This is a genomic window from Sphingobium sp. L-44 (assembly GCF_056859495.1).
On record NZ_JBSXOQ010000060.1, the window covers coordinates 1 to 97861 of the forward strand.

99 protein-coding genes, 1 tRNA gene and 1 pseudogene are annotated in these 97861 nt (G+C 65.5%); 33 read left to right on the plus strand and 68 right to left on the minus strand.

All coding sequences use genetic code 11. The features are described 5' to 3' along the window. Nucleotides 1–138: 138 nt before the first annotated feature. The 3 genes from AC13EK_RS05890 to AC13EK_RS05900 are packed head-to-tail and all read right to left on the minus strand — an operon-like array spanning nt 139 to nt 2847. On the minus strand, nt 139–615 hold the full coding sequence (locus tag AC13EK_RS05890) for a DUF2269 family protein (RefSeq protein ID WP_048938148.1): 477 nt from the start codon (nt 613–615) through the stop codon (nt 139–141). Then, complete coding sequence (locus tag AC13EK_RS05895; RefSeq protein WP_069336402.1) at nt 612–1904, minus strand: SDR family oxidoreductase; 1293 nt, start codon at nt 1902–1904, stop codon at nt 612–614. Before AC13EK_RS05895 ends, AC13EK_RS05890 begins: the two co-directional genes overlap by 4 nt. Before the next feature lie 7 nt (nt 1905–1911). Then, complete coding sequence (locus tag AC13EK_RS05900) at nt 1912–2847, minus strand: ribose-phosphate pyrophosphokinase (RefSeq protein ID WP_026109493.1); 936 nt, start codon at nt 2845–2847, stop codon at nt 1912–1914. Nucleotides 2848–3069: 222 nt separating this feature from the next. On the opposite strand from AC13EK_RS05900, the gene AC13EK_RS05905 reads away from it, so the two are divergent. From AC13EK_RS05905 to AC13EK_RS05915, 3 genes are all read left to right on the plus strand, one after another. Then, nucleotides 3070–4731 (plus strand): NAD+ synthase, encoded by a 1662-nt coding sequence (locus AC13EK_RS05905; RefSeq protein ID WP_069336401.1) that lies wholly within the window; start codon nt 3070–3072, stop codon nt 4729–4731. 95 nt (nt 4732–4826) lie between these two features. Then, nucleotides 4827–6161, plus strand: a complete 1335-nt coding sequence (gene gltX / locus AC13EK_RS05910; RefSeq protein ID WP_069336400.1) for a glutamate--tRNA ligase — start codon at nt 4827–4829, stop codon at nt 6159–6161. Nucleotides 6162–6205: 44 nt separating this feature from the next. Then, nucleotides 6206–6655 (plus strand): hypothetical protein, encoded by a 450-nt coding sequence (locus AC13EK_RS05915; protein ID WP_069336405.1) that lies wholly within the window; start codon nt 6206–6208, stop codon nt 6653–6655. A 4-nt stretch (nt 6656–6659) separates the two neighbouring features. Here the strand turns inward: AC13EK_RS05915 and AC13EK_RS05920 are convergent, their stop codons facing one another. The 4 genes from AC13EK_RS05920 to hemC form a co-directional block, all read right to left on the minus strand. Continuing rightward, nucleotides 6660–7409, minus strand: a complete 750-nt coding sequence (locus AC13EK_RS05920; RefSeq protein WP_483022086.1) for an esterase/lipase family protein — start codon at nt 7407–7409, stop codon at nt 6660–6662. 111 nt (nt 7410–7520) lie between these two features. Further along, nucleotides 7521–8393: a hypothetical protein gene (locus AC13EK_RS05925; RefSeq protein WP_069336398.1), complete on the minus strand. Its 873-nt coding sequence runs from the start codon at nt 8391–8393 to the stop codon at nt 7521–7523. A 28-nt stretch (nt 8394–8421) separates the two neighbouring features. After that, the gene (locus AC13EK_RS05930; protein WP_069336397.1) at nt 8422–9081 is read right to left on the minus strand and encodes a uroporphyrinogen-III synthase; all 660 of its coding nucleotides are present in this window, start codon (nt 9079–9081) and stop codon (nt 8422–8424) included. After that, nucleotides 9078–10004, minus strand: a complete 927-nt coding sequence (gene hemC / locus AC13EK_RS05935; RefSeq protein WP_069336396.1) for a hydroxymethylbilane synthase — start codon at nt 10002–10004, stop codon at nt 9078–9080. Before hemC ends, AC13EK_RS05930 begins: the two co-directional genes overlap by 4 nt. Nucleotides 10005–10048: 44 nt before the next feature. Between hemC and tsaD the strand changes: the two genes are divergently transcribed. Genes tsaD through AC13EK_RS05950 form a run of 3 tightly spaced genes read left to right on the plus strand, consistent with a single transcriptional unit; the run spans nt 10049 to nt 13617 of the window. Beyond that, nucleotides 10049–11083: a tRNA (adenosine(37)-N6)-threonylcarbamoyltransferase complex transferase subunit TsaD gene (gene tsaD, locus AC13EK_RS05940; RefSeq protein ID WP_026109496.1), complete on the plus strand. Its 1035-nt coding sequence runs from the start codon at nt 10049–10051 to the stop codon at nt 11081–11083. Continuing rightward, nucleotides 11080–12051, plus strand: coding sequence for an NAD(P)H-dependent glycerol-3-phosphate dehydrogenase (locus tag AC13EK_RS05945; protein WP_069336395.1), 972 nt, complete (start codon nt 11080–11082; stop codon nt 12049–12051). Before tsaD ends, AC13EK_RS05945 begins: the two co-directional genes overlap by 4 nt. A 33-nt stretch (nt 12052–12084) precedes the next feature. Continuing rightward, nucleotides 12085–13617: a lipopolysaccharide biosynthesis protein gene (locus AC13EK_RS05950; RefSeq protein WP_017502654.1), complete on the plus strand. Its 1533-nt coding sequence runs from the start codon at nt 12085–12087 to the stop codon at nt 13615–13617. Between the two features lie 66 nt (nt 13618–13683). Here the strand turns inward: AC13EK_RS05950 and AC13EK_RS05955 are convergent, their stop codons facing one another. Beyond that, nucleotides 13684–14682, minus strand: coding sequence for an adenosine kinase (locus AC13EK_RS05955; protein WP_483022087.1), 999 nt, complete (start codon nt 14680–14682; stop codon nt 13684–13686). Nucleotides 14683–14801: 119 nt separating this feature from the next. Here AC13EK_RS05955 and AC13EK_RS05960 point away from each other — a divergent pair, with 119 nt between their 5' ends. Together AC13EK_RS05960 and AC13EK_RS05965 are read left to right on the plus strand one after the other, a co-directional pair. Further along, nucleotides 14802–15476, plus strand: a complete 675-nt coding sequence (locus AC13EK_RS05960; RefSeq protein ID WP_069336393.1) for an EI24 domain-containing protein — start codon at nt 14802–14804, stop codon at nt 15474–15476. Beyond that, on the plus strand, nt 15476–15844 hold the full coding sequence (locus AC13EK_RS05965) for a hypothetical protein (RefSeq protein WP_004208885.1): 369 nt from the start codon (nt 15476–15478) through the stop codon (nt 15842–15844). The genes AC13EK_RS05960 and AC13EK_RS05965 overlap by 1 nt, the downstream gene beginning before the upstream one ends. Here AC13EK_RS05965 and queG read toward each other — a convergent pair. Then, the gene (queG, locus tag AC13EK_RS05970; protein WP_069336392.1) at nt 15825–16883 is read right to left on the minus strand and encodes a tRNA epoxyqueuosine(34) reductase QueG; all 1059 of its coding nucleotides are present in this window, start codon (nt 16881–16883) and stop codon (nt 15825–15827) included. The genes AC13EK_RS05965 and queG overlap by 20 nt on opposite strands. 22 nt (nt 16884–16905) lie before the next feature. Here queG and AC13EK_RS05975 point away from each other — a divergent pair, with 22 nt between their 5' ends. Genes AC13EK_RS05975 through msrB form a run of 3 tightly spaced genes read left to right on the plus strand, consistent with a single transcriptional unit; the run spans nt 16906 to nt 19553 of the window. After that, nucleotides 16906–17871: an ABC transporter ATP-binding protein gene (locus AC13EK_RS05975; RefSeq protein WP_037510108.1), complete on the plus strand. Its 966-nt coding sequence runs from the start codon at nt 16906–16908 to the stop codon at nt 17869–17871. Next, on the plus strand, nt 17868–19058 hold the full coding sequence (locus tag AC13EK_RS05980; RefSeq protein ID WP_069336391.1) for an ABC transporter permease: 1191 nt from the start codon (nt 17868–17870) through the stop codon (nt 19056–19058). Before AC13EK_RS05975 ends, AC13EK_RS05980 begins: the two co-directional genes overlap by 4 nt. An 18-nt stretch (nt 19059–19076) precedes the next feature. Next, the gene (msrB, locus tag AC13EK_RS05985) at nt 19077–19553 is read left to right on the plus strand and encodes a peptide-methionine (R)-S-oxide reductase MsrB (protein WP_004208881.1); all 477 of its coding nucleotides are present in this window, start codon (nt 19077–19079) and stop codon (nt 19551–19553) included. Here the strand turns inward: msrB and AC13EK_RS05990 are convergent. From AC13EK_RS05990 to purH, 5 genes are all read right to left on the minus strand, one after another. Continuing rightward, the gene (locus AC13EK_RS05990; RefSeq protein ID WP_069336390.1) at nt 19540–21309 is read right to left on the minus strand and encodes a hypothetical protein; all 1770 of its coding nucleotides are present in this window, start codon (nt 21307–21309) and stop codon (nt 19540–19542) included. The two genes, msrB and AC13EK_RS05990, sit on opposite strands and share 14 nt — an antisense overlap. Beyond that, nucleotides 21287–21706 carry a GtrA family protein gene (locus tag AC13EK_RS05995; RefSeq protein WP_069336389.1) on the minus strand — a complete coding sequence of 140 codons (420 nt, stop codon included), beginning with the start codon at nt 21704–21706 and terminating at the stop codon, nt 21287–21289. Before AC13EK_RS05995 ends, AC13EK_RS05990 begins: the two co-directional genes overlap by 23 nt. 4 nt (nt 21707–21710) lie before the next feature. Continuing rightward, the gene (locus AC13EK_RS06000; RefSeq protein WP_069336388.1) at nt 21711–23237 is read right to left on the minus strand and encodes an NAD(P)/FAD-dependent oxidoreductase; all 1527 of its coding nucleotides are present in this window, start codon (nt 23235–23237) and stop codon (nt 21711–21713) included. A 181-nt stretch (nt 23238–23418) separates the two neighbouring features. Further along, nucleotides 23419–23751 carry a UrcA family protein gene (locus AC13EK_RS06005; protein WP_004208877.1) on the minus strand — a complete coding sequence of 111 codons (333 nt, stop codon included), beginning with the start codon at nt 23749–23751 and terminating at the stop codon, nt 23419–23421. 228 nt (nt 23752–23979) lie between these two features. Then, nucleotides 23980–25572, minus strand: a complete 1593-nt coding sequence (purH, locus tag AC13EK_RS06010; protein ID WP_069336387.1) for a bifunctional phosphoribosylaminoimidazolecarboxamide formyltransferase/IMP cyclohydrolase — start codon at nt 25570–25572, stop codon at nt 23980–23982. Between the two features lie 159 nt (nt 25573–25731). Here purH and AC13EK_RS06015 point away from each other — a divergent pair, with 159 nt between their 5' ends. Beyond that, the gene (locus tag AC13EK_RS06015) at nt 25732–27678 is read left to right on the plus strand and encodes a S9 family peptidase (protein ID WP_069336386.1); all 1947 of its coding nucleotides are present in this window, start codon (nt 25732–25734) and stop codon (nt 27676–27678) included. 182 nt (nt 27679–27860) lie between these two features. On the opposite strand, the gene AC13EK_RS06020 is transcribed toward AC13EK_RS06015, so the two are convergent. The 6 genes from AC13EK_RS06020 to htpX form a co-directional block, all read right to left on the minus strand. After that, entirely contained in the window at nt 27861–29627 is a 1767-nt protein-coding gene (locus AC13EK_RS06020; RefSeq protein WP_069336385.1) for a heparinase II/III family protein, read from the minus strand. Beyond that, nucleotides 29624–30286, minus strand: coding sequence for a ribulose-phosphate 3-epimerase (rpe, locus tag AC13EK_RS06025; protein ID WP_017501091.1), 663 nt, complete (start codon nt 30284–30286; stop codon nt 29624–29626). The genes AC13EK_RS06020 and rpe overlap by 4 nt, the downstream gene beginning before the upstream one ends. A 72-nt stretch (nt 30287–30358) precedes the next feature. Continuing rightward, entirely contained in the window at nt 30359–30844 is a 486-nt protein-coding gene (locus AC13EK_RS06030) for a hypothetical protein (protein WP_004208871.1), read from the minus strand. 51 nt (nt 30845–30895) lie between these two features. Continuing rightward, nucleotides 30896–32206, minus strand: a complete 1311-nt coding sequence (locus AC13EK_RS06035; protein ID WP_069336384.1) for an RsmB/NOP family class I SAM-dependent RNA methyltransferase — start codon at nt 32204–32206, stop codon at nt 30896–30898. Between the two features lie 37 nt (nt 32207–32243). Beyond that, nucleotides 32244–32561 (minus strand): hypothetical protein, encoded by a 318-nt coding sequence (locus AC13EK_RS06040; protein WP_037522111.1) that lies wholly within the window; start codon nt 32559–32561, stop codon nt 32244–32246. After that, nucleotides 32561–33505: a zinc metalloprotease HtpX gene (gene htpX, locus AC13EK_RS06045; RefSeq protein WP_069336383.1), complete on the minus strand. Its 945-nt coding sequence runs from the start codon at nt 33503–33505 to the stop codon at nt 32561–32563. The genes AC13EK_RS06040 and htpX overlap by 1 nt, the downstream gene beginning before the upstream one ends. A gap of 108 nt (nt 33506–33613) precedes the next feature. Here htpX and AC13EK_RS06050 point away from each other — a divergent pair, with 108 nt between their 5' ends. The 3 genes from AC13EK_RS06050 to AC13EK_RS06060 all read left to right on the plus strand — a co-directional run bounded on the left by AC13EK_RS06050 (nt 33614) and on the right by AC13EK_RS06060 (nt 35394). Next, a complete protein-coding gene (locus AC13EK_RS06050; RefSeq protein ID WP_069336382.1) occupies nt 33614–33787 on the plus strand; it encodes a DUF1674 domain-containing protein in 174 nt (57 codons plus the stop codon). A 158-nt stretch (nt 33788–33945) separates the two neighbouring features. Then, nucleotides 33946–34425 carry a hypothetical protein gene (locus AC13EK_RS06055; protein ID WP_069336381.1) on the plus strand — a complete coding sequence of 160 codons (480 nt, stop codon included), beginning with the start codon at nt 33946–33948 and terminating at the stop codon, nt 34423–34425. Nucleotides 34426–34515: 90 nt separating this feature from the next. After that, on the plus strand, nt 34516–35394 hold the full coding sequence (locus tag AC13EK_RS06060) for a UTP--glucose-1-phosphate uridylyltransferase (RefSeq protein ID WP_069336380.1): 879 nt from the start codon (nt 34516–34518) through the stop codon (nt 35392–35394). A 43-nt stretch (nt 35395–35437) separates the two neighbouring features. Here the strand turns inward: AC13EK_RS06060 and AC13EK_RS06065 are convergent, their stop codons facing one another. The 7 genes from AC13EK_RS06065 to AC13EK_RS06095 form a co-directional block, all read right to left on the minus strand. Continuing rightward, nucleotides 35438–35569: a hypothetical protein gene (locus AC13EK_RS06065; RefSeq protein ID WP_268801831.1), complete on the minus strand. Its 132-nt coding sequence runs from the start codon at nt 35567–35569 to the stop codon at nt 35438–35440. Between the two features lie 162 nt (nt 35570–35731). Further along, the gene (locus tag AC13EK_RS06070) at nt 35732–36685 is read right to left on the minus strand and encodes an NAD-dependent epimerase/dehydratase family protein (protein WP_069336379.1); all 954 of its coding nucleotides are present in this window, start codon (nt 36683–36685) and stop codon (nt 35732–35734) included. A gap of 29 nt (nt 36686–36714) precedes the next feature. Beyond that, complete coding sequence (ssb, locus tag AC13EK_RS06075; RefSeq protein ID WP_069336378.1) at nt 36715–37341, minus strand: single-stranded DNA-binding protein; 627 nt, start codon at nt 37339–37341, stop codon at nt 36715–36717. A gap of 74 nt (nt 37342–37415) precedes the next feature. Continuing rightward, nucleotides 37416–39272, minus strand: a complete 1857-nt coding sequence (gene feoB / locus AC13EK_RS06080) for a ferrous iron transporter B (protein ID WP_069336377.1) — start codon at nt 39270–39272, stop codon at nt 37416–37418. Next, nucleotides 39269–39526: a FeoA family protein gene (locus tag AC13EK_RS06085; RefSeq protein WP_037521316.1), complete on the minus strand. Its 258-nt coding sequence runs from the start codon at nt 39524–39526 to the stop codon at nt 39269–39271. The genes feoB and AC13EK_RS06085 overlap by 4 nt, the downstream gene beginning before the upstream one ends. A 75-nt stretch (nt 39527–39601) precedes the next feature. Continuing rightward, nucleotides 39602–40267 (minus strand): COQ9 family protein, encoded by a 666-nt coding sequence (locus AC13EK_RS06090; RefSeq protein ID WP_069336376.1) that lies wholly within the window; start codon nt 40265–40267, stop codon nt 39602–39604. Nucleotides 40268–40276: 9 nt separating this feature from the next. Beyond that, nucleotides 40277–41158, minus strand: coding sequence for a DMT family transporter (locus AC13EK_RS06095; RefSeq protein WP_069336375.1), 882 nt, complete (start codon nt 41156–41158; stop codon nt 40277–40279). Between the two features lie 68 nt (nt 41159–41226). Here AC13EK_RS06095 and AC13EK_RS06100 point away from each other — a divergent pair, with 68 nt between their 5' ends. Continuing rightward, nucleotides 41227–42318, plus strand: a complete 1092-nt coding sequence (locus tag AC13EK_RS06100; RefSeq protein WP_069336374.1) for an alkene reductase — start codon at nt 41227–41229, stop codon at nt 42316–42318. Nucleotides 42319–42393: 75 nt separating this feature from the next. Here AC13EK_RS06100 and ribH read toward each other — a convergent pair whose 3' ends face one another. The 6 genes from ribH to AC13EK_RS06130 all read right to left on the minus strand — a co-directional run bounded on the left by ribH (nt 42394) and on the right by AC13EK_RS06130 (nt 47057). Further along, nucleotides 42394–42816, minus strand: coding sequence for a 6,7-dimethyl-8-ribityllumazine synthase (ribH, locus tag AC13EK_RS06105; protein WP_017501105.1), 423 nt, complete (start codon nt 42814–42816; stop codon nt 42394–42396). A gap of 11 nt (nt 42817–42827) precedes the next feature. Further along, on the minus strand, nt 42828–44108 hold the full coding sequence (ribB, locus tag AC13EK_RS06110) for a 3,4-dihydroxy-2-butanone-4-phosphate synthase (RefSeq protein ID WP_069336373.1): 1281 nt from the start codon (nt 44106–44108) through the stop codon (nt 42828–42830). Nucleotides 44109–44181: 73 nt separating this feature from the next. Beyond that, nucleotides 44182–44790, minus strand: a complete 609-nt coding sequence (locus AC13EK_RS06115; RefSeq protein WP_069336372.1) for a riboflavin synthase — start codon at nt 44788–44790, stop codon at nt 44182–44184. Nucleotides 44791–44826: 36 nt separating this feature from the next. After that, entirely contained in the window at nt 44827–45780 is a 954-nt protein-coding gene (ribD, locus tag AC13EK_RS06120) for a bifunctional diaminohydroxyphosphoribosylaminopyrimidine deaminase/5-amino-6-(5-phosphoribosylamino)uracil reductase RibD (RefSeq protein ID WP_069336404.1), read from the minus strand. Nucleotides 45781–45815: 35 nt separating this feature from the next. Beyond that, nucleotides 45816–46316: a hypothetical protein gene (locus AC13EK_RS06125; protein ID WP_004208853.1), complete on the minus strand. Its 501-nt coding sequence runs from the start codon at nt 46314–46316 to the stop codon at nt 45816–45818. Nucleotides 46317–46367: 51 nt separating this feature from the next. Next, nucleotides 46368–47057, minus strand: coding sequence for an energy transducer TonB (locus AC13EK_RS06130; protein ID WP_069336371.1), 690 nt, complete (start codon nt 47055–47057; stop codon nt 46368–46370). A 187-nt stretch (nt 47058–47244) separates the two neighbouring features. Between AC13EK_RS06130 and AC13EK_RS06135 the strand changes: the two genes are divergently transcribed. Continuing rightward, on the plus strand, nt 47245–47829 hold the full coding sequence (locus tag AC13EK_RS06135) for a hypothetical protein (RefSeq protein ID WP_069336370.1): 585 nt from the start codon (nt 47245–47247) through the stop codon (nt 47827–47829). A 90-nt stretch (nt 47830–47919) separates the two neighbouring features. On the opposite strand, the gene AC13EK_RS06140 is transcribed toward AC13EK_RS06135, so the two are convergent. The 3 genes from AC13EK_RS06140 to AC13EK_RS06150 form a co-directional block, all read right to left on the minus strand. Then, a complete protein-coding gene (locus AC13EK_RS06140; protein ID WP_069336369.1) occupies nt 47920–49185 on the minus strand; it encodes a DUF445 domain-containing protein in 1266 nt (421 codons plus the stop codon). Nucleotides 49186–49266: 81 nt separating this feature from the next. Further along, complete coding sequence (locus AC13EK_RS06145) at nt 49267–52431, minus strand: efflux RND transporter permease subunit (protein ID WP_097384716.1); 3165 nt, start codon at nt 52429–52431, stop codon at nt 49267–49269. A 92-nt stretch (nt 52432–52523) separates the two neighbouring features. Further along, nucleotides 52524–53696 (minus strand): efflux RND transporter periplasmic adaptor subunit, encoded by a 1173-nt coding sequence (locus AC13EK_RS06150; protein ID WP_069336367.1) that lies wholly within the window; start codon nt 53694–53696, stop codon nt 52524–52526. A 232-nt stretch (nt 53697–53928) separates the two neighbouring features. Between AC13EK_RS06150 and AC13EK_RS06155 the strand changes: the two genes are divergently transcribed. Further along, the gene (locus AC13EK_RS06155; protein WP_069336366.1) at nt 53929–54177 is read left to right on the plus strand and encodes a GlsB/YeaQ/YmgE family stress response membrane protein; all 249 of its coding nucleotides are present in this window, start codon (nt 53929–53931) and stop codon (nt 54175–54177) included. Between the two features lie 59 nt (nt 54178–54236). On the opposite strand, the gene AC13EK_RS06160 is transcribed toward AC13EK_RS06155, so the two are convergent. The 3 genes from AC13EK_RS06160 to AC13EK_RS06170 form a co-directional block, all read right to left on the minus strand. Continuing rightward, a complete protein-coding gene (locus tag AC13EK_RS06160) occupies nt 54237–54494 on the minus strand; it encodes a GlsB/YeaQ/YmgE family stress response membrane protein (RefSeq protein WP_004208845.1) in 258 nt (85 codons plus the stop codon). A gap of 195 nt (nt 54495–54689) precedes the next feature. Next, nucleotides 54690–54989 (minus strand): CtrA inhibitor SciP, encoded by a 300-nt coding sequence (gene sciP / locus AC13EK_RS06165; protein WP_004208844.1) that lies wholly within the window; start codon nt 54987–54989, stop codon nt 54690–54692. Nucleotides 54990–55096: 107 nt separating this feature from the next. Then, a complete protein-coding gene (locus tag AC13EK_RS06170) occupies nt 55097–55225 on the minus strand; it encodes a hypothetical protein (protein ID WP_289305503.1) in 129 nt (42 codons plus the stop codon). Between the two features lie 294 nt (nt 55226–55519). On the opposite strand from AC13EK_RS06170, the gene mnmA reads away from it, so the two are divergent. The 8 genes from mnmA to AC13EK_RS06210 all read left to right on the plus strand — a co-directional run bounded on the left by mnmA (nt 55520) and on the right by AC13EK_RS06210 (nt 66195). After that, nucleotides 55520–56626 carry a tRNA 2-thiouridine(34) synthase MnmA gene (gene mnmA / locus AC13EK_RS06175; RefSeq protein WP_010336936.1) on the plus strand — a complete coding sequence of 369 codons (1107 nt, stop codon included), beginning with the start codon at nt 55520–55522 and terminating at the stop codon, nt 56624–56626. A gap of 100 nt (nt 56627–56726) precedes the next feature. After that, entirely contained in the window at nt 56727–58190 is a 1464-nt protein-coding gene (locus AC13EK_RS06180) for a CYTH and CHAD domain-containing protein (protein WP_277788322.1), read from the plus strand. A 66-nt stretch (nt 58191–58256) separates the two neighbouring features. Next, nucleotides 58257–58919: an ATP phosphoribosyltransferase gene (gene hisG / locus AC13EK_RS06185; RefSeq protein WP_004208839.1), complete on the plus strand. Its 663-nt coding sequence runs from the start codon at nt 58257–58259 to the stop codon at nt 58917–58919. Further along, the gene (hisD, locus tag AC13EK_RS06190; protein WP_069336364.1) at nt 58909–60195 is read left to right on the plus strand and encodes a histidinol dehydrogenase; all 1287 of its coding nucleotides are present in this window, start codon (nt 58909–58911) and stop codon (nt 60193–60195) included. Before hisG ends, hisD begins: the two co-directional genes overlap by 11 nt. Before the next feature lie 84 nt (nt 60196–60279). After that, complete coding sequence (gene nusB, locus AC13EK_RS06195) at nt 60280–60726, plus strand: transcription antitermination factor NusB (protein ID WP_004208836.1); 447 nt, start codon at nt 60280–60282, stop codon at nt 60724–60726. A gap of 154 nt (nt 60727–60880) precedes the next feature. Next, entirely contained in the window at nt 60881–61798 is a 918-nt protein-coding gene (thiL, locus tag AC13EK_RS06200) for a thiamine-phosphate kinase (RefSeq protein ID WP_069336363.1), read from the plus strand. A gap of 227 nt (nt 61799–62025) precedes the next feature. After that, entirely contained in the window at nt 62026–64149 is a 2124-nt protein-coding gene (locus tag AC13EK_RS06205) for a sodium-translocating pyrophosphatase (RefSeq protein WP_069336362.1), read from the plus strand. Nucleotides 64150–64203: 54 nt separating this feature from the next. Beyond that, nucleotides 64204–66195: an alpha/beta hydrolase family protein gene (locus tag AC13EK_RS06210; protein ID WP_376745012.1), complete on the plus strand. Its 1992-nt coding sequence runs from the start codon at nt 64204–64206 to the stop codon at nt 66193–66195. A gap of 19 nt (nt 66196–66214) precedes the next feature. On the opposite strand, the gene AC13EK_RS06215 is transcribed toward AC13EK_RS06210, so the two are convergent. After that, nucleotides 66215–68329, minus strand: a complete 2115-nt coding sequence (locus AC13EK_RS06215) for a TonB-dependent siderophore receptor (protein ID WP_069336361.1) — start codon at nt 68327–68329, stop codon at nt 66215–66217. A 274-nt stretch (nt 68330–68603) separates the two neighbouring features. On the opposite strand from AC13EK_RS06215, the gene AC13EK_RS06220 reads away from it, so the two are divergent. Then, on the plus strand, nt 68604–69278 hold the full coding sequence (locus AC13EK_RS06220; protein ID WP_069336360.1) for a DUF2490 domain-containing protein: 675 nt from the start codon (nt 68604–68606) through the stop codon (nt 69276–69278). 43 nt (nt 69279–69321) lie between these two features. Here AC13EK_RS06220 and AC13EK_RS06225 read toward each other — a convergent pair. Further along, a pseudogene (locus AC13EK_RS06225) lies at nt 69322–70485 on the minus strand (IS3 family transposase). 65 nt (nt 70486–70550) lie between these two features. Between AC13EK_RS06225 and AC13EK_RS06230 the strand changes: the two are divergent. Continuing rightward, entirely contained in the window at nt 70551–71021 is a 471-nt protein-coding gene (locus AC13EK_RS06230) for a hypothetical protein (RefSeq protein ID WP_139150085.1), read from the plus strand. A 283-nt stretch (nt 71022–71304) separates the two neighbouring features. Here the strand turns inward: AC13EK_RS06230 and AC13EK_RS06235 are convergent, their stop codons facing one another. From AC13EK_RS06235 to AC13EK_RS06305, 15 genes are all read right to left on the minus strand, one after another. Next, the gene (locus AC13EK_RS06235) at nt 71305–71718 is read right to left on the minus strand and encodes a type II TA system antitoxin MqsA family protein (protein WP_069338278.1); all 414 of its coding nucleotides are present in this window, start codon (nt 71716–71718) and stop codon (nt 71305–71307) included. Next, a complete protein-coding gene (locus tag AC13EK_RS06240) occupies nt 71711–72034 on the minus strand; it encodes a type II toxin-antitoxin system MqsR family toxin (RefSeq protein WP_069338279.1) in 324 nt (107 codons plus the stop codon). The genes AC13EK_RS06235 and AC13EK_RS06240 overlap by 8 nt, the downstream gene beginning before the upstream one ends. A 73-nt stretch (nt 72035–72107) precedes the next feature. Beyond that, nucleotides 72108–73328, minus strand: coding sequence for a tyrosine-type recombinase/integrase (locus tag AC13EK_RS06245; RefSeq protein WP_069338285.1), 1221 nt, complete (start codon nt 73326–73328; stop codon nt 72108–72110). A 174-nt stretch (nt 73329–73502) separates the two neighbouring features. Next, nucleotides 73503–73578 (minus strand) — tRNA-Phe (locus AC13EK_RS06250). 49 nt (nt 73579–73627) lie between these two features. Beyond that, nucleotides 73628–73822 (minus strand): DNA gyrase inhibitor YacG, encoded by a 195-nt coding sequence (locus tag AC13EK_RS06255; RefSeq protein ID WP_069338280.1) that lies wholly within the window; start codon nt 73820–73822, stop codon nt 73628–73630. Continuing rightward, on the minus strand, nt 73812–74801 hold the full coding sequence (locus AC13EK_RS06260; protein ID WP_048939423.1) for a hypothetical protein: 990 nt from the start codon (nt 74799–74801) through the stop codon (nt 73812–73814). Before AC13EK_RS06260 ends, AC13EK_RS06255 begins: the two co-directional genes overlap by 11 nt. A gap of 49 nt (nt 74802–74850) precedes the next feature. Further along, entirely contained in the window at nt 74851–75438 is a 588-nt protein-coding gene (locus AC13EK_RS06265; protein WP_069338281.1) for a Maf family protein, read from the minus strand. Nucleotides 75439–75450: 12 nt separating this feature from the next. Beyond that, a complete protein-coding gene (gene infA, locus AC13EK_RS06270; RefSeq protein ID WP_003049127.1) occupies nt 75451–75669 on the minus strand; it encodes a translation initiation factor IF-1 in 219 nt (72 codons plus the stop codon). Nucleotides 75670–75726: 57 nt separating this feature from the next. Further along, on the minus strand, nt 75727–77016 hold the full coding sequence (locus AC13EK_RS06275) for an adenosylmethionine--8-amino-7-oxononanoate transaminase (RefSeq protein WP_069338282.1): 1290 nt from the start codon (nt 77014–77016) through the stop codon (nt 75727–75729). A gap of 32 nt (nt 77017–77048) precedes the next feature. Continuing rightward, entirely contained in the window at nt 77049–77672 is a 624-nt protein-coding gene (locus tag AC13EK_RS06280; protein ID WP_069338283.1) for an OmpA family protein, read from the minus strand. Further along, complete coding sequence (locus AC13EK_RS06285; protein ID WP_069338284.1) at nt 77669–79501, minus strand: cation:proton antiporter; 1833 nt, start codon at nt 79499–79501, stop codon at nt 77669–77671. The genes AC13EK_RS06280 and AC13EK_RS06285 overlap by 4 nt, the downstream gene beginning before the upstream one ends. 113 nt (nt 79502–79614) lie before the next feature. Next, the gene (locus tag AC13EK_RS06290) at nt 79615–80025 is read right to left on the minus strand and encodes a DUF4168 domain-containing protein (protein WP_004208769.1); all 411 of its coding nucleotides are present in this window, start codon (nt 80023–80025) and stop codon (nt 79615–79617) included. A 204-nt stretch (nt 80026–80229) separates the two neighbouring features. Next, nucleotides 80230–82272, minus strand: a complete 2043-nt coding sequence (locus tag AC13EK_RS06295) for a M13 family metallopeptidase (RefSeq protein WP_069338287.1) — start codon at nt 82270–82272, stop codon at nt 80230–80232. A 107-nt stretch (nt 82273–82379) separates the two neighbouring features. Next, the gene (gene bioD / locus AC13EK_RS06300) at nt 82380–83012 is read right to left on the minus strand and encodes a dethiobiotin synthase (RefSeq protein ID WP_069338288.1); all 633 of its coding nucleotides are present in this window, start codon (nt 83010–83012) and stop codon (nt 82380–82382) included. Beyond that, nucleotides 83009–84133, minus strand: coding sequence for an 8-amino-7-oxononanoate synthase (locus AC13EK_RS06305; RefSeq protein WP_069338289.1), 1125 nt, complete (start codon nt 84131–84133; stop codon nt 83009–83011). Before AC13EK_RS06305 ends, bioD begins: the two co-directional genes overlap by 4 nt. 272 nt (nt 84134–84405) lie before the next feature. On the opposite strand from AC13EK_RS06305, the gene AC13EK_RS06310 reads away from it, so the two are divergent. Then, on the plus strand, nt 84406–85080 hold the full coding sequence (locus AC13EK_RS06310) for a peptidylprolyl isomerase (RefSeq protein WP_069338290.1): 675 nt from the start codon (nt 84406–84408) through the stop codon (nt 85078–85080). Between the two features lie 4 nt (nt 85081–85084). Here AC13EK_RS06310 and AC13EK_RS06315 read toward each other — a convergent pair whose 3' ends face one another. Then, nucleotides 85085–85321 (minus strand): DUF2061 domain-containing protein, encoded by a 237-nt coding sequence (locus AC13EK_RS06315; RefSeq protein ID WP_017499658.1) that lies wholly within the window; start codon nt 85319–85321, stop codon nt 85085–85087. Between the two features lie 120 nt (nt 85322–85441). Here AC13EK_RS06315 and AC13EK_RS06320 point away from each other — a divergent pair, with 120 nt between their 5' ends. Beyond that, nucleotides 85442–86191: a DUF72 domain-containing protein gene (locus AC13EK_RS06320; RefSeq protein WP_069338291.1), complete on the plus strand. Its 750-nt coding sequence runs from the start codon at nt 85442–85444 to the stop codon at nt 86189–86191. Nucleotides 86192–86508: 317 nt separating this feature from the next. Here the strand turns inward: AC13EK_RS06320 and AC13EK_RS06325 are convergent, their stop codons facing one another. Further along, nucleotides 86509–86694, minus strand: a complete 186-nt coding sequence (locus AC13EK_RS06325) for a PspC domain-containing protein (RefSeq protein ID WP_069338292.1) — start codon at nt 86692–86694, stop codon at nt 86509–86511. A gap of 346 nt (nt 86695–87040) precedes the next feature. Here AC13EK_RS06325 and AC13EK_RS06330 point away from each other — a divergent pair, with 346 nt between their 5' ends. After that, a complete protein-coding gene (locus tag AC13EK_RS06330) occupies nt 87041–87433 on the plus strand; it encodes a gamma-glutamylcyclotransferase family protein (protein ID WP_069338293.1) in 393 nt (130 codons plus the stop codon). Between the two features lie 71 nt (nt 87434–87504). On the opposite strand, the gene AC13EK_RS06335 is transcribed toward AC13EK_RS06330, so the two are convergent. The 7 genes from AC13EK_RS06335 to rpsM form a co-directional block, all read right to left on the minus strand. After that, a complete protein-coding gene (locus tag AC13EK_RS06335) occupies nt 87505–88098 on the minus strand; it encodes an outer membrane protein (protein ID WP_069338294.1) in 594 nt (197 codons plus the stop codon). 119 nt (nt 88099–88217) lie between these two features. Beyond that, nucleotides 88218–88814 (minus strand): hypothetical protein, encoded by a 597-nt coding sequence (locus AC13EK_RS06340; RefSeq protein WP_234792471.1) that lies wholly within the window; start codon nt 88812–88814, stop codon nt 88218–88220. Nucleotides 88815–88901: 87 nt separating this feature from the next. Then, nucleotides 88902–91112, minus strand: coding sequence for a prolyl oligopeptidase family serine peptidase (locus AC13EK_RS06345; protein ID WP_069338296.1), 2211 nt, complete (start codon nt 91110–91112; stop codon nt 88902–88904). 102 nt (nt 91113–91214) lie between these two features. Further along, a complete protein-coding gene (gene rplQ, locus AC13EK_RS06350; RefSeq protein ID WP_004208754.1) occupies nt 91215–91640 on the minus strand; it encodes a 50S ribosomal protein L17 in 426 nt (141 codons plus the stop codon). A 236-nt stretch (nt 91641–91876) separates the two neighbouring features. Next, on the minus strand, nt 91877–92938 hold the full coding sequence (locus AC13EK_RS06355; protein WP_004208753.1) for a DNA-directed RNA polymerase subunit alpha: 1062 nt from the start codon (nt 92936–92938) through the stop codon (nt 91877–91879). Nucleotides 92939–93063: 125 nt separating this feature from the next. Continuing rightward, nucleotides 93064–93453 carry a 30S ribosomal protein S11 gene (gene rpsK / locus AC13EK_RS06360; protein WP_004208752.1) on the minus strand — a complete coding sequence of 130 codons (390 nt, stop codon included), beginning with the start codon at nt 93451–93453 and terminating at the stop codon, nt 93064–93066. A 77-nt stretch (nt 93454–93530) separates the two neighbouring features. Then, nucleotides 93531–93899: a 30S ribosomal protein S13 gene (gene rpsM, locus AC13EK_RS06365; RefSeq protein WP_004208751.1), complete on the minus strand. Its 369-nt coding sequence runs from the start codon at nt 93897–93899 to the stop codon at nt 93531–93533. A gap of 347 nt (nt 93900–94246) precedes the next feature. Between rpsM and AC13EK_RS06370 the strand changes: the two genes are divergently transcribed. Next, on the plus strand, nt 94247–94798 hold the full coding sequence (locus AC13EK_RS06370) for a hypothetical protein (protein WP_277788324.1): 552 nt from the start codon (nt 94247–94249) through the stop codon (nt 94796–94798). Between the two features lie 553 nt (nt 94799–95351). Here the strand turns inward: AC13EK_RS06370 and AC13EK_RS06375 are convergent. After that, entirely contained in the window at nt 95352–96026 is a 675-nt protein-coding gene (locus AC13EK_RS06375; RefSeq protein ID WP_017499648.1) for a spermine/spermidine synthase domain-containing protein, read from the minus strand. A 136-nt stretch (nt 96027–96162) separates the two neighbouring features. Here AC13EK_RS06375 and AC13EK_RS06380 point away from each other — a divergent pair, with 136 nt between their 5' ends. Next, a complete protein-coding gene (locus AC13EK_RS06380; RefSeq protein WP_026108855.1) occupies nt 96163–96612 on the plus strand; it encodes a hypothetical protein in 450 nt (149 codons plus the stop codon). Between the two features lie 36 nt (nt 96613–96648). On the opposite strand, the gene AC13EK_RS06385 is transcribed toward AC13EK_RS06380, so the two are convergent. Together AC13EK_RS06385 and AC13EK_RS06390 are read right to left on the minus strand one after the other, a co-directional pair. Further along, nucleotides 96649–96930: a 3TM-type holin gene (locus tag AC13EK_RS06385; RefSeq protein WP_017499646.1), complete on the minus strand. Its 282-nt coding sequence runs from the start codon at nt 96928–96930 to the stop codon at nt 96649–96651. 14 nt (nt 96931–96944) lie between these two features. Continuing rightward, entirely contained in the window at nt 96945–97484 is a 540-nt protein-coding gene (locus AC13EK_RS06390) for a glycoside hydrolase family 108 protein (RefSeq protein ID WP_069338297.1), read from the minus strand. Nucleotides 97485–97861: the final 377 nt, after the last annotated feature.

The window sequence follows — 97861 nt, forward strand, 5'->3', positions numbered from 1 at the left end:
GCTGCGTCCGGGATCGCTGATCTTCCCCAAACAGTGCGGCTCAATCTTCGCCCATTGGGCGTCGGTCAGTACAAAGCGATCCATCCGCAGTGTGAATCACATCTGCTGGTAAATGGGAATCCTAAATCCCCACAGGCCTTAAAGCGCCGGGCGCGCCAGCATCAGCCAGACGATCGCCAGAATCGCGCCAAAGGCGGGAAAGCCGAAGGCGAACCACCAGCGGAAAAGTCGATGATAGGCGGATGGTAGCGAATCACCGCCGGCGACGGCGGCTGCCGCCAGGTCGCGCATCCGCGCCTGCATCCACAGCACCGGCAGCCAGAAGGCGCCGATCAGCAGATAGAGCGCAACCGACAGCAGCAGCCAGGGCGTGTCGAGCGGCCAGCCGAGCCCGTGGGCCAGCGCCAGCCCGGTAATCGGCTGCACCACCACTGCGCTGGCGGTGAAGAGCATGTCGGCGATCACCACGATCCGTGCGACCGCCGCGATCACCCGCGCGTCGCCGGTGCGGTGTGCCATCAGCATGAAGAAGGCGATGCCCGCCCCGGTGCCGATCAGTACGCAGGCGCCCAGCACATGGGCCCAGCGCAGCGCCAGGATCAGGACATCGCTCATCGTTCCTCCAGCAGTATATGGGTGATCAGCGCGGCGATCATCACCACCAGTGCCTTGGCCAGCGGCGCCAGCGGATCGACCCACATGTCCGGCCGCACCCAGCTGCCCATGACCAGATAGGCGGCAGTCAGTCCAGCCATGCCCAGCACCGCGCGCTGCGCCCAACGCCGCACCAGGATTGCCGCGCCCAGCAGTAGGTCGGCGACGCTGCCGGCGATACTCAGCGCCATGGCGACTCCTGCGACCGGCGTCCCCTGCAATTCGCCGGCCACCGTGTCCAGCCGGGCGAGGCCGACCAGCCCCGACAGCAGGAACAGCAGCGACAGCGCCGCCACTAGGCACGGCATCAGCAGCATCAGCCGCGCCTGCGAGCGATCCTGCAGCCCCGATGGGTGGCGCGCCAATATCTGGTCCAGCGTCAGCAGCGGCCGGCCCAGCAGCGCCTCGCCGCCTTCCGGCGCGCCGGTCACGTCGCGCGCGATCATGGCCATGGCGGTGCTGCGCAGCGGCGATCGCCAGCCCAGATGGCCAAGCAGGTCGGCGACCGCGCTGACCGGCGTGGCGATCCGGCCGGGCAGGGCGATAAGCGGAACGGGCGCAATCCCCAGCCAGCGGCGATGGGCGACGATAATGGTGTCCAGCGTCGATGCCTCACGCTCGACCAGGTCGATGTCGATTGCGCGCGGCGCGTCGGGCGCCAGGCAGCAGACCACCGCCTGCGCCACATCGTCCAGCGCGACGCTCTGGATGCGGCTGTCGCCATGGACGCTGAACAGCCGCAGCGGCATCGCCGCCAGCGCCCGGATCAGCAACGTGCCGCCATAGGCATTGCGGCCGATCACCAGACCGGGGCGCAGGATCGCCCAGTGCAGCGCGGACGCGCGCAGATGATCGTCGGCCACCGCCTTGGTCGACAGGAAGGGGCTGGCGTCCTTTGCCGTGGCGCGGGGCGCGGAAATCTGGATGAAGCGGGCAATGCCCTGGGCGGCGCAGGCGTCGATCAGCGCGGCAATGCTCGCACCCTGGATCGCCTCCAGCCGTTCGCCGCCGCCGCTCTGCAACGCGCCGCTGGCATTGACCACGGCGTCGACGCCGTGGAGCGCGACCGTCCAGTCGGCCGGCCGGGTCATGTGGTTGAGGTCGGCGAAATGCCATGACAGGGCGGGGAAGAGGCGGCGGGCGGTCCGTTCGGACCGGCCCAGGCCGATGACCTCATGCCCCGCCGCGATCAGCGCGCGCGCAATCCCGCTGCCGATGAAGCCATAGGCCCCAACCAGCAGGATGCGCATGCGCGTCTTAGTCGAACAGGCTGGAAACGGAGCTTTCGTCCGCGATGCGCTTGATCGCCTCGCCCAGCAGCGGGGCGATCGGCAGGTGGCGGATGCGCTTGGCCTCGTTCACCGCGTCGGTGCCCTGGATCGAGTCGGTGATGACCAGTTCCAGCAGTTCCGACGCCTCGACGCGGGCGACCGCACCGCCCGACAGCACGCCATGGCTGACATAGGCGACGACTTCCTCGGCGCCCTGTGCCTTCAGCGCGGCGGCGGCGTTGCACAAAGTGCCGGCCGAATCGACGATATCGTCGATCAGGATGCAGAAACGCCCCTTCACGTCGCCGATGATGTTCATCACTTCCGACTCGCCAGCGCGCTCGCGGCGCTTGTCGACGATCGCCAGCGGCGCGTTGTCGAGGCGCTTGGCGAGCGCACGGGCGCGCACCACGCCGCCGACGTCGGGCGATACGACCATGATATTCTTGTCGCCAAAACGGGCCTGGATATCGGCCGACATCACCGGCGCACCGAACAGATTGTCTGTCGGGATGTCGAAGAAGCCCTGGATCTGGCCGGCGTGGAGATCGACCGACAGGACGCGGTCGGCGCCGGCGGTGGTGATCAGGTTGGCGACCAGCTTGGCGCTGATCGGCGTGCGCGGGCCGGGCTTACGGTCCTGGCGGGCATAGCCGAAATAGGGAACGACGGCGGTGATTCGCTTGGCCGACGCGCGCTTGAGCGCATCGATCATGATCAGCAATTCCATCAGATTGTCGTTGGTCGGATAGGCCGTCGACTGGATCACGAACACGTCTTCGCCGCGGACATTCTCATGAATTTCCACGAAAACTTCTTCGTCGGCAAAGCGGCGGACGCTGGCCTCGGTCAGGGGGATTTCGATATAGTCGGCGATGGCGGCCGCGAGCGGCTTGTTCGAATTGCCGGTCATGAGTTTCATGGCGAAAATCCCCAGGCTAATTGGCGTGACGAATTGATGACGATGCGCGAAACGCGGCCCCTTTAGCGGCGCATGTCCCATGTGGAAAGGCGCTTTTGCGCCCTGCGACAAAATGGCCCCCGCATTTTCAGAACACGCGCGAAGCGGGTGTTCGGTTCGAAAATGCGGCATCGGAAAACAGAGCATTTTCGCAAATAGGCAAAATGCTCTAGGGCGCGGTGCATGACCGACAAACTCGTGATCGCGCTCGCCCAGATGACCCAGACCATGGGCGACCCCCGGGCCAATGCCGACGCCATGCTGGAATGGCGCGCACGCGCCAAGGGCGCGGACCTGATCGTCTATCCCGAACTGCAACTGATCGGCTATCCGCCCGAGGATCTGGTGCTCAAGCCCGCGCTGCTCGACCAGGCCAATTATCATCTCGACCGGCTGGCGCAGGAAAGCGTCGATGGCGGCCCGGCGATGCTGGTCGGCACCGTCGTCGCCTCGCAGGGCGTGCTGTTCAATGTCGTCGCCCTGATCGAAAATGGCGCCGTCACCGCGATCCGCCAGAAGCGCGAACTGCCCAATTACGGCACGTTCGATGAAAAGCGCCTGTTCGCCCCCGGCCCGCTGCCCGAGCCGATCACGTTTCGCGGCGTGAAGATCGGCGTGCCGATCTGCGAGGATATCTGGTTCCCCTTCGTCACTGCCCATTTGCGGGCCGAGGGCGCGGAAATCCTCATCAGCCCCAATGGCAGCCCGTTCGAGGTCGACAAGGATGATCGCCGCCTGAACGTCGTCGCCGGCACCCGCGTGCGCGAAACCGGCCTGCCGCTCGTCTATCTGAACCGCGTCGGCGGCCAGGACGAACTGGTGTTCGACGGCGCCTCCTTCGTGATGAACGGCGACCTCTCCATCGCCCAGCAACTGCCCGACTGGGAGGAAAAGCTGGTGCTGACGACGTGGGAAAAATGGGACGGCCAGTGGGTCTGCCTGCCCGGCGAGCGTCATGAACTCGATCCGCGCCCGGCCGACATCTATAATGCGATGGTGTTGGGCCTGCGCGACTATGTGAACCGCAACCGCTTCCCCGGCGTCGTGCTGGGCCTGTCAGGCGGCATCGATTCCGCTTTGTCCGCCGCCGTCGCGGTCGATGCGCTGGGCGCCGACCGGGTCTGGTGCGTGATGATGCCCTCGCGCTTCACCAGCCAGGAAAGCCTGGATGACGCAGTCGAATGCGCCCGCCTGCTCGGCGTCCGCTACGACACCATCCCGATCGAACCGGCGGTTGCCGCCTTCGACACGATGCTGGCGCCGGTGTTCGAGGGCAAGGCGCGTGACCTCACCGAAGAGAATATCCAGTCGCGCATTCGCGGCCTGACCCTGATGGCGCTCTCCAACAAGTTCGGCCATATGCTGCTGACCACCGGCAACAAGAGCGAGATGTCGGTCGGCTATGCCACCATCTATGGCGACATGGCGGGCGGCTATTCGGTGTTGAAGGACGCGTACAAGACGACGGTGTTCGACCTCTGCCGCTGGCGCAACGACAATATGCCCTCGCTCGGCGAAGGCTTCGGCCCGGCCGGCCCGGTGATGCCCGAACGCGTCATCACCAAGCCGCCCAGTGCCGAACTGCGCGACAATCAGAAGGATGAGGACAGCCTGCCGCCCTATGAGGTGCTGGATCCGATCCTCTATGGCCTGGTCGAGGAGGAATTGTCGGTGGCCCAACTGGTCGAGCGCGGCTTTGACAAGGCGGTCGTCACCCGGATCGAGCATCTGCTCTACATCGCCGAATATAAGCGTCGCCAATCGCCGCCCGGCGTGAAGCTGGGCATCCGCAATTTCGGCCGCGACCGCCGCTACCCGATCACCAACGCCTTCCGCAGCGTATAAGTAACATCCGTTCGCCCTGAGCGAAGTCGAAGGGCAGGCTGAGCATGGCGAAGCCACTTCGTCCGCTCGGGGCGAACGGGTTTGGAAATAAAGATATGACCGTCATCACCCGCTTCGCCCCGTCGCCGACCGGCCATCTCCATGTCGGCAATATCCGCGCCGCGCTCCACAACTGGCTATGGGCGCGCAAATCCGGCGGCCAGTTCCTGCTGCGCCTCGACGACACCGATCTGGAGCGCTCGCGCCCCGAATATGCGGAATCGATCAAAGCCGACCTGCAGTGGCTCGGCCTCGACTGGGATGGCGAGGAAAAACAGTCGGAGCGCTTCGCCCTCTATGAGGCGCGGTTCGCGGCGCTCAAGACCTCGGGCCATGTCTACCCAGCTTATGAAACCCAACAGGAACTGGAACTGCGCCGCAAGGTGCTTCTCGGCCGCGGCCTGCCGCCGGTCTATGATCGCGCCGCCCTGGCGCTGACCCCGGACCAGATCGCCGCTTATGAAGCCGAAGGGCGCACGCCACACTGGCGCTTCAGGCTCGACCATGAGCAGCCGATCATCTGGACCGACCTCATTCGTGGCGAGCAGCGCTTCGACCCCAAATTGCTGTCCGACCCGGTGATCCGCCGCGCCGACGGCTCATGGCTCTACATGCTCCCCTCGGTGATCGACGATGTCGACATGGGCGTCACCCATGTGCTGCGCGGCGAGGATCATGTCTCCAACACCGCGACCCAGATCCAGATGTTCACCGCGCTCGGCGCGCCGCTCCCTGCCTTCGCGCACGAAGCGCTGCTGACCGGCAGCGAGGGCAAGCTGTCCAAGCGCCTCGGCTCGCTCGGCGTCGCCCATTTCCGCGAGATCGGGCTGGAGCCGGCCGCGATCGCCTCACTGCTCGCCCGCCTCGGCAGCTCGCAGCCGATCGAGCCCTTCGCCGACCGTGCGCCGCTGATCGAGACGTTCGACTTCGCCCATTTCGGCCGCGCTCCCGCCCGCTTCGACGAAGCCGAACTGGCCAGCCTCAACCAGAAGATCGTCCATCAACTGCCCTATGAGGCGGTCGCCGACCGCCTGCCCGCGGGCATGGACGCCGCCGCCTGGGCCGCGATCCGCCCCAATCTCGAGACGGTGGCGGGCGCCGCCGACTGGTGGCAGATCGTCACCGGCCCGATCGCGGCATCTGAAGCGGCGGAAGAGGACCGCGATTTCCTCGCCGCCGCCCATCGCATCCTGTCTGATGCCGCCTTCGACGCCGACATCTGGCGCACGCTGACCGGCGCGCTCAAGGAAGAAACCGGCCGCAAGGGCAAGACCCTGTTCCAACCCCTGCGCCGCGCGCTGACGGGGCTAGACCACGGCCCCGACATGGGCCAACTCCTGCCCCTGATCGGCCGGGAAGAGGCGTTGAAGAGGCTGGCAGTGGCCGATTGATCGGGTTAGGCTGGCCGGACCGGACCATTCTGGAGGCCAGCCTGATGCGTTATGCTCTCATCCTGTCGTCCGGCCTGCTGCTCATGGGAGCCGCAGCGCCGTCTGCTTCCTATAATATCTTTCCCGAACAGGCGGTGATGAATGCCGCGGCTGTCGCCCCCGATGGGGTGAAGGGGGTGTTCGAGCTGCCCGTCCGCGCCACTGGGCGCCAGGGCGGCTGGTTCTATCTTAATTCTCAGCAGGATTATCGCGATCCCCGCAACCTGACGATCGCCATTCCCGGCGCCATGGCCGATGCACTGGCACAGCGTTTCGGCGCGGAACTCGATCAATATCTGACGGGCAAGACCATCGCGGTGCGCGGCGAAGCGAAGCGGGTGAAAATTCATTTTCTGACGGATGGCCGGCCGACCGAAAAATATTATTATCAAACCCATGTGCGGCTGACCGATCCCAGCCTGCTGACGGTGGAGGGCGAACCAGTCCGTTACTGACCGTTCAGGCGGCCATCATCTCCAGCGCCTTGCCGACGGCCAGAATCCCCTCCGGTGCTGCGGCGAAGCCCATGTGCGTGCAGTCGACCTCGATCGCGCGGTCGCGCTCGCCGGCACGGCCTCTTGCGCATTCGGGCAGGATCACGCCGTCGCGCTGCGACCAGAGCGCCACGGTCGGCACCGGCGGCTTTTCCTCGCGGGTGCAGGGGAAGGGGGGCGTGTCGACCGGGAAGCCCGACACGAGCTGATAGAGGCGCCAGGCATGGTTGGCGCGCGGATCGCCGGAAAAGGGCGTACCCATCGTTATAACGCCGCCAACCTTGGACCGCGCGAGCTTGGCATATTCGCGCGCATAAAGGCCGCCCAGGCTCCAGCCGACCAAAGTCACCGGCTTGCCACTTGTCCGGCGGATCGCATCGACGCGGGCGTCGATCTTCTCCAGCGTATCGGCGCGTGGCCCGAAATTGCGCCCCATGTCCCAGCCATGCGCCTGATAGCCCGCCGCGTTGAGGATCGCGCGCAGCGGCTCCATCCGATGTTCCGACGCCATCAGGCCGGGCACCAGCAGGACGTGTCGCCCGTCGCCGCGAATCGCGCGGCTCAGTTGTTCGGCCTGGGCCCTGGTGCGGCTGATGTCGAACGGCACCGACGCATTGCCCAGCAGATGCGACAGCGACGGGCGCGCGGATGCGCGCGGACCGCTGGCAAGGCGGCCCTTCCAGAAGCTGGCAATGGCATCGGCATAGGGTGGCACGAGAGATGTTGTCCTGAACCGGGCGGAAAAGGTGACATTCTCGTGACAAACGCAGGGTGCGTCCATGGGTTTCATCGCAAGCGATGAACGGTATGTCTCAGGAAAAGCGGATCAGGGGGCGAGGGGAGACGTCTGGGCGACACTGGCGCCCTCGGTCGTGCGCAGCTGGCGCGGCTCCAATATCGCCGCCGTCTCGATCAGGTCGAGCGCCCGGCGCGCCTCCAGATAGCGGCGGGCATATTGCATCCAGCGATCGGCCGCAGCGCGATCGGGCATGCGCTCCACCTCGGCCAGCGCCGCGCCGACCCGGCTGGCGTCGATATAGCGCAGCGCCCGCTGCATCGCCATTTGCGGCCGCGGCGAGGGGGTGGAGGATTTGCGGATGATGATCAGTTCGCGCGCCTCATGCTCGAAACTGTCCCACCAGCTGGCATCGGCCGGCGGCGACGTGACGCGGTCGGCGACATCGACCAGGCCGGCGCGCAGGTCGGCCAGCGTCACCGGCTCGCGCGCGGCATTGATGATGGTGGCGACGGCGCGGGGCTGGGCCTGGCCGAAACGCAGCCGCAGCTGCCCCTCGACATAGCCGAGCGGGGCGCCGGTATCGAGTGCGCGGCGCGCGGCAAAGGCGACCAGCAGCCCTTCGGCGCGCGCGGCATTGCCCGACGCGGCCTGCGCCTCGACAGTGATGCGGTTGAGCCGCTCCTCCAGCTGGATCACGCGGGCGTCGAGCATCTGCGCGGCATCCGCCGTCAGCGGACGGCCCGACGGGATGGTATTGCTGCCCAGCAGTGGCGCGGGCAGGGCGGGCGTCGCCGCCTCATCCTTGCCCCAGCGCTGCTCGATCTGCGGCATTGCCCAGATGGTGACGCCGATGCCGATCAGAAACGCGAACAGCAGCAGCACGGGCGTCAGCCAGGATGTGCGTCGGCGCGCGGGCGGCGGCGTTTCCTGCTGAATTTCCACACTCTCCTGCTCGTTCATCAAGTCTCTCTCGTTTGCGACCGCGGTTTCATTCGCACAATCGACGGGCGAGGGCCAGTACCGCCGCATCATTGGGCGCATCGGCGGCCTGCGCGCTGCCCCATCCGCTGCCGCAGGCGGCAAGCGCCGCCGGGCTTATCGCCACGACGTCGCACGTCGCGCGTTGATTTTCGGCTAATATCTCCGCCAGCCGGGCGCCGGCCGCCGCAGAATGGACCAGCAGCACGCCGCCGCTCAGGTTCAGCGGATCGCAGGGCAGGGGCATCATCCGATAGACCGGGGCGCGCGTCACCCGCAGCGGCCCCGCGTCCATCGGCGCCGCCGTCTCGCCCGACAGATGCAACACGGCCCGGTGCCCGTCGGCCGCGATCCGCGCGGCGATCGCGCTGGCATCGCCATCCCCCGCGACCGGATCGGCAAATCCCGCCGCCCGCAGCGCCTCGGCCGTCGCTGCGCCCACGGCATAGGTCGGCAAGGCACGATAGGCCTGCAGCGCGACCCCGCCGAATCGCACCGTCTGCGCGCTCGTCACCAGCAGGGCGTCGAAATCCCCGGCGGGTGGCGGCGTCCAGGCCAGCGCCTCGGCCGCGAACAGCGGGCACAGCCGCACCGCCAGCCCCATGGCCATCGCCTTGTCCGCCGTCCTGCCGGCGCCGGGCGCGGGCCGCAGGATGATGAGCGGTCTCACCCCTCGAACAGGCTGCGCAGCGCTGGGCTTGCCCGCTCCAGCAGGCCCCGGCCGATCGCCTCGGCCGCGTCGAAATCGCCGCGCGCCAGCCGTGCCTCGTCCCGCACCGTCTCGTCCCCTTCCGGGCTGATGATCTCGGCGCGCAGGTGGATCTGTCCGCCCTCCAGCAGCGCCAGCGCGGCGATCGGCGAATGGCATGTGCCGCCCAGGCCCCGCAGCACCGCGCGCTCGGCCATCACGCAATCGAATGTGTCGCGATGGTTGATCGCCGCCAGCCAGCCCCGCATGGCGTCATTGTCGGCCAGCGTCTCGATGCCGACCGCCCCCTGCGACGGCGCCGGCAACATGGTGTCGACCTCGACCGTGGCGCCAATGTCCGCTTGGCCCAGCCGGTCGAGCCCGGCGGCGGCGAGCAAAGTCGCATGGGCCTCGCCGGCTTCCAGCTTGGCCAGTCGCGTTGCGACATTGCCGCGGAACAGGATGATCTGCGCATCGGGGCGCAGTCGCTTCACCTGCGCGGCGCGGCGCGGCGAACTGGTGCCGACGATCGGCTGCGGCGGCAGCGCGGCAAAATTTTCCGCGCCGACCAGCCGGTCGCGCACATCGGCGCGCGGCAGCATCGCGGCAATGCGGATCGCATCGGGTCGGATCGTCTCGACATCCTTCATGCTGTGGACGGCGCAGTCGATCTCGCCCTCCGCCAGCGCCCGGTCCAGTTCCTTGGTCCATAGCGCTTTTCCGCCGATTTCCGCCAGCGCCCGGTCCTGGATCCGGTCGCCGCTGGTCTGGACGATGACGGTGGTGATGGCGTCCTGATCCCAGCCATGGGCGTCGCGCAGCGCCTGCACGGTCATATGGGCCTGGGCCAGCGCAAGCGGCGATCCCCTGGTGCCAAGGCGCAACGGTCGTTCGGGTCTTTTCATAAGCGGCTTGCTCTAATGGCCACGGGCACTAGATGGAAGCGGCAATGACCATCATCCTCGGCCTGGAATCAAGCTGCGACGAAACCGCGGCGGCGCTGGTGACGGCCGACGGGCAGATATTGGCCCATCGTCTCGCCACGCAGGAAGACGCGCACCGTCCCTATGGCGGCGTCGTGCCCGAAATCGCGGCCCGCGCCCATGTCGAGGCTTTGGCCCCGCTGGTCGAGGCAGCACTGGCCGACGCAAAGATGACTTTGGCCGATGTCGATGTCATCGCCGCCACCGCCGGCCCCGGCCTGATCGGCGGCGTGATGGTCGGCCTTGTCACCGGCAAGGCGCTCGCCCATGCCAGCGGCAAGCCGCTGGTCGCGGTCAATCATCTGGAGGGGCATGCGCTCTCGCCGCGCCTCGCCGACCAGAATCTGCAATTCCCCTATCTGCTGCTGCTGGTGTCGGGCGGCCATTGCCAGCTGCTCAGGGTCGAGGGCGTCGGCCAGTATCGCCGCCTTGCCACCACGATCGACGATGCCGCGGGGGAAGCCTTCGACAAGACTGCCAAGCTGCTCGGCCTCGGCTTCCCCGGCGGCCCGGCGGTGGAAAAGGCGGCGGCGCAGGGCAATCCGCGCGCCGTGCCGCTGCCGCGCCCGCTGGTCGGCACCGACGAACCCCATTTCTCCTTCGCTGGCCTCAAGAGCGCGGTGATGCGCGCTGCCCAGTCGGGCCAATATGCGGTCGAGGATATCGCTGCCAGTTTCCAGCAGGCGGTGATCGACTGCCTGCTCGACCGCACTCGCCGTGCGCTCGCCGCGAGTGAAGGCGTGACCGCGCTGGTCGTCGCCGGCGGCGTCGCCGCCAACCAGTCGGTGCGCGGCGCGCTCACTGCGCTGGCCGGGGACCATGGCCTGCCCTTCGTCGCGCCGCCCTTGTGGCTCTGCACCGACAATGCGGCGATGATCGCCTGGGCCGGCGCGGAGCGCTATGCGGCCGGCATGACCGACGATCTGACCATCCCCGCCCGGCCGCGCTGGCCGCTCGATCCGACGGCGGAAAAGGCGCGTGGAGCAGGAGTGAAGGCATGAAGGCGGGAGTCATCGGAGCAGGCGCCTGGGGCACCGCGCTGGCGCAGTTGCTGGCCGCCGACGGGCAGGATGTGCGCCTCTGGGCGCTGGAAGCCGATGTGGTCGATGCGATCAACGGCGCCCATGAAAATCCGCTCTATCTGCCCGGCCTGCCGCTTTCGCCCTCGATCCGCGCGACCGGCGCGATGGCGGACCTGGCCGATCGCGACCTGATCCTGGTGGTCAGCCCGGCCCAGCATCTGCGCAGCGTCGTCGCGCAGGCGCCAGCCGGCGTGCCTTTGGTCCTCTGTTCCAAGGGGATAGAGGCGGGCACCGGCCTGTTGATGTCGGAAGTCGCGGCGCAGGCGCAGCCAAGCTCGCCGATCGCTGTCCTCTCCGGCCCGACCTTCGCCCATGAAGTGGCAAAGGGCCTGCCGACCGCCGTCACCTTCGCCTGCGCCGACCAGGCGCTGGCCGAAAAGCTGGCGGCGCGCATCGCCCGCCCGACTTTCCGCCCCTATCTGTCGGATGATGTCGTCGGCGCGGAAATCGGCGGCGCGGTCAAGAATGTGCTCGCCATCGCCTGCGGTGTGTCGGAAGGCGCCGGTCTCGGCCTCAATGCGCGCGCCTCGCTTATCAGCCGGGGCTTTGCCGAAATGACCCGTTTCGGCCTGGCACGCGGCGCCCGCGCCGAAACGCTGGGCGGCCTGTCCGGGCTGGGCGACCTCGTCCTCACCTGTTCCTCCACCAATTCGCGCAACTTCTCACTCGGCAAGGGGCTGGGCGAGGGGCAGGCCGCCGCCGACCTCCTCTCCAACCGTCGCACCGTGGCCGAAGGCGCGCATACCGCGCCGGTGCTGCGCGATGCAGCCCGCGCGGCCGGCGTCGAAATGCCGGTGGCGGAAGCCGTCTGTGCCCTGCTCGGCGACGCCGCACCATTGGCACAGGTCATCGACGCGCTGCTGGCGCGTCCGCTGCGGCCTGAATAAGCATCGCCGCGACACAATAGATCGCCTATAGACATGAGCATGACAATCGAGGGGGACCAGGGTCCTGTGACCGCGCAGGCGACCCCTGCCGAACAGAAGGATGATATCGCCGCCCTGGCCAAGGGCGGACGCACCAACGTCTTCGGCTTCCTGCTGCGCCTGGCTGCGCGCCTGCCTTTCCTGTTCATCGCCGGCCGCTGGTATGGCGCCGATGCGCTGGGGCGCTTCGCCTATGCCGTGCTGGTGGTGGAATTCGTCGCCCAGATCGCGACGCTGGGTCTCAAGCGCGGTCTTGCCGGCGCGCTCGCCCAGACCGAACGGCCGCACAGCCATGTCGTGACCGACGCGATGGTGGTGACGCTGATCGCGTCGCTGCTGGGGGCCGGCCTGTTGATCGCCTTCCCCCAGGCGATGTTCCCCAACAGCGGCATCAACGGACTCGACCGGCTGCTGGCGCTGATCGTCATCGCCGTTGCCACCTCCGACGTTGCGCTCGCCGCCTGCGCCTATCGCTTCGACATCGGCGCGACGGTCCGCGCGCGCTCGATCATTGAACCCTGGGCGATCAGCATCGGCGCCTTCGGTTTCGCTTATTATTCGCTGCGCGACGGCCTGATCCTCTCCTATGTCGTGTCGATGGTCGCGGCGATGATCGCCTCGATCATCCCGATGTGGCGCCATTATGGCCGGCCGCATGGCTGGCGTCCCGATGCCGGGCGGCTCTGGCGCCTTGCCCGTCGCAACCTGCCGCTCGCCGCGGCGGACGGTGTCGAATGGGGCTCGCGCCGGCTCGACATGGCGATCCTGGGCCTGTTCGTCAGCCCGGCGATCGTCGGCATCTATTATGTCGCGCAGCAGGTCGCCTCGCTGCCGCAGAAACTCAAGACCAGCTTCGACCCGATCCTGGGGCCGGTCATCACCCGCAACCTGGCCGAAGGCAATCTGGCGGCGATCGCGCGCCAGGTCAGCCAGGTCGGCTTCTGGATCATCGCCGCGCAGGCCGGCATCGCCCTTGCGCTCGGCATTCCGGGTGAGGCCGTCATGGGCCTTGTCGGTCCGCATTTCGTCGGCGGCACCGGCGCGCTGGCCTTCCTGTTGCTGGCCGAAGTGGTGGCCGCAACCGCCGTGGTCAGCGAATCCGCGCTGGTCTATATTGCCCGCCACCGCAACCTGATGATCTCGCTCAGCATGATCGCGTTGCAGGCGGCGCTCAGCTTCGGCCTGATCCTGCTCGGCAAGCGATTCGGCCTCACGCCGCAGGAACTGGCCGCCGCGCCGGCTCTGGGCCTGTGCATCGCGCTCGGCGCTGGCGCCTTCGTCAAGGCGCGGCTGCTCTCCAGCCTGCTCCACGCCCGCGTCAATGCCTGGCGCTGGCCCCTGCTCAGCGCCTCGGGCGTCGCCTGCATCGTTGGCGCGGCCTTTGTCGCCCTGCCGGCGCGCTTCGAATGGGTCGAGCTGGCGGTCGGCGTCTGGGCGATCCTGGGCGCCTATGGCTTCGTCATCTGGCGCTGGGGCTTCGGACCTGACGACCGCGCCCTGTTCCGCAAGCAGAAGGCCCCGGCCTGATCCACCCCATAAAAAAGCCCGCCTCTCGACCGGAGAGGCGGGCTTTTTTGTCAGTGTCTGTCGCGATCAGGCGAACAGCTTGGCGCGGATCAGGTTCAGATCTTCCTCGGGACGCGCACCCCAGTGCGAAATGACTTCGGCGGCCGCCGAAGCGCCCAATGCCAGGCAATCCTCGACGCTGCGCTCTTCCAGATGCGCGGCCAGATAACCGGCGGCGAACAGGTCGCCTGCACCGGTGGTGTCGATGATCTGGCTGACGGGCGCAGCCGGCGCCTCGTGACGCACGCCATCGACGATGGCGACCGCGCCCTTTTCGCTGCGGGTCGACACCAGCACCGGCACCTTGTCGGCGAAGCGGGCCAGCGCCTTGTCGAAATCATCGACCTGCGCCAGCGACTGGATCTCGCCCTCGTTCGAGAAGAGGATGTCGATCAGCCCCTGTTCGATCAGGTCGATGAAGTCGGCGCGATGGCGGTCGATCACGAAATTGTCGGACAGGGTGAAGGCGACCTTGCGGCCGGCTTTGCGGGCGGCGTCGATCGCGGCGCGCATCGCGGCGCGCGGCTGCTCGGGATCCCACAGATAGCCTTCCAGATACAGGATGCGGGCCGACTGGATCAGTTCCAGATCCAGCGCTGCTTCGGGCAGGAACTGCGAAGCGCCCAGGAAGGTGTTCATGGTGCGCTGCGCGTCCGGCGTCACCAGGATCAGGCAGCGGGCGGTCGGGATGTCGCCCTGCATCACCGGCGTGTCGAACTTGATGCCCAGCGCGCGCACGTCATGGGCGAAGACCGCGCCCAACTGATCGTCATTGACCTGGCCGATGAAGCCGCACTTGGCGCCCAGCGCGGCGAGGCCGGCCAGCGTGTTGGCGGCCGAACCGCCGCTGATTTCCTTGGCCTGGGGCATGTCGGCATAAAGGGTCTCGGCCATTTCGGCGTCGATCAGCTGCATGCCGCCCTTGGTCAGCGCATGCTGCGCCAGGAAGGCGTCGTCGCTCCGGGCCAGAACGTCGACAATGGCATTGCCGATCGCGACAACGTCAAGCGTGGGGGAAGAAGTCACGCGGGCTCCTGTGAAAGATGATGGGAAAATAGCGGTAAATTGGGCCGTCTCTACCGGTCCGGGGGCGCTGGCGCAACGCTGCTGATTGACGGAGCCGCCGGGGCGCAGGATATCGGGCCATGATCATCACCGCGGCGCTGCGCGCCTTCCCCCTGATCTTCCACGCCGCGGCGCGCCGGCTGTTGGCGAAGACGCTGGCGCTGACCCTGTTGCTCTTCGTCCTGCTGGGCGTCGGACTATGGGCGGCCTTTCACGCCACGCGCCTGCATTTCGGCTGGGGCGAGGGCGACGGTTGGGGCGGCATGGCGGAGGCGGCGGCGACGGGTCTTGCCCTCATTGCGGCAAGCTGGCTGCTGTTCCGCACCATCGCCATGCTGGTCATGGGCTTGTTCGCCGACGATGTGATCGAGGCGGTGGAGCGCGATACTTATCCACAGGCTGTGGGCCGGCCGGTGGGCTATGCGCGCAGCCTTCATTATGCGCTGCGCTCGGTCGGCCGAACGCTCGGCTGGAACCTGGTGGCGCTCCCGGGCTATGTGCTGCTGCTGGTCACGGGGGTCGGCACGATCGGGCTGTTCCTGGCGGTGAATGCCTATCTGCTCGGCCGCGACCTTGCCGACATGGTCGAGCCGCGCCATCCCGGCCTGCCGCCGATCGGCCGTGGCAACCGATGGCTCATGGGCCTCGTTTCGGCGCTTCTCTTCCTCATTCCCCTGGTCAACCTGCTTGCGCCGATCTGGAGCGCGGCTATGGCGGTCCACATGTTGCTAGGGTCCAAGAGGAAGCCGGTCTGATGTCGCCCCGTTTCGCGCTCGCCGCGCTCCTGTCGCTGCCGCTCGCGGCCTGTGGCGGCGTCGTCCCGCCCGCCACCAGCTACACCCCGCCGCCCGCCGGTCCGCCGGCCAGCGCCTTCACCAAGACCGGGCCGCTGATGGGCATGGACGCCAAGCGCCTGACCCAGATGTTCGGCACGCCGCGCCTCGACATTCGCGAAACGACCGTGCGCAAGCTGCAATTCGCCAATGGTCGCTGCGTGCTCGACGCCTATCTCTATTCGCCCGGCAAGGGGAAGGAGCCGGTGGTGACCCATGTCGATGCCCGCACGCCCGCCGGCACAGACGTCGACCACGCTTCCTGCGCCGCTACGCTCCAGCAGCGCTGAGCAATTGGCCTAGCGCCCATTCGGCCGCTTCCGCCACCACCGGATCGGGATCGGAGGTCAGCGGCCGCAGCCGGTCGACCAGCCCCAGGTCGCCGCTATTGCCTGCCGCGATCGCCGCATTGCGCACCATCCGGTCGCGCCCGATCCGCTTGATCGGCGACCCGGAAAAAATTTCGCGAAAACCCGCATCGTCCAGGTCGAGTAGGTCGCCCAGCGCCGGCGCGGCCAGCTCCGCCCGGCCGATGAAGGCGCGGTTGGCCGCTGCCCCCTGCGCAAACTTGTTCCAGGGGCAGGCCGCCAGGCAATCGTCGCAGCCATAGATACGGTTGCCCATCCGTGCCCGGAACTCTTCCGGGATCGGTCCCTTATGCTCGATCGTCAGGTATGAGATGCAGCGCCGCGCATCGACAATATAGGGCGCGGGAAAGGCATCGGTCGGGCAGGATGACAGACAGGCCGTGCAACTGCCGCAATGGTCCACTTCCGGCGCATCAGGCTCCAGCGCGATCTCGGTATAGATGGCGCCCAGGAACAGCCAGCTGCCATGCTGACGGCTCACCAGATTGCTGTGCTTGCCCTGCCAGCCCAGCCCCGCGCCCTGCGCCAGCGGCTTTTCCATCACGGGTGCGGTATCGACGAACACTTTCAGCGCGGTCGGCTGCTGATCAACCAGCCAGCGGGCCAACGCCTTCAGCGCCTTCTTCACCACATCATGATAGTCGCGACCCTGCGCATAGACCGAAATGCGGCCCCGATCGCCGACCTCGGCCAGCGCCAGCGGATCGCGGCCGGGGGCATAGCTCATCCCCAGCATGATGACGCTGCGCGCCTGCGGCCACAGGCCTGTGGGCGATCCGCGCTGCTCGGCCCGCTCCTCCATCCACAGCATGTCGCCATGATGGCCGGCCTCCAGCCATTGGCGCAGCCGCTCGGCCGTGCGCGGCGCGGCGTCGGCGCGCGCGATCGCGCAGGCGGCAAAGCCCAGCTGCGCGGCCTGCGCTTTCAGGCGCTGCTCCAATGTTTCGTTTTGCACTGGCATGGTCCGGGATTATCAGGGGCGGATGATCGGTGACACTCCGGCTCCTGCCGCCCCCTATGCCGTCGAAGGCCATGCCCTTGTCAAGGCGTTCGGCGATTTTCGCGCGGTGGATGGCGTCGACATCGCCGTGCCCGCCGGCACCATCTATGGCATTTTGGGGCCGAACGGCGCGGGCAAGACGACCTTGCTGCGCACCCTGCTCGGCATCATCGACCCTGACGAGGGCCACCGCACCCTGCTGGGCGATGGCGCGCCGCTGCGCATGGCCAAGCAGGTCGGCTATCTGCCCGAGGAGCGCGGCCTCTACCCGTCGATGAAGGCCTATGAGGCGATTGCCTTCATGGGCGCATTGCGCGGCCTGCCGCTCCATGTCGGGCGCGAACGGGCGCGCGCCATGCTCCAGGACTATGGCATGGGCGCCTCGGTCGAAAAGCCGATCCGCCAGCTCTCCAAGGGCATGGCCCAGACCGTGCAGCTATTCGGCACGATCGTCCATGAACCGCGTCTCATCGTCCTCGACGAGCCCTTCTCCGGCCTCGACGCGATGAATCAGGAAAAGCTGGAGGCGCTGATCCGCGATCAGGCGCGCAAGGGCGTCACCATCCTCTTTTCCACCCATGTCATCGCCCATGCCGAACGATTGTGCGAACGCATCGCCATCGTCGCGGGCGGCCGCATCCGGTTCGAAGGATCGGTCAGCGACGCCCGCGACCGCCTGCCGCCCCAGGTGACATTGCGCACACGGCTGAGCGACGGTGCCTGGCGCCGCGCCTTGCCGACCGACACGCTGGCGCAGGATGGCGCCTGGCATTTCGCGCTGCCCGATGATGGCATCGAACCGCTGCTGCGCGCCCTGCTCGACGGTCAGGCCGGCATTGAAAGCCTGTCGATCGAACGGCCGGGCCTGCATGACGCATTCGTCGCGATCGCGGGGGAGGCCGCCGCCCGACAGATGCGCGATGACGCCACGCAGGAGGCCGGGGCATGAAGGAATTGCTGCGCGCCGCCAGTGTCATCGCCCGGCGGGATTTCACCGCCGTCGTCCTGTCGCGCACCTTCATCCTGTTCCTGATCGGGCCGCTGGTGCCGATCATCATCGGCATGGTCTTTGCCGGTTTCACCCAGAAGATTTCCAGCACCGACCTGCGCCCGGTCGTGGGCATCGCCATGGCGCCGGCCGATGTCGGCGCGCTCGAACGGGCGCATGCGCGCCTGACCGAACGCATGGGGCCACAGGCGCTGCCGCGACTGCACGCCGTGCCGCTCGGCACCCCGCCGCGCACCCAGCTGGCCCGGCCCGATTCCGACGTCGTCGCCATCCTGTCGGGCACGGTCTCCCGCCCGGTCCTGACCGGCAAGCCGGAGGATCTGGACCGGTTGCAGGGCGATCTCAGCCTGATCGCCAGCGCGGCGCAGGCCGAAAAGGTGCTGCACATGGTCAAGGTCGAGCGGCAGGAAGTGGCGACCAGTCTCGGTGCCCAATCTCAGGCCCGTCTGCTGATCGGCCGCACCGGCCAGATCGTCATCTTCTTCCTCACCATCTTGCTGGCGGGCATGATCCTGTCCAATCTGGTCGAGGAAAAGACGAACAAGATCATAGAGATATTGGCTGCCGCCGTGCCGGTGGACGCGATCTTCCTCGGCAAGCTTATCGCCATGCTGGGGATGAGCTTCGTCGGCATCGCCTTCTGGGGCGCCACCGCCTTCACCATCTTCATGGCGTTGAAGGCGCCCGGCACGGTCTTGCCCGATCCGGCGGTGGGCTGGCCCGCCTTCATCGCACTCGGCATCCTCTATTTCGCCATGGCCTATACTTTGCTCGGCTCGCTGTTCCTGGGGATCGGCGCGCAGGCGGCGACCGTGCGCGAGGTGCAGACGCTCAACATGCCGATCACCATGGGCCAGATGATGATCTTCTTCTTCGTCTCCTACACGGTCGACCATATGGGATCGCCGCTCGAAGTGGCGTCGGTGGTCTTTCCCTTCTCCTCGCCCTTCGCGATGATCGCGCGGGCGGCGCAGGATGCGGCGCTTTGGCCGCATCTGGTGGCGATCCTGTGGCAGGGCGTCTGGGTCGCCCTCATCATCCGCATCGGCGTACTGCTGTTCCGCCGCCATGTGCTCAAATCCGGCGGCCGCTGGTGGAAGCAGTTGTTCAGGAGCTCGACAGGCTGAACAGGCTAGGGAGGGATAATGAACCGGCGGCATTTTCTCTATGGCGTCGCAACCGGCGCCTCTGCACTGGCCCTGTGGCAATTCCGCCCCGACGCGGCGGAGGCCGCCTATCCCTATCGCCTGACCGACGCGCAATGGCGCAGCAGGCTCAGCCCCTGGGCCTATAAGGTGCTGCGCCAGGGCGCGACCGAATTTCCCGACAGCAGCCCGCTCAACCGGGAACATCGCGCCGGCACCTTCACCTGCGCCGGCTGCGCGCAAAATCTGTTCAGTTCCAAGACCAAGTTCGACAGTGGCACCGGCTGGCCCAGCTTCTATGCGCCCTTGCCCCGCGCCATCGGCACCTCGCGCGACTTCAGCCTGGGCGTGCCCCGGACCGAAGTCCATTGCGCCCGTTGTGGCGGCCATCTCGGCCATGTGTTCGACGATGGACCCAAGCCCACGGGCCTGCGCTACTGCATGAACGGCGTGGCGCTGGCCTTCAGTCCCGCCTGACCTTGTAGATGCGCAGCGGCCCCTTGGTCGGCAGTGGCTGCAGCCAGTCGGGCACATTGCTCCGCATCAGGTGCGCCGACAGGCTCTGGGGATGCTCCTTGGCATAGAGCGCATATTCTGTCAGGCCCGCGCAGGTCACGACATAGTCGGCGCCATGCCCGCCATTGACCGACCGGATCACCGCGCGCGCCGTGTCGGGCGTCGCCATGAACCCTTCGATCACTGCGGTGATGCCAGCGGCGTTGCGGTGATGGGCAGTGCCGATCACGCGGTGCGGCGTCTGCACCAATATGTCGGGGCCAAGGTCCAGCGGCGCGAACAGGGTGGACGGGGGCAGGGTGTGCAGCGGCGCCAGCGTGGCAGCGGCCCGGCAATTGACGGCGCTGGTCTTGGCCGACGGGGCTTCGGGGATCAGGGCAATCCATAGCGCGCAGATTCCGGCCGGGGTCAGCAGGATCAGCGCCACCGATCCCAGGACGCGCACCAGCGCCTGCGACGACGCCTGTACCTTGCGGAACAGGGCGATCAGCAACCAGGCGACACCGGGCAGGGCATAGACATGGGCGACCGACACGGCGCGCATCACCAGCAGCGACACCGCCATCGCCCCCAGCAGCAACAGGGTCAACGCCAGCCAGCGCATGCGCGCATCGCGGTTTACGGTTTGCCGCGCGGCGACCATTGCGCCGGCCAGCCCAACCAGTGCGGGCAACAGGATCACGCCGCGCAGCGACAGGCTCTGCACCCAGATCGGCCGGCCCTCCATCACCTGCAAATACCAATATTTATAGGCCAGCGGCCCGAGCGCCTGGAACGGATCGCCTGACAGGCAGGGACCACCGATCGCCAGCAGGATCGCAATGGCGGCCCCGCCGCCGATCGCGGCGATCAGGAAGCGCCGGGACATGCTGGCCGTGCCGATCAGCTTGCCGGCCAGCGGCACCAGCACCGCCATTGCCACCAGCGGCCAGACATAGGCGGCCGACAGCGCGTCGCATTGGTCATGCAGCAAGGCCGCCTTTCCGCGCAGCAAGGCCAGCAGCGCAAGCGCCGCCCCGCCCAGCGTCGCCGCAAAGGCCATGAAGCGCGGCGCTTCCCGGCCATCAAGCCATTGGCGCAGCGCAAACAGTCCGGCGAACAGCGCGACATAGGGCAGGGCTTCACTCGAAATCTGCAACCAGACTGCCAGCGCCAGCGCGCTCGTCACGCCGCCACGCACCCGGCTGCTATCCAGTGCGCCGGCCAGCGCGATCGTCGCCATCCAGATCTGCCAGCCATGATGGTCGATCCGCAGCGGCGTGAATTGCACCAGGATCGACGGTGCCGTCAGCAGCAAGGCCACGGTCATCAGGGCCAGAACAGGATCGCCAAGCCGCCGGGCCGCCAGATGCACGGTACCGGCCAACCCGCCCAGCAACAGCAGCGGCACGGTGATGCAGGCGACCAGTTCTGGGGTCGCAGGCCCCAGCAGTAGCCGTGCCAGCAGGATCAGCCCTGCCACCGGCATGTCGACGATGCGCGACCAGTGCATCGGTCCGCCCAGTGGCGGGTTCACCCGATGCTGGCTGACATCCCAGAAGTTCTGTCCGCCGATCCAGTCACGCACCTGCGCCAGCCGCATGGCATCATCGGGATCGCGAAAGCCCAGCGCGGCGAAATCGCCATGGAACAGCCACAGCATGACCGCGCTGCACGCCAGCCAGGCGAGCAGTATCAGCCAGCGGCCATGATGCTCAGCTGCGCGCGAAAATGCCATATTTGCGGATCGCATAGACGCTCAGGAAACTGGCCGGCACCGATATCAGCTTGGCGATCGCCGGGGCAATGCCGACGGCGCTCAGCCCGCCAACCATGGCCATGGTGATCCCCATGCCGACCAGCGCACTGGCCACGAAGCCGAACCGCTGGGCATGACTGGGGCCGGTGCCCGTATCGAACACGAAGCGGATGCTGATCACCCAATGCACGACCAGGCCGAAGGCATAGCCCCCGAACGCGGCAAGAGTCGGCGTCGCACCGGCCCGGCTCAGCATCAGGAAGGTCGCCATATCGCTCGACAGCGCGCAGATGCTGGCCAGCAGATAGCGGGCGAACATGAAGCGCGCGGCGATGCTGCCCAGCCGGGCGGTCAGGGCGCGCAACGGCTCGCCCATCGTCTCATGCGGCCTTCAGGCGGGAAGGCACCAGTCGTTCGCTGGCAAGGGCGGCGCGCTGTCCTTCGACATCCTGCCCTTCCTCACCCGATTCATGATATTCGGCGTCCTCGTTGACGCCCCAGACGTCATAGACGTGGGTGCCGGCCTCGATGTTGCGCACTGTCAACATCGCCGTCATCATCGCATGATCCTGGTTGTTATAGCGGTGCATGCCGTTGCGGCCGACCAGATGGAGCGTCGGGGCGACGGCTTCCAGTTCGGTGCGCATCGCCAGCACATGGTCGGCATAGGCATCGTCATAGACCGGATAGGCCTTTTCCTGCCGCACCACCGCGCCGCCGACGACATCGTCGGGATTGCATAGGCCCAATATGGCCATTTCCTTCTTGGCCAGGTCGATCAGGTCGGCATCGGCCGACGCCCACAGCCCATCGCCCTCGAAGCAGAAATATTCCAGGCCCACACAGGCGACCGATTCATCGGGCACCATTTCGGGCGACCAGCTGCGGAAATTCTGGATGCGGCCGACCTGCACCTTGCTGTCGTGGATATAGATCCAGTTGTCGGGGAACAGGTCCTCCGACTTGATCATCAGCGCCACGGTCAGGAAATCGCGATATTTGAGCTCCATCGCCTCGGGCAGGGTTTCGGGCAGCGGATGGATGCGCGCGGCCAGCTCACGCATCGGCGCGGACGAAATCACATGGGCGGCGTTGATGATGACATCGCCATCCGGGCCGTCCGCCACCACGCGCCAGCGCTCCGTGCCCTGATCCTGCGCCAGCTGCTTCAGGCTGTGCGCCATCAAGATCTGGTTGCCGCCCTCGATTACCCGATCGCGCGCGGCTTCCCACATCATGCCGGGGCCAAGGCGCGGATAGCGGAAGGTTTCGAGCAACGTCTTGGTCGCCATGCCGTCATTGGGCTTCTTGTTGAGGCCGAGGCTCCGCTTCAGCCCATCGACCACCGCACCCCACAGCGACAGGCCCTTGATCCGCTGCGCCGCCCAGTCGGCCGACATTTCGTCGCACGGCATGCCCCAGACCTTCTCGGTATAGGTCTTGAAGAAGATCGAGAAGAGCTTGTGGCCGAACGCGTTGACGGTCCAGTCCTGGAAGGAGCGGACATTGCGGTTGGGGAACAGCTTGGCCTTGGCGAAGCTCGCCATGCACAGGGTCGAGCGCCACACACCCAGATTCCACAGCGCCTCGAACGCGCGCAGGGGATAGGAGTAGAATTTTCCCTCATAATAGATGCGGCTCATGCGCGGGCGCTGGATGAAATCGTCCGGCAGGATCTCGTTCCACAGGTCCACCACTTCCTTCGACTTGGAAAAGAAGCGGTGGCCGCCAATATCGAATCGATAGCCATCCAGCTCGACCGTGCGGCTGATGCCGCCGACATAGACCGGGTCTTTCTCGATGACGGTGACGGAAAAGCCTTTTTTCGTCAGCAGATAGGCGGCGGTGAGGCCGGCCGGGCCTGCCCCGATGATGGCGACGTCCACACTCTGGTCGACACGCGACATGCTCTATATCCCCTGGATGGTCCTTCGTGTCTCGCTGAGTGAAGGAAATCCTCTAAGGAGTGGTTAATCGCCGGTAAGCATGAAGTGGTTGCCGACAGGACAAAGGGCCGCCCCGCATGTGCGGAACGGCCCCCTGCAGTCCCAGTGACGGGGAGGGCTTCCCTTGCGGGATGGGTAAAGATCAGCCTTGGCGCTGGGCCAGCGCGTTGAGGTCGCTGCGTGCGCCGTCCAGCGCGCTGCCCACACAGTCGCGATAGTCGGGCGTCGCCGGCAGGATCGACCCGTTGACCCAGCCGCACACCTGCTTGGCGGCGCGGCTGATGCGATAATCGGCGCGGCGCAGGCCATTGTTGCTGGCCAGGTTCAGGTCGGCCACCGATACGGCGATGGTGCGGGTGGTGAGGCCGGTGGTGCCGTCAACGACGACTTCGTTGCTGCTGTTGCCGGCGATAGCCATGCCAGGCAGCGCAAGGGCCAGGGTGGCGGCCATCGCCACCAGCGTCTTCTTGGTCATCCTATTCTCCTGTCGAACATGCTTTTTCTTATGTCGTGCCCAACGCCTGACGTGGGTGCGGGGTCGTCATCCTAAATAGGATTGCCCGGTGACATTGAAAAGAGGCCAATTGCCAAAAAATGGCAGTTTTCTGCGATTTTGCGGGTGCGAACAGGATCGTTTCGCACCCGCATAAACCTGATCGAGATATTGTCCCGACGCGCCATCTAGCGCGTTGGGAAACAAACCTTAATGACGGAAGTGGCGCATGCCGGTGAAGACCATCGCCAGGCCCGCTTCGTCTGCTGCGGCAATGACTTCCTCGTCACGGATCGAGCCGCCCGGCTGGATCACCGCCGTCGCGCCGGCTTCCACTGCCGCCAGCAGGCCGTCGGCGAAGGGGAAGAAGGCGTCGGAAGCGACCGCCGAACCGATCGTGCGCGGTTCGCTCCAGCCGGCCTTCTCGGCGGCGTCCTTGGCCTTCCAGGCGGCGATGCGGGCCGATTCCAGACGGTTCATCTGACCCGCGCCGACGCCGGCGGTGCTGCCGCCCTTGGCATAGACGATCGCGTTCGACTTCACATGCTTGGCGACGGTCCAGGCGAACAGGCAGTCCTTCAGTTCCTGCTCGGTCGGCGCGCGCTTGGTCACGACCTTCAGCGCGTCCAGGTCGACCTTGCCATTGTCGCGGCTCTGGACCAGCAGGCCACCGGCGATGCTCTTGACCATCAGGCCGGGGCGGGCCGGATCGGGCAGTTCGCCGGTCAGCAGCAGGCGCAGATTCTTCTTCTTGGCGAAGATCGCCTTGGCTTCGTCATCGGCGTCGGGCGCGGCGACGACTTCGGTGAAGATGCCGCTGATCGCCTCGGCGGTCGGGCCGTCGAGCGGACGGTTGACGGCGATGATACCGCCGAATGCCGACACGCTGTCGCAGGCGAGCGCCGCTTCATAGGCTTCGATCAGCGTCTCGCCGGTGGCGACGCCGCACGGATTGGCATGCTTCACGATCACCACGGTCGGCGGGCCGTCGCGGAATTCGCTGACCAGCTCCAGCGCCGCGTCGGCGTCGTTATAATTATTGTAGCTCAGTTCCTTGCCCTGGATCTGCTTGGCCTGGGCGATGCCGTTGGCGGTCGGGCCGTTGGGCAGGTAGAGCGCGGCCGACTGGTGCGGGTTCTCGCCATAGCGCAGCGTGGTGCTGAGCTTGCTCGACAGCGACAGGCTCTCGGGGAAGGCGACGCCCTGGTCGGCAAAGGCGAACCAGTTGGCGATCATCGAATCATAGGCGGCGGTGGCGGCATAGGCCTTGGCCGCCAGCATCCGGCGGAAATCATAGCTGGTGGCGCCGCCCTTTTCGGCCATTTCGGCGATAAGGCGGGCATAGTCGGCCGGATCGGTGACGATCGCGACGCTCTCATGATTCTTTGCGGCCGAACGGACCATCGACGGGCCGCCAATGTCGATATTCTCGATGATCTCGTCGCGGTCGGCGCCCTTGGCCACGGTCGCGGCGAAGGGATAGAGGTTGACGATCACCAGGTCGATCGCGCCGATTTCATGCTCGTCCATCGACGCGACATGCTCGGGGTTGCCCCGCACCGCCAGCAGGCCGCCATGGACCTTGGGGTGCAGCGTCTTGACGCGGCCGTCCATCATTTCGGGGAAGCCGGTCAGTTCGGAAATATCCTTCACGGCCAGGCCCGCCTCGCGCAGCGCCTTGGCGGTGCCGCCGGTCGACACCAGTTCGACGCCATGCTGGCCCAGTGCCTGGCCCAGTTCGATGAGGCCGGTCTTGTCCGATACGGAAAGGAGGGCGCGCTTGATGGTGACGTCGGTGGTCATGGGGATGCTTCCTGCTGTTCGGGATGCCGCTTCAGGCTTGCCGCAGCCCTCTAGTCGCGCGCGGCGCAAAAATACAGTCCTCACGCGCAGGGAATTTCCCGATCTTGCGGGCTTTTCCCGCTACTGTATTGTGATCGCATAACAGTTGGGGGATCTGACATGCGCTATCTGCTCGCCGCCACCGCCTTGCCCTTGCTCGTTGCCTTCCCGACGCTGGCGCAAATTCCGACGCCGGAACGGGCAGTTAGCGATCCCAAAAGCCTGACCTCGCCCGTCAATCCCGACGCCCGCGCCGTGCCGCTCGCCGACATCGGCGCCTCGCGCAGCCTGTCTAGCGCGGCGTGGAGCGCCGACGGCAAACAGATTTTCGTCGCCACCAACCTCACCGGCCGCACCAATATCTGGCGCACCGACACCGCCGGCAGCTGGCCGGTGCAGCTGACCCAGTCTGACGATGCCCAGACCGGGCTCGCCGCCTCGGCCGACGGGCGCTACCTGCTGTTCCAGCAGGATGTCGGCGGCAACGAATATAGCGACATCTATCGCGTGCCGGTGGGCGGCGGCGCGGTCGAGAATCTCACCAACACGCCCGACCGGCGCGAAAGCGACCTGCTGGTGGGCCCCAGCGGCGGGCTGGTCGCACTCGTCACCAAGCTCAAGACGCAAGGCCAGTCCAATGTCGCGGTGATGGACGGCGCGGGCAGGGTGCGCGACCTGACGCGGGAGGCCGACCCGCAGTTCAGTTGGTCACCGGTCGCCTGGATCGCGGATGGCAAGGCGCTGATCGCCAACCGCATGCGGATCGATTCCAAGGTCAGCGAAATCTGGCGCATCGACGTAGCCAACGGCAAGGCGGCGAAATTGCTCGGCAAGGCCGACACCGTCTATGCCGCGACCGATGCGAGTGCGGACGGCCAATGGATCGCCGTCTCCACCGATGAGGGCAGCGGCCAGATGCATGGTGGCGTGCTTGAAGCCGCCACCGGCAAATGGCGCTGGCTCAAATCCACGCCCTGGGAACAGGTGCCGGCCAGCTTCACCCGCGACGGCAGGGCGCTCATCTTCCGTATCAACGCTGACGCGCGCAGCACTCTCTATCACTTCGATCTGGCGAGCGGCGTCGAAACCCCGCTCGCCATCCCGCCGGGCGTCAATTATCTGGTCGGCAGCGAGCCGCGCTCGCCTGACGGCGCCATGTTGATGCTCAACCATTCGGGCGCCGATTCGCCGGCCAACCTCTATCTTTATGACCTTGCGGCCGGCGCTGCGCGTCCCGCGACACAGCTTGCCATCGCCAGCCTCCATCCCGCCGCGCTGCCCAAGTCGGATGTCGTCACCTACAAGAGCTTCGATGGCACGCTCATCAGCGCGATCGTGACCATGCCGGCCAATCTCAAGCGCGACGGCAGCAACCCCGCTATCGTCCTGCCCCATGGCGGTCCCACCGGTCAGGCGCAGGATGGTTACAGCCGCTACGCCACCGCCTTCGCCAGTCGCGGCTATGTGGTGATCCAGCCCAATTTCCGCGGCTCGACCGGCTATGGCAAGGCGTTCCAGGACGGCAATGTCAAGGATCTGGGCGGCGCCGACCTCAAGGACACGGTCGCGGCCAAGCATTTCCTGGTCGACAGCGGCTATGTCGATGCCAAGCGGGTCGGCATCTTCGGCGGCAGCTATGGCGGTTTCATGACCCTGATGGCGATCGGCCGGGCGCCCGACGAGTTCGCCGCTGCCGTCCAGTGGTTCGGCATCATCAACTGGCGCACCATGTATCGCGACCAGGATGAGGAACTGAAGGCCTATCAGCGTAGCCTGCTCGGCACGCCGGAGAGCGATCCCAAGGTCTATGATGCGGCCTCGCCGCTCACCTATATCCGTGCGGCGAAGGCGCCCCTGCTTACCATCCAGGGCGAAAATGACATCCGCGTGCCGCGCGGCCAGGCGCAGGAGGTGCATGACATCCTCAAGGCGAAGGGCAATGTGGTGGAGACGATCTTCTACCCGGCCGAGGGCCATGGCTTCCAGAAGAAGGAGAACCAGCTCGACTCGCTGACCCGCACCGTCGCCTGGTTCGATACCTATCTCAGGCCGTCGCTTGTCCGATGAAAGGCTCTAGCGGCCCGGCCGCTGAAAGTGGCCGGGCCTGAGAGCGAGGTCGTTGATTGGTAGCAAACGGGCCTCGGGTCGCCCCTCTTGCATGCGCCCTTGTCCGGGCCGTTCATAGGAAAAAACGGACATCGATAGCCGGCTGAACAATAGCGCCCGCGTGATGGCCAATGCGATGCGGGTCAGCCGACCCGCTTGAACAGCCAGCCGATACTGGAGCCGCCCGGCAGTGCTTCGCTCGTGACCACCAGCTGCCTTGTCGGGTGGGGGCGGCCGTCGCCATCGACCCACAGGCTATCCTCGACGCTCAGCACGCCGGCGCCGGTCCGGAACTGCCACAGCGCGCCCAGCTCGATCCGCAGCAGCGCGCCCTGGCTGTCGGCGGTCAGGGTCGGTTCCACGCCCGGCGCCAGATGGAAGCGCAGCTGCACCGGCCGCTTGACCGGCTTCTTGCCGCGCGTCGCCGGGGTCAGCATATCCTCGCCGCGCACTTCCTTGCCGTCGCCGCTCATCATCAGCAGGCGGCGGTGGACATAGCCCATGCGGCGGACATAGCCGTCATGGCTCAGCTCCACCCTGCTGCCATTGTCCAGTTCCTGCCGGTTCAGCTCGACCTCGGTCACGCCCTTGCCTAGCGTGCCGTCGGGCATCAGCGCGGTCGAATTGCTGTCGTCCAGCACCAGCGTGCTGTGCGCCGCGGTGGAGCGCAGCGCCTGGGCCAGGTCGCGCGGGATATAGGCGCCTTCCAGCGCTGCGCCGCCACAATTGATGACCAGCCGCAGCCGTCCGTCGCTGATCTCGATCGCGCCGGTGGAGGCGCAGCCGGCGGCCGCCAGGCGCGCGACCGGCGGCGGCGCCGCATCGATCTGCACCACCGTATTGCCCGCGCTGATCCGCTGATAGCCCCAGTCGCGCGCCTGCCGCAGCGGCCGGGTCCGCACCCGGCTGGCCTGCACCAGCGCCTCGACCATGTCGGGGTCGACCGCACCCGCGCCCTGCCAGTTGCCCAGCCCCCCATCGCCATGGGTCAGGCCCAGCAAGGCCGGCACCGCGCGGCTCAGCCCGTCGATCAGGAAGCCGGGCACCTGTTCGCGCCGCACCTCATAGACCGCGACCACCATCGCCAGCAGCATCACGCCTTCCAGCTGCGCCAGCGGCGACCGGGAAATAATGCCGCCATCGGCATGGAAGGCGCTGTCGATCGCGCGCTTCAGGCCCGCTTCGCCGAACAGCTTGCGCGGATTGCCGCCGGGCATCAGCATCGACGCCGCGACGATCCCGCCCCAGGCGACCAGGCGCGGCAGGCCCGGCGCGGCTTTGTCCGCGCTCTGGTCCAGATGGCGCGCGGTGCGGGCGATGCAGTTGAGCACCAGCGACCGATAGACAAGGTCGCTCGACGACAGGATCAGCGGCGCATGGGCGGTCCAGAACAGCAAGCGCCAGGCCGCATTGTCGGCGCGCCAGGCCGGGTCGCTCGGCGTTTCGGCATGGGCCGCCAGCCATTTGCGCATCAGCGCCTCGGCCACCGGCGCGCCCTGTTCGCGCGTCGCGGCGGTCGACAGGTCGCGCAGCCAGCGGAAACTGTGCAGATAGTCGGTGAAGGCCGGGCCGACCGCCAATTTGCCGAAATCGATCGTGTCGATCGCCAGCTTCTGGCCCCGGAACAGGAAATAGCCGGCACGGATCGCCTGGCCGGCGCGCGGGTCGCCGGGCACGACATCGTCCGGCACCGCCAGCAGTTTGAGCGGATATTTGCCCTTCAGCCGCCGGCTGTGCAGCGGCGTCTTCCAGCTCAGCCGATAGAAATGATTGGCGATCCGCTCGGCCAGCGACAGGCCCTTGTCATCCGCGACGCGGATGAGCCGCTTGCCCTGTTCGATGCCGTCGTCGGCCGGTTCATGACCGGCGTCGACCGCGACAGGGGAGGACTGGCGCCGCTGGTTCGTCACCCGCCCCGCAGCGTCCTGATATTGTCGGCATAGGCGGCCGGGCCGCCACGGAAGGTCGCGGTGCCGGCCACCAGAACGTCGGCACCGGCCGCGATCGCCTTGGGCGCGGTGTTGATGTCGATGCCGCCATCGACCTGCAGGCGGATGTCGCGACCGCTCTTCTCGATCATCTTGCGGCACGCCTCGATCTTGCGCAGCTGATTCTCGATGAAGCTCTGGCCGCCGAAACCGGGATTGACGCTCATCACCAGGATCAGGTCGATATCGTCGATCAGATAGTCCAGCATCTTGGCCGGGGTGCCGGGGTTCAGCACCACGCCCGCCTTCACGCCCAGCGACTTGATATGCTGCACGGTGCGGTGGATGTGAGGGCCGGCCTCGGGATGGACGGTGATGATGTCGGCGCCGGCCTGGGCGAAGGCGTCGAGATACTGGTCCACCGGCGAGATCATCAGATGCACGTCGAACGGCTTTTTCGTGTGCGGGCGCAGCGCCTTCACCACGGCTGGACCGATGGTGATGTTGGGCACGAAATGCCCGTCCATCACGTCGATATGGATCCAGTCGCAACCGGCTTCGTCGATGGCGCGGACTTCCTCGCCCAGCCGTGCGAAATCGGCGGACAGGATGGACGGAGAGATGAGAATGGGATGGGTCATTTGACCGCTCGCATTAGCCCTCCCTTGGGGCGAGGGCAACGCATGATTTGCGCGGCGCGGCGATGAGTCGCGTCAGGGGATGAAGAAGGTCGTGGGTTCCAGTCGGACGGGCGCACCGACATCCTTCGGCAGCCATTGCTTGACCCCGTGCAGCGCCACCGTTTCGCCGTCCAGCAGCACCGGCGCGGCGATCAGCCGCATCGCGCAATCGCTGCCGTCCGGGCGGCGAATGTCGACGTCCAGGGTGAAGCCGCGCTGGTGGCGGATGGCATAGGCGCGTAGCCGCTCCATCGCCTCGCGGCTGTCATGGGCATAGAGCGACACCGACAATGGCCGGGGCACGATGCTGCCCGGCTCCAGCCCGAATATGTCATAGACGCCTTGGGTCCAGCTGATGCTGTTGTCGGCCAGATTGCAATGCCACAGGCCCAGCCCCCGGTCGGCCAGCGCCGCCTCATTCCCCGCAATATCCTGGTCCAGAACCACCGGCGCGAGATGCTCGCGCAGGTCGTAGAGTGGCCAGCTATGATGCAGGGGCAGGGGTTCGGTCGGACGCAAGACGGGCCTTTCCAGCGAAGGGCCTCACCTTAAGCCCCTCATGGTTAAGCCTTAGTTCCCGATGCGCACGATCCTTGCAACGAAAAAGCCGTCGGTGCCGCCCTGCTCCGCCAGCGTGTCGGGCAGGGTGCGCAGCCAGCCGTCGGCGGTCGGCGCCATGCCGTCGGGCAGTTCGCTTGCCGTCACCGGCTGGGCCGCAAAATCGGGCCGTGCTTCCAGGAAGCGCGCCAGCTGCGCCTCGCCCTCGGCCTGTTCCAACGAGCAGGTGGCGTAGAGGATCGTCCCGCCCGGCTTCACCCAATCGGCGACGCGGGCCAGCAGTTCGCCCTGCAGTTCGGCCAGTTCCGTAATTTGCCGCGGGCCGATGCGGTGCAGCACGTCGGGATGACGGCGATAGATGCCGGTGGCGGTGCAGGGCGCGTCGAGCAGCAGCGCATCGACCGGCGCCTCCGGCGCCCATTGCCGCAGATCCGCCTGCACGACATCGGCCGACAAGCCGGTGCGTGCCAGATTCTCGCTCAGCCGCTCCAGTCGCTTCTTTGACTGGTCGACCGCAGTGACGGCCCAGCCGGCGGCGGCCAGCTGCATCGTCTTGCCGCCCGGCGCGGCGCACAGGTCCAGCACGGTCCGGCCTTCGCCCGCGCCCAGCAGCCGGGCCGGGCAGGAGGCGGCCAGATCCTGCACCCACCAGGCGCCTTCGGCAAAGCCGGGCAGGTCGGGCACGACCGCCCCCTCGGGCAGGCGGACATGGCCGGGCGCGAAGCTGGTGCCGCCCAGCGCCTCGACCCATTTGCCGGTCTCTGCCGGATCGCGCAGGCTGACATCGACCGGCGGGCGGACGGCATAGGCATGGGCGGCCGCCAGCGGCATCGCCTCGCCCCATTGCCCGGTCCAGCGTTCGGCAACGTCGGCGGGCAGGGTGGGCGGCACGGGCAGGCTCGGCTCGGCGCGGGTCACGGTGCCGAACACGCCATGGACCAGCTTGCGCGGCCCGCCGTCGACCAGCGGCAGCGCGGTGGCGATCGCCGCATGGGGCGCGGTGCCCAGCGCCAGCACCTGGATGAGCGCGATGCGCAGCACCATCCGCGCCTTGGCATCGGCGGGCAGGGGCTGCTTGGTCGCGCCGTCGATCAGCGCGTCGAGATCGGGCAAATGGCGCAACGTCTCGGCGACGATGGCATGGACCAGCGCGCGGTCGGCTCGGTCGGCCAGCCCCTGGGTCGCGCCATGCAGCGCGATTTCCAGCGGGTCGCCCCGACGCAAGACGGCGTCCAGCAGCTTCAGGGCCGCGCGGCGCGCGGGCAGGCCGGGGACATCATCGGCGCGCGGGGCACCGGAACGGGCGTTAGGACGACGGGACATCAGCGGCCCCTACGCGGTTTTGGCCCTGGGGTCATCTTCAAACGAAGCAGACGACCGTGTAGATCGCTGCCGCAAGCAGGCTGATGCTGGTGGCGACGCCGACCCACAGCGCCAACCAGTCCGACCGGCGTGGGCGCGGCACCATTCCCTTTGGCACCACCCGCAAGGAAGAGGGGATGCGTTTGCGGCCCAGCGTGGCGATTGCGATCGTCCGCCGGCCGATGGCGTGGAACAGGCGCGGCGTATGGCGGGAAAAGATATAGTCGACGGCAATATCGACAACCAGGCCGGCCGCCTCGCGCGCCACGAACCCGGCTGCGCGGAAGGCGAACTCGCCCATCTCGTCGACCGGCATCAGCGCCCGTGCGGGTCAAGGGCGCTGCGGCGCGGCTTGGGCACTGCCACCGGCGGCGCCACTGGAGACAGGGCCGATGCGCGCGTCGAAGTCTGCGACGGCATCGTCATGGGCGGCGGGCCGTCCTTCTGCCCCATATCCTGCGCAATCTCCTCGAGCGCGGCGATGCGCTTCTCCGTTGCCGGGTGGGTCGAGAACAACTCGCTCACATGCACCGGCACGATATAGAGCTGCGCGGCGGCGGGATTGCGCTCGGCCACCGGGTTGGGAATCAGCTCGGCCCGGCCGGAAATCTTGGCCAGGGCGGAGGCGAGCGCGCGCGGATTGCCGCTGATCTCCGCCCCGGCCTGGTCGGCGCCATATTCGCGGGTGCGGCTGATCGCCATCTGCACGATCATCGCGGCAAAGGGGGCGACGATCACCGCCAGCAAGGTCGCGATCATGTTGCTATGGCCATTCTCCTCATTGCCGCCGCGGAAGAAGAGGCCGAAATTGGCCAGCATCGAAATGGCACCGGCGATGGTCGCCACCATCGTCATGATCAGGGTATCGCGATTCTTCACATGGCCCAGTTCATGCGCCATCACGCCTGCCACCTCGTCGCGGGTCAGCATGTTGAGCAGGCCGGTGGTCGCCGCCACGGCAGCATTTTCCGGATTGCGGCCAGTGGCAAAGGCGTTGGGCGCATCCTGGTCGATCACATAGACGCGCGGCATCGGCAGGCCGGCGCGCTGGCTCAGCGCCTGGACCAGGCCGTAAAATTCGGGCGCGCTCTGCGCATCCACCTCGCGCGCATTGTGCATGGACAGCACGATCTTGTCGGCATTCCAGAAGGTGAACAGGTTCATCCCCGCCGCCACCAGCAGGGCGATGACCGCGCCGCCACTGCCGCCCAGCGTATAGCCCAGTGCCATGAACAGCGCCGTCAGCGCCGACAACAGCATCACCGTGCGAAAACCACTCACTTGCACATCGCTCCTTTGCGGCCCAGATAGCGGGCCTTCTACTGAATATGGGGTTGCCGCGCGCGCTCCGCAATCGAAAGGCCCGACATGGGACATTTCAACGGCAAGCGCCCGGCGCATGTGAAGGCGCCCGAGCATCTCTCCAAGAGCCCGCCCGTGCCCCAGCCCGACCCGGTCGACCACCAACCGGTGCTGGACGAGGAACTGAGCCCGGTCCGCTATGGCGACTGGGAGCGCAAGGGCATCGCCATCGATTTCTGATCTGGCGACTTCTGATCGGCCAGCGCTGAACGCAACTTGTTCGGCTTGCCGACGTTTCAGCACATATTCCGCTGGCCCGTGCCCGGCTAGCGGGCGAGCGCGATCCGTTGCTCTGGCCTTTCCGGCTGGGTCTGCGCAGATTCAGGGGCATGAGGAGTATGCGGGGCGTGAGCGCGGAATTGGCGCAGGACGACAAGGTGACGAAGCCGGTTGCGGCCTATGCGCCGGAAGATGCTGCATTATTGTGCGGTATCGGTCGGCTGGTCTGCGCCTGGACGATGCTGGAACAGAGTCTGGAGGCACGGCTGGCCGAGTTGCGGGAAACCATGGGCGACGTCCGCACCGTGGGCGCGCGCACGCGGCCGACCATGACCAAGCTGATGACCGAATTGCGCACGACCGTCGCGATGCGCGATCGACGCAACGCGGCCGGGCTGACCGAAATTGCGGAGGTCGAGCGCGATCTCCAGCGGATCGACCGTTTCCGTACCCTCATCATCGGCGGCTTTCAGCAGCCGTCACCTGAAGGCTTTCTGTGCCGCGACTTACGTAACAATGCTCAATATGTAAGCCTGGAGCATTTGGATAATGAAATTGCGGCGCTGGAACAGGTTGCACAGCGTCTTCTGACGATCTGACCCATAAAGACAAGTTGCCGTAGCGCTTGACCTTTTGCTCCCGGTTCGCGATCCCCCAAGCGAGCCGGCACTCATCGAGAACGGAGTCCCATGTCGAACAAACCGATTCGCAAAGCCGTCTTTCCTGTCGCCGGCCTTGGCACGCGTTTCCTGCCCGCCACCAAGTCGGTGCCCAAGGAGTTGCTGCCCGTGGTCGACCGTCCGCTGATCCAATATGCCGTGGATGAAGCGCGCGAGGCCGGGATCGAGCAGATGATCTTCGTCACCGGACGCGGCAAGGGCGCGATCGAGGATTATTTCGACATCGCCTTCGAATGCGAGATCACCCAGCGCGAGCGCGGCAAGGATCTTTCGGCGCTCGAAGGGACGCGCCTGGCGCCCGGCGATGCGGTGTTCCTGCGCCAGCAGGAGCCGCTGGGCCTGGGCCATGCCATCTGGTGTGCCCGCGATATCGTCGGTGACGAACCGTTCGCCATCATCCTGCCCGACGAGTTCATGAAGGGCGCGCCCGGCAATGGCTGCATGAAGCAGATGGTCGAGGCCTATGAAAAGGTCGGCGGCAACCTGGTCTGCGCGCTCGAAATCCCGATGGACCAGACGCCCAGCTATGGCGTGATCGATCCGGGCGCGCGCGACGGCGCCCTGACCGAGGTGAAGGGCCTGGTGGAAAAGCCCAAGCTCGGCACCGCCCCCTCCAACCTCATCCTGCCTGGCCGCTATATCCTGCAGCCCGACGTCATGAAGATCCTGGAAACCCAGGAAAAGGGTGCCGGTGGCGAGATCCAGCTGACCGATGCCATGTCATCGCTGATCGGCAAGCAGTCGTTCCACGGTGTCACCTTCGACGGCCGTCGCTTCGATTGCGGTTCCAAGGCCGGCTATATCGAGGCGAACCTCGCCCTGGCGCTGGAGCGCGAGGATATCGGCGCCCATATCCGCGACTTCGCGAAGGCCGAACTGGCCAACTAAGCTTCGATCTGCAGGGGTGGCCGCTGGTCGCCCCTGCTGACGGTCAGAGCAGGCGGACGGCCTGTGCCAGCAAAATCCCGATGCCCGACAGGGTGATGGTGCCCCCGATGGCCAGCTGCAGCGGGTGGACTATCTGTCGGATTGGCACACCGATGGCAGATTCAATTTTGCTCATGCAAATCATTATCGCATAATGCGAGCGGAGAGTCACATCCATCTCTCCACTCACACTGATGCAGCGGACCGATCATCATTCGTGATTTAAAGTCATGAATGATCGCAATGGCCGCCCTCAAATCAGTAACGCAACAACGGGCTCAAACTGTCAGCTTCGCTGTCAACTTTGCACAGTGGGCGACACATAATCGGCGTCGTGGATGAACGGCAGTGCCGCATCATTCGCCAGCGCCGTCAGAATCGCGGCAAAGTCCGTCTCGCAGCGAAAACCCATCTGGCGCTGCGCCAATCCCGCGTCATAGACCCGGCCGATCGACGCGGGCAGTTGCCAGCCGCGCCGGGCATATAGCTCTGCGGCTTCGGGAAAATGGCGCGCGATCACCGCTGCCGCATCGCGTTTCAGTTCGACGGCTTCCTCGCAGACGAAGGGCGTCGGCGCGGAAACCAGATAGGTTTCGCAGCGCGCCGGCGGCGTCCGTTCCAGCGCAACCAGATGCGCCCGCGCCGCATCCTCGACCGTCAGCCGGCGATGGAGAAATTCATTGGCCTTCAGATTCTGCCCCGTCAGGCTGGCGTCGCTGTCGTCATCCTCCGGGAAGAAGCGGGCAGTGCGCAAGATGGTGCAGCCGATGCCGCACTCCAGTTGCTGTACCCGGCACAGCCCCTCGGCCGCCAGCTTGGTCACGCCATAGATGTTGCGCGGCTCCAGCGGCCCGCTCTGCTCGTCGAGCCACACCGCCGCCTCGCCGGCCTCGTCGCATACTGCCTGACTGATCATCAGCGACGTGGTGGATGTCATGACGAAGCGGTCATGCCCAGCCGCGGTCGCTGCTTCCAGCAGGTTGCGCGTGCCGGTGACATTGACGTCGATGAAGGCCTGGGCGGGATAGCGGACGATGTCCGGCTTGTGCAGCGCGCCGCCATGGATCACCGCCTCGATCCCGCGCTCGGCAAAGACGCGCTCGATCAGCGCCCGGTCGGCGACCGATCCGATGATGTCGGTGCCCCGGCCTGACGCGACGTCCAGGCCGGTCACTGCATGTCCCGCCGCGCGCAGCATCGGCGCCAGGAAACGGCCCAGCCAGCCCGACGATCCGGTCAGCAGGACATGCATGTCAGGTCAATCCCTGTGGAAAGGACCGATCAGAACGGAACTTCGTCGTCCAGGTCGTTGTCGAAGTTCGGGCCGCCCTGACCGCCGCCCGAGGCGCGTCCGCCGCCGAAGCCGCCACCCTGGTTGCTGCCGCCCGACGAGCGCCCGCCACCAAAGCCGCCGCCACTGTTGCCGCCGCCGAAATCGTCGTAATCGCCGCCGCCAAAGCCGCCGCTGCTCGCGCCCCAATCGCTGACGCCCTGGTTGCCGCCGCCCGAGGAGCGCCCACCGCCATAGCCACCGCCCTGGCCGCCACCGCCGCCAGGCGCGCCGTCCAGCATGGTCAGCACCGCGCCGGGGCCCGACAGGGCGACCTCGGTGGTGTAGCGGTCATTGCCATTATTGTCCTGCCACTTGCGGGTGCGCAGCTGGCCCTCGATGTAGATCTTCGATCCCTTGCGCAGGAAGCGCTCGGCGACGCCGACCAGGCCTTCGGAATTGATGACGACGCTATGCCATTCGGTGCGCTCCTTGCGCTCCCCCGACATGCGGTCCTTCCAGCTTTCCGAGGTCGCGATCCGCAGGTTGCAGATCTTGCCGCCATTCTGGAAGCTCTTCACTTCCGGGTCGGCCCCCAGATTCCCGATGAGAATGACCTTGTTGACCGAGCCTGCCATGATTCCTCCGAAAGCACTAAAGGCGCCGTTATAGAAGCCTCGAAGAACAAAGCTAGGCCAAAGGCCAGCTGGGATCAGCCGAGTCCCATCGCGACTGCCGCCCAATATGTCACGCCCGCCGCGGCATAGGCCAGCACGAACAGATAACCGATCATGAACAGCGGCCATTTCCAGCCATTGGTCTCGCGCCTTGTGACGGCGATGGTCGAAATGCACTGCGGTGCGAACACGAACCAGGCCAGGAAGGCGAGGGCGGTGGCCAGGCTCCAGCGGCCGGCCAGCCGGTCGCCCAGTCCCTGTTCCAGCGCCTCGGCATCATCCTCGGCATCGATCGCATAGACGGTGGCGATGGCGGAGACCGCCACTTCGCGCGCCGCCATGCTGGGTAGCAGGGCGAGCGAAATGTCGCGGTTGAAGCCGATCGGCTCGACCAGAACATTGATGCCGCCCGCGATCCGCCCGGCGATCGAATATTCGCTCTGCTTCACGCCTTCGGGGGCATTGGGGAAGCTGGCCAGCACCCACAGCACGATATTGGTGGCCAGGATGATGGTGCCGGCGCGCTTCAGGAAGATGACGCCGCGCTGCCACAGGCCGATCAGGATATCCTGCGGCCGGGGCCACTGATATTTCGGCATTTCCATCAGGAATCCGCCGCTGCGGCCCTTGGCCACGGTCAGGCGCAGCGCCCAGGCGGCGAGCATGGCGCCGACGATGCCGGCGACATAGAGCAGGAACAGCACCAGCCCCTGCAGGCCGATGCCCGGCCCCACGCTGCGCGCCGGAATGAAGGCGGCGATGATCAGGCCATAGACCGGCAGCCGCGCCGAACAGGTCATCAGCGGCGCGATTAGGATCGTGGTCAGCCGGTCCTTGGGGTCGCTGATCGTGCGCGTTGCCATGATCCCCGGCACCGCGCAGGCGAAGGAGGAGAGCAGCGGGATGAACGCCCGGCCCGACAGGCCGACCTTGGCCATGATGCCGTCCATCAGGAAGGCGGCACGGGCCATATAGCCGGTCGCCTCCAGCGTCAGGATGAAGAAGAAGAGGATCAGGATCTGCGGCAGGAACACGATCACCGCGCCGACGCCGCCGACCACGCCTTGCAGCAGGAAGTCGTGGATGATGCCGGGCGGCAAAGTGTTCGTCACCGCCTCGCCCAGCGCCGTGACCCAACCTTCCAGCATGTCGGCGGGCACAGATGCCCAGGAAAAGACCGCCTGGAACATCACGAATAGCAGGCCCAGCAGAAGGGCGAGGCCCAGTACCGGATGCAGCGCGACCCGGTCGACCGCCGCGGTCAGCCGGCGCGACGGGGTTTCGCGCACGATCGCGGCGCGGGCGATGCGGCGGGCCTCGCGACGCACGGCGTCGAAATCCGGTTCGCCGGCGGAGGCGCGCAACATGCCCGTCTGGGCGCCGAGCAGCGTCTCCAGTTCGGTCTTGAGATGATCCAGGCCGCGCTTGCGCACCGCGACGGTGGAGACCACCGGCACGCCCAGTTCCTGCGCCAGCACATTGGCGTCCAGTTCCAGCCCGTCGCGGGTGGCGAGGTCGACCATGTTCAGCGCGACCACGGTGGGCAGGCCCAGTGCGATCAGTTCCAGCGCGAATCGCAGATGATTGTCGAGGTTCGACGCGTCGACCACGATCACCAGTGCATCGGGCAGCTTCTCGCCGGCCTGCTTGCCCAGCACGAAGTCGCGCGTCACCTGTTCGTCGGGGCTGGCCGGCGACAGGCTGTAGGTGCCGGGCAGGTCGACCAGTTCGACCGGCCGGCCGTCGGCCAGCGACAGGCGGCCCGCCTTGCGCTCCACCGTGACGCCCGGATAATTGCCCAGCTTCTGCCGCGCGCCGGTCAGCGCGTTGAACAGGGCGGACTTGCCCGCATTGGGATTGCCGACCAGCGCGACGAGAGGAAGACCGCTCATGCCTGCGCCTCCTGCGGGCCAGTGCTGACCTCCACGGCGGCGGCATGGGCACGCCGCATAGCCACCGTCATCCGCCCGATCTTCACCGCCAGCGGTCCACGACCCAGCAGGCCGCCATGATGCAGCGCCTCGACACTGGCGCCTTCGCACAGGCCGAACTCGCGCAGGCGCTGTCCTTCCACGGACGACAGCGACTCCCAGTCGATGGTTTCAACAAAAGCGGGTTGGCGTAGGGGCAGATCGGTCAGGCGCAAGGAGGATGGACTCTTAACCAGAAATCAGATTTGCGACTGACTATCAATTACGTCTGGTGAAGGCCAGCCCGAACTTCACACCGCCGGGTAGCGCAGCCGGCCGATGAAGCGCGACAGGCTGAGATGCTCGCCATCGCCCACGCCCTTGAACCGGGCCTTCATCTTCTCGAAACGCATGATCCCCTCGATCCGCCGGGCCAGGAAGGCGCGGCTATCGGCATGATCCTCGCTCTCGTCATTGACGAAGGTCAGCAGCGTCGCGGCATAGATGCTGCCCAGCGTTGCCCGCTTGCTATAATGGTTGAGGTCGGTGGCGGTGTCGCCCGCCGCGCGCCACATGATATCGGCGGCCTGCCAGCCCAGCTTGGCGGCGCGCACGGCATTGGCCGGCATCGCCAGGATCGCCTGCGCCCGGCGCAGCGCTTCGCGGTCGGGCGCAAGCAGGGCCAGGCGGGTTTCGATCAGCGCGCTGATCTTCTTGCGGATCGACATGGCGGCGAGCTTTTCGGGAGGCAGCACCTCCAGCATCCGGGCGTCGATGCTGGCGAACCAGGCCTCGATCATGCCCATGGCGCCGCCGTCGAAGGCCAGCGCGGCGACATCGGCATCGATGCCCTTTTCCGCCGCCGCCATCGCCACCGCTTCAGGCCGCCAGCCATCAAAGGCGGCGTGGCGCGGCAGTACCGGCGCCAGCAGTGCGCGGATTTCGTCCAGGGTCAGGTCTTGGGTCTGGTCGCTCATGGTCGTAACCTAGGCCCGTCGGGGCAGGCGCACAAGCACCAGTGCGATCGCCACGGCCACGCCGCCGACAATGTCGGTCGCGCTCAATGTTTCGCCGAACAGCAGCCAACCGGCCAGCGCGGCGACGGCGGGTTGCAGCAACAGGCTGAGCCCCAGCACCAGCGGCGAAAAGCAGCCGAGCGCATAGGTGAGCAACCCCTGGCCAACGATCTGGCTGGACAGGGCGAGGATGATGAGCGGCGTCCAGTCTTGCGGCATCACCGTTTCGCCCATCGCATTGGCGGCGAGCAGCAGCGGCAAGGCCCCGGCCGCACTGACGATCGCCAGCACCGACCAGCTGTCCAGCCGCTTGCGCGCGCCCTGGATCAGCAGCAGATAGGTGGTGTAGAGCAACCCGGCGAGCAGGCAGAACAGGTCGCCCTTCAGGTTGACAGGCGACAGCTCATAGCTGTTGCCCATCAATATGGCCGCGCCGATCGTGGCCAGGATCAGCGCGCCGATCTGCAGCTTCGATACATGCTCCCGCAGCACGATGAGGCCCCAGAGCGGCAGCATCAGTGCGCTCATATTGCCGAACAGCGTCGCGTTGGCGACCTTGGTATGGCCGATGCCCAGATGCCAGGCAGCCAGATCGGCAGCAAAGCAGACGCCGGCCAGAATCACGATCGTCCACTGGCCGCGCGACAAGCGGATCTTGCGCAGCTTCGGCAATGCCAGGATGAACAGGAAGGGCATGGCGATCGCCAATCGCCAGAAGGCGGCGGCCACCGGCCCGACATCGGCCAGCCGCACCAGCACCGGGCCCAGTGCCAGAATGATATTGGCCAGGATCAGCGCCGGAAAAGCGAGTTTGGGCGTTGCGATATGCGCCATGGGGGTTGAAGCGGCCATGGCGGCTCCCTAGCTGGCTTTCTGCATCAAGTCCCGTTGCAAATTGCAACGTTCGTGAGGGAGGTTTCATGACCACTATTTTCGATCCGATAAAGCTCGGCGCCGATACCGCCGCCAACCGCGCCATCATGGCGCCGCTCACCCGTGGCCGCGCCACCCGCGATCATGTCCCGACCCCGATCATGGTCGATTATTATGCGCAGCGCGCCTCGGCCGGCCTCATCATCAGCGAGGCGACCGGCATTTCGCACCAGGGCCTGGGCTGGCCCTATGCACCGGGCCTCTGGTCCGACGAACAGGTCGCGGCCTGGAAGCCGGTCACCCAGGCCGTGCATGACAAGGGCGGGCTGATCGTCGCCCAGCTCTGGCACATGGGCCGCGCCGTCCATTCGGCCGTCACCGGCGAGCAGCCGGTTTCCTCCAGTGCCACCGCGACGCCGGGCGATGCCCATACCTATGAGGGCAAGAAGCCCTATGAGGTCGCTCGTCCGCTCGCCATCGACGAAATTCCCGGCATCATCGCCGACTATGTGAAGGCGGCCAACAATGCGATCGCCGCCGGCTTCGACGGGGTCCAGATCCACGCCGCGAATGGCTATCTGATCGACCAGTTCCTGCGCGACAACAGCAATTTTCGCGATGACATCTATGGCGGCAGCATCGAAAATCGCGTCCGCCTGCTGCGTGAAGTGACTCAGGCGGTGGTCGATGCGATCGGCGCCGATCGCGTGTCCGTGCGCCTGTCGCCCAATGGCGATACCCAGGGCGTCAATGACAGCAATCCCGAGCCGCTGTTTGCCGCCGCCGCCGATGTGCTGAACCAGATCGGCATCGCCTTCCTCGAACTGCGCGAGCCCGGCCCGGACGGCACCTTCGGCGCCACCGACGTGCCGCGCCTGTCGCCGCTGATACGCCAGCATTTCAAGGGGCCGCTGGTTCTCAACAGCGATTATGGGCTTGATCGTGCGCAGGCCGATCTCGCCTCTGGCCTGGCCGACGCGATCAGCTTTGGTCGTCCCTTCCTCGCCAATCCCGATCTGGTCGATCGCCTGCGGGAAGGCGCGCCGCTGACCCCGGCGCAGATGGCGACCTTCTACAGCCAGGGCACGGAAGGTTATACCGACTATCCGACCCTGGCCGAGGAAAAGGCGGCCGCCTGATCCCTCTTCACCCATGAAGAAGGGCGCGTTCCTCGCGGAGCGCGCCCTTCCTTGTGTCTGCCGAAAGGCCGCTGATCAGATCGCGAAACGCTCGCGCAGGCCCAACATGGCGATCGCTGCCTTGGCCGCTTCGCCGCCCTTGTCCTTCTGGTCGGGACGGGCGCGGACCAGGGCCTGCTCCTCATTCTCGACGGTCAGGATGCCGTTGCCGATTGCGATAGCATCCATGCTCAGTGCCATCAGGCCGCGCGCGCTTTCGTTCGACACCACTTCGAAATGATAGGTTTCGCCGCGGATCACCACGCCGATCGCGACGAAGCCGTCATAGCGACCGGTCTCGGCTGCCAGTGCGATCGCACCGGGGATTTCCAGCGCCCCCGGAACGGTCACCACCTCATATTTGTGGCCGGCTTCGTCCAGCGCGGCCTTCGCGCCTTCGATCAGCAGGTCGTTGAGATGGTCGTAGAAGCGGGCTTCGACGATGAGAAACTTGGCCATGCGAATATCCTTCAGAGCTCGATCGGACGCTGCCCAACCACGGCCAGGTCATAGCCGTCAAGGGCGATCAGGCTGTGCTGGGTGTTGCTGAGCAGGATCATGTCATGCACGCCCAGCTCCGCCAGGATCTGCGCGCCTACGCCATAGTCGCGCAGTTCGTCCATGCCACCGGGCTGCTTGCCGGCATGGGCCTGGATCATCCGGGTCAGCATGTCGGGTTCGCCGTCACGCAGCAGCACGACCACGCCGGCGCCTTCCTTGGCGATGATGTCCATCGACCGGGCCAGCACGTCGCCGCGCGGCCCTTCGCCGCCGAAAATGTCGCTCAGCGGGGCCAGCTGATGCATGCGCACCAGGGTCGGCTGGTCGGGGTCGACCTTGCCCTTCTGCAGCACCAGCTGTTCCGACTTGGTCGCCTTGTTGAAGAAGGTGATCGCCTTCCATTCGCCGCCCCACTTGCTTTCAAAGACGGTTTCGGCGCGGCGCTCGACGACATGGTCGTGGCGGCGACGATAGGCGATCAGGTCGCGGATCGTGCCGATCTTCATCTTGTGCTTGGCGGCGAAGGGGATGAGGTCGTCGAGGCGCGCCATCGTGCCGTCATCCTTCATCACCTCGCAGATGACGCCGGACGGGTTGAGGCCGGCGAGGCGGGCGACATCGACGGCGGCCTCGGTATGGCCGGTGCGGACCAGCACGCCGCCGTCCTTGGCGATCAGCGGGAAGATATGGCCCGGCGTGACGATGTCCTGCTTGCTCTTGCCGGAATCGATCGCGACGGAAACGGTACGGGCGCGGTCGGCGGCGCTGATGCCAGTGGTGACGCCTTCGCGCGCCTCGATCGATACGGTGAAGGCGGTTTCATGGCGGGTGCCGTTGTTGCGGCTCATCAGGTCCAGGCCCAGTTCTTCAACCCGGCCCTTGGTCAGCGCCAGGCAGATGAGGCCGCGGCCATGGGTAGCCATGAAATTGATCGCGTCGGGGGTCGCCATCTGGGCGGGGATGACCAGATCGCCTTCATTTTCGCGATCCTCGTCATCGACCAGGATGAACATGCGGCCGTTGCGGGCCTCGTTGATGATTTCCTCGGGGCTGGCAAGTGCGGTGCCGCCCTCTCGCTTCAGCAGATAGGCTTCCAGCTTGCCCAGCGTCTCGGCCGTCGGGTTCCAGTCGCCTTCGCCCAGCTTGCGCAGGCTGTTGGCGTGCAGGCCGGCGGCGCGCGCCAGACCCGATCGGGACATGCCGCCATCGGTAACGAGGGCGCGGACGGAATCGATAAGCGAGGACGACATAAACACTCCTTCCCGGATCGGGTATGAGAGTTATATCACACTGCAATGTGATTTCTTCAAGGGTGAAATCACATCATTTGCTGCGAAGGCTCTGCATCCGGTCGAGATAGCGGGCCAGCACATCGATCTCCAGGTTGAACGCCCGGCCGTCGGGCAGGCTGTCCAGCGTGGTGGCGATCGCGGTGTGCGGGATGATGTTGAGGCCGAAATGGACGCTGCCGTCGGGCTGGTCCTCGACGCTGTTCACGGTCAGCGAGATGCCGTCCAATGTGATCGATCCCTTGGCGGCCAGTGCGGCGGCCAGTTCGGCCGGTGCGCTGATGACCAGGCGGATCGAATCGCCCTCGCGGCTGGCCGACACCAGATGGCCGATGCCGTCGACATGGCCGGTGACGATATGGCCGCCCAGTTCGTCGCCGACCTTCAACGCGCGTTCCAGGTTAAGCTTGCCGCCGTGCGCCCACAGGCCCGGCGCGGTGCGGGCGACGGTCTCGGCCGACAGGTCGACCGCGAACCAGCCCGGCCCCTTTTCCACCACCGTCAGGCAGGCGCCCGAACAGGCGATCGATGCGCCGATCGCCACCGTCTCCATGTCATAGCCGCTTTCGATGACCAGGCGCAGGTCGCCGCGCTGCTCATGGGTGCGGATGGTGCCGATGTCGGTGATGATGCCGGTGAACATGGTGCCCAGATCCTTGGGAAAGAAATTTGCGCTGATCTAGGCGCTGCGCGTCCGCGCGTAAACCTCCAGCCGGTCCGGGCCGAACTGACGCTGATCGGTCTGGTGCCAGCGCCCATGGGCATCGGCCAGGTCGGTCAGGCCGATATCGCCGATCCCGGCCAGGCCCGATCCGATCAGGATCGGCGCGCGATAGAGCAGCAGCCGGTCGATCAGATCGGCGCGCAGGAAGGCGGCGGCGGTCTCGGCGCCGCCCTCGATCATCAGATGATCGACCCGGTCGAGCGTCGCGATATCCTCCGGATCGGCAATCGCGCTCCAGCCTTCGGGCGCCGGGCCGCGGCTCAGCAGCAGCCGGCGGGGCGATCGATCTTCCAGCCCCGGCAGGCGCACGTCCAGACTGGGCGCATCGGCGCGCAGCGTGCCGCCGCCGACCAATATGGCGTCATGCCGTGCCCGCTCCAGATGGGCATGGGCACGGGCATCCGGCCCGGTGATCCAGCGACTCGAGCCGTCAGCGAGGGCGATCCGCCCGTCGAGCGAGAGTCCCAGCTTCAGCGTCACTGCCGGGCGCCCCCGAGTCTGGCGCAGCACGAAGCCGCGCATCGCCTCGGCGGCCTCGGCCGCCATCAGCCCCATCTCGACCGCAACGCCACGCTCGCGCAGCCAGGCTGCGCCCTGGCCATCGGTGCGTGGATCGGGATCGCGCAGCGCAATCACGACTCGGGCGACGCCGGCCCGCGCCATCAGGTCGGCGCAGCGCGGCCCGCGCGGGCTCAGGTGAAAACAGGGCTCCAGCGTCACATAGGCGGTGGCACCTTCGGCCCGGTCCAGCGCCTCGTCCAGCGCCTGTGCCTCGGCATGGGGGCGGCCGCCCCTTTGGGTCCATCCTCGGCCGACGACATGGCCGTCGCGCACGATCAGGCAGCCGACATTTGGGTTGGGCGTGGACAAGCCCCGGCCACGTTCCGACAGGGCGATCGCCGCCGCCATGTAGCGACGGTCAGCGGCGACGTCGGTGGTCATGGTCAGGGTTTGGCGGTCGCCGCGTCGACCTTCTGCTCGGCCTCCGCCTTGGCCAGCCGCTGGTCCAGCAAGCCATTGATCTGGCGGACGGCCTCCTTGCGCCGTGCGGTGTTGCGGGCCTCTTCGTCGCGCCATTCGATGCCGAATGCGTCGGCAAAGCCCTGCATCTTCTTCTGCTGCTTGACGAGGGCCGCCTCGCGCTTGGCGAAGTCGATCTTCTGCTGCAGGATCACCGCCGCGTCGGAACGGTTCGCATCCCAACTCTGGACATAGATGATCTTGTTGCGGGTCGGCATCGTGTTGGTGTTCGCATCGACGATGAAGGCCCAGACGATCACATAGGTGAAGGCCGCGGACACACCGAGCAGCGGCCATTTATGCTGGCGCTGCTGCCGGAAATAGCTCCAGAAATCACCAAAGGCGCTCTTGGGAGAAACGGGACGGGGAAATATCGCCATGCCGCGCTTATAGGGCAGGGCGGGCGCGGATGCAAAATGATCCATCGAACATCCCTCAATGAAGGAACGGGCGGGGCTAGCCCGCCCGTCCTTTGTTCAGCGATCGATCAGGGTGAAGCGCACGGTCAGCGTCTTGACGCTGCTCACCGCGACGCCGTCGCGCGTTGCCGGCCGGAAGCGCCATTTGCGCAGCGCATGCTTCTGGGTCGCGAGCCAGAAACTCTCGTCGGTCGCCGAAATCTTGACGATGTCGCTGACGCGCCCTTCCGGGCTGATGGTGACACGCACGGTGACGTTGCCTTCCAGCCCCTGGCGGATCATCGCGCCGGGATAATCGGGCTGGAAAGAACCCAGTGCGTTTGGCGCTATCGTCGCATCGACAAGCACCGGAACATGTAACGGGGGCAAAGGCGGATCGATGACCGTCCCGGCTCCGGAGCCGTCAAAGGGCGAGGATGGGCCGGTTTCGACCGTCGTCCCCGTCGGGACGGGCATCGGCACAATCGGATCGGTGATGGTCGGCTTTTGCGGCAGCGGGTTGGTCTGGACCGTCTGGGTGGTCGGTTCCGGTGGTGCCGGTTCAGGCGGCGGGGGCAGCGGTACGGGATAGCCGGTGATCGGCGGCGTCGGGCGGACCCAGTCGATGACCTCCTTGGGCATCAGCAGGAAGGCGCCGACCACAACGGCATGGACCGCAATTGCCCCGCCGATCCCGATCGGTGATTTGCGCCGCGCGGCATAGCCCGACCGGGTCGCATCCTGTGTCGGTTGCATCGTCATATACATGGACTGCACCCTCCTCTCGTGGCGCCGTCTCTCCGGCAACCATGAAATGATACAACATCAAAATATGATATGTTGCAACGTCAATTTTCAAAGGGGCGATGCGCCTGAAATATTCGCGTCGCCTCGGGACATATCGGGGCAATGCGGCGATGCGAGACACTGCGGCAACGCAAATCCAGGAACCCCGATGCGCCTTCCCACGATGCTGCTATTGTCGACCCTGTTGCTGCCGGTGCCACTGTTCGCCCAGCAGCCAGCCGACCTGTCCGCGCGCACGGAAGGTCCGCATGACGGCGGGGCACGACCCGATGGGCCCTGGGCTGCCGATGCCGACGGTGATGGCCGGATCACGCGGGACGAGATGCAGGCCTGGCTCGACCGCCGCTTTTCGGCGATGGATTCGGATGGCGATGGGGCGATTTCAGCTGACGCCATGCAGCAGATGCTGGGCCATCAGCGCGGCCCGCGGCAGGAAGGGCAGGGCGAACGCCGGCATGGCCGTGGCGGCCCCGGTGGCGCCGGCGGCCCCCCGCCGGGAGGACCACCGCCCGGCGGCCAGCGTGGCGACGCCGCTCCACCCCCACCTCCGGGCCGCGCCATGCCCTATCCCGAGGATGGCAATGAGGATGGCGTGATCGATCGCGCCGAATTTTCCGCGCCGTCGCTCGCCATGTTCCATGATCTCGACCGCAATGGGGACGGCGTGCTGAGCGCCGACGAGTTACCGCCATCGCCGCCGCCGCCCGGCAGAGAGGGCGGTCCCGAAGACTGACGTTCAGTTAGGAACCGGAAGCCGTCTCCTCTGTGCGACCGGTTCCGGTCGGGGCGCGTCGTTTTTGGCCCGATGCGCCCCGACCATTTCTCAGAAGAATGTGTCGATCGCGTGGATCACCAGCCCCACCAGCCCGCCGACCAGCGTGCCGTTGATGCGGATATATTGCAGGTCCCGGCCGACCGCATTCTCCAGCCGGCTGGTGACCGTTCCGGCATCCCATCCGCGCACCGTCTCGCTCACCAGCTTGACGATCGAATCGCCATAGGTCGCCGTGGCGCCGACCGCGCCGCGCCGCACGAAGCGATTGATCACGAGTTTCAGCCGCGCATCCTCCTGCAGGGTGCCACCCAGTTGCTGCAACGCCTCGCCCAGTCGCCCCGCCATCGCCTTGCCCGGATCGCGCACCGCACGCAGCAGGCCGGTGCGGGCCTGTTCCCACATCCCCTCGATCCAGCGCTGCATCGCCGGATTATCGAGTATCTCGTCTCGAATTTTCGCGGCCTTCGCCTGCATCTCGATGTCGAACTGCAGGTCGAAGGCGAGCTTGGCCATGCCTTCCTCGGCCTTGAGGCGCAGGCTGTGACCGGGATCGGCGGCCATGTCCGCCAACAACTTGCGCAGGCCGCCGAGAATCGCATTGGCCAGATTTTCGTCCAGCCCGGTCCAGCGCAGCACCGTGCCCGCGCGCTCATGCACCATCTGGCGGATCAGATGGTCATTCGCCTCCAGCGCCCTATCTGCCCACTGGATGATGCCATCCATCACCGGCGCATGGCGGCCGTCGCGCATCGCGGCCTCGATTGCTTGCCCCACCAGCGGGCCGACATTGATAGCGCGCAGCCGCTGGCCGATCGCGCCCTTCACCATGCCGCCCAGTCGTTCCTGATCCAGCGCCTCCAGCATGTCGGCGAGCAGCCGGGACGCGCCGACACGCAGTCGCCCGTCGCCGGCGGACGGGCTGGCCAGGAAGCGACCGGCCGCGCCGGCCACGTCCATGCCGCGCATCCGCCGAGCGACGACGGCCGGGGTCAGGAAATTGTCACGCAGGAAGATCGCCAGCGTGTCGCCGATCCGGTCCTTGTTGCGCGGAATGATCGCCGTATGCGGGATTGGCAGGCCAAGCGGATGGCGGAACAGGGCGGTGACCGCGAACCAGTCCGCCAGGCCGCCGACCATCGCCGCCTCGGCAAAGGCCTGGACGAAGCCGATCGCGGGGTGGAGATGGACGGTGGCGCGCGCCGCGATGAAGATCGCCGCCATCGCCAGCAACATCCCCGTCGCCACCAGCCGCATGCGCCGCGCGGGATGGGCGGCGGCGTCGAGGGGCGAACGGGGCATGCGCAGCAGCTTCATGGCGGTGAAACGGTTACGCGCCCGTTTCGTTCAGGCAAGCCCCATATTTTGCCATGAGGCTGCCCGCGCGATCCCGGCCCCTTATTCAGCCGGCTGGGCATGGCTGCCCGAATGGCCGTCGTGCGACTTGTGGGTCAGGAAGCGGCGGCTGAGCCGCGGCCCGGCCCATTGTTCGACACCCAGCGCCAGGCTGAACACGGCCGGCACGATCACCAGCGTCAGCACCGTCGACAGCAGCAGGCCGCCGATCACGGTGATGCCCATCGGTGCTCGCCAGGCGGCGTCACCCGACAGCGACAGGGCCGTCGGCACCATGCCCGCGACCATCGCGACCGTGGTCATCACGATCGGCTGCGCACGCTTGTGGCCGGCATCGAGAATCGCCTCCTGCTTGGGCACGCCCTTTTCCATTTCCTCCAGCGCGAAGTCGATCACCAGGATCGAGTTCTTGGCGACGATGCCCAGCAGCATCAGCAGGCCGATGAACACCGGCAGCGACATGGGCTGGCCGGCAATGTGCAGCGCGATCGCCCCGCCCAGCGGTGCCAGCAGCAGCGACCCCAGGTTCACGAAGGGCGGCATGATCCGCTTGTAGAGCAGCACCAGCACCGCCAGCACCAGCATGATGCCGGAGAAGACGGCGATCACGAAGTTGGTCAGCATTTCCGCCTGGAACTTGCTGTCGCCTGCCTCGATCTTCTGCACGCCCTGGATGCGGCCTTCCTTGATGGCCTTCATCGTCGGCAGTTCGTTGATCTTCTGGTTGGCCTGGCTGGTGACGATGCCCGGCGCCAGGTCCGCGCCGACGACGACGCGGCGGATCTGGTTGTAGCGGCGAATCTGCGTCGGGCCTGCGCCAAAGCTGATGTCGGCTACCACCTTGAGCGGGACCGAGCCGCCCGACACCGTCGGCACCGGCATATTCTCGATCGTGGCGATATCCTTGCGGCTATCCTCGGCCAGGGCGACGCGGATCGGGATCTGGCGATCGGACAGCGAGAATTTGGCGACATTCTGGTCGATGTCGCCGATCGTGGCGATGCGGATCGACTGGCTGAGTGCGGCCGTCGTCACGCCCATGCTGGCGGCCAGGTCGAGGCGCGGCTTGATGATGATTTCGGGCCGTTGCATGTCGCCCTGCACGCGCGGTGCGCGCAGTTCGCGGATGCCGGCCATTTCATGCACCAGCTGGTTGGCGGTCTTTTCCAGCAGCTCCGGATCGTCCGAACCATACATCATGATGATGTCGCGGCCGAAGCCGCCGCCCGACTGCGACTGGAAATTGACCCGTGCGTCGGCGATCGTCTGGAACTTGGGCGCGATCTTGCGTTCCCAATCCACCGACGACATCGGCCGGGTCTTCTTGAGCGTCAGGAAGATGTCGGCGCTGGTCGGCTCGATATCGGCAAAGGCGGCCTCGACCACATCCGTGTCGGCCGCCAGCATGTCGGCAACCTTGCGGGTAATGGCGGTGGTCTGTTCCAGCGTGCTGCCCGGCACGGTTTCGATCTTCACCTGGCTGAAATCGGTGTTGATCGTCGGCTGGAAGGTCATGGGCAAAGTGCCAAAGGCGAACAGGGTCGCCACGAAGGCGAGCATGCCGATGCCCAGCGTCCACACGCGATGGTCGACGAAGAAGGCGACGAAGCGGTTGCGGAAACCGCCGCGCGCGCGCCGTGCCTTTGCCTTGCGCTGGTCCAGCGACCAGTGGAGCACGCTCATATAGCGGTCCATCAGCCAGCCCTCGCCATGGCTCGCCTCGCCATGGGCCTTCAGGAAATAGGCTGCGATCATCGGCGTGATCAGGCGCGCCACGGCCAGGCTCATCAGCACCGACACGACCACGGTCATGCCGAACTGGATGAAGAACTGACCCGAAATGCCCGGCATCAGTGCGACCGGCAGGAACACCGCGACGATCGCCATGGTGGTCGCCAGCACGGCCAGGCCGATTTCGTCGGCTGCGTCGATCGACGCCTGATAGGCCGATTTGCCCATGCGCATGTGGCGCACGATATTCTCGATTTCCACGATCGCGTCATCGACCAGCACGCCCGCCACCAGGCTCAATGCCAGCAGCGAAATGCCGTTCAGCGTAAAGCCCAGCATGTCCATGAACCAGAAGGACGGGATCGCCGACAGCGGGATGGCGAGGGCAGAGATCATCGTCGCGCGCCAGTCGCGCAGGAACAGGAAGACGATGACGACCGCCAGCACTGCGCCCTCGATCATCGCCGACATGGCACTGTGATACTGGCCGCGTGTATATTCGACGCTCGAATAGAGCTGCTTGAACTGGACCTTGGGATTTTCCTTCTTGAGCTTGTCCAGCACCTTCATGGCATCGTCATAGACGGTGACGTCGGACGATCCCTTGGCCTTTTCCAGGCTGAAGCTGGTCACCTGCCGGCCGTTCATTAGCGCCAGGCTGCGCTGTTCGGCATACATGTCGCGAACATCGGCAATATCGGCCAGCTTGACCGTGCGGCCGCCGGAAATGGCGATCTGGGTCTGGCCCAGATCATGGGCGTTGCGCGCATTGCCCAGCACGCGGATCGACTGTTCGGCACCGGCAATTTCGGTGCGGCCGCCGGCCGCGTTGATGTTGACCTGGCTCAGCTGCGCATTCACCTGGGCGGCGGTGACGCCATAGGCCTGCAGGCGGGCAGGATCCAGAATGACGCGGATCTCGCGGCTGACGCCGCCGCCGCGCCGCACCGCTGCCATGCCGCTGACAGACAGCAATCGCTTGGCGACCGTATTGTCGACATACCAGGACAGTTCCTCCAGCGTCATGTCGGTCGCTTCGGCGCTGAAATAGGCGATCGGGCCACCATCCACGTCGATGCGCTGGACCTGCGGTTCCAAAATGCCGTCGGGCAGGTCGCTACGAATCTGGTCGACGGCATTCTTGACGTCGTTGACCGCGCGATCGACCGGCGTGCCGATCTTGAACTGGACATTGGTCAGCGACTGTCCTTCGGACGCGAAGGAGGTGATGTCCTCGACCCCGCTGATGCCGCGCACAGCGGCCTCGACCCGCTGGGTCACCTGGGTTTCCAGTTCGGTCGGCGCGGCGCCCGGCTGGGACACGGTGACGCTGACCATGGGGAAGCTGATGTCGGGATTTTGGTTGATGTCCATCCGCAGGAAGCTGACGACACCGGCCAGCATCAGCGCGGCGAACAGGACCAGCGGCGGCACCGGATTGCGGATCGCCCATGCGGAGATATTGCGAAAACTCATGACGGGCTTCCCTCACCGGACGCCACCGCGCCCGCTTCCAATATTGTTAGTCCTGCCGGTCCGGGCATGGTGACCCGGCCGGGACCATTGCGTCAGCGCGCCTTGAGCGCTTCCGGCTTCACCTTCTGCCCCACGGTCAGGAAGGCGCCGGCTGACGTCACGATGCGCTCGGCGCCGGTGATGCCGCTGGTGATGGCGACGCCCGTGTCGGACACCTGGCCCACCTTCACGTCGCGCCGTTCGACCTGGTTCTTGCCGTTGACGATATAGACATAGCTGCCCTTGGCGTCGCTCTGCACAGCCGATTCCGGCAGCAGCGGGGCATTGCCCGAGCCGCTGGTGATCGTCGCCGACGCGAAACCGCCGGGGCGGATCGCGTCATTATAGGCGACCGCGATGCGAGCGATGCCCTGGCGGGTCTGCGGATCGACGACCGGCGATACCTGCCAGACGCGACCGCTGAAATGCTGGTTGCTGCCGACCGGGGTCACGGTCGCGCTGTTGCCGGCGCGCAGCGTTGCCAGATCGGCTTCGGCCACCTGCGCCTGCATTTCCATCTCGCCATCCTTGGCCATGCGGAACAATGTGCCGCCGCCGGCCTGGACGATCTGGCCGGGCTCGACCGTGCGGGTCAGCACCAGCCCGGATGCCGGCGCGCGGATGTCCAGGCGGCCGGTGCGGGCGCGCTGTTCGGCCAGTTGCGCCTCGGCCACGCGGACCTGGGCGACGGCCTGGTCACGAGTTGCGGTGCGCTGGTCGATGTCGGCGGCGCTGATGAAGCCACGGCCGACCAATGCCTTGGCGCGTTCCAACTGGGCCTGGGCCAGCTTGGCATTGGCGCGCTGCACCTCGACCTGGGCGGCCAGCGAATTGACCTGCTCGCTCTGGACCGAGCGTTCGACGGTAGCCAGCACCTGGCCGGCACGGACCCAGTCGCCCGGTTGCACCAGCACGCGCGTCACCATGCCGCCTTCGCCGACCACGCCGACCGGCATGTCGACACGGGCGGCCAGCGATCCGGTGCTGCTCACGGTGCGGGCAACCATCGTCTGGCCGGGGGTCAGTACGGTCACGACCGGTGCCTGCGGAGCGGCGTCGGGTGCGGCGGCATCCTTGCCACGCATCGACAGCGCGACAGCCACCGCCACCAGCGCAACCGCAACAACGCCACCGATGATCAGCAGCCGGCGGCGACGGCGAATCCGGTCTTCGTCATCGACCAGGATCGCGGACGATTCGCCCGTCAGCGTAGTTTCGTAATTCATGCCGTTTCCATCTCTCCGGCGGGTTCCGCCCAAACTCGGAACTGTGTTATATGAATATATCACCGCCCTCAAGCCCCAATATCACGCTTGGACGGGCCTTCGCAAAGCCAATTGTGCTGATGCGAAAGGGCTGGCGGGCTCTTGCATCTTGTCCGTCTCTTGCCAAAGGGGCCGGACTATGTCGCTATGCCGCGCCTTGGGGCGGGTTGGCTAATATAAGAGGATGCGCACCATGGAATTGCTGGGATGGATCATGACGGGCCTGCTCGCGGGGGCATTGGCGCGGCTGGTCATGCCGGGCCGCGATCCGGGGGGCTGCGTCGTCACCATCCTGTTGGGCATGGCCGGGGCCTTGCTGGCGGCCTTTGTCGGGCAGATCATGGGCTTTTATGCACCGGGTCAGCGTGCCAGCTTCATCGCCGCCGTGCTGGGCGCGATCGCGGTGCTGGCGCTCTATCGCTGGTTCAGCGTCCGGCGCTGACGCAAAAAGGCCGCGTCCTTTTGGGAAGGACACGGCCTTTAATATGGAATGTCCGGTCGTTAGCGGACCGATCCGCGCCGTACCAGGTTGACGATCGCCAGCAGGATGACCGCACCCAATAGCGAAACGAGGAAGCTGTAGAGCGTCAGTCCGGCATTGTTGATCGAGCCGCCACTGAAGATCAGGCCGCCGATGAAGGCGCCGACGATGCCGACGACGATGTTCAGCAGGATGCCCTGCTGCGCATCGGTGCGCATGATCATGCTGGCGAGCCAGCCAATGATGCCGCCGACGATAAGCCACAAGATGATGCCCATGTTACTCTCCTTGACCACACCCCCAACGGGTTTGCTGGCTATTCAACCCGGAACATGGCTTCGCGTTCCCGCACAAAATGATTCCGCCTTGGAAACCATCCCCGACCCGCAACGCGAAAGGGGCCGCCGGACGGTCTGTCCGGCGGCCCCCGCATCATTTTCTACGGTGTCCGCCCGTCGGCGGCACCCGATCTCTCAATATTTCTGCTGCCGCTCGTAGAGCGACTTATAATATTGGATGCGCGTGACGCGCAGGCCATGCATGCCCGAACGGTCCACCGCGCGTTGCCAGCTGGCAAATTCTTCCAGCGTCAGACTGTAGCGGGCGCATGCTTCGTCCACGGTCAGCAGACCTCCATTGACGGCAGCGACGACTTCTGCCTTGCGACGCACCACCCAGCGAGTGGTGTTCACGGGCGGCAGATTTTCCAGCGTCAGGGGTTCGCCGAGCGGTCCTACGACCTGTGCAGGCCTGATTTTCTGGTTCTCTATCATCTTTACCCTCAATTAGCGGCATTGGCGTTGCCGAATTCAGCAGCGAAACCTCGTTGTCACATCAGCCCTGAAGATCGGCTAAAGCCCCAAGGTAAACACAGGCTTCATCATCCTTGCCCCACCCCTAAATGGCTCGCGATCAGCGGGTTAAAGCTTCCTGCGAGACGAACGGCTTCGATCTTGCCGTCGGAACGTGGCGCGAAAACCTCGGCCAGTTCCTGAATCCAGTCCTCCATCCCGTCCTGCCCCCGCAGGACGCCCGCGACCGCCAAGGCCGTGGGACTGGCCGCCTGCGCCGCAGCCGAAGCCGCCCGCAGGAAAGGCCAGGCCGGGACGCGTGCCCGGCCTGTCGGCCTTGTCAGGGCGGGTTTCAGCCCGCCTGTCCGGAGAAAACTCAGATCCATGACCAGGCTTCTACCGGGCTAATCGATAAGGTCCGGTAAATGCCGGACACATTTTCGTCATCGAAACGATGCGCCTCTTGGGGAAGATGCTGGAACGCGGCGCCGCCTGCGACTATATGGGCGGCCATGCAGCCCGAATTTCAGCTCCCAGAGCCGCTCTCGCAGCGGCGCATTGTCGTTGCCATGTCCGGCGGCGTGGACAGCAGCGTCGTCGCCGCGCTCGCCGCGAAGACCGGCGCGGAAGTGATCGGCGTGACGCTCCAGCTTTACGATCATGGCGCGGCCGTCGGCCGTACCGGCAGCTGTTGCGCGGGGCAGGATATCCGCGATGCGCGCGCCGTCGCCGACCGCATCGGCATTGCGCATTATGTCTTTGATTATGAAAGCCAGTTTCGCGATTCGGTGATCGCCGACTTTGCCGATGAATATATGGCCGGCCGCACCCCCATCCCGTGCGTGAAATGCAATATGGGGGTGAAGTTCACCGACCTGTTCCAGATCGCGCGAGACCTGGGTGCCGACTGTCTGGCGACCGGTCATTATGTTCGCCGGGTCGAAGGGCCGCAGGGCGCGGAACTGCACCGCGCCGCCGATCCGGCGCGCGACCAGAGCTATTTCCTGTTCGCCACGACTCAGGCCCAGCTCGACTATCTGCGTTTCCCGCTGGGCGGCCTGCCCAAGCCGCAGGTGCGCGAGATCGCCGCCGAACTCGGCCTGTCGGTGGCGTTGAAGCCCGACAGCCAGGACATCTGCTTCGTGCCCGATGGCGATTATGCCAAGATCGTGCGCAAGCTGCGCCCCGATGCGGACGAGGGCGGCGACATCGTCCATGTCGATGGCCGGGTGCTGGGCCGGCACAAGGGGCTGATCCATTATACGGTCGGCCAGCGCAAGGGGCTGGAAATTGGTGGCCAGGCCGAACCGCTCTATGTCGTGCGGCTCGATGCCGAAGGACGGCGGGTGATCGTCGGGCCGAAGGTCGCGCTGGCCGTGTCGGGCGCGCGCCTCAGCGACATCAACTGGCTTGGTCGCGATTTTACCGGGCCTTTGACGGCCAAGGTCCGCTCCATGGCCAAGCCGGTTCCGGCGCGCCTCGAAGGAGACCGGCTGATCTTCGACGCGCCCGAATATGGTGTCGCGCCAGGGCAGGCGGCGGTTCTCTACGCCGGCGATCAGGTGCTGGGCGGCGGCTGGATCGCCGCGACCGAGGCTGCGCTGGCCGAGGCCGCCTGAGCCGGCGGCACGGCCAATTGTGACATTTATATTTCCTTTCGTGCCCGATTCGATCTAGCGTCCCCGCCCCGGGGCACCGCTCGCAACAAGGGGCGCACGGATGGACAACCGCGAAGTCGAGCTGAAGCTGGAATTTGACCCGGCCGATCGCGCCCTGCTGGCCGATGCGCCGCTGTTTGCCGGGCAGAAGGGGCAGGCGGCCCATCTGGTTGCGACCTATTTCGACACCCCCGCGCTCGATCTGCACCGTGCCGGTTTTTCGCTGCGCGTCCGGCGCAAGGGGCGTGCCCATGTTCAGACGATCAAGGCTGATGGCGGCAGGGCGGCTGGCCTCTTTGCCCGCTCGGAATGGGAAAAGCCGGTCGACGGCAATGTCCCGCTGTTCGATTCGATTCCCGATCCGCTCGATCGGGCCGTCGGTGCCGCCACTGTCGCGACCGCCGACAAGATTTTTGTCACCGATATCGAACGCACCGTGCATCGTCTCAATCGGGACGGGCAGGGGGTCGAATGCGCGATCGACATCGGCCGGGTTCGGGTCGGCCGTCGTGCCACCCCGCTGGCAGAGGTGGAACTGGAATTATTGTCGGGCGATCCGGCGCTGCTCTTTGCCATGGCCCGTCAGCTCAACGACCTGGTGCCGCTGCGCCTGGGCATGCGTTCCAAGTCGGACCGCGGCTATGCCCTGCTGGCGAAGGAACGGCGCAAGCCGGCAAAGGCCGAACCCATTGCGATCGCACCGGACGCAACCGTCGAGCAGGCCTTTCGTGCCATCGCCCAGGGCTGCATCCGCCAATTCCGCCTGAACGAGGATCTGCTGTTCACCACCGGTGCGCCCGGCGCGCTGCATCAGGCGCGGGTGGGGCTGCGCCGGCTGCGCTCGGCGCTGTCGATCTTTGCGCCGGTGCTGGCGGGCGACCCGGCACTCGCGCCGCTCAGGGATGGCCTGCGTGCGCTCGCTGCCACGCTGGGCCGGGTCCGCAATATCGACGTTCTGTTGCCCAGCCTGCCTGATGATGCCGCCGCCCGCCTCGCGCTTGTCCGGGCGGAAGCGCTGGCCGACGCCGAACTGCGCCTGCAGGCGCGCGAGACCCGTATCCTGATGCTGGATCTCGCCGAATGGCTGGCGCTGGGCGACTGGTGTAGCCAGCCGGCCGATGCCGCTTTGCTGCATGGGCCTGTCAGGCCCTTTGCTGCCGAAATCCTGTCGGATCGACACAGGCGGCTGAAGCGCAAGGGGAAGAATCTTGCCAGGCGCAGCGACGAGCGGCGCCATCAGGCCCGCATCGCCGCCAAGAAACTCCGCTACGCCAGCGAATTTTTCGCGCCGCTTTTCCCGAAGAACAAACAGCAGCGGCGCCATGCTGCCTTCTCCGCCATGCTGGAAAAGCTGCAGGATGATCTGGGCGCGCTCAACGATCTGGCGACCGCGCCCGCCACCCTCGCGGCGGCCGGTATCGACTTCGATTGGCCCGCGCCGGATGACAAGGCGCAGCGCCGCCTGCTGCGCCGCGCCGAAAAGGCCTATGCCGCTCTGCTCGACACCAGGCGCTTCTGGGGCTGAGCCTTCCAGCCATCGTGGCCCGAAAATCTTGTGCTTTGGCGCTCCGATGGCTAAGGCCCGCCGGTCATGACTCGCCCGATCACCTTCGCCATCCCCAAGGGCCGCATCCTCGAAGAGGCGCTGCCCCTGCTCGCCAAAGCCGGTATCGAACCGGAGGCGGAATTTCATGACAAGAAGAGCCGGGCGCTGCGCTTCGCCACCAACCGGCCCGATGTGTCGATCATCCGCGTGCGCGCCTTCGACGTGGCGACCTTCGTCGCCCATGGCGCAGCCCAGATCGGCATCGTAGGTTCCGACGTGGTCGATGAGTTCGATTATTCCGAACTTTACGCTCCGGTGGACCTCAATATCGGCCATTGCCGCCTGTCGGTCGCCGAGCCGGCGGATGCGGGCGACGAGGATCAGGCGGCGATGAGCCATGTCCGCGTCGCCACCAAATATCCCCATCTCACCCGCAAATATTATGAGGCGCGCGGGCTTCAGGCCGAATGCGTGAAATTGAATGGCGCGATGGAACTGGCGCCCTCGCTCGGCCTGTCGCGCCGGATCGTCGACCTTGTGTCCTCGGGCGCCACGCTCAAGGCCAATGGCCTGGTTGAAACCGCGATCATCATGCCGGTTTCGGCGCGGCTGATCGTCAATCGCGCCGCCTACAAGATGCGTTCGGCCGATCTCACCACGCTAGTGGAGGCGTTCCGCAAGGCTGTGGAGGTGCGCGATGCCGCTTAGGCTCGACAGCAAGGCCGCCGGTTTCGCGGCCGATTTCACCGCTCTGGTCGATGCCCGGCGCGAGGCGGATGAGGATGTGTCCCGCGACGTCGGCGCCATCCTGAAGGCCGTGCGCGCCCATGGCGACACGGCGCTCGCCGATTATACCAGCCGCTTTGACCATCATGATCTGGATGTTAGCGGCTGGGCGGTCGATCCGGCCGACTGTCGCGCCGCGCTCGAGGGCCTGTCAACGCCGCTGCGCGACGCGCTCGAACTCGCGGCCGCGCGCATCACCGCCTATCATGAAAAGCAAAGGCCGGTGGATAGTGACGGTATCGACGCCGCCGGCGTGCGCCTCGGCGCGCGCTGGACCGCGGTGGATGCTGCTGGCCTTTATGTGCCGGGTGGCCGCGCCGCCTATCCCAGCTCGCTGCTGATGAACGTCATCCCCGCCAAGGTCGCGGGCGTACAGCGCATCGCCATGGTCACGCCAACGCCGAAAGGGGAAATCAACCCGCTGGTGCTGGCCGCTGCCCAGATCGCGGGGATCGAGGAAATCTGGCGCGTCGGTGGCGCGCAGGCCGTCGCCGCACTGGCCTATGGCACCGATCGCATCAAGCCGGTTGACGTCATCACCGGTCCCGGCAATGCCTGGGTCGCCGAAGCCAAGCGCCAGCTCTACGGCGTGGTCGGCATCGACATGGTTGCCGGCCCGTCCGAAATCGTGGTCGTTGCCGATGGCCGGAACGACGCCGACTGGATCGCCGCCGATCTCCTGAGCCAGTCGGAACATGACCCGACCAGCCAGTCGATCCTCTTTACCGACGATGCCGCCTTTGCCGACGCCGTCGAACGGGCAGTTATGCGCCGCCTGCCGCTGCTGTCGACGCAGGCCGTCGCCACCACCAGCTGGGCCGCCAATGGCGCGATCATCCTGGTCCGCGACCTGGATGAAGCGATGCCGCTGGTCGATCGACTCGCGCCCGAACATCTGGAACTCGCTGTCGACGATCCCGACCGCTATTTCGCGCAGGTCCGCCACGCCGGCTCGGTCTTCCTTGGCCGCATGACGCCCGAGGCGGTGGGCGATTATGTCGCTGGCCCCAACCATGTGCTGCCGACCGGTCGCCGGGCGCGCTTTTCCTCGGGCCTTTCGGTGCTCGATTTCATGAAGCGCACCAGTTTTCTTGGCCTTACCCCCGCCGCGATCCAGGCGATCGGCCCCGCGGCCGTCGCTCTTGCGGAGGCGGAAGGGCTGCCCGCACACGCCGCATCGGTCGCGCTGCGGCTCTGATTTCTTCCCGTTCGGTTCGAGCCTGTCGAGAACCGGTTATGCGGGCTTCTCGACAGGCATGATATTCACGGATTAGAAAGCCGCATGAACGACCGCTCCAAATCCCGCTCCGCCGCGCGCCTCGCCGCGGTCCAGGCGCTCTACCAGCTCGAAATGGAGGGCACGCCGCTCCATCTGCTGCTGCACGAATTCCACGAACATCGCCTGGGTGCGACGATCGAGGATGTGACCTATGCCGAGGCTGAGCAGAATTTCTTCGATGATGTCGTGTCGGGCGTCGACCGTCGCCGCGCCGAGATTGACGGGCTGATCAGCGCGCGCCTGTCGAGCGGCTGGACCCTCGACCGCCTCGACAAGCCGATGCGCCAGATCCTGCGCGCGGGCACCTATGAACTGCTCGCCCGTCAGGATGTCGCGACCGGCACCGTCATCAGCGAATATGTCGACGTCGCCCACGCCTTCTACGACAAGCGCGAAGCCGGCTTCGTCAACGGCCTGCTCGACGGTGTGTCGAAGGACGTGCGGAAATAAGGTTGCACGGACGCGTTCTGTAATGGACGTCATCCCGGATTTGATCCGGGATCCATTCAGCGCTTCCTCGCCAACATAGCGCGCAATGGATCCCCGCGTCCGCGGGGATGACGGATGATTCTGTAGAAGCGGGTGCTGGGATAGAGATTACATCATGTCCGCCGAATCCCGCTTCCTCACCCTGCTGCGCCTGCTCGCCCATGATCCTGCCGCGCAGGGTTTGCAGGACGATGTCGCGGTGCTGCCGGTCGGCGACACGCGTCTCATCCTTACCAGCGACACGATGGTGGAGGGCGTCCATTATCTCCCCACCGATCCGCCGGCCGATATCGGCTGGAAACTGGCGGCGGTGAATCTGTCGGACCTTGCCGCCAAGGGCGCGAAGCCCGTGGGCTGCCTGCTCAACTACAGCCTGTCGGGCGACGATGGCTGGGACGCAGCTTTCCTCGAAGGTCTGGGCGAGGCGCTGGAGCGTCATGCCATGCCGCTGCTCGGCGGTGACACGGTCAGCATGCCCGCCGGCGCACCGCGCAGCTACAGCCTGACCGCGATCGGTGAGGCGACCAGCACGCCGGTCCCCAGCCGCGCCGGCGCGCGGGCGGGCGACCGCCTCTATGTCACCGGGCCGGTCGGCGATGCCGGCATCGGTCTCGACCTTGCCCGCGCCGATCCTGCCGCATCCGGCCCGCTGGTCGCCGCCTATCGCCGACCGCGCCCGCGTCTGGCAGAGGGCACCTTGCTGGCCCGCCTCGCAACCGCGATGATGGACCTGTCCGACGGCCTGCTGATCGATGCCGCGCGCATGGGCGCGGCCAGCAACCTCGCCGTCACCATCGACCATATCCCGCTATCCCCGGCGCTCGAAAGCGTGCGCGGTGCCAGCACCGCGATCCAGCTCGCCGCTGCCCGTGCCGGCGACGATTATGAACTGCTTTTCGCGCTGCCGCCCGGCGTGTCGCCGCCGGTGCGCGCGATCCCGATCGGCCGTTTCGCAGAAGGGGCGGGCCTGACCCTGCTGATCGACGGCGCGGTCATGCCGTTGCCCGACCGGCTTGGCTGGGAACATGGCTGATCTGGATCATTGCGCTACCGGCTTGACGCGCGCCGCCTGACCTGTAGCTTCCTATCACCCTATTCTCAGCCGGTTGGAGCGCCCGATGCGCATCGTCCTGTTGCTGATTGACGCGGTGCCCGATGCCGGCGTTTCTCCGTCCGGCCGCCCGCTGTTGTGCCCTTCGCCCGCCCGTCATTCCCTGCGGAGCGATCGATGACAGCAACAATAGGGGGAGAGGAACAAGCATGCAGATAGTCCATATCGCCATAGGGTGCGGCCTGCTGGCCGTGCTCTACGGGCTTTTCACCAGTCGCCAGGTGCTCGCCGCACCGGCGGGCAATGAAACCATGCAGGCGATTGCGGGGGCGATCCAGGAGGGGGCGAAGGCCTATCTCGGCCGCCAATATACCACCATTGCGGTGGTCGGCATCGTCGTCGCCGTTCTTGTCTTCCTCTTTTTGGGGATAACCTCTGCCATCGGCTTCCTGATCGGCGCGATCCTGTCGGGCGCGGCCGGCTTCATCGGCATGAACATCTCGGTCCGCGCCAATGTGCGTACGGCAGAGGCGTCGCGCGGCACGTTGCAGAGCGGCCTCACCGTCGCCTTCCGGGCCGGCGCGATCACCGGCATGCTGGTGGCGGGCCTTGCCTTGCTCGCGATCAGTGTCTTCTTCTGGTATCTGACCGGCCCGGCCGGCCATGCCCCCGATGACCGTCTGGTGATCGACAGCCTGGTCGCGCTGGCCTTCGGCGCCAGCCTCATTTCGATTTTCGCGCGACTGGGCGGCGGCATCTTCACCAAGGCGGCCGATGTCGGCGCTGATCTGGTCGGCAAGGTGGAGGCCGGCATCCCGGAGGATGACCCGCGCAACCCGGCGGTGATTGCGGACAATGTCGGCGACAATGTCGGCGACTGTGCCGGCATGGCGGCCGACCTGTTCGAAACCTATGTCGTTACCGTCGGCGCCACCATGGTGCTGACCGCATTGCTGGTAACCGGCGTCGACAACGCCTTCCTGATGCGCTTGATGGCCTTGCCGCTGATTGTCGGCGGGGTGTGCATCATCACCTCGATCATCGGCACCTATATGGTCCGCCTCGGCGCCAGCCAGTCGATCATGGGCGCGCTCTACAAGGGCTTCTGGACCACCGCGATCCTGTCGATCCCGGCGCTCTGGTTCGTCACCCATTATACGCTGGGTGATCTCAATACCCCGTTCGGCACCGATCTGGATGGCGTTGGCGGCTATACCGGCATGGCGCTGTTCTGGTCGATGATGGTGGGGCTTGCCGTCACCGGCCTGCTGGTCGTCATCACCGAATATTATACCGGCACCAATTATCGCCCGGTCCGTTCGATCGCCAAGGCATCGGAAACCGGCCATGGCACCAATGTCATTCAGGGCCTCGCCATCAGCCTGGAATCGACCGCGCTGCCGACGATCGTGATCGTGATCGGCATCATCGTCGCCTATCAGCTGGCGGGCCTGATCGGCATCGCATTTGCCGCCACCGCGATGCTGGCGCTGGCCGGCATGGTGGTCGCGCTCGACGCCTATGGCCCGGTCACCGACAATGCCGGCGGCATCGCCGAAATGGCCCATCTCGACGACAGCGTCCGGGTGAAGACCGATGCGCTCGACGCGGTCGGCAACACAACCAAGGCGGTGACCAAGGGCTATGCCATCGGCTCGGCCGGCCTGGCCGCGCTGGTGCTGTTCGGCGCCTATACGGAGGATCTCAAATTCTACAATTCGGCTCTCGGCCTTACCGAGCCGGTCGATTTCAGCCTGTCCAACCCCTATGTCATCGTCGGCCTGCTGCTGGGCGCGCTGCTGCCCTATCTGTTCGGCGCGATGGGTATGACGGCGGTCGGCCGGGCGGCCGGCGACGTGGTCAAGGACGTGCGTGACCAGTTCGCCACCAACAAGGGCATCATGGAAGGGACGTCGCGCCCCAATTATGCCCGCACCGTCGACCTCGTCACCCGCGCCGCGATCAAGGAAATGATCATCCCGTCGCTGCTGCCGGTGCTGGCGCCGATCGCGGTCTATTTCATCATCGCGGCGGTCGCGGGCGTGCCCAACGGCTTTGCCGCGCTGGGCGCGTTGCTGCTGGGCGTCATCGTCTCGGGCTTGTTCGTCGCCCTGTCGATGACCTCGGGTGGCGGCGCCTGGGACAATGCCAAGAAATATATCGAGGATGGCCATCATGGCGGCAAGGGCAGCGAGGCGCACAAGGCCGCGGTGACCGGCGACACGGTGGGTGACCCCTACAAGGATACCGCCGGCCCGGCGGTCAACCCGATGATCAAGATCACCAATATCGTGGCGCTCTTGTTGCTCGCGGCGCTTGCGCACGGCGCTTAACCCGGTTTTAAATCGCCGGACTGACGATGACCCCGCCCGGCAACGGGCGGGGTCATGTTTGACTGGGGGGTATGTTTGAAACCGATTCTATCCGCCGCAGCTTGCGCGCTCGCGGCTTTTGCACCTGCTGTCTCTGCGCAAACCGATCCGACCAAGGCCGACGCTGGCAAGGTGCCGGCGACCGTCGCCAAGACCTGGCCGATCGAGGCCTTCGCCGAACTGCCGGCAATGGATTCACCCGAACTCTCGCCTGATGGCGCGCGCGTCGCCGCGCGGATCGCGATCAAGGGCGTGCAGCAATTGGTGATCGCCGAAGTGAAAGGCGGCAATGTTCGCACCATGGGCCTGGGCGAAAATGACCTCAACTGGTGGCGCTGGGTCAATAATGACTGGCTGATCGTCGGCATCGGCGCGGAAACCAATGTGCAGGGCATGCCCTGGTCGATCAGCCGCGTCGCCAGCATCAAGGCGGACGGCACCAAGGCCAGCATCCTTGCCAAGGCCGTCGCCGCGCAAAATGGCGACGATGTCATCTGGGTCGCCCGTGATGGCAGCCCGCGCATCCTGCTCTCCTACCAGACCTCCATCTATTATGATGATCTTGGTTTCTGGCCGCAGGTTAGCGAGGTGGACGTCAGCACCGGCAAGATGCGCACCGTCGTTGCGTCGCGCCAATATGTGCGCAGCTGGTATGCCGATGCGACCGGCGCGGTGCGCATGGGGGTGGGCTATAATGACACGACCCGTTCCTCGAAACTGCTCTACCGCCCCGATGGTCGCGGCAGCTTCCGCGTGGTCGACAAGGCTAATCGGCGCCGCCATGAATCGCTGATCGTGCCGATGCTGTTCACTGCCGATCCGGGTAAGGCGATCGCCAGCGACGATCGCGACGGCACCGATGCCTTCTATGAACTGGACCTAGGCACGCTTGAATTGGGCAAGAAGCTCTATGAAGCGCCCGGCTTCGATCTTGGCGGGCTGGAGGTCGACGCCGCCGGCACCGGCATGGCAGGCGTGCGCTACACCGCCGATGCGCCAGCCGTACACTGGTTCGACCCGACCCTAGCGAAGATTCAGGCCGATATCGACAAGGCCGTGGGTGATCGCCGCGCGCGCATCATCTCGACCAGTCAGGATTTGAAGAAACTGATCGTCCATGTCGGCGCCGCCAGCCAGCCGGGGGCCTATTATTATTATGACACCGATTATGGCGCCATGTCGCTGCTGTCGAAGGTCAGCGAGACGCTGGGTGTCCGGCCCCAACTCTCCCCGGTCAAGACGATCCGCTACAAGGCGCGTGATGGCCTGGAGATCGCGGCGGTGCTGACCCTGCCTTATGGCAAGGAGGCGAAGGATCTCCCGCTCATCCTCATGCCTCATGGCGGCCCCTTCGCCCGCGACGCGGAGACCTGGGACTGGTGGGTGCAGTTCCTGGCCAATCGCGGCTATGCGGTGATCCAGCCCAATTATCGTGGCTCGTCGGGCTATGGCACGGAGTTCGCGGCCAAGGGCGAGGGGCAATGGGGCCGTGCCATGCAGGACGATCTTAATGACGCGGTCGACTGGACGGTGAAGCAGGGCATTGCCGATGCCAAGCGGGTCTGCGTCGTCGGCGCCTCCTATGGTGGCTATGCCGCGATGCGCGCGGCCCAGCGCGATGGCGGCAAATATCGCTGCGCCGTCTCCTATGCCGGCGTGTCGGATCTGGGCGCGATGATGCGCTATGACCGGCGCTTCCTGAATTCCGGCGCCAGCGGTGACTGGCTGAAGGAGCAGGCACCCGATTTCGGCAGCGTATCGCCGATCAACTACGCCGCCGGCTTCTCGACGCCGATCCTGCTGATGCATGGCAAGAAGGATCGGCGCGTGCCGGTCGGCCAGTCCCGCGAGATGGCGGAAAAGCTCAAGGCCGCCGGCAAGGTGGATGGCCGCGACTATATCTATGTCGAACAGCCGCTGGCCGACCATTTCTTCTCGCGCCAGGCCGACCGGCTGGAATTTCTCCAGCGGCTAGAAGCCTTCCTGAAGGCGCATAACCCCGCCTGACCAGAGCGCGGCGCGACCGTCAGAAGTCGCGCCGCAATTCCAGGAAGACGGTGCGCGGCCGGCCGACAAAGGCGCCCTTGCGCGCATCGAAGGTGGCGACGGCATAGGTCTTGTCGAAGATATTCTCGACCCGGATCATCGCCTCGGCAAAGCCCAGATCCTGGGTGATGCTGCCGTCGAACACGGTGAAGCCGGAAATATGCGCGCCGCGCCGGTCGATCTGGCCCGACACATATTGGCCGCCCAGCGCCAGCGCCGTGCCCCAGGCGGGGATTTGATAGCGGGACCATAGCCCGGCCTGATGATGCGGGGCGTTGGGGAAGCGGCCGCCGACCGCATTGTCGATCGTCGCGCCCTCCGCACTGTCGGTGATGCGCGCGTCATTATAGGCGTAATTTGCGGTCAGCACCCAGTTCTTGCTGAGGTCGGCCGCCAGCGTCAGCTCGATCCCCTTGCTGGTGACTTCACCGACGGGCGACAGCTGGTCCAGGCCATTGACCGGTTCCAGATCGGGATCGACCTGCACGATGCCGTTGCGCACGATATGATAGAGCGCGATCGTCGGCTGCAATTTGCCCTGCATCAGTTCGCCCTTGGCGCCGACCTCGAACTGGCGGCTGGCGATCGGGGCGAAGGGGCCGCCGACCGCCGGATTCTGGTTGCCGGGGCTTTGTGGCTCGAAGCTCTGGGCATAGCTGCCATAAAGGGACACCGACTGCACCGGCTTGTAGATGCCGCCGACGCGCCAGCTCCAGCGACCGCCATCGGCATAGGCGCCGCCAATCTCGTCCTTGTCGTCGAACCAGTCATGGCGCACGCCGCCGACCAGGATGACATGGTCGCCGATATCGGCCTGTTCCTGGGCATAGACGCCGTAGCGATGGGCGCGCGACGCATTCACTTCCGGGATCAGGCCGGCCAGATCCGCCTCGGTCGGGTTGCTCAGGCCATAGACGGGATTGCTCAGCGACAGGCCCGGCACGCCCTTGATCGTCACGCCGCTGAAATCCTGGGTCTCGCGATACCAGTCGGCGCCGACCAGCAATGTATGCTTGATCCCGCCGGTCTCCAGCCTAGCGATCATGTTGCTCGCCAGGCTCGCGCCCTCGATCGTGCGATGCTGCGATCGGAATTCGCGCGGCTGGGTATCGACCACGCCATCGCCGTCGGTGTCGATCGGCCCCAGCGGTTCATGATAGCGCTGATATTCGGTATAACGGAACCAGCGGCCCGATGCATTGATGCTGACCGCATCCGACAGCCGGCTGTCGAGCCGCGCCTGCAGCACGGTGCCCTTCAGGTCCAGTCTGTCGTTCTTTTCATTATGGGTCCAGCTCCGGTCGGCCAGGAAATTCCCGTCCGCATCGATCGCCACGCCGCGCAGCCGGTTGCCGGGCAGATCCTGGTCATAACGGGTCGCCTGCACCGTCAGGCTGGTGTCGGGCGCCAGCTTGAACTTCAGCCCGCCGTCCGCGACCAGGCTGCGGCTGCCGGAAAAGCGCTGCACCGTGTCGAAGCTTTCATAGAACAGGCCGGCCCGCCCGGCGACCACGCCATTGGCGTCGATCGGCCCGGTCACTTCGCCCGACGCGCCATAGCGATCATAATTGCCGACCACCGCGCGTACCGACGCGGCGAACTTGTCCTGCGGCTTCTTCGTCACATAATTGACCATGCCGCCGGGCGAACTGGCGCCGTAAAGCATGCCGACCGGCCCCTTCAGAAACTCGACCCGGTCGATGCTGAACAGGTTCGGCACGGCAAAGCCCTGGAACGGGTCGCCACGCAGCCCGTCATAGAACATCGCCTCCTGGCGGAAGCCGCGATAGGTGACGGTGGCATATTGGTTGGCGCTGACGCCGGCGACATTGCGATAGAGGTCGGTGATATCGCGCGCGCCCTGGTCGCGGATCAGCTCGCTGGTGATGACTTGGACGGATTGGGGAATGTCCATCGGATCGGCCGGGATCTTGCCGATCTCGCTATCCTCGACGCGATAGAGTTTCTGTGCGCGGGCGGTGACCAGGATGTCGCTGTCGCCGGCGGCCGCATCAAGCGGCGCCTGTGCCAGCACGGGCAGTGGCGCGAACAGGAAGGGCAGGGCGCAAAGGCGCGCGAGGCGGAGGCTGGGCAAGGCGGCGATCCCGTTGAAATGGAAGAAGAATGGAGCCGGTTCGCTCCTTCTGGCCTCTCCTCGATGTCGCCCGGCTAATGATATTGCGATTATATTGCAATATGTAACAGGCTGATTTGGCGCGACATGTTCCGGTCCGCCGAATGTCGGACGGAGGATGTGCACATCAGCAATCGTCCGGACTGCCATTGCCACAAAATGGAAATCAAACTGACGCGGCCATGTAATCGAATCGTCATAAAGGCCCGCGACCCCTGTTGGAGAGCAATGCCCGATGCGCCGCCTGTCCCTCTGCCTTTTCGCCCTGATGGCGCTGCCCGCGACCGCCCATGCCAGCGAGGATGAGCAACTCTGGACCACCACCAGCGCGACGGTGAAACTGTCCGACCATTGGCGCCTCCAGCAGGAGATCGTGGCCCGCTTCAGCAATGATCGCGACGGCCTGTACGAGGTCGAGAGCAACACGCTGGTCGGCTACAAGCTCAACGAGCGGATGACGGTCTGGGCGGGCTATACCCATGACCCGCAATATGATGGCGGCGATTTCACTGTGATGGAACATCGCGTCCGTGAACAGGTGACGTTCGACAATATCCTCAAGCTCGGCCCGGTGTCGGTCAGCGCGCGGATGCGCATGGAGCAGCGCTGGCGTGAAGGAATTGATGGCACCGCCTGGCGCCTGCGGCCCTATGTGAAGCTGACAATGCCCTTCAAGGAAGGCGGCAAGACCGCGCTGATCCTCAGCCATGAGAGTTTCATCGATCTCAACAAGACCAATTTCCAGCGTGTCCAGGGCGAGGAGCGGATGCGCAACATGATCGCGATCACCACGCCGCTGGCGAAGAATATGAATGCCGAGATCGGCTATCTCCACCAGCATGGCTTCCGCCCCGATGCCGATGACAGCAACGACAATGTCGCTTCGCTTTCGCTCAGCTTCAGTTTCTGATCGCTGGATTGAGTCGAGGGAAGCCTGAGTAGCCCCTAGTTTTCTAGACGCCTTGAGCTATCAAAGCCTGCTGTCGTTCAAACTCGACGGGCGACAGCATCCCGTTCCTGACATGCTTACGGATCGGGTTGTAGAACATCTCGATATAATCGAACACGTCCTGCCGGGCCTCTTCGCGTGTTTTATAGGTGCGTCGCCGGATGCGCTCGCGCTTGAGCGAAGAGAAGAATCTCTCGGCGACAGCATTATCATGGCAGTTTCCCCGGCGGCTCATGGAGTGTTCCAGATTGTGAGCCCTGATGAAGGCAGCCCAGTCCATGCTGGTGAACTGCGAGCCCTGGTCGGAATGGATGAGCACGCGGGTCTTCGGCTTGCGCCGCCAGACCGCCATGTGCAGGGCCTGCAAAACCACATCGGTTGTCTGACGGCTTTGCATCGACCATCCCACCACGCGGCGTGAGTACAGGTCGAGCACGACTGCCAGATAGGCGAAGCCTTCCATCGTGCGGATATAGGTGATGTCCGTCACCCAGGCGCGATCGGCCTGTGCCACGTCGAACTGGCGATCCAAGGTGTTTGCAGCGACGGCCGAAGGCCTTCCACCTGAACTGCCCGGACGTCGCTTGTAACCGATCTGTGCCTTGATGCCTGCCAGGCTGGTCAGGCGGGCGACGCGATTAGGACAGCAAGTCTCGCCCTGATCGAGCAGATCATCGTGCAGCTTGCGATAGCCATAGACCTTGCCGCTGTCCTTCCAGGCTTGCCGGATCAGCGCGGTCTGCCGGGCATCTTCCTGTGCACGATGGCTCAACGGGCTCTTCTGCCAAGCATAGAAACCGCTGGGCTGGATCGCTAGGCACCGGCACATCGCACGAACGCCAAACTGGCCCTGATGCTCGGCAACAAAGGCGTATCTCACTTTGCATCTCTGGCGGAACGAAGTGACCGCAGGTCAAATACGCGGTGGCTTTTTTTAGGATGTCGCGCTCCTCCGTCATCCGGGCCAGATCGCGCTTCAATTGCCGTATCTCGGCATCCTTGGCAGCATCGCCAGACGCCGCCTTTCCGAACTGCCGCGCTTCCACATATACAGCGAATGCTGGCTGACGCCGAGCCGCTCGGAAACCTCCGCTACGCGATAACCCCGCTCCGTAATCTGGGCCACCGCATCACGCTTGAACTCATCACTGAAATTGGGCTTCCCCATCATCGCCTCCTGTCCTCAAAATTAGGACCCAAGGCGTCCAGAAATCTAGGGGCTACTCAGAGTTCGTGCGACGCGTGCTGGAAACGGTGGACGAGGAGATGCAGGGCGGGACGACGGCCGACACCCAAAGTCCCTATCTGAACTTCAATGTCTCATTCGGCGCCAACCAACTCGAGCGGCATGCGCACCGCACCGAGCTTGCCTTGGCCATGGTTGAGGATGCCAACAGAAGGGTTGGCGCCGACTTCCGGTCGCTGCGCGCTCTCCATACGGCGCTGCGGTCGCTCCGCCAGACGCGTGAGCAGGTCCACGAGATGCTGGCGCGGGAGAAGTCAGGCGATTTTGGTCGCGACGCGATGCAGTTCATCCAGACGAATCGAAACTCGATACGCATTTCGATCGATCTTGCGCGGCACACGCTCGAGGGACGCGACGACCGTGATCAGCGTTTCGCCGAACTGTTTGGTTCGAGCGCCACCGTGCCTAGGCCGGCGACATCAAACACCGTCACCGCTGACTATAGGGAACCCAACTAAAGGCGCGCGCGAGCACCTACGATTAGAAGCTTCAACGGCAACGACCTTCTGCCAGCCATTCCCCAGCCACGGCTGGATGAGGTGCCTAGAGACTGGGTCGAGATCGGGATCGGGACCGAAACGGTAGATGACGAGCGAGACCGGCGTCAGGCGCAACATATCCGGCAGGTTTTGACGCAGGCGACTGGTGGCCGCTGCAATCGTCGTGCGGCGGTGGAAGCCCGGATCTGAATCGGCACTGCACTCGCTGCTGACTTAAACGGACTGTATCCCCTTTGACGCTTCAGGCCGCGTGCGCTGTCGAACGAATGGAACGCAAAAACTCCACCTCCTCCGGGTGGCGATCGAGCAATTCGATCAGGCCCACAGCAGCATCACTAGGCGGTGTGGAGCCGCTCTCATATTTTTGGAAGGCGCGGCGCCCGCCGCCGATCAGGCGTCCCGCCTCCTCTTGTGTCAGTTTCAATTTGTCCTTCCTGATCCTCCGAACGTGGGCACCATAGGCAGCCTTCAGATCGCGGAACGCTCGGTCAGACTCGGCGAGATCTTCACCGCTGTGGATCGAATCACTTTCATCGTCAGGATACCAGCCGGGCACATCCACTGCGCGCGACAAAGAACCGAAAGCCACGACTTGCTTTCGGACATCACGGCGCAAAGTCTTGCCCGTCTCGGGATGAACGCGTGTTTCAGTCATTGTCGGCCTCCTTGAAGGACGTAAGCACAACATCGATCAGCGTTTCGCCGGCGAACTTCAGATAGAGCCAGCGATCATCCCACGGCAGGTTGTAGGTGTCGTGCCATACCTTCGAGTTCGGCGGACTATGCGCCGTCTCCGACTTCACAAAATCGCCGGTTTCGAGCGCTTGAACCGCCTCCACGATGTCGTCGAGCGAATAGCCTAAGGCTCGCGCGCTCATAATAGCTGCGCGCGTTGCCTCCAGCGTTTCCACTCGGGCGAACTTCGACTTTACCGCCTCAAGATCATGATGCGGCCTGCGCTTGATCGCCATCGCCGATATACACCTTAAAGGTTAATTTCGCAAGGTGAGGGATATCCGATCAATCGGACATGGAGCCAGCAATCTACTCTCGCCTGAAATTCGCCTTCAGAACCCTCCCGCCCACCTGCAATCCATCAAGGTAGTTCGACCAGTGCCGCATCATCCTGACGCGCTCGTCCCAATGGATGCCGCGCGCATAGGCTCGGCGAACATCATTGGATTCGACGTGGGCTAGCTGGCGCTCAATGGCGTCCGGATGCCACTTGCCCATTTCGTTCAAAAGTGTGCTGGCGGTGGCTCTGAACCCATGAGCCGTCACCTCGTCTTTCCCGAACCCAAGCCGTCGGAGCGCGGCATTCAGGGTATTGTCGGTAATGGGCCGCTCAGCGGAGCGGACGCTGGGAAAGAGAAATTTGCCACCGCCGGCGATCGGTTTCAGTTCGGCCAGCATGTCCAGGACCTGCTGCGTGAGCGGCACCTTATGAGGGCGACGCATCTTCGTCTTCGGCGCCGGTATGGTCCAGACGGCCGCCTCGAAATCGAATTCCTTCCATTCGGCCATTCGCAGTTCGCCAGGGCGCGGGAACATATGCGGCAGCATCTTCAGCGCGATTCGCACAGTGGGCTGGCCGTCATGGGCATCCACCGCGCGAAGGAGGCCGCCAAGCGCCTTGGGCTCCAAGATCGCCGCCCGGTGTTGCGGCTTGGGCGTTATCAGAGCCCCGCGAAGATCGACGGCCACGTCCCGCTCGGCCCGCCCGGTCACGATCGCGTAGCGAAAGATCGTGCCGAAGGTGCTGCGAAGGCGGTTTGCCGTCTCATACCGCCCGCGCACCTCGACCGTGCGGAGGGCTTCCAGCAATTCGGGTGCAGTGAGGTCTGCGATGGGTCGGTTGCCAATGAGTGGATAGGCAAGGTCGAGCAGCCAGCGCATCTTCTGTAGCGTCTTGGGCGCACGCCCTTCGATCTCTAGGCGGGCAAGCCATTCATCGGCGATCGCCTTGAAGGTTTCTTCTGATTTGGCCTTTGCCTCGCGAACCTTGGCCTTCCGCACTTCAGCCGGGTCTTGCCCGTCCGCCAGCGCTTCCCGCGCCGCCGTTCTCTTCTCGCGAGCCTTAGCGAGAGATACCTCGGGGTAGCTGCCTAAGGAGAGCGTCTTCTGTTTTCCCAGGAAGCTATAATTCATCCGCCAGAGCCGGCCGCCCGTCTCCTTGACCAGAAGATACCAACCCAAGCCGTCGGTCAGCTTGTAGGGCTTATCCTTTGATTTTGCTGCATTTATCGCCGTAACCGTGAGGGCCATCATGGTATCTCCGAAATGGCAAATTGCCGGATACCATGAAAATACCATGATCAGGGGGTGGCTGATAGTGCACCCCCGGGGACGTGGGGGGGACGATGGGCTATTGAAAAACCCACGTTTTCCGCCATTTTTCAGACGGTGCTGGATGCTGCTGGATGGGGAAAAAAGAACAAATGGTGCCCGGGGACGGATTCGAACCGCCGACACTGCGATTTTCAATCGCATGCTCTACCAACTGAGCTACCCGGGCATCGCGTCTCGGCGGAGGTGACCGCCGGATGGAGGCGTGCCTATAGGCGTCAATCCGGCTCGCTGTCCAGCCCATAATTATCATTTTTTTGCAGGGCTTCGTCGCCCGGCATGCCGGGCACGCGATAGCCCTCGCCCAGCCATTGCAGCAGGTCGCGATCGCGGCATCCCTTGCCGCAGAAGGGGCGGGTTTCCGGCTGTGCGGGCTGGCCGCAAACCGGGCAGGCTGCGGCCTTAGGCGACATGGCCGGCCGCCAGCGACAGCGCGGAATCGGCGCGCAGCGTGACCTCGCCACCCCGACGGCGCGCGAGCTGCTCGATCCAGTCGGCGCGCTTGTGCAGCAGGTCGATGATCGCCGGCGCGGCGGTGATCGTCGCTGCGCCGCCGGTACCATGCCGTTCGGCACGGCGCAGGAGCGCCAGCGCGGCGGTCAGCACCGGATCCTCGCGCAGCAGCTCCATCAGATTGGCGCGCTCGCGGCGGCGGATGATCTGGACGAAGCCGAAGCCGTTGACCGCCGTCCGCTCGAACGGCAGCGGCAGATATTTGTCGATCTGCGCGGCCGCGACGATGCGTTCGTCCTTGTTGTTCATGGTCGGCAGGTCGATGCCGATCGAGCCGGCCAGCCCCATGCGGCGGATCGCCTGGGCCGAGAGCTTCGCGCCCTTGGGGCCGAGCTGCGCCGGCGGCAGGCTGCCGTCGATGTCGATCAGGATCATCGCGGGGGTCAGGAAGATGCGCAGCGCCGCATCCTCGGCACCGACTTCACCGCTGACCGCCTCTTCCATCAGTTCGCTCCAGCCAAGGGCTTCGAGCCGATCTTCCTCATGGGCGGGACAGGGACGGATGGCGACATCGGTGGCGCGCAGCCGCTGCAGCAGGCTGGGGCCGGGATGGACCTTGGAACCGGGCTGGGCGATGCGGCCCTTGGCGCGCTTGCCCCGCCCTTCCTCGGCAATCGCCTCGCGGAAAATTTCGACCAGCACATTGGCGCCCTCGGCCACCTTGGGCGGGATCGGCTCGATCAGCACTTCCTCGCCCGAGATCAGGCGCACGACGCCGCGCTTGCGCGGAATGATGGTCTGGACCAGGCGCCCCTGAAGGATGGCACCGGCACGGGCGACCTCACCCTCGCGCTCGATCAGCGCCTCGACGATACGGCCTTTTTCGATCAGCGCGGCACGGGCCTCGCCAATGCCTTCTTCATAGAGCCATTCGGCCATCATTCAGTTACCTATTTGTCGTGATTTCCGAGCCGTGAAATATACCATTTCACTCGAAATCCCGACGGTCCAATGGATAGCCCGCTGCCTCTAGCAGCGTGCGGGTTTCGTAAAGTGGCAGGCCCATGATCGCACTATGGCTGCCCTGAATGCTGCGAATGAGGCCCGCGGCACGGCCCTGAATGGCATAGCCACCCGCCTTGCCCAGCCCTTCGCCGCTGGCAATATAGCGATCGATCTCGCTACGCTCCAGCCGCTTGAAGATAACGATGCTGGTCGACAGGCGATGCCGTGCAACGCCGGCAGCATCGATCAAGGTGATGGCGCTGTAGACGCGATGCCGGCGCCCTGACAGCAGGTCGAGGCAGGCGCGGACCTCCGCCTCGCTTTCCGCCTTGGGCAGGATGCGGCGGCCGGCGGCCACCACGGTATCGCCCGACAGGATCAGCGCGCCGGGATGACGGGCAGCGACCAGCGCGCCCTTTTCCGTGGCGACACGCGCAGCATAGGCGGCCGGCAGTTCGGCCTTGCGCGGGGTTTCGTCAATGTCCGCTGGATCGACGGCATCAGGAAGCACGCCAATCTGCCCCAGAAGGTCACGCCGTCTGGGGGAAGCCGAAGCTAGAATGAGTCGCATCGAAAATGCGGCTTATTTGAAGCGGTAGGTGATCCGACCCTTGGTCAGGTCGTAGGGGGTCAGTTCGACCAGCACTTCGTCACCGACCAGCACGCGGATGCGGTTCTTACGCATCTTGCCAGCGGTGTGGCCGAGAATTTCATGATCATTCTCAAGGCGCACGCGGAACATGGCGTTGGGGAGAAGCTCCACAACCTGTCCGCGCATTTCAAGCAGTTCTTCTTTGGCCATAATATCCCAGAATCGAAAAATCGCGCCGCCATAGCGCCAAAACGTGGAAAATGGAAGTCAGGACGCAGAACCGAAATAATCACCGGCTGCGACGAGGGCCGCGAAGACGGCATCGAGCTGCTGCGCATCGATGCAATAGGGCGGCATGAGATAGATGGTGTTGCCGAGCGGTCTTAGCAAGAGGCCGCGTTCCAGGAAGAAGGCGCGCAGGCGCGGGGCAAGGTCGGAGAGGTAGCCGGCATCGGCCGCAACCAGGTCAATCGCCATGATCGTGCCAATCTGGCGCGGGTTGGCGAAGGCGGGGTGGCCGGCCAGCAAGGCCAGCCGATCGGTGATGCCCTGCGCCAGCGCCGCAATCCGTCCACGCACATCCTCTTCGGCCCAGATGGCGAGATTTTCGGCAGCAGCAGCGCAGGCGATCGCGTTCGCGGTGTAGCTGGACGAATGGTAGAAGAGCCGCGCCCGGTCGGTCGAGCGATGCGCCTCGAAGATGCGCGGGGTCGCCAGCGTCGCGGCGAGCGGGATGGCGCCGCCGGTAATCCCCTTGGCCACGGCCATGATGTCAGGCACCACGCCGGCCTGTTCGCAGGCGAACAGCGTGCCGGTGCGGCCCCAGCCAGTCATCACCTCGTCCGCGATGAACAGGACATCGTGGCGCGCGCAGATATCGGCCATCGCCCGCAGCGCATGGGGCGGATAGATCAGCATCCCCCCGGCTCCCAGGATCAGGGGTTCGACGATGAAGGCGGCCGGGTGATCGGCGCAGGCCGTCTCCAATGCGGCAAGCGTCTCCTGCTCGCGACCGGGATGCGGGAAAGGGATAGTGCCGACATCGAACAGCAGAGGCGTCCAGGCGGCATTATAGACACCACGCTCACCGATCGACATCGCGCCGATGGTATCGCCATGATAGCTATGTTCCAGCACCAGGATGCGGCTGCGCGCCTTGCCCAGCCCGTCGAGCGCGCGATTATGCCAATAGCCGAGCGCCATCTTGAGCGCGACTTCCACCGCGGTCGATCCGCTGTCGGAAAAGAAGACATGGGCCAGGGGATCGCGACCCGGCGCCTGTGACATGAGATCGACCAGGCCGCGCGCGACCGTCTCCGCCGGTTCATGGCTGTAGCCGGCGAAGATCAGCTGATCGAGCTGTCCGGCCTGGTGCGCGATGGCAGCGGCGATGCGCGGATGGCAATGGCCATGGGTCGTCACCCACCAGCTGGAAATGCCATCAATCAGGCTGCTGCCATCGGCCAGATGGAGGGTCGCGCCCTCCGCCCGGACGACATGGGGGATGGGCTCGTTGAGGCCGTGCTGGGTGAAGGGGTGCCAGACAGGAGAGGTCATCGGCGTCCCCTACGCCCGATCGGCGGCCAAGGCTATGGCTTGTCCTTGCGATCCACCGGCGAGATGCTGGGCAACACGGCCGCCGTCGGCACCACGACCGTGGGCACCGCGACATGGATGTCCACCCGGCGATTCTTCGCCCGACCTTCGGGATCGTCGCTGCCATCCTCCTTGGCATTGGGCGCGACCGGCCGGGCTTCCCCCAGCGCGATCAGGCTGATGCGATCCTTGGCGATGCCCTTTTCGACCAGATAGGCCTCAACCGCCTCGGCCCGGATGCGCGATGCCACGCGATTGTCGCCATCATTGCCCTTGCTGTCGCTATGACCGCGCAGGGTGATCGCCCCGCCGGTCTTGATCGCCGGGGTTTCGACCAGCGTATCGAGCGCCGCGCGGGCGGCATCGTCCAGCTTCAGCCCGGACGTGCCAAAAGCGACGGTGGCGTCGAGCGGTTCGATCTTCGGCGCTTCGGGTTCGGCCACTTCGGGGCGCAGGATCGAGCGGACCGGCTCGGCGGCATTATCCGCCTCGTTCGCGGCCATATCATTGTCGGCGACATTGGCCGCGTTGGCTACGTTATCGACAGCATTGCCTGCGGGCCGATCACAGGCCGCCAGCATGACGTACAGGGCCAGCGCGGGGGCGAGCCTCCTCATTCCTCCTCTCCTTCCGGTTTCTTGCGGGTCTTTGATGCGGGCGGCACATAGGACAGGATCGTGTCGCCCGGCTGTGGCGTCGGTCGCGACGCATGGGTGAAGAAGCGCATCGTACCGTTCTTGCGGAGCAGCAGCAGCATGTCGGCATCGGCCGGCAGGTCGGCCTTCGCCGCCTCAAAATCGAACTGGTCGCTGATCCGCGTCTTGCGGAAGGTCCAGCCGGCATCCTCGCGGATCATGATTTCCTCGACGCCCAGGCCGGAGTCGAACAGCGCGCGGCCACGCAGCGATTCCGGCAGCGCGCGCGGATCATGATCGTCGCTGGCGTCGCCCAGCTGATAGACATTGTCGCGGCCGACTTCAGGCGCAAACTCGTTGCAGACGAGCGCGTTATAGGCCTCATTTTCCGATGTGGCGGCGAGCACCTGGAACTGGGCCAGGTCCAGCCGTTCCTCGGTCGCCTCCGCCAATATCTCGCCATGATAGGTCGGAATGCCGCCATGGCGGGCGGGCGCCAGACGCTGCCAGCTATTGTCGGCGATCATCACCGGCACCTCCAGCTGGCGCAACTGGGCGGCAAGGCTGAGGCTGAAGGGCGTGGCGCCGACCAGCAGCAGGCCCTTGTCCTGCGCGCCGGTGACCTTGAGCAGCCGGGCGACCGGCTTGATCGAGAAGCCATGGAACAGGATGGTCGCGACCACGATCGAGAAGGACAGGGTGACGAGGATCGCGCCGTCGCCATAGCCCAGCCGATCAAGACGCAGCGCGAACAGGCCGGAAATGGCGACCGCGACAATACCGCGCGGCGCGATCCAGGCGACCAGCAGCCGTTCGTTCCAGGGCACGGGAGAGAAAGCGAGGCTGAGCAGCACCGTCGCCGGGCGGACGACGAACAGCAGCACCAGCAGATAGGCCAGGAAGCGCCATTCGAACTGGCGCAGCACATCAAGGTCGAGTGAAGCCGACAGGATCACGAACACGCCCGAGATCAGCAGGACAGTGACATTTTCCTTGAACGGCTGGATGTCGCGCAGGGAATCGAACTTCATGTTGGCGAGCGCGACGCCCATTACCGTCACGGTGACAAGGCCGGTTTCCGCCTGGATGAGGTTGGAGAGGACGAACACGCCGATCACCGCGACCAGCAGGATTGGCGCTTTGAGATATTCGGGCACATGGCCGCGCTGGAACGCCCAGCCGATCGCGCGGGCGGCAAGCCAGCCGATCAGGCCGGCGATGATGGCGGCGGCGACCAGCGACAGGATGACCGCTGCCAGCGTGCTGCCCTCGCTCGACCGACGCAGATATTCATAGGTGGCAAGGCCAAGCAGCGCGCCGACCGGATCATTGACGATCGCTTCCCATTTAAGGATCGCGCGCGGCCGGGCGGCGACGTTGGACTGGCGCAGCAGCGGCAGCACCACGGTCGGCCCGGTCACCACAAGAATGCCCGCAAACAGGATCGCCACCGGCCAGACGAGGCCCGCGACATAATAAAGGGCGAGCGCCCCCAATATCCATCCGATCGGCGCGCCCAGCACCACCAGCCGGGTGACGGCGCCGTCGGTCTTGCGCAATTCGCGGAAATTGAGGCTGAGCCCGCCTTCGAACAGGATCAGGGCAACCGCTACCGACACCATGGGCTCGAGCAGTTCGCCAAAAGTGAGTTTGGGATCGATAAGGCCGGTCACCGGGCCACCGATGACGCCAGCGGCGAGCATCAGGGCGATGGCGGGCCAGCCGGTGCGCCAGGCAATCCATTGGGCGCCGATGCCCAATATGCCGATCAGCGCGATTACAAGGGCCTGTTCATGCATGGACGGGACCATAGACAGGCGAAGCCGCCATGGTCACCCCCTTTATTTTCAACGATCTGGGGAACCGGATCGCAGAACGGGAATGGCGGGCAAGGGAGAACCCGCCATTCCCGTGGCAAATATGCTTATTGCTGCGGCGGGGTTGCCGGATCAGCCGGGGTCGCCGGGCTGGCGGGCGCGGCCGGGGCTGGCGTGCCGGCGGCAGCCTGAATCCGCTGCTGCAGGGCCGGGTCGGCGGCCGCAGCCTGGCCGATGGCGTTGAACTTTTCGGGCGGAATGCCCTTCGACTGCAGCGCAGCCAGCATCTTGGGCTGCTTTTCCGCGGCGGCAATCGCATTGTCCGACTGGATCTTGGTCACTTCGACGGCGGCGGCGGCAAACTGCTTGATGTCGGCATCGCTGAAGTTGCTGGCGCCGGCGGCTGGGGCCGATGCTGCGGGGGCGGCAGGCGTCTGCGCCGACACGGAATAGGCTGCCAGCAGCGCGACGGACGCGACACCGGTCTTGATGATGTTCGAAAGGTTGAGACCCGTCATGTGCTTCTCCTTGGCTTTGCTACCGCCCAAAGCTGTGGACAAAGCACGCCGGGGAAAAGTCCGGACAGGATGAAGCGTGGCATTAGAAAGATGGCGGAAAAGTTCCCGTCAGCCTGCCGCGAAGGGGAAACGATCGGTCGCGGGCCTCATTTCCATGCCGCAACGAAAAAGGGCCGCCCGATGAGCGGCCCTTCCCGATTCTGCTTACCAGATCTTCACGCGATCCTTGGGATCGAGATAGATCTTGCCGCCCGGCGCGGGCTTGAATGCATCATACCAGGCGTCGAAATTGCGCACGATGTCGGCGCGATATTGCGACGGCGCATGCGGATCGGTGACCAGACGCTGGCGCAGATTGGCCTCGCGATAATTGCGGCGCCACACCTGTGCCCAGCCCAGGAAGAAGCGCTGGTCGCCGGTCATGCCGTCGATCACCGGCGCGGCCTTGCCGCCCAGCGAAGCATGATAGGCGTCGAGCGCGACGGCCAGGCCGCCCAGATCGCCGATATTCTCGCCCATGGTAAAGGCGCCCTTCACATGCGCGCCGGGGAAGGGTTCATAGGCGTCATATTGAGCGCCAAGCTTGGCGGTCAGTGCCTTGAAATTGGCGACATCCTGATCGGTCCACCACTGGTTGAGCTTGCCGGTCTCGTCATATTTCGCGCCCTGGTCGTCGAAATGATGGCTGAGTTCATGGCCGATCACCGCGCCGATGCCGCCATAATTGACCGCCGGATCAGCATTCGGGTCAAAGAAGGGCGGTTGCAGGATGGCGGCCGGGAAGACGATCTCGACCATGCCGAAATTGGCATAGGCGTTGATCTCCATCGGGGTCATGCCCCATTCCCAGCGATAGATGGGCTTGCCCAGCTTGCCGATATTATAGTCGAAGTCGAACTGGTTCGCGCGCATCGCATTGCCGAACAGGTCGCCTGATTTGATCGTCAGGCCGCTATAGTCACGCCAGCGATCAGGATAGCCGATCTTGGGCGTGAAGGCGGCCAGTTTCTTGTGGGCGCGGGCCTTGGCCTCGTCGCTCATCCACGGCAGGCCATCGATGCGGCGACCCATGGCCGACAGGACATTCTTGACCAGCTGGTCCATCGCCGCCTTGGTTTCGGGCGGGAAATATTTGGCGACATAGACCTTGCCGACTTCCTCGCCCAACGATTCCTTGAGGAAGGTGACGCCACGCTTCCAGCGTTCCTCGCGCTCGGGCGTGCCCGACAGGGTGGTGCCAAAGAAAGCAAAATCGGCGCTGGCGATGTTGTCGGGTAGATAATCGGCATAGCTGTGGACGCTGCGCAGCAGCAGGCTGTCCTTCAGCACGCCGATCGGCGCCTTGGCGATCAGCGCGGCTTCGCCGGTAACGGCGGAGGGCTGGGCGACCAGCAGGTCGGTGGGCTTGAGGCCGACGGCACCGAAATAGGCGGCGAAGTCGAAACCGGGCGCAGCCTTCTGCAGCGCGGCGAGGCTCATCTTGTTATAGGTCTTGTCCGCGTCGCGGCTGTCGACCTGGGTCCAGTGAACCTTGGCGATCTCGGTCTCGAACGCCATCAGCGCGGCGGCGCGGGCCTTGGCATTGGGCTCGCCCAGCAGGGTCAGCATCTGTTCGAGATGGGCGACATAGGCGGTGCGGATCGCCGCCATCTTCTCGCCCTGGTCGAGATAATAGTCGCGGTCGGGCAGGCCCAGGCCACCCTGCATCATCGAGAGGATGTAGGTTTCGGGATCTTTGTCGTCCTGGCCGACATAGAAGCGGAACGGGCCGCGCACGCCGGCGCGCGCCGCCTTGCCGGAGAGAACGGCATAGGCCTTCAGATCCTTGACCGCGCCGATTTCGGCCAGCCAGGGCTTGATCGGGGCAAGGCCCTTCGCCTCAACCGCGGCCGAGTCCAGATAGGTCGCATAGGCGACGCCGATCTTGCTGTTCGGATCGGTCTTGGCACCGTCCAATATCTCGCGGGTGCGCTTCTGCGACAGCTCGTCCAGAACGGTGAAGGCGCCATAGTTGGACTTGTCCGCCGGGATCGGCGTGTTCTTCAGCCAGGTGCCATTGGCATATTCATAGAAATCGTCGCCGGGCTTGACCGAGGCATCCATGCCGGCGGTGTCGAAGCCGTATGTGCCATAGGTCGGCTTGGCGGCCGGGGCAGCGGCGGTCGTGGTGGCGGGCTGGTCGGCATGGGCCACGGTCGCGGCGAGCGCGAGGCCGGTGGCGGCAGCGCCCATCAGGAGGAACTTCATGAAGGCTATTCCCTTGCTTCGTCTGGATCGGACGTCATTCGCTCTGTCCGTTCTGGCGGGCAGTTCAACGCCCGTCAAAGCGGCATGTCCATGTCGTTGGTCGAAAATTATCGGCCGTTGAAATTATCGGGAAGGTGGATATGCGCCCGGAAGGCCATCGCCAGACTGTCCCGATCGAGCGGATCGAGCAGTGGCAGGCGCCCCAGGCTGGGCACGCCGGCAATGTGCGGGATGATCCGCTCATTCTCTTCATGCGCTTCGCCGATGAAGGCGATGCCGACGACATGGACGCCGCGCGCGCGCAGCGCCTCTATGCTGAGCAGGCTGTGGTTGATCGTGCCAAGGCCGGTGCGAGCACAGAGGATCGCGGGCTGGCCCCAATAGGCGAACAGGTCCGCCATCAGCAGGCTTTCGCTGACCGGCACCAGCACGCCGCCCGCGCCTTCCACCACCAGCGGCCCGTCGACCCTGGGCAGCGCCAGGCGATCGAGCGAGATGTCGACGCCATCGATCCGCGCGGCAAGATGCGGCGAGGCGGGCGTGGCGAGGCGATAGGCTTCGGGCAGGATGCGTTCGGGCGGCAGGCCGGACAGGGTGGCAACCCGTTCCTTGTCGCCCTGCGGATCGACGCCGGCCTGGATCGGCTTCCAATAATAGGCGCCGAGCGCCGCGGCGAGGCCGGCGGCGAAGACGGTCTTGCCGATATCGGTATCGGTGCCGGTGACGATCAGGCGGGTCATCGGGCGACCCGGCGCAGCACGTCGCCGAGCGCGATCACGTCGGCGCGACCGACATTGAGCGAGAGCGAGATGCGCAGCCGGCTGGTGCCGGCGGGCACGGTCGGCGGGCGGATGCCGCGCACGTCGAAGCCGGCCTCCTGCAAGGCGGTGGCGGCGGCCATGGTGCGTGCGTCCTCGCCCAGGATCAGCGGGATGATCTGGCTGCGCGGACGGGGCAGGCCGAGCGGCGCGCAGATCGCCTCGACCGCGTCCTGGCGCAATGTGGCCAGCCGGTCGCGGCGATTGTCGGCGGTCTCGATCCGGTCGATCGCGGCGGAGGCGGCGACCGCCATCAGCGGCGAAGGTGCGGTCGAGAAGATGAAGGGCCGGGCGCGGTTGATGAGATAGTCGATATGGATGCGCGGGCCGCAGATCAGCGCGCCCTCCACGCCCATCGCCTTGCCGCAGGTGTGGAGGGTGATGACATTGTGCAGCCCGTCGAGGCCGGCCGACAGGCCGCGCCCGCCGGGGCCGAAGACGCCGGTGCCATGCGCTTCGTCCAGCAGCAGCATCGCATCATGGGTGGCGGCCAGCTTGGCGAGATCGCCGAGCGGCGCCATGTCGCCATCCATCGAATAGAGCGTTTCGACCGCGATCCAGATCCGCCCCTTGCCCCCTTCGGCGCGGAAGGCGGTGATGAGGTCGGCGAAGCTCTGCAGGTCATTGTGACGGGCAAAGACCGCAGTCGCTTTCGACAGACGAATGCCGTCATGGACGCTGGCATGGATCAGTTCGTCCGCGACGATCAGGTCGCCGCGCTGTGGCAGGGTCGCGAACAACGCCATGTTGGCGAGAAAGCCATTGGCCAGGAACAGCGACGCCTGGGTGCGGAAAAATTCCGCGGCCTTGGCCTCCAGCCCTTCATGTTCGGGGGCATTGCCGCGCAGCAGGCGCGAGCCGCCCGAGCCGACCGGCACGCCGCGCGCGACCGCGTCGGCCACGGCCTGGCCGATCATCGGATCGGACGCGAGGCCGAGATAATCGTTGGAGGCAAAATCACGCCCGGCGCGGGGGATCAGGTGGCGCAGGCGCCCCCGCGATTCAAGCGCGGCGAGTTGCGTGCGGAAGGGTTCGCTGCTCATGGCCGCGGGCTATAGGCCCCCACCCCGGACCGGGCAAGCAAGCGCTTAACTTCGCACATTTCCCGCACATTTTGTCATTTTCGATCAAAAGGCGGAAATTTCGGTACAAAGCTGTTCGATCGCCGAGGCCGGGCAATATAGGGCGGTGACATGCTGTAGGACAGCATAAGCGGCATATTGGCAAAGGGCAGTGTGCCCTGTTGTTCGGTTGCGTCCGCGCTGCGCGGTCGATAGCCTCTGCATCCTCCCTCCCCGACGAGTACCCCGTGTCGATGCGTTCCGTTGCCTGCCGTCTTGCCGTTTTCCTGTTCGCCCTGTTACCCGGTCTGGCCCATGCCCAACCCGCCAATCGGCCGACCCCCGGCTACACGCGCGTGGCGATCGATACATCGGTCGGCACCATCATCGTGGCGCTCGACCAGCGCCGGGCGCCGCTGACGAGCGCCAATTTCCTGGCCTATGCCGACGACCAGCGGCTCGACGGCACGGTCTTCTACCGGGCGGCGCGGCGCAAGAGTGATCCCAAATATGGCCTGATCCAGGGCGGGATCGATACCGACCTGCGCCGGGCCTTGCCGCCGGTCCGGCATGAGCCGACCAGCCAGACCGGGATCAGGCATCTCGACGCGACATTGTCGATGGCCCGGCCCGATCGGCCCAATTCGGCATCAGGCAATTTCTTCATCACGGTAGGCCCGACGCCGAGGATGGACGCGCAGGGCAGTTCCATCGGCTATGCCGCCTTTGGCCATGTGGTGGCCGGCATGGATGTGGTGCGTCGCATCCTGGCGGTGCCGACCTGTTGCGGCACGGGACCGATGCGCGGGCAGATGATCGTCAAGCCGATCACCATCCGGCATGTGCGACGGCTGGACGGGAAGGCGCGGCCGACCGGCAAGGCGAAGCCCTGGCTGATCCCGCGCGCCAAGCCGCGCCCGAAGAAGTGAGGGATCAGGCGATCGCCGCCTGCCCGCGCATCCAGTCGCGTCCGGCATTGCGCGGCGGCCGGGCGGTGAAGCGCTTCCACGCCTGTTCGTGGAAGAAGAAGGCGACCGCATTGACCATGGGTTCGACCAGCGCGATGCCGCCGGCCAGCGCGACCGATCCGGTCATCAGATAGGCGACGGTGAAGCCCACGGTCAGGTGGATCGACAAATAGGTGGCGGTCTTGATGAGATCGAGCGACATGGCGGAACCCCTTTGATAGCTGTTGCCCGATAATTAAGAATTGTTCGCAATAATCGCCAATGGCTTTTCCCGCTGGCTCTGATCGTTCCGGGCGATCAATATGGCGCAGGGAGGATCTTCATGACGGGACGGATCAGGGTCGGGATCGGCGGATGGGTCTATGAACCCTGGCGCGGCAGCTTCTATCCCGTCGGCATGCGCCAGAAGGATGAGCTGGCCTATGTCGGCGTGCAACTGACAGCGACGGAGATCAACGCGACCTATTATAGCAGCCAGAAGCCGGCGACCTTTGCGGGTTGGGCGCAGGCGGTGCCCGACGGCTTTCAGTTTGCGGTCAAGGCGTCGCGATTCTGCACCAATCGCCGCGTGCTGGCGGAGGCGGGCGAGTCGATCCAGAAATTCGTCCAGCAGGGGATCGTCGAACTGGGCGACCGGCTGGGGCCGATCCTGTGGCAGTTCATGCCGACCAAGAAGTTTGACCCCGATGATTTCGGCGCCTTCCTGCAATTGTTGCCGGCCAGTGTCGATGGCGTGGCGCTACGCCATGCGCTGGAGGTGCGGCACGAAAGCTTCGATGACCCGGCCTTCCTGGCTCTGGCACGCGACGCGGGCGCGGCGGTGGTGCTGGCCGACCATGACGATTATCCGGCAATCACCGGCCATGATGTCGGTTTTGCCTACAGCCGGCTGATGCGCAGCCGAGAGGACGAGGAGACCGGCTATGGCAGGGCGGACATCGCCGGCTGGGCCGATCGGGCAAAGGCGCAGGCGGCGCAGGGCGACGCCTATCTCTTCTACATCAGCGGCGCCAAGGTCCGGAACCCGGCAGCGGCGCGTGCGACCATCATGGCTCTGGAGCAACAGCTGTGACATAATTGCGTTTGATGCAATTGGTATGTCAGGCTTTGCGATTGTTACAATGATGTGAAATCATCATATGGCGCTGCATCCCGATCCGGGATGTCGTTCCAATGATGGAGTCCAATATGCGTCAGGCCTTTCAGGCGACTGCGCTGGTGGTTGCGGTCAGCGTCCAGATGCTGACCTTCTACTCGGTGCTGTACGCTTAAGCGCAGATCGCGCTCATCCTTGTCCCGTCGATGCGGGGCATAAAAAGGCCGCCCAGGGCATATGCCGGGGCGGCGCTTTTGTATCCGGAAACCCTGCCTTCCGGTGGCGGCGAGGGATCAACCCTCGGCCAGCCAGCCGGCGAGCAGATAGGCCACGACGCCGATCGGGCCTAGGGCGCACAGGGTCAGCAGCACCAGGGCAACGCGGATCAGCCTGACATCCAGCCCGGTGCGGTTGGCGATGCCGGCGCACACGCCCATGATCTTCGCGTTGCGGCGGTCGAGGGTGAAGCTGTTGTTCATGGATCTGGCCTTCAATAATATCTGTGATGGGAAAGGGGCGGTTGCCCGATCAGGCGATCGGGGCAACCGGAACCGCCGCGCCGACGAACAGGCTGGCGAAGATGACGGCGCCGACAAAGGCAAGGGCGACGCTCTGGAACTTGGCGATGGACATGATACTCACTCCCTAGATATTTCCTGGCCGGACCGTCCGGCCTTGATGCCAGACGATACTGCAGGCGGCGTGCCAGTTTCGATTTTTGGCGGAAATCCGTGGGTTTTCCTCAGTCGCCGATTTTTTCGCCATGCGAAAAAATCCGATGGTTGGGAAAATTTGCCGTCAATCGGTGAAAGTTGCAGGTGGGTAATGAATAGGCCGTTGCTTTTCGTTTATGGCACACTGCGACCGGGCTTTGACGGGCCGATGGCGCACTGGCTAGCCGATCGCGCCGAGTGGATCGGGGCCGGCTGGATCGGCGGCAAACTCTATCAGGTGGCGGATTATCCCGGTTTCGTGCCGGGGGAGGTGGGGCGCGTGCGTGGCGACCTGTTCGCGCTACCCGATGCGGAGGGGATGCTGGCGCGGCTCGACGCCTATGAGGAATGCACGTCCGACGATCCGCAGCCGCATGAATATCGCCGCGAACGCTGTCTGGTGGAAACGGCGGATGGGCCTGTCACGGCCTGGGTCTATCTGTACGCCCTGTCCGTTACCGGACATCGGGTGATCGCCAGCGGCGATTATCTGGCGGCGCGCTGATCCGCTGGAATGAATGGCTCTGGCCTCTGGACGGGCAGCGCTACCTTGCGCCTGCCCGTCCCGGCTGACGATCAGAAATGATAGGCGAGGCCGACCAGGGTCTGGTGCCGGTCGAACTTGCCGCCGTCGCCAAGGTCACTGTATCGATATTCGATACGCGCGGTGACCTTGTCGGCGACGAAACGCTCGACGCCGGCACCCACGCCCCAGCCGTCAAAACTGTCATGGCCCGAAAGGGTGCCGCTGGCATCGCTCAGCGCGATACGGGCGCGCATATTCTCGTAGCTGCCCCGGACATAGAGCAGGGTGTTGCCACCGACGACATAGCCGGCGCGCGCGCCGATATCGAAGCTGTAATTGGGATCGATCAGCGATCCGCCGACGCGCGATGCATCATCGGCGGCGATGTCGAAACCGGCCTCCACGCCGACCACGATCTTGTCGGTAAGCTGATGATCATAACCGGCAAATCCGCCACCGAAGAAGGCATCGCGCGATTCATGCAGGTCGAGGCGGCCGACATCGCTGTTGGCGCTGCCGATGCTGTCGCGGTTCCAGCCGGCCTGGACGCCGACATAGGGGCCCTGGAAGCTTTCGGCATGGGCGGTGCCGCAGGCGAGGGCAAGGCCGATGGCTGCCGCGGTGCCGATCATGTTTCTCATCATGTCTATCCCTTTTCCCATTTGTTCGAGATGGGCTCGAAATAGGGAAATGGGCGGACATGATAAGCCGGCGGCGGCGCACCAGACTGTCTCGCGTTGCGAGACAATCCGGTGGCTATGCGTCAGTGCATCGCCACGTCGCGGCTGAGATAGACCTCTGCCACGCGGCCGTCTTTCATCGCGCAGGTGAAGCGGCGTGTGGCGCCTTCGGTGGCGCGATAGCTGGCGCGGGTTTCGACCTCGCCATCGATATTATAGCCGTCGGCGGTCGCGCGCGGCTCGTCGATGTGGCGGATTTCGGCATAGCCGGCCTGGCCCTGGGCCTCGTCCCGCGCGGCGAGGGCGCAGGCATCGGTCAGCTGGTCATTGCTCTGGTTGGTGGCGGCGACGTCGGAAAAATCATCCGCGCGCGCCGGCGGTCCCGCGTCGCGGGCATCCGCACCATAATCGGTGCCGCTGGCCGGGGGCGGGGCGTCATTGTCGGCATAGGGGCGGTTGTCGGTATCGGCGCCGCGTGCGTCCTTGCGATCCTTGGAAACCGAATTGGCGACCACCACGGCGGCGCCCAGCAGCGCGGCAATGCCGACCGCGTCGCCAAAGCCGAAGCCATTGCCGCGATCATGGCGGTGATGCCAGTAGCGATCGTCATAGCGGGGCCGGGCCTGTGCCGGAGCGACGCTGCCCAGCAGCAGCCCTGCGCCGACCAGCGCCCCCGTCATCCACCGCGTCCTGTTCCCGATCATCTGCCTGTCTCCTGCGATGGAAAGAGCCATAGCCGCGTCGGGCTGTCCAGAGGCTGAATGGGCTCAGTCCGGCTTGCGCCGGATGTCGAGCCCGGTGAAATGGGCGGCAAAGGCATAGCTGTCGGCATATTCCTCGATCAGCTTGTCGATCGGCTTGCCCGTGCCATGGCCCGCACGATTCTCCACCCGCAGCAGATGCGGCTTGTCGCCGATCGACGCGGCCTGCAGCGCGGCGGCATATTTGAAGCTGTGCGCCGGCACGACCCGGTCGTCGGTATCCGCCGTGGTCACCAGGATCGCCGGATAATCCTTGCCGCTCAAGATGTTGTGATAGGGCGAATAGCCATAGAGCAGGGGGAAGTCGCGTTCATTGTCGGGCGATCCATAATCGTCGACCCAATAGCGGCCGGCGGTGAAGCGATCGAAGCGCAGCATGTCCATGACCCCGACCGCGGGCAGGGCGGCGGCGAACAGGTCGGGCCGCTGGTTGACCACCGCGCCGACCAGCAGGCCGCCATTGGAACGGCCCTCGATCGCCAGGCCATCCTTGGGGGTATAGCCCTGCGCCTTGAGATATTCGGCGGCGGCGATGAAATCGTCGAACACATTCTGCTTGTTGGCGCCGCGCCCGGCATCGTGCCAGGCCTTGCCGAACTCGCCGCCGCCGCGCAGATTGGCGATCGCATAGGCGCCGCCCTGTTCCAGCCAGGCCATGCGGGTCGCCGAATAGCCCGGCGTCAGCGCGATGTTGAAGCCGCCATAGCCATAGAGGATGGTCGGGACCGCTTGTGCATGGTCGGCCAGCACTTTCTTGCGCAGGATCGTCATCGGGATCAGCGTGCCGTCCTTCGAGGGGTAGCTGACCTGTTCGACGCCATAATCGGCGGGATTGAAGGGCAGGTCGGGCTGGGCGAAGAGTTGGGCCTGCTGGCTTGCCGTGTCGAAGCGATAGATGCTGGCCGGGGTCACGAAGCCGGAGAAGGAGAAGAAGGTTTCCGGGTCGCCATCGCGCCCGCCAAAGCCGGCTGCGGTGCCCATGCCCGGCAGCGGCACGTCGCCGACCTTGCGACCGTCCAGTTCGACCAGTTCGGCGACGGTTTCCGATTGGGTCATGTAAGCGAGGATGAAGCGGTTGCCGACCAGCGATCCGCCCGCCAGCGTGTCGGCGCGTTCGGCCACCAGCGGCTTTTCGCTGCGTCCCGGCCGCAGGGCGTCGAGCGTCACCAGCCGCATATGGGCGGCCTTGCGGTCGGTGACGAAATAGAGGGTCGATCCCCGGCTGCCGATCAGGCGCCAGTCATTGGCGAGGCCCTTGACCAGCATTCGCAGCCTGACGGGGCCACCGTCGAGCGCGGCGACATGCAGCTCGCGGCGCGGGTCCATGCCGGCAAAGCTGCTGACGATCAGCCAGCGGCCATCGCTCGTCACCTGTGCGGTGTGGCTGAGGCCGGGGCGATCGGGCGTCGCATAGATGAGCTGGTCCTGCGCCTGCGGCGTGCCGATGCGATGATAATAAAGCTGCTGGTCGCTGTTGGTCGACTGATAGGCTTCGCCGGCGACCGGGGCGGCATAGCGGGAGTAGAAGAAGCCCTCGCCCCGGCCGTCCCAGGCAGTTTGCGAGAATTTGACCCATTCGACCTTGTCGTCGAGGATCTTGCCGCTGTCGACGTCCAGCACGCGCAGGGTGCGCCAGTCGCTGCCGGCATCCTGCACGCCATAGGCGAGGAAGCGGCCGTCGGGCGAGGGCGTCCATTCGGCCAGCGCGCTCGCGCCGTCCCTGGCCCAGCGATTGGGATCGAGTAGCAGCCTTTGTTCGCCGGCCAGTCCTTCGCGGACGTAGAGCGGGGTCTGGTTCTGCAGCCCCTTGTTATAGCCATAGAAATAGCGGGTGCCGGCCTTGCGCGGCACGGTGAAGCGGCCATGGGCGAAGAGCGCCTGCATCCGCGTCTTGAGCGCGTCGCGGCCGGGCAGGTCGTCGATATAACGGCGGGTCAGGTCATTTTCGCGGCCGACCCAGTCGCGCACGGCGGGATCGGTGCGGACGTCATTTTCCAGCCAGCGATAGGGATCGGTCACCTTCACGCCGAAATGATCCTCGACCAGATCCTGGCGGCGGGTGAGCGGGTAATGGAGGCCGTTGTCCGGCGGCGTCGCGTCGATCGCGGCGGGGGTGGCATCGCCCGAGGTAGCGGCAGCCACAGCAGAGGCCGGCGCGGCGGCGATCACTGCCAGCAGGGCCGGCAGCGGCCAGATCAGGCGGCGAAGCGCGCGCATCCTCTCGACCCTATATCCTTGAAAAGAAAACAGGCCGCGGCTTCGGATGAAGCCGCGGCCTGTTCGACTATCGTCTATCCACCGTTACCGGCGGAACCGCGATCAGGCGGCTTCGAATTCGTCTTCGTCGACGGTGTTGACCGGACCGGAGTCCTGGCCCTTGGCATCGACGTCACGGTCGACCAGCTCGATGATGGCGATCGGCGCCGCGTCCGAAGCGCGGAAACCGGCCTTGATCACGCGGGTGTAGCCACCGTTGCGATCCTTGTAACGCTCGGCCAGGACTTCGAACAGCTTGGTCAGCTGCGCATCGTCCTTCAGGCGGGCGTCGGCCAGACGACGGTTGGACAGGCCACCCTTCTTGGCGAGGGTGATCAGCTTCTCGACGTAGGGACGCAGTTCCTTCGCCTTCGGCGTGGTGGTCAGGATCTGCTCATGCTTGATGAGCGAGGCAGCCAGGTTGCGAAGCAGGGCGGTACGATGACCGGTGCTGCGCTGAAGCTTACGATGACCAACTTTATGACGCATGTCTCATTCCTTCGTTCGTTAAGGGGCCGGATGAGGTACCCCAGACCAGGCAGCGATTAAGGGGCGCCGCCCATTGCCCTGTTCCTCCCCGGAACGGGGAGGGGGACCGGCCATCGGCCGGTGGAGGGGCAGGTGCCGTCAAATGCAAGATTCGACCGGCATTCCGCCTGGAGGCCCGTGCCCCTCCACCACTCGCTTCGCGAGCGGTCCCCCTCCCCGAGCAAGCTCGGGGAGGATTAGCCCAGCAGCTCCTGTTCGAGCTTCTTGGCCATTTCCTCGATATTTTCCGGCGGCCAGCCGGGGATGTCCATGCCCAGGCGCAGGCCCATGGACGACAGCACTTCCTTGATTTCGTTCAGCGACTTGCGGCCGAAATTCGGGGTGCGCAGCATCTCGGCTTCGGTCTTCTGGACCAGATCGCCGATATAGATGATGTTGTCGTTCTTGAGGCAGTTGGCCGAGCGGACCGACAGTTCCAGTTCGTCCACCTTCTTGAGCAGATAGCGGTTGATCTGGTTGGTGTCGCTTTCGCCTTCCGAAGCAGCGGCAGCGGCATGGCCGGCAGCCGGGGCAGCGGCGGGCAGCGCGTCCTCGAAGTGGACGAACAGCTGGAGCTGGTCCTGCAGGATGCGGGCTGCATAGGCAATCGCATCTTCCGGCGTCACGGTGCCGTCGGTTTCCAGCGTCAGCGACAGCTTGTCATAGTCCAGTTCCTGGCCGACGCGGGTGTTGTCCACCTTGTAGGCGACCTGGCGGACCGGCGAGTAGAGCGCGTCGACCGGGATCAGGCCGATCGGTGCGTCTGCCGGGCGGTTGGCGACGGCGGGGACATAGCCCTTGCCGATGTCAGCCGTCAGTTCCATGTTCAGCGTCGCGCCCTGATCGAGGTGACAGATCACCAGATCGGGGTTCATCACTTCGATGTCGCCGACGACGGCAATGTCGCCTGCCTTCACCACGGCCGGGCCGGTGGCGGACAGCTGCAGACGCTTGGGGCCTTCGCCTTCCATCTTCAGCGCGACCTGCTTGATGTTCAGGACGATGTCGGTGACGTCCTCACGCACGCCGGCGAGCGACGAGAATTCGTGCAGGACATTCTCGATCTTGATCGAGGTGACCGCCGCGCCCTGGAGCGAGGAGAGAAGAACCCGGCGCAGCGCGTTGCCGAGCGTCAGGCCGAAACCGCGCTCAAGCGGTTCGGCAACGAAGGTCGCCTTGCGCTTGCCGTCGCCGGTCGGCTTGATCTCGAGGGCGTTGGGCTTCTTCAATTCCTGCCAGTTCTTCATGTTGACAGTCATGTACTTCCCCTGGGGATGTGGCCGTAACGGGTAGATCCTGGACCCATCAGGACGTTCCGGCCGATGCAAACGGGTAAGCGGGCGACGCGTCCGCCGCCCGCCTTCAAGCCTCTAGCGAAGCTTAATTAGACGCGGCGGCGCTTCGACGGACGCACACCATTGTGCGGGATCGGCGTGACGTCGCGGATCGAGGTGATGTGGAAGCCGACGGCCTGCAGTGCGCGCAGGGCCGATTCACGGCCCGAACCGGGGCCCTTGACTTCGACTTCGAGGGTGCGGACGCCGTGCTCGGCGGCCTTGCGGCCGGCGTCTTCGGCGCACACCTGAGCGGCGTACGGGGTCGACTTGCGGCTGCCCTTGAAGCCCATCATGCCGGCCGAGGACCACGAGATCGCGTTGCCCTGGGCGTCGGTGATGGTCACCATGGTGTTGTTGAAGCTGGCGTTGACGTGCGCGACGCCGGCCGAGATGTTCTTGCGTTCGCGGCGCTTAATGCGCTGGGGTTCGCGTGCCATTTTGCTCTAATCCTACAAAAATCGTTCAAAAGCAGAAGTCACCGGAGGGTCGGTCCAGAGGACATGACCCTCGACGATTACTTCTTCTTGCCGGCGATCGGCTTCGCCTTGCCCTTGCGGGTGCGCGCATTGGTGTGCGTGCGCTGACCGCGGACCGGCAGGCCCTTGCGATGACGCAGGCCGCGATAGCAGGCCAGATCCATCAGGCGCTTGATGTTCATCGCGGTTTCGCGACGCAGATCGCCTTCGACGGTCAGGTCGGCGTCGATGGCTTCGCGGATCTGCAGGACTTCGGCGTCCGACAGGTCCTGAACGCGGCGCGCATGGTCGATGCCCAGCTTGTCGGCGAGGTCGACGGCGGTCTTGCGACCGATGCCGTGGATGTAGGTGAGCGCGATGATTACGCGCTTGTTGGTCGGGATGTTAACACCCGCAATACGTGCCATGGTACTTAAATCTCCTGCTCCACGGGGCAGTTGGCGCCGCCCCATCTCAAAGCGTTCGGGCCTCTTTCCTGGCAAGGAAAAACAGGCCATGATGTTGCTTCCCGAGACGCAAAAAAGACGGCCAGTGCAGGAAGCACTGCCGCTGTTACGCGTGTAGGGAACGGCGGCCTTTATCGATTCGCCCCAAAACTGTCAATATCCGGCGCTTTTTTGAGGCTCTCCGTGCGATGAACGGAGCGGTTGCGCATGGGGGCAAGCGGCGATGGCCGTGGCCGGCCATCCGCCTCTACCGTCGCCCTGCCCCTTTTCGGGTTGAGCGCTCCGGCCGGCTCGGGCATGGAAGCGCGATGCGTCTGACCCGATTTCTTGTGTCCGCCCCGGCCCTTGCAGCGCCGCTGACCCTGTTGGTGGCCGGCTGCGTCGCGCCGCCCTCCGCGCCGGCGCCGCGCCCCGCGCCAGCACCCCGGCCTGCGCCGGTGCCGCCAGCCGAGCCGGCCCAGCCTGCGGCGGTCGAGTGGCAATATCGCCCTGCGACGCCGGGCAACTGGACCTATCGCGCCGATCCGGCCGGGCCGGTCGCGCTGTTTGGCGAGTCGGCTTCTGTCCCGCGCCTGACGCTGCGCTGCGACCGGGCGACGCGGCGGATCAGCCTGAGCCGGGCCGGCGGCGGGCAGGGGGCGATCACGGTGCGGACAAGCTATGGCGCGAGCAGCTGGCCGGCGGTGATGGCGGGGACGCAGGTGCCGCAGCTCACTGCCGTGCGCGGCGCGAGCGACGCGGCGCTGGACCAGCTCGCCTATAGCCGGGGCCGTTTCGCGGTCGAGGTGCAGGGACAGGAGACGCTGATCGTGCCTGCCTGGGCCGAAATATCGCGCGTTATCGAGGAGTGTCGGGGCTGAAAATCAGCGGTCCCGCCGTTTCGGCGCGGACGTTCAAGTATGATTCCAAAAAAGAATATTACAAGTCTTGATCCTGCAATCCGTCTGATTCACAGTCCGTCTCGTGGCCGATCGAGGGGTAGCTCAAAGCCGGTCACGCGGGCTTAATTAGCGAAAGGAGGTGATCCGATGTCTCATGGTTCAGCAATGGGGTCGGTCAAGTCCATTCGGGAAACGCGCCGCTGACGACGCCGGAGCGTCGGTACAAACCCTTCATGGTGTAGAGACCAAGAGCGCCGACATACAGGCCGTCTCCGCCAGGGGCTTTAGCGCGAACTTGTCTTCCTTCTGGGCGGTTTCCGGCCGCTGACCATGCACATGATGGGCCGTCGGGCATTGCGTCCCGGCGGCCCCTCTCATGTCCGGGGTGTGGCGCCTTTTTTTGGGGCGTCGCGAAAGGGCGATGTCTCGGTACGGTGCCGGCCCGCTCCCCCGCCCAACCACCCGACAGGATGACACTGGATCGGGCGGTTGGGCGGGGGAGCGGGCTGGAGCCGGCCTTCTAAAACGGGATTTACCGCCGGCGGGTTGCGAACCAGATGACGTGGCGGGGGCCCTTGCCATTGTCGCGCGCCTTGACCGCGACTTCCTCGACCGCAAAGCCCGCATTCTGCAATCGCCGGGTGAAGGCGGCGTCTGATCCCGCCGACCAGATCGCCAATATGCCGCCGGGCTTGAGCGCGCGCATCGCGCTGGAGAGGCCGGCATTGGTATAGAGCCGGTCATTGGCATCGGCGGTCAGGCCGTCCGGGCCATTGTCGACGTCGAGCAGGATCGCGTCATAGCTGCCATGGCCGGCGGCGATCACATGGGCGACATCGTCCATCACCAGCCGCACGCGCGGATCGTCCAGGCAGCCGGCGGCCAGATCGACCATCGGGCCGCGCGCCCATTCGATGATCTCGGGCACCAGTTCGGCCAGCGTGATCTGCGCCTTGGCGTCCATTTCCGCGAGCGCGGCGCGCAGCGTGAAGCCCATGCCATAGCCGCCGATCAGCATATGGAGGCCGGCGCGCTTGCCCAGCCGCTCCAGCGTCATCAGCGCCAGCGCCTTTTCCGACCCGCTCATCCGGCTGCTCATCAGCTCGTTGCGGTCGAGCACGATCATGAAGTCGCCGCCGCGGCGATAAAGGCGCAGTTCCTGTCCGCCGGGAACGGCGGCGGTGCCCAGCAATTCGCGCGGTGTCATGGCAATGGTCCTCAAACAGGGCGGGGAAAGCGGCCGCATGACAGGTCGCGCGCCGCTGCGCAATGGCGGTCCAACGGACGGTTCGCCGCCTATGGGCTGGCCAGCGGCGGCGCAGGGGTCTATCGGCACCCCCATCATGCGTTATTTTCTCGATACCGAATTCAACGGCTTTGGCGGCGCGCTGATCAGCGTGGCGCTGGTGCCCGAACATGGCGACGATGATTTCTATGCGTCGCTGCCGCTGCCCGATGTGATCGAACCCTGGGTCGAGCGCCATGTCATCCCCTATCTGCGCCATGTGCCGCCGGGGCTGGACCATGAACTCAGCCGGATCGAGGCGGCCGACCATATCGCCGCCTATCTGGATGGCGATTCCGATCCGGTGATCATCGCCGACTGGCCCGAGGATCTGGCCCATTTCTGCGCGCTCCTGACCACCGGGCCGGGGCAGATGGCGGCGGTCGACTATGGGCTGCGGCTGGAACTGATCAATGCGGCGGGCTTCAGCGCGGCGGCCAACAGCCGGGTGCCGCACAATGCCCTGCATGATGCGCGGGCATTGCGCGACTTCTACGTCAATAATTGAGTGGGGCAGGGCGCGCTGGCGCCCCGCCCGTTCCTGTCAGCGCTCCGTGCCCCTCGCCTTGCCCCAGGCATGGGCGGCGGTATAGCCGAGATAGGCGGTGCCGAAGAGCGCGTAGAGCGGCTCGGGCAGGGCGTCGAGATAGGCGCGCATGCCCGCGATGATCGCACCCGCCACCTCCGGCTGCCAGCCCGAGATCAGCCCCATCGGGATCGACCAGAGCAGCAGCGCATAGATGACGTAGAGAAAGGCCGGTCGCGACCGCTGGGTCCACAGGTCGGTCGGCTCGGTGGGGAGAGGAATGTCGTCGGTCTTCAACATGATCGCGTCTCCCTTCAGCCGATGCGGTTGGCGAGCCAGCCATAGAGAAAGGCCTCGTTGGCCGGGCGGCTTTCGGCCAGCGCCAGATAGCGTTCGCCTTGCAAGGCCTCGATCGCCTTGATCAGCACGGCGTCGCCGGCCGCGCCGCGCAGGGTGCGGAAGGCGCGCAGCGCGGCGAGCGTGCGGGCGCCGATCGCGCCATCGGCCTGGAGGTCGGGATAGTCGCGCTGGTTGCGGTTGAGCGCGTTCAGCGCTCGCTGGAGAAAGGTGCTGGCGACCCCCGGTCCCATGTTGACGGCGGTGTCGAACAGTTCGGCGGCGAGCGCCATGCTCTGCTGCGCGACCGCGGCATAGCCCGGTCCATCCCAGTAAAGCTGGCGGTAGATGGTGCGCGCGGTGGCGGGCGGCAGGCGGCGCATGTCGCCGGCAAAGCCGTTCGCCCGCGCGACGCCCAGCGTGATGCCCATATTGGTCGGCCCGCCGCGATCGGCCGGATGGTCGACATAGCCACCCTCCCGCGCGATCAGTTCGTCCAGCAATGTGTCGATGTCCATGATTGGCCCTTCCATGGTTCGTGGATGGCGAATCATTTATCCCATATGGTTATCTGTAGGACAGGGGGCAATGGCATGGGCGCGTCTGTCGAAGTTCACAGTGTAAACGGGCTTCTGGGGTCGTTCGCGCTTGAAACGCGTCGGCAACGCCTCTGCTGCGCGTCGGTCATGCACTGGAACGCGTCCCGTCCAACAGGGGCTGGGCCATCGTGCCGCGTCAACGCCGCGCGCGGCCCGCGTTAGCGTCCGCGCTCGTGGTGTAATTTCCGGTGTAGATTGAGGTGATCGCATGGGGTTGGGCATGCCCAACCCCATGCGATTTCGAACTCGGTGGCCACCGGGCTCATCGGTAAGGTGGAGTTACCACACGTCACACG

Coding starts and splice junctions, on each gene's coding strand:
- AC13EK_RS05890 (WP_048938148.1), bottom strand. CDS start 615: ATGAGCGATGTCCTGATCCTGGCGCTGCGCTGGGCCCATGTGCTGGGC.
- AC13EK_RS05895 (WP_069336402.1), bottom strand. CDS start 1,904: ATGCGCATCCTGCTGGTTGGGGCCTATGGCTTCATCGGCAGCGGGATT.
- AC13EK_RS05900 (WP_026109493.1), bottom strand. CDS start 2,847: ATGAAACTCATGACCGGCAATTCGAACAAGCCGCTCGCGGCCGCCATC.
- AC13EK_RS05905 (WP_069336401.1), top strand. CDS start 3,070: ATGACCGACAAACTCGTGATCGCGCTCGCCCAGATGACCCAGACCATG.
- gltX (WP_069336400.1), top strand. CDS start 4,827: ATGACCGTCATCACCCGCTTCGCCCCGTCGCCGACCGGCCATCTCCAT.
- AC13EK_RS05915 (WP_069336405.1), top strand. CDS start 6,206: ATGCGTTATGCTCTCATCCTGTCGTCCGGCCTGCTGCTCATGGGAGCC.
- AC13EK_RS05925 (WP_069336398.1), bottom strand. CDS start 8,393: ATGAACGAGCAGGAGAGTGTGGAAATTCAGCAGGAAACGCCGCCGCCC.
- hemC (WP_069336396.1), bottom strand. CDS start 10,004: ATGAAAAGACCCGAACGACCGTTGCGCCTTGGCACCAGGGGATCGCCG.
- tsaD (WP_026109496.1), top strand. CDS start 10,049: ATGACCATCATCCTCGGCCTGGAATCAAGCTGCGACGAAACCGCGGCG.
- AC13EK_RS05945 (WP_069336395.1), top strand. CDS start 11,080: ATGAAGGCGGGAGTCATCGGAGCAGGCGCCTGGGGCACCGCGCTGGCG.
- AC13EK_RS05950 (WP_017502654.1), top strand. CDS start 12,085: ATGAGCATGACAATCGAGGGGGACCAGGGTCCTGTGACCGCGCAGGCG.
- AC13EK_RS05960 (WP_069336393.1), top strand. CDS start 14,802: ATGATCATCACCGCGGCGCTGCGCGCCTTCCCCCTGATCTTCCACGCC.
- AC13EK_RS05965 (WP_004208885.1), top strand. CDS start 15,476: ATGTCGCCCCGTTTCGCGCTCGCCGCGCTCCTGTCGCTGCCGCTCGCG.
- queG (WP_069336392.1), bottom strand. CDS start 16,883: ATGCCAGTGCAAAACGAAACATTGGAGCAGCGCCTGAAAGCGCAGGCC.
- AC13EK_RS05975 (WP_037510108.1), top strand. CDS start 16,906: ATGATCGGTGACACTCCGGCTCCTGCCGCCCCCTATGCCGTCGAAGGC.
- AC13EK_RS05980 (WP_069336391.1), top strand. CDS start 17,868: ATGAAGGAATTGCTGCGCGCCGCCAGTGTCATCGCCCGGCGGGATTTC.
- msrB (WP_004208881.1), top strand. CDS start 19,077: ATGAACCGGCGGCATTTTCTCTATGGCGTCGCAACCGGCGCCTCTGCA.
- AC13EK_RS05990 (WP_069336390.1), bottom strand. CDS start 21,309: ATGGCATTTTCGCGCGCAGCTGAGCATCATGGCCGCTGGCTGATACTG.
- AC13EK_RS05995 (WP_069336389.1), bottom strand. CDS start 21,706: ATGGGCGAGCCGTTGCGCGCCCTGACCGCCCGGCTGGGCAGCATCGCC.
- AC13EK_RS06000 (WP_069336388.1), bottom strand. CDS start 23,237: ATGTCGCGTGTCGACCAGAGTGTGGACGTCGCCATCATCGGGGCAGGC.
- AC13EK_RS06005 (WP_004208877.1), bottom strand. CDS start 23,751: ATGACCAAGAAGACGCTGGTGGCGATGGCCGCCACCCTGGCCCTTGCG.
- purH (WP_069336387.1), bottom strand. CDS start 25,572: ATGACCACCGACGTCACCATCAAGCGCGCCCTCCTTTCCGTATCGGAC.
- AC13EK_RS06015 (WP_069336386.1), top strand. CDS start 25,732: ATGCGCTATCTGCTCGCCGCCACCGCCTTGCCCTTGCTCGTTGCCTTC.
- rpe (WP_017501091.1), bottom strand. CDS start 30,286: ATGACCCATCCCATTCTCATCTCTCCGTCCATCCTGTCCGCCGATTTC.
- AC13EK_RS06035 (WP_069336384.1), bottom strand. CDS start 32,206: ATGTCCCGTCGTCCTAACGCCCGTTCCGGTGCCCCGCGCGCCGATGAT.
- AC13EK_RS06040 (WP_037522111.1), bottom strand. CDS start 32,561: ATGCCGGTCGACGAGATGGGCGAGTTCGCCTTCCGCGCAGCCGGGTTC.
- htpX (WP_069336383.1), bottom strand. CDS start 33,505: ATGCTGTTGTCGGCGCTGACGGCGCTGTTCATGGCACTGGGCTATACG.
- AC13EK_RS06050 (WP_069336382.1), top strand. CDS start 33,614: ATGGGACATTTCAACGGCAAGCGCCCGGCGCATGTGAAGGCGCCCGAG.
- AC13EK_RS06055 (WP_069336381.1), top strand. CDS start 33,946: ATGCGGGGCGTGAGCGCGGAATTGGCGCAGGACGACAAGGTGACGAAG.
- AC13EK_RS06060 (WP_069336380.1), top strand. CDS start 34,516: ATGTCGAACAAACCGATTCGCAAAGCCGTCTTTCCTGTCGCCGGCCTT.
- AC13EK_RS06065 (WP_268801831.1), bottom strand. CDS start 35,569: ATGAGCAAAATTGAATCTGCCATCGGTGTGCCAATCCGACAGATAGTC.
- AC13EK_RS06070 (WP_069336379.1), bottom strand. CDS start 36,685: ATGCATGTCCTGCTGACCGGATCGTCGGGCTGGCTGGGCCGTTTCCTG.
- ssb (WP_069336378.1), bottom strand. CDS start 37,341: ATGGCAGGCTCGGTCAACAAGGTCATTCTCATCGGGAATCTGGGGGCC.
- feoB (WP_069336377.1), bottom strand. CDS start 39,272: ATGAGCGGTCTTCCTCTCGTCGCGCTGGTCGGCAATCCCAATGCGGGC.
- AC13EK_RS06090 (WP_069336376.1), bottom strand. CDS start 40,267: ATGAGCGACCAGACCCAAGACCTGACCCTGGACGAAATCCGCGCACTG.
- AC13EK_RS06095 (WP_069336375.1), bottom strand. CDS start 41,158: ATGGCCGCTTCAACCCCCATGGCGCATATCGCAACGCCCAAACTCGCT.
- AC13EK_RS06100 (WP_069336374.1), top strand. CDS start 41,227: ATGACCACTATTTTCGATCCGATAAAGCTCGGCGCCGATACCGCCGCC.
- ribH (WP_017501105.1), bottom strand. CDS start 42,816: ATGGCCAAGTTTCTCATCGTCGAAGCCCGCTTCTACGACCATCTCAAC.
- ribB (WP_069336373.1), bottom strand. CDS start 44,108: ATGTCGTCCTCGCTTATCGATTCCGTCCGCGCCCTCGTTACCGATGGC.
- AC13EK_RS06115 (WP_069336372.1), bottom strand. CDS start 44,790: ATGTTCACCGGCATCATCACCGACATCGGCACCATCCGCACCCATGAG.
- ribD (WP_069336404.1), bottom strand. CDS start 45,780: ATGGCGGCGGCGATCGCCCTGTCGGAACGTGGCCGGGGCTTGTCCACG.
- AC13EK_RS06125 (WP_004208853.1), bottom strand. CDS start 46,316: ATGGATCATTTTGCATCCGCGCCCGCCCTGCCCTATAAGCGCGGCATG.
- AC13EK_RS06130 (WP_069336371.1), bottom strand. CDS start 47,057: ATGTATATGACGATGCAACCGACACAGGATGCGACCCGGTCGGGCTAT.
- AC13EK_RS06135 (WP_069336370.1), top strand. CDS start 47,245: ATGCGCCTTCCCACGATGCTGCTATTGTCGACCCTGTTGCTGCCGGTG.
- AC13EK_RS06140 (WP_069336369.1), bottom strand. CDS start 49,185: ATGAAGCTGCTGCGCATGCCCCGTTCGCCCCTCGACGCCGCCGCCCAT.
- AC13EK_RS06145 (WP_097384716.1), bottom strand. CDS start 52,431: ATGAGTTTTCGCAATATCTCCGCATGGGCGATCCGCAATCCGGTGCCG.
- AC13EK_RS06150 (WP_069336367.1), bottom strand. CDS start 53,696: ATGAATTACGAAACTACGCTGACGGGCGAATCGTCCGCGATCCTGGTC.
- AC13EK_RS06155 (WP_069336366.1), top strand. CDS start 53,929: ATGGAATTGCTGGGATGGATCATGACGGGCCTGCTCGCGGGGGCATTG.
- AC13EK_RS06160 (WP_004208845.1), bottom strand. CDS start 54,494: ATGGGCATCATCTTGTGGCTTATCGTCGGCGGCATCATTGGCTGGCTC.
- sciP (WP_004208844.1), bottom strand. CDS start 54,989: ATGATAGAGAACCAGAAAATCAGGCCTGCACAGGTCGTAGGACCGCTC.
- AC13EK_RS06170 (WP_289305503.1), bottom strand. CDS start 55,225: ATGGAGGACTGGATTCAGGAACTGGCCGAGGTTTTCGCGCCACGTTCC.
- mnmA (WP_010336936.1), top strand. CDS start 55,520: ATGCAGCCCGAATTTCAGCTCCCAGAGCCGCTCTCGCAGCGGCGCATT.
- AC13EK_RS06180 (WP_277788322.1), top strand. CDS start 56,727: ATGGACAACCGCGAAGTCGAGCTGAAGCTGGAATTTGACCCGGCCGAT.
- hisG (WP_004208839.1), top strand. CDS start 58,257: ATGACTCGCCCGATCACCTTCGCCATCCCCAAGGGCCGCATCCTCGAA.
- hisD (WP_069336364.1), top strand. CDS start 58,909: ATGCCGCTTAGGCTCGACAGCAAGGCCGCCGGTTTCGCGGCCGATTTC.
- nusB (WP_004208836.1), top strand. CDS start 60,280: ATGAACGACCGCTCCAAATCCCGCTCCGCCGCGCGCCTCGCCGCGGTC.
- thiL (WP_069336363.1), top strand. CDS start 60,881: ATGTCCGCCGAATCCCGCTTCCTCACCCTGCTGCGCCTGCTCGCCCAT.
- AC13EK_RS06205 (WP_069336362.1), top strand. CDS start 62,026: ATGCAGATAGTCCATATCGCCATAGGGTGCGGCCTGCTGGCCGTGCTC.
- AC13EK_RS06210 (WP_376745012.1), top strand. CDS start 64,204: ATGTTTGACTGGGGGGTATGTTTGAAACCGATTCTATCCGCCGCAGCT.
- AC13EK_RS06220 (WP_069336360.1), top strand. CDS start 68,604: ATGCGCCGCCTGTCCCTCTGCCTTTTCGCCCTGATGGCGCTGCCCGCG.
- AC13EK_RS06235 (WP_069338278.1), bottom strand. CDS start 71,718: ATGACTGAAACACGCGTTCATCCCGAGACGGGCAAGACTTTGCGCCGT.
- AC13EK_RS06240 (WP_069338279.1), bottom strand. CDS start 72,034: ATGGCGATCAAGCGCAGGCCGCATCATGATCTTGAGGCGGTAAAGTCG.
- AC13EK_RS06245 (WP_069338285.1), bottom strand. CDS start 73,328: ATGGCCCTCACGGTTACGGCGATAAATGCAGCAAAATCAAAGGATAAG.
- AC13EK_RS06255 (WP_069338280.1), bottom strand. CDS start 73,822: ATGTCGCCTAAGGCCGCAGCCTGCCCGGTTTGCGGCCAGCCCGCACAG.
- AC13EK_RS06260 (WP_048939423.1), bottom strand. CDS start 74,801: ATGGCCGAATGGCTCTATGAAGAAGGCATTGGCGAGGCCCGTGCCGCG.
- AC13EK_RS06265 (WP_069338281.1), bottom strand. CDS start 75,438: ATGCGACTCATTCTAGCTTCGGCTTCCCCCAGACGGCGTGACCTTCTG.
- infA (WP_003049127.1), bottom strand. CDS start 75,669: ATGGCCAAAGAAGAACTGCTTGAAATGCGCGGACAGGTTGTGGAGCTT.
- AC13EK_RS06275 (WP_069338282.1), bottom strand. CDS start 77,016: ATGACCTCTCCTGTCTGGCACCCCTTCACCCAGCACGGCCTCAACGAG.
- AC13EK_RS06280 (WP_069338283.1), bottom strand. CDS start 77,672: ATGAGGAGGCTCGCCCCCGCGCTGGCCCTGTACGTCATGCTGGCGGCC.
- AC13EK_RS06285 (WP_069338284.1), bottom strand. CDS start 79,501: ATGGTCCCGTCCATGCATGAACAGGCCCTTGTAATCGCGCTGATCGGC.
- AC13EK_RS06290 (WP_004208769.1), bottom strand. CDS start 80,025: ATGACGGGTCTCAACCTTTCGAACATCATCAAGACCGGTGTCGCGTCC.
- AC13EK_RS06295 (WP_069338287.1), bottom strand. CDS start 82,272: ATGAAGTTCCTCCTGATGGGCGCTGCCGCCACCGGCCTCGCGCTCGCC.
- bioD (WP_069338288.1), bottom strand. CDS start 83,012: ATGACCCGCCTGATCGTCACCGGCACCGATACCGATATCGGCAAGACC.
- AC13EK_RS06305 (WP_069338289.1), bottom strand. CDS start 84,133: ATGAGCAGCGAACCCTTCCGCACGCAACTCGCCGCGCTTGAATCGCGG.
- AC13EK_RS06310 (WP_069338290.1), top strand. CDS start 84,406: ATGCGTTCCGTTGCCTGCCGTCTTGCCGTTTTCCTGTTCGCCCTGTTA.
- AC13EK_RS06315 (WP_017499658.1), bottom strand. CDS start 85,321: ATGTCGCTCGATCTCATCAAGACCGCCACCTATTTGTCGATCCACCTG.
- AC13EK_RS06320 (WP_069338291.1), top strand. CDS start 85,442: ATGACGGGACGGATCAGGGTCGGGATCGGCGGATGGGTCTATGAACCC.
- AC13EK_RS06325 (WP_069338292.1), bottom strand. CDS start 86,694: ATGAACAACAGCTTCACCCTCGACCGCCGCAACGCGAAGATCATGGGC.
- AC13EK_RS06330 (WP_069338293.1), top strand. CDS start 87,041: ATGAATAGGCCGTTGCTTTTCGTTTATGGCACACTGCGACCGGGCTTT.
- AC13EK_RS06335 (WP_069338294.1), bottom strand. CDS start 88,098: ATGATGAGAAACATGATCGGCACCGCGGCAGCCATCGGCCTTGCCCTC.
- AC13EK_RS06340 (WP_234792471.1), bottom strand. CDS start 88,814: ATGACGGGGGCGCTGGTCGGCGCAGGGCTGCTGCTGGGCAGCGTCGCT.
- AC13EK_RS06345 (WP_069338296.1), bottom strand. CDS start 91,112: ATGCGCGCGCTTCGCCGCCTGATCTGGCCGCTGCCGGCCCTGCTGGCA.
- rplQ (WP_004208754.1), bottom strand. CDS start 91,640: ATGCGTCATAAAGTTGGTCATCGTAAGCTTCAGCGCAGCACCGGTCAT.
- AC13EK_RS06355 (WP_004208753.1), bottom strand. CDS start 92,938: ATGACTGTCAACATGAAGAACTGGCAGGAATTGAAGAAGCCCAACGCC.
- rpsK (WP_004208752.1), bottom strand. CDS start 93,453: ATGGCACGCGAACCCCAGCGCATTAAGCGCCGCGAACGCAAGAACATC.
- rpsM (WP_004208751.1), bottom strand. CDS start 93,899: ATGGCACGTATTGCGGGTGTTAACATCCCGACCAACAAGCGCGTAATC.
- AC13EK_RS06370 (WP_277788324.1), top strand. CDS start 94,247: ATGCGTCTGACCCGATTTCTTGTGTCCGCCCCGGCCCTTGCAGCGCCG.
- AC13EK_RS06375 (WP_017499648.1), bottom strand. CDS start 96,026: ATGACACCGCGCGAATTGCTGGGCACCGCCGCCGTTCCCGGCGGACAG.
- AC13EK_RS06380 (WP_026108855.1), top strand. CDS start 96,163: ATGCGTTATTTTCTCGATACCGAATTCAACGGCTTTGGCGGCGCGCTG.
- AC13EK_RS06385 (WP_017499646.1), bottom strand. CDS start 96,930: ATGTTGAAGACCGACGACATTCCTCTCCCCACCGAGCCGACCGACCTG.
- AC13EK_RS06390 (WP_069338297.1), bottom strand. CDS start 97,484: ATGGACATCGACACATTGCTGGACGAACTGATCGCGCGGGAGGGTGGC.